Annotated in this window: 106 protein-coding genes, 1 tRNA gene and 1 other RNA gene (2 of these 108 only partly in view); 40 read left to right on the forward strand and 68 right to left on the reverse strand. The window is 35.5% G+C overall.

Translation table 11 applies throughout. The annotated features are described in order from the left end of the window. The 5 genes from FEDK69T_RS01970 to FEDK69T_RS01990 form a co-directional block, all read right to left on the reverse strand. Positions 1 to 923, reverse strand: partial view of a DcaP family trimeric outer membrane transporter gene (locus FEDK69T_RS01970; protein WP_035629843.1) — the 5' portion only. 268 nt of this gene lie to the left of the window's left edge; the window shows 923 of its 1,191 coding nt (coding positions 1-923); the start codon lies at positions 921 to 923; its stop codon lies off the left edge, out of view. A 222-nt stretch (positions 924 to 1,145) separates the two neighbouring features. Further along, positions 1,146 to 1,304, reverse strand: coding sequence for a hypothetical protein (locus tag FEDK69T_RS16070; protein WP_023572464.1), 159 nt, complete (start codon positions 1,302 to 1,304; stop codon positions 1,146 to 1,148). Between the two features lie 547 nt (positions 1,305 to 1,851). Next, a complete protein-coding gene (locus FEDK69T_RS01980; protein WP_023572467.1) occupies positions 1,852 to 2,469 on the reverse strand; it encodes an outer membrane beta-barrel protein in 618 nt (205 codons plus the stop codon). A 134-nt stretch (positions 2,470 to 2,603) separates the two neighbouring features. Continuing rightward, positions 2,604 to 3,905 (reverse strand): gliding motility protein GldB-related protein, encoded by a 1,302-nt coding sequence (locus FEDK69T_RS01985; RefSeq protein WP_051385050.1) that lies wholly within the window; start codon positions 3,903 to 3,905, stop codon positions 2,604 to 2,606. Positions 3,906 to 4,014: 109 nt separating this feature from the next. Continuing rightward, positions 4,015 to 5,223, reverse strand: coding sequence for a serine hydrolase domain-containing protein (locus FEDK69T_RS01990; protein ID WP_023572469.1), 1,209 nt, complete (start codon positions 5,221 to 5,223; stop codon positions 4,015 to 4,017). Between the two features lie 242 nt (positions 5,224 to 5,465). Here FEDK69T_RS01990 and FEDK69T_RS01995 point away from each other — a divergent pair, with 242 nt between their 5' ends. The 4 genes from FEDK69T_RS01995 to FEDK69T_RS02010 all read left to right on the forward strand — a co-directional run bounded on the left by FEDK69T_RS01995 (position 5,466) and on the right by FEDK69T_RS02010 (position 10,333). Beyond that, complete coding sequence (locus tag FEDK69T_RS01995) at positions 5,466 to 6,008, forward strand: helix-turn-helix domain-containing protein (protein WP_023572470.1); 543 nt, start codon at positions 5,466 to 5,468, stop codon at positions 6,006 to 6,008. 51 nt (positions 6,009 to 6,059) lie between these two features. Beyond that, complete coding sequence (locus FEDK69T_RS02000; protein ID WP_023572471.1) at positions 6,060 to 6,776, forward strand: DUF434 domain-containing protein; 717 nt, start codon at positions 6,060 to 6,062, stop codon at positions 6,774 to 6,776. A 224-nt stretch (positions 6,777 to 7,000) separates the two neighbouring features. Beyond that, a complete protein-coding gene (locus FEDK69T_RS02005) occupies positions 7,001 to 8,443 on the forward strand; it encodes a T9SS type A sorting domain-containing protein (protein WP_023572472.1) in 1,443 nt (480 codons plus the stop codon). Between the two features lie 471 nt (positions 8,444 to 8,914). Beyond that, positions 8,915 to 10,333, forward strand: a complete 1,419-nt coding sequence (locus tag FEDK69T_RS02010; RefSeq protein ID WP_023572473.1) for a T9SS type A sorting domain-containing protein — start codon at positions 8,915 to 8,917, stop codon at positions 10,331 to 10,333. Between the two features lie 41 nt (positions 10,334 to 10,374). Here the strand turns inward: FEDK69T_RS02010 and FEDK69T_RS02015 are convergent, their stop codons facing one another. From FEDK69T_RS02015 to FEDK69T_RS02060, 10 genes are all read right to left on the reverse strand, one after another. Then, positions 10,375 to 11,124, reverse strand: a complete 750-nt coding sequence (locus FEDK69T_RS02015) for a maleate cis-trans isomerase family protein (protein ID WP_023572474.1) — start codon at positions 11,122 to 11,124, stop codon at positions 10,375 to 10,377. 86 nt (positions 11,125 to 11,210) lie between these two features. Continuing rightward, positions 11,211 to 12,119, reverse strand: coding sequence for a fumarylacetoacetate hydrolase family protein (locus tag FEDK69T_RS02020; protein WP_023572475.1), 909 nt, complete (start codon positions 12,117 to 12,119; stop codon positions 11,211 to 11,213). A 70-nt stretch (positions 12,120 to 12,189) separates the two neighbouring features. Further along, the gene (locus FEDK69T_RS02025; RefSeq protein ID WP_023572476.1) at positions 12,190 to 13,299 is read right to left on the reverse strand and encodes a cupin domain-containing protein; all 1,110 of its coding nucleotides are present in this window, start codon (positions 13,297 to 13,299) and stop codon (positions 12,190 to 12,192) included. 63 nt (positions 13,300 to 13,362) lie between these two features. Next, the gene (locus FEDK69T_RS02030; RefSeq protein ID WP_023572477.1) at positions 13,363 to 14,343 is read right to left on the reverse strand and encodes a carbon-nitrogen hydrolase family protein; all 981 of its coding nucleotides are present in this window, start codon (positions 14,341 to 14,343) and stop codon (positions 13,363 to 13,365) included. Between the two features lie 20 nt (positions 14,344 to 14,363). Beyond that, a complete protein-coding gene (locus FEDK69T_RS15320; RefSeq protein ID WP_023572478.1) occupies positions 14,364 to 14,816 on the reverse strand; it encodes an acyl-CoA thioesterase in 453 nt (150 codons plus the stop codon). Positions 14,817 to 14,861: 45 nt separating this feature from the next. After that, positions 14,862 to 16,454 carry an AMP-binding protein gene (locus FEDK69T_RS02040; protein WP_023572479.1) on the reverse strand — a complete coding sequence of 531 codons (1,593 nt, stop codon included), beginning with the start codon at positions 16,452 to 16,454 and terminating at the stop codon, positions 14,862 to 14,864. A gap of 52 nt (positions 16,455 to 16,506) precedes the next feature. Next, positions 16,507 to 17,412, reverse strand: coding sequence for an alpha/beta fold hydrolase (locus tag FEDK69T_RS02045; protein ID WP_023572480.1), 906 nt, complete (start codon positions 17,410 to 17,412; stop codon positions 16,507 to 16,509). Continuing rightward, complete coding sequence (locus FEDK69T_RS02050) at positions 17,413 to 19,710, reverse strand: oxidoreductase (protein WP_023572481.1); 2,298 nt, start codon at positions 19,708 to 19,710, stop codon at positions 17,413 to 17,415. It lies immediately after the preceding gene. A gap of 82 nt (positions 19,711 to 19,792) precedes the next feature. Beyond that, positions 19,793 to 20,248, reverse strand: coding sequence for an SRPBCC domain-containing protein (locus FEDK69T_RS02055; RefSeq protein ID WP_023572482.1), 456 nt, complete (start codon positions 20,246 to 20,248; stop codon positions 19,793 to 19,795). Between the two features lie 4 nt (positions 20,249 to 20,252). After that, on the reverse strand, positions 20,253 to 20,858 hold the full coding sequence (locus tag FEDK69T_RS02060; protein WP_023572483.1) for a flavin reductase family protein: 606 nt from the start codon (positions 20,856 to 20,858) through the stop codon (positions 20,253 to 20,255). Between the two features lie 103 nt (positions 20,859 to 20,961). Here FEDK69T_RS02060 and FEDK69T_RS02065 point away from each other — a divergent pair, with 103 nt between their 5' ends. Genes FEDK69T_RS02065 through acs form a run of 3 tightly spaced genes read left to right on the forward strand, consistent with a single transcriptional unit; the run spans position 20,962 to position 24,607 of the window. Then, positions 20,962 to 22,455: an MFS transporter gene (locus FEDK69T_RS02065; protein WP_023572484.1), complete on the forward strand. Its 1,494-nt coding sequence runs from the start codon at positions 20,962 to 20,964 to the stop codon at positions 22,453 to 22,455. Positions 22,456 to 22,466: 11 nt separating this feature from the next. Beyond that, positions 22,467 to 22,694 (forward strand): DUF6814 family protein, encoded by a 228-nt coding sequence (locus tag FEDK69T_RS02070; RefSeq protein ID WP_035629916.1) that lies wholly within the window; start codon positions 22,467 to 22,469, stop codon positions 22,692 to 22,694. Between the two features lie 5 nt (positions 22,695 to 22,699). Beyond that, positions 22,700 to 24,607, forward strand: coding sequence for an acetate--CoA ligase (acs, locus tag FEDK69T_RS02075; RefSeq protein WP_023572485.1), 1,908 nt, complete (start codon positions 22,700 to 22,702; stop codon positions 24,605 to 24,607). 34 nt (positions 24,608 to 24,641) lie between these two features. On the opposite strand, the gene FEDK69T_RS02080 is transcribed toward acs, so the two are convergent. The 4 genes from FEDK69T_RS02080 to FEDK69T_RS02095 form a co-directional block, all read right to left on the reverse strand. Beyond that, the gene (locus FEDK69T_RS02080; protein WP_023572486.1) at positions 24,642 to 25,247 is read right to left on the reverse strand and encodes a 3'-5' exonuclease; all 606 of its coding nucleotides are present in this window, start codon (positions 25,245 to 25,247) and stop codon (positions 24,642 to 24,644) included. A 4-nt stretch (positions 25,248 to 25,251) separates the two neighbouring features. After that, complete coding sequence (locus FEDK69T_RS02085; protein ID WP_023572487.1) at positions 25,252 to 27,174, reverse strand: DUF294 nucleotidyltransferase-like domain-containing protein; 1,923 nt, start codon at positions 27,172 to 27,174, stop codon at positions 25,252 to 25,254. A gap of 130 nt (positions 27,175 to 27,304) precedes the next feature. Continuing rightward, the gene (locus tag FEDK69T_RS02090; protein ID WP_035629841.1) at positions 27,305 to 28,171 is read right to left on the reverse strand and encodes a DMT family transporter; all 867 of its coding nucleotides are present in this window, start codon (positions 28,169 to 28,171) and stop codon (positions 27,305 to 27,307) included. A gap of 273 nt (positions 28,172 to 28,444) precedes the next feature. Next, on the reverse strand, positions 28,445 to 28,870 hold the full coding sequence (locus FEDK69T_RS02095) for a hypothetical protein (protein ID WP_023572490.1): 426 nt from the start codon (positions 28,868 to 28,870) through the stop codon (positions 28,445 to 28,447). 648 nt (positions 28,871 to 29,518) lie between these two features. Between FEDK69T_RS02095 and FEDK69T_RS02100 the strand changes: the two genes are divergently transcribed. Further along, entirely contained in the window at positions 29,519 to 31,144 is a 1,626-nt protein-coding gene (locus FEDK69T_RS02100) for a T9SS type A sorting domain-containing protein (RefSeq protein WP_023572491.1), read from the forward strand. Positions 31,145 to 31,201: 57 nt separating this feature from the next. On the opposite strand, the gene FEDK69T_RS02105 is transcribed toward FEDK69T_RS02100, so the two are convergent. From FEDK69T_RS02105 to pelF, 5 genes are all read right to left on the reverse strand, one after another. Continuing rightward, entirely contained in the window at positions 31,202 to 35,071 is a 3,870-nt protein-coding gene (locus FEDK69T_RS02105) for a DUF2194 domain-containing protein (protein WP_081711686.1), read from the reverse strand. A 3-nt stretch (positions 35,072 to 35,074) separates the two neighbouring features. After that, the gene (locus FEDK69T_RS02110; RefSeq protein WP_131494735.1) at positions 35,075 to 36,889 is read right to left on the reverse strand and encodes a hypothetical protein; all 1,815 of its coding nucleotides are present in this window, start codon (positions 36,887 to 36,889) and stop codon (positions 35,075 to 35,077) included. Positions 36,890 to 37,051: 162 nt separating this feature from the next. After that, complete coding sequence (locus FEDK69T_RS02115; protein ID WP_035629838.1) at positions 37,052 to 37,861, reverse strand: endo alpha-1,4 polygalactosaminidase; 810 nt, start codon at positions 37,859 to 37,861, stop codon at positions 37,052 to 37,054. Continuing rightward, positions 37,848 to 39,464 carry a hypothetical protein gene (locus tag FEDK69T_RS02120; protein ID WP_023572495.1) on the reverse strand — a complete coding sequence of 539 codons (1,617 nt, stop codon included), beginning with the start codon at positions 39,462 to 39,464 and terminating at the stop codon, positions 37,848 to 37,850. Before FEDK69T_RS02120 ends, FEDK69T_RS02115 begins: the two co-directional genes overlap by 14 nt. Before the next feature lie 12 nt (positions 39,465 to 39,476). Beyond that, complete coding sequence (gene pelF / locus FEDK69T_RS02125; RefSeq protein ID WP_023572496.1) at positions 39,477 to 41,036, reverse strand: GT4 family glycosyltransferase PelF; 1,560 nt, start codon at positions 41,034 to 41,036, stop codon at positions 39,477 to 39,479. A gap of 373 nt (positions 41,037 to 41,409) precedes the next feature. Here pelF and FEDK69T_RS02130 point away from each other — a divergent pair, with 373 nt between their 5' ends. From FEDK69T_RS02130 to FEDK69T_RS02140, 3 genes are all read left to right on the forward strand, one after another. Further along, positions 41,410 to 41,778, forward strand: coding sequence for a hypothetical protein (locus tag FEDK69T_RS02130; RefSeq protein ID WP_035629913.1), 369 nt, complete (start codon positions 41,410 to 41,412; stop codon positions 41,776 to 41,778). 185 nt (positions 41,779 to 41,963) lie between these two features. Further along, positions 41,964 to 42,239, forward strand: a complete 276-nt coding sequence (locus tag FEDK69T_RS02135) for a DUF3817 domain-containing protein (RefSeq protein WP_023572498.1) — start codon at positions 41,964 to 41,966, stop codon at positions 42,237 to 42,239. A 9-nt stretch (positions 42,240 to 42,248) separates the two neighbouring features. Then, complete coding sequence (locus FEDK69T_RS02140; protein ID WP_023572499.1) at positions 42,249 to 43,487, forward strand: mechanosensitive ion channel family protein; 1,239 nt, start codon at positions 42,249 to 42,251, stop codon at positions 43,485 to 43,487. Between the two features lies 1 nt (position 43,488). On the opposite strand, the gene FEDK69T_RS02145 is transcribed toward FEDK69T_RS02140, so the two are convergent. After that, positions 43,489 to 43,857, reverse strand: coding sequence for an acyl-CoA thioesterase (locus tag FEDK69T_RS02145; RefSeq protein WP_035629837.1), 369 nt, complete (start codon positions 43,855 to 43,857; stop codon positions 43,489 to 43,491). Continuing rightward, entirely contained in the window at positions 43,854 to 44,270 is a 417-nt protein-coding gene (locus FEDK69T_RS02150; protein ID WP_023572501.1) for an NUDIX domain-containing protein, read from the reverse strand. The genes FEDK69T_RS02145 and FEDK69T_RS02150 overlap by 4 nt, the downstream gene beginning before the upstream one ends. A 97-nt stretch (positions 44,271 to 44,367) precedes the next feature. On the opposite strand from FEDK69T_RS02150, the gene FEDK69T_RS02155 reads away from it, so the two are divergent. Then, on the forward strand, positions 44,368 to 44,763 hold the full coding sequence (locus tag FEDK69T_RS02155; protein WP_023572502.1) for a hypothetical protein: 396 nt from the start codon (positions 44,368 to 44,370) through the stop codon (positions 44,761 to 44,763). Between the two features lie 79 nt (positions 44,764 to 44,842). On the opposite strand, the gene FEDK69T_RS02160 is transcribed toward FEDK69T_RS02155, so the two are convergent. The 13 genes from FEDK69T_RS02160 to FEDK69T_RS02225 form a co-directional block, all read right to left on the reverse strand. Next, complete coding sequence (locus tag FEDK69T_RS02160; protein WP_023572503.1) at positions 44,843 to 45,508, reverse strand: DUF2461 domain-containing protein; 666 nt, start codon at positions 45,506 to 45,508, stop codon at positions 44,843 to 44,845. A gap of 42 nt (positions 45,509 to 45,550) precedes the next feature. Further along, on the reverse strand, positions 45,551 to 46,150 hold the full coding sequence (gene hisIE / locus FEDK69T_RS02165) for a bifunctional phosphoribosyl-AMP cyclohydrolase/phosphoribosyl-ATP diphosphatase HisIE (protein WP_023572504.1): 600 nt from the start codon (positions 46,148 to 46,150) through the stop codon (positions 45,551 to 45,553). Positions 46,151 to 46,160: 10 nt separating this feature from the next. After that, a complete protein-coding gene (gene hisF, locus FEDK69T_RS02170) occupies positions 46,161 to 46,916 on the reverse strand; it encodes an imidazole glycerol phosphate synthase subunit HisF (protein WP_023572505.1) in 756 nt (251 codons plus the stop codon). A 2-nt stretch (positions 46,917 to 46,918) separates the two neighbouring features. Next, the gene (hisA, locus tag FEDK69T_RS02175; RefSeq protein ID WP_023572506.1) at positions 46,919 to 47,644 is read right to left on the reverse strand and encodes a 1-(5-phosphoribosyl)-5-[(5-phosphoribosylamino)methylideneamino]imidazole-4-carboxamide isomerase; all 726 of its coding nucleotides are present in this window, start codon (positions 47,642 to 47,644) and stop codon (positions 46,919 to 46,921) included. 7 nt (positions 47,645 to 47,651) lie between these two features. Further along, positions 47,652 to 48,245 carry an imidazole glycerol phosphate synthase subunit HisH gene (hisH, locus tag FEDK69T_RS02180; protein WP_035629836.1) on the reverse strand — a complete coding sequence of 198 codons (594 nt, stop codon included), beginning with the start codon at positions 48,243 to 48,245 and terminating at the stop codon, positions 47,652 to 47,654. Beyond that, on the reverse strand, positions 48,242 to 49,381 hold the full coding sequence (gene hisB / locus FEDK69T_RS02185) for a bifunctional histidinol-phosphatase/imidazoleglycerol-phosphate dehydratase HisB (RefSeq protein WP_035629835.1): 1,140 nt from the start codon (positions 49,379 to 49,381) through the stop codon (positions 48,242 to 48,244). Before hisB ends, hisH begins: the two co-directional genes overlap by 4 nt. Further along, the gene (gene hisC, locus FEDK69T_RS02190; protein WP_035629834.1) at positions 49,381 to 50,415 is read right to left on the reverse strand and encodes a histidinol-phosphate transaminase; all 1,035 of its coding nucleotides are present in this window, start codon (positions 50,413 to 50,415) and stop codon (positions 49,381 to 49,383) included. The genes hisB and hisC overlap by 1 nt, the downstream gene beginning before the upstream one ends. Next, positions 50,381 to 51,706, reverse strand: a complete 1,326-nt coding sequence (gene hisD / locus FEDK69T_RS02195; RefSeq protein WP_035629833.1) for a histidinol dehydrogenase — start codon at positions 51,704 to 51,706, stop codon at positions 50,381 to 50,383. Before hisD ends, hisC begins: the two co-directional genes overlap by 35 nt. Positions 51,707 to 51,750: 44 nt before the next feature. Then, positions 51,751 to 52,608, reverse strand: coding sequence for an ATP phosphoribosyltransferase (gene hisG, locus FEDK69T_RS02200; RefSeq protein WP_023572511.1), 858 nt, complete (start codon positions 52,606 to 52,608; stop codon positions 51,751 to 51,753). Positions 52,609 to 52,852: 244 nt separating this feature from the next. Further along, positions 52,853 to 53,356, reverse strand: a complete 504-nt coding sequence (locus FEDK69T_RS02205; protein ID WP_035629832.1) for a hypothetical protein — start codon at positions 53,354 to 53,356, stop codon at positions 52,853 to 52,855. Between the two features lie 179 nt (positions 53,357 to 53,535). Next, complete coding sequence (locus tag FEDK69T_RS02215) at positions 53,536 to 54,915, reverse strand: sensor histidine kinase (RefSeq protein ID WP_035629830.1); 1,380 nt, start codon at positions 54,913 to 54,915, stop codon at positions 53,536 to 53,538. A gap of 3 nt (positions 54,916 to 54,918) precedes the next feature. Beyond that, positions 54,919 to 55,803, reverse strand: coding sequence for a cation diffusion facilitator family transporter (locus FEDK69T_RS02220; RefSeq protein ID WP_023572514.1), 885 nt, complete (start codon positions 55,801 to 55,803; stop codon positions 54,919 to 54,921). Positions 55,804 to 55,805: 2 nt separating this feature from the next. After that, on the reverse strand, positions 55,806 to 56,471 hold the full coding sequence (locus FEDK69T_RS02225; RefSeq protein ID WP_023572515.1) for a response regulator transcription factor: 666 nt from the start codon (positions 56,469 to 56,471) through the stop codon (positions 55,806 to 55,808). A 144-nt stretch (positions 56,472 to 56,615) separates the two neighbouring features. Between FEDK69T_RS02225 and FEDK69T_RS02230 the strand changes: the two genes are divergently transcribed. Continuing rightward, positions 56,616 to 58,715 carry an LTA synthase family protein gene (locus FEDK69T_RS02230; protein ID WP_023572516.1) on the forward strand — a complete coding sequence of 700 codons (2,100 nt, stop codon included), beginning with the start codon at positions 56,616 to 56,618 and terminating at the stop codon, positions 58,713 to 58,715. A gap of 27 nt (positions 58,716 to 58,742) precedes the next feature. Here the strand turns inward: FEDK69T_RS02230 and FEDK69T_RS02235 are convergent, their stop codons facing one another. Together FEDK69T_RS02235 and fabG are read right to left on the reverse strand one after the other, a co-directional pair. After that, the gene (locus FEDK69T_RS02235; RefSeq protein ID WP_023572517.1) at positions 58,743 to 60,770 is read right to left on the reverse strand and encodes a hypothetical protein; all 2,028 of its coding nucleotides are present in this window, start codon (positions 60,768 to 60,770) and stop codon (positions 58,743 to 58,745) included. A gap of 68 nt (positions 60,771 to 60,838) precedes the next feature. Beyond that, positions 60,839 to 61,585, reverse strand: coding sequence for a 3-oxoacyl-[acyl-carrier-protein] reductase (gene fabG, locus FEDK69T_RS02240; protein WP_023572518.1), 747 nt, complete (start codon positions 61,583 to 61,585; stop codon positions 60,839 to 60,841). 593 nt (positions 61,586 to 62,178) lie between these two features. Between fabG and FEDK69T_RS02245 the strand changes: the two genes are divergently transcribed. The 4 genes from FEDK69T_RS02245 to FEDK69T_RS02260 are packed head-to-tail and all read left to right on the forward strand — an operon-like array spanning position 62,179 to position 64,675. Beyond that, the gene (locus tag FEDK69T_RS02245) at positions 62,179 to 62,559 is read left to right on the forward strand and encodes a DUF3823 domain-containing protein (protein ID WP_023572519.1); all 381 of its coding nucleotides are present in this window, start codon (positions 62,179 to 62,181) and stop codon (positions 62,557 to 62,559) included. 4 nt (positions 62,560 to 62,563) lie between these two features. Beyond that, complete coding sequence (locus FEDK69T_RS02250) at positions 62,564 to 63,316, forward strand: polyphosphate polymerase domain-containing protein (RefSeq protein WP_023572520.1); 753 nt, start codon at positions 62,564 to 62,566, stop codon at positions 63,314 to 63,316. Then, positions 63,313 to 63,963 carry a DUF4956 domain-containing protein gene (locus tag FEDK69T_RS02255; RefSeq protein ID WP_051385051.1) on the forward strand — a complete coding sequence of 217 codons (651 nt, stop codon included), beginning with the start codon at positions 63,313 to 63,315 and terminating at the stop codon, positions 63,961 to 63,963. The genes FEDK69T_RS02250 and FEDK69T_RS02255 overlap by 4 nt, the downstream gene beginning before the upstream one ends. Continuing rightward, positions 63,953 to 64,675, forward strand: a complete 723-nt coding sequence (locus FEDK69T_RS02260) for a DUF2490 domain-containing protein (RefSeq protein WP_023572523.1) — start codon at positions 63,953 to 63,955, stop codon at positions 64,673 to 64,675. The genes FEDK69T_RS02255 and FEDK69T_RS02260 overlap by 11 nt, the downstream gene beginning before the upstream one ends. A 42-nt stretch (positions 64,676 to 64,717) precedes the next feature. On the opposite strand, the gene FEDK69T_RS15325 is transcribed toward FEDK69T_RS02260, so the two are convergent. The 11 genes from FEDK69T_RS15325 to FEDK69T_RS02315 form a co-directional block, all read right to left on the reverse strand. After that, entirely contained in the window at positions 64,718 to 66,769 is a 2,052-nt protein-coding gene (locus tag FEDK69T_RS15325) for a T9SS type A sorting domain-containing protein (RefSeq protein WP_023572524.1), read from the reverse strand. A 237-nt stretch (positions 66,770 to 67,006) separates the two neighbouring features. Next, positions 67,007 to 67,888 carry a succinate--CoA ligase subunit alpha gene (gene sucD / locus FEDK69T_RS02270; RefSeq protein ID WP_035629829.1) on the reverse strand — a complete coding sequence of 294 codons (882 nt, stop codon included), beginning with the start codon at positions 67,886 to 67,888 and terminating at the stop codon, positions 67,007 to 67,009. Positions 67,889 to 67,992: 104 nt separating this feature from the next. Next, a complete protein-coding gene (locus FEDK69T_RS02275; RefSeq protein WP_035629827.1) occupies positions 67,993 to 68,355 on the reverse strand; it encodes a nuclear transport factor 2 family protein in 363 nt (120 codons plus the stop codon). Next, positions 68,345 to 69,286 carry a UDP-3-O-(3-hydroxymyristoyl)glucosamine N-acyltransferase gene (locus FEDK69T_RS02280; RefSeq protein WP_023572526.1) on the reverse strand — a complete coding sequence of 314 codons (942 nt, stop codon included), beginning with the start codon at positions 69,284 to 69,286 and terminating at the stop codon, positions 68,345 to 68,347. The genes FEDK69T_RS02275 and FEDK69T_RS02280 overlap by 11 nt, the downstream gene beginning before the upstream one ends. Positions 69,287 to 69,368: 82 nt before the next feature. Then, entirely contained in the window at positions 69,369 to 69,935 is a 567-nt protein-coding gene (gene efp / locus FEDK69T_RS02285; protein ID WP_023572527.1) for an elongation factor P, read from the reverse strand. A 29-nt stretch (positions 69,936 to 69,964) separates the two neighbouring features. Next, a complete protein-coding gene (gene lpxA / locus FEDK69T_RS02290; protein WP_023572528.1) occupies positions 69,965 to 70,750 on the reverse strand; it encodes an acyl-ACP--UDP-N-acetylglucosamine O-acyltransferase in 786 nt (261 codons plus the stop codon). Between the two features lie 10 nt (positions 70,751 to 70,760). Beyond that, positions 70,761 to 72,149 (reverse strand): bifunctional UDP-3-O-[3-hydroxymyristoyl] N-acetylglucosamine deacetylase/3-hydroxyacyl-ACP dehydratase, encoded by a 1,389-nt coding sequence (locus tag FEDK69T_RS02295; protein WP_023572529.1) that lies wholly within the window; start codon positions 72,147 to 72,149, stop codon positions 70,761 to 70,763. Positions 72,150 to 72,169: 20 nt separating this feature from the next. Beyond that, complete coding sequence (gene lpxD, locus FEDK69T_RS02300; RefSeq protein ID WP_023572530.1) at positions 72,170 to 73,189, reverse strand: UDP-3-O-(3-hydroxymyristoyl)glucosamine N-acyltransferase; 1,020 nt, start codon at positions 73,187 to 73,189, stop codon at positions 72,170 to 72,172. 117 nt (positions 73,190 to 73,306) lie between these two features. Further along, the gene (locus FEDK69T_RS02305) at positions 73,307 to 74,542 is read right to left on the reverse strand and encodes an HD domain-containing protein (protein WP_035629826.1); all 1,236 of its coding nucleotides are present in this window, start codon (positions 74,540 to 74,542) and stop codon (positions 73,307 to 73,309) included. Between the two features lie 135 nt (positions 74,543 to 74,677). Continuing rightward, on the reverse strand, positions 74,678 to 77,257 hold the full coding sequence (locus FEDK69T_RS02310) for a T9SS sorting signal type C domain-containing protein (protein WP_035629824.1): 2,580 nt from the start codon (positions 77,255 to 77,257) through the stop codon (positions 74,678 to 74,680). Between the two features lie 257 nt (positions 77,258 to 77,514). Further along, positions 77,515 to 79,563: a M13 family metallopeptidase gene (locus tag FEDK69T_RS02315; RefSeq protein WP_023572533.1), complete on the reverse strand. Its 2,049-nt coding sequence runs from the start codon at positions 79,561 to 79,563 to the stop codon at positions 77,515 to 77,517. A 230-nt stretch (positions 79,564 to 79,793) separates the two neighbouring features. On the opposite strand from FEDK69T_RS02315, the gene FEDK69T_RS02320 reads away from it, so the two are divergent. Then, positions 79,794 to 80,207 (forward strand): cupin domain-containing protein, encoded by a 414-nt coding sequence (locus FEDK69T_RS02320; protein WP_023572534.1) that lies wholly within the window; start codon positions 79,794 to 79,796, stop codon positions 80,205 to 80,207. An 80-nt stretch (positions 80,208 to 80,287) separates the two neighbouring features. Here the strand turns inward: FEDK69T_RS02320 and FEDK69T_RS02325 are convergent, their stop codons facing one another. Further along, positions 80,288 to 80,812, reverse strand: coding sequence for a GNAT family N-acetyltransferase (locus tag FEDK69T_RS02325; protein WP_023572535.1), 525 nt, complete (start codon positions 80,810 to 80,812; stop codon positions 80,288 to 80,290). A gap of 192 nt (positions 80,813 to 81,004) precedes the next feature. Between FEDK69T_RS02325 and porX the strand changes: the two genes are divergently transcribed. The 9 genes from porX (at position 81,005) to FEDK69T_RS02370 (ending at position 90,622) form a co-directional block, all read left to right on the forward strand. Continuing rightward, positions 81,005 to 82,558 carry a T9SS response regulator signal transducer PorX gene (gene porX, locus FEDK69T_RS02330; protein ID WP_023572536.1) on the forward strand — a complete coding sequence of 518 codons (1,554 nt, stop codon included), beginning with the start codon at positions 81,005 to 81,007 and terminating at the stop codon, positions 82,556 to 82,558. Positions 82,559 to 82,607: 49 nt separating this feature from the next. Continuing rightward, entirely contained in the window at positions 82,608 to 83,015 is a 408-nt protein-coding gene (tsaE, locus tag FEDK69T_RS02335; protein ID WP_023572537.1) for a tRNA (adenosine(37)-N6)-threonylcarbamoyltransferase complex ATPase subunit type 1 TsaE, read from the forward strand. A gap of 54 nt (positions 83,016 to 83,069) precedes the next feature. After that, a complete protein-coding gene (locus FEDK69T_RS02340; RefSeq protein WP_023572538.1) occupies positions 83,070 to 84,263 on the forward strand; it encodes an alanine dehydrogenase in 1,194 nt (397 codons plus the stop codon). A 47-nt stretch (positions 84,264 to 84,310) separates the two neighbouring features. Then, positions 84,311 to 84,685 carry a DUF4258 domain-containing protein gene (locus FEDK69T_RS02345; RefSeq protein ID WP_023572539.1) on the forward strand — a complete coding sequence of 125 codons (375 nt, stop codon included), beginning with the start codon at positions 84,311 to 84,313 and terminating at the stop codon, positions 84,683 to 84,685. Between the two features lie 82 nt (positions 84,686 to 84,767). Beyond that, positions 84,768 to 84,842: transfer RNA gene (locus tag FEDK69T_RS02350), tRNA-Val, on the forward strand. A 78-nt stretch (positions 84,843 to 84,920) separates the two neighbouring features. After that, entirely contained in the window at positions 84,921 to 85,187 is a 267-nt protein-coding gene (locus FEDK69T_RS02355) for a hypothetical protein (protein WP_023572540.1), read from the forward strand. Positions 85,188 to 85,492: 305 nt separating this feature from the next. After that, positions 85,493 to 87,037: a T9SS type A sorting domain-containing protein gene (locus FEDK69T_RS15330; RefSeq protein WP_023572542.1), complete on the forward strand. Its 1,545-nt coding sequence runs from the start codon at positions 85,493 to 85,495 to the stop codon at positions 87,035 to 87,037. Between the two features lie 267 nt (positions 87,038 to 87,304). Then, positions 87,305 to 88,834, forward strand: a complete 1,530-nt coding sequence (locus tag FEDK69T_RS02365; protein ID WP_023572543.1) for a T9SS type A sorting domain-containing protein — start codon at positions 87,305 to 87,307, stop codon at positions 88,832 to 88,834. A gap of 252 nt (positions 88,835 to 89,086) precedes the next feature. Beyond that, positions 89,087 to 90,622 (forward strand): T9SS type A sorting domain-containing protein, encoded by a 1,536-nt coding sequence (locus FEDK69T_RS02370; RefSeq protein WP_023572544.1) that lies wholly within the window; start codon positions 89,087 to 89,089, stop codon positions 90,620 to 90,622. Positions 90,623 to 90,731: 109 nt separating this feature from the next. Here the strand turns inward: FEDK69T_RS02370 and FEDK69T_RS02375 are convergent, their stop codons facing one another. Beyond that, positions 90,732 to 91,898 carry a proline dehydrogenase family protein gene (locus tag FEDK69T_RS02375; RefSeq protein WP_023572545.1) on the reverse strand — a complete coding sequence of 389 codons (1,167 nt, stop codon included), beginning with the start codon at positions 91,896 to 91,898 and terminating at the stop codon, positions 90,732 to 90,734. A 97-nt stretch (positions 91,899 to 91,995) separates the two neighbouring features. Between FEDK69T_RS02375 and aroB the strand changes: the two genes are divergently transcribed. The 4 genes from aroB (at position 91,996) to FEDK69T_RS02395 (ending at position 96,200) form a co-directional block, all read left to right on the forward strand. Beyond that, a complete protein-coding gene (gene aroB / locus FEDK69T_RS02380; protein ID WP_023572546.1) occupies positions 91,996 to 93,063 on the forward strand; it encodes a 3-dehydroquinate synthase in 1,068 nt (355 codons plus the stop codon). Positions 93,064 to 93,359: 296 nt separating this feature from the next. Next, a complete protein-coding gene (locus FEDK69T_RS02385; protein ID WP_023572547.1) occupies positions 93,360 to 94,763 on the forward strand; it encodes a type III PLP-dependent enzyme domain-containing protein in 1,404 nt (467 codons plus the stop codon). A gap of 19 nt (positions 94,764 to 94,782) precedes the next feature. Then, positions 94,783 to 95,757, forward strand: a complete 975-nt coding sequence (locus tag FEDK69T_RS02390; protein ID WP_023572548.1) for a deoxyhypusine synthase family protein — start codon at positions 94,783 to 94,785, stop codon at positions 95,755 to 95,757. A gap of 86 nt (positions 95,758 to 95,843) precedes the next feature. Beyond that, positions 95,844 to 96,200 carry a hypothetical protein gene (locus FEDK69T_RS02395; RefSeq protein WP_023572549.1) on the forward strand — a complete coding sequence of 119 codons (357 nt, stop codon included), beginning with the start codon at positions 95,844 to 95,846 and terminating at the stop codon, positions 96,198 to 96,200. A gap of 39 nt (positions 96,201 to 96,239) precedes the next feature. Here FEDK69T_RS02395 and FEDK69T_RS02400 read toward each other — a convergent pair whose 3' ends face one another. The 3 genes from FEDK69T_RS02400 to FEDK69T_RS02410 all read right to left on the reverse strand — a co-directional run bounded on the left by FEDK69T_RS02400 (position 96,240) and on the right by FEDK69T_RS02410 (position 98,561). Continuing rightward, complete coding sequence (locus FEDK69T_RS02400; RefSeq protein ID WP_023572550.1) at positions 96,240 to 96,767, reverse strand: DinB family protein; 528 nt, start codon at positions 96,765 to 96,767, stop codon at positions 96,240 to 96,242. Positions 96,768 to 96,846: 79 nt separating this feature from the next. Beyond that, a complete protein-coding gene (locus tag FEDK69T_RS02405) occupies positions 96,847 to 97,326 on the reverse strand; it encodes an Lrp/AsnC family transcriptional regulator (RefSeq protein WP_035629822.1) in 480 nt (159 codons plus the stop codon). An 80-nt stretch (positions 97,327 to 97,406) separates the two neighbouring features. Beyond that, complete coding sequence (locus FEDK69T_RS02410) at positions 97,407 to 98,561, reverse strand: M14 family metallopeptidase (protein ID WP_023572552.1); 1,155 nt, start codon at positions 98,559 to 98,561, stop codon at positions 97,407 to 97,409. A gap of 303 nt (positions 98,562 to 98,864) precedes the next feature. Between FEDK69T_RS02410 and FEDK69T_RS02415 the strand changes: the two genes are divergently transcribed. Further along, on the forward strand, positions 98,865 to 99,368 hold the full coding sequence (locus tag FEDK69T_RS02415; protein ID WP_023572553.1) for a helix-turn-helix domain-containing protein: 504 nt from the start codon (positions 98,865 to 98,867) through the stop codon (positions 99,366 to 99,368). Here the strand turns inward: FEDK69T_RS02415 and FEDK69T_RS02420 are convergent, their stop codons facing one another. Further along, complete coding sequence (locus FEDK69T_RS02420) at positions 99,369 to 99,926, reverse strand: 1-acyl-sn-glycerol-3-phosphate acyltransferase (RefSeq protein WP_023572554.1); 558 nt, start codon at positions 99,924 to 99,926, stop codon at positions 99,369 to 99,371. Between the two features lie 57 nt (positions 99,927 to 99,983). On the opposite strand from FEDK69T_RS02420, the gene FEDK69T_RS02425 reads away from it, so the two are divergent. Next, positions 99,984 to 100,646: a spermidine synthase gene (locus FEDK69T_RS02425; RefSeq protein WP_023572555.1), complete on the forward strand. Its 663-nt coding sequence runs from the start codon at positions 99,984 to 99,986 to the stop codon at positions 100,644 to 100,646. Between the two features lie 12 nt (positions 100,647 to 100,658). On the opposite strand, the gene kdsB is transcribed toward FEDK69T_RS02425, so the two are convergent. From kdsB to FEDK69T_RS02445, 4 genes are all read right to left on the reverse strand, one after another. Next, positions 100,659 to 101,384 (reverse strand): 3-deoxy-manno-octulosonate cytidylyltransferase, encoded by a 726-nt coding sequence (gene kdsB, locus FEDK69T_RS02430; RefSeq protein ID WP_023572556.1) that lies wholly within the window; start codon positions 101,382 to 101,384, stop codon positions 100,659 to 100,661. A 77-nt stretch (positions 101,385 to 101,461) separates the two neighbouring features. After that, complete coding sequence (locus FEDK69T_RS02435; RefSeq protein ID WP_023572557.1) at positions 101,462 to 102,175, reverse strand: DUF3307 domain-containing protein; 714 nt, start codon at positions 102,173 to 102,175, stop codon at positions 101,462 to 101,464. Next, positions 102,163 to 102,768 carry a SatD family protein gene (locus FEDK69T_RS02440; RefSeq protein ID WP_035629821.1) on the reverse strand — a complete coding sequence of 202 codons (606 nt, stop codon included), beginning with the start codon at positions 102,766 to 102,768 and terminating at the stop codon, positions 102,163 to 102,165. The genes FEDK69T_RS02435 and FEDK69T_RS02440 overlap by 13 nt, the downstream gene beginning before the upstream one ends. A gap of 204 nt (positions 102,769 to 102,972) precedes the next feature. After that, positions 102,973 to 104,394, reverse strand: coding sequence for an ATP-dependent DNA helicase (locus FEDK69T_RS02445; protein ID WP_023572559.1), 1,422 nt, complete (start codon positions 104,392 to 104,394; stop codon positions 102,973 to 102,975). Between the two features lie 247 nt (positions 104,395 to 104,641). On the opposite strand from FEDK69T_RS02445, the gene FEDK69T_RS02450 reads away from it, so the two are divergent. After that, positions 104,642 to 105,448 carry a DUF3822 family protein gene (locus FEDK69T_RS02450; protein ID WP_035629820.1) on the forward strand — a complete coding sequence of 269 codons (807 nt, stop codon included), beginning with the start codon at positions 104,642 to 104,644 and terminating at the stop codon, positions 105,446 to 105,448. Continuing rightward, positions 105,445 to 106,041 carry a 16S rRNA (guanine(966)-N(2))-methyltransferase RsmD gene (gene rsmD / locus FEDK69T_RS02455; protein ID WP_023572560.1) on the forward strand — a complete coding sequence of 199 codons (597 nt, stop codon included), beginning with the start codon at positions 105,445 to 105,447 and terminating at the stop codon, positions 106,039 to 106,041. Before FEDK69T_RS02450 ends, rsmD begins: the two co-directional genes overlap by 4 nt. 104 nt (positions 106,042 to 106,145) lie before the next feature. On the opposite strand, the gene rnpB is transcribed toward rsmD, so the two are convergent. Continuing rightward, an RNA gene (rnpB, locus tag FEDK69T_RS15335) (RNase P RNA component class A) lies at positions 106,146 to 106,488 on the reverse strand. Positions 106,489 to 106,618: 130 nt separating this feature from the next. Between rnpB and FEDK69T_RS02460 the strand changes: the two genes are divergently transcribed. The 4 genes from FEDK69T_RS02460 (at position 106,619) to FEDK69T_RS02475 (ending at position 109,239) form a co-directional block, all read left to right on the forward strand. After that, on the forward strand, positions 106,619 to 106,927 hold the full coding sequence (locus tag FEDK69T_RS02460) for a hypothetical protein (protein ID WP_023572561.1): 309 nt from the start codon (positions 106,619 to 106,621) through the stop codon (positions 106,925 to 106,927). Positions 106,928 to 107,039: 112 nt separating this feature from the next. Continuing rightward, positions 107,040 to 107,339, forward strand: coding sequence for a hypothetical protein (locus tag FEDK69T_RS02465; RefSeq protein ID WP_023572562.1), 300 nt, complete (start codon positions 107,040 to 107,042; stop codon positions 107,337 to 107,339). Positions 107,340 to 107,425: 86 nt separating this feature from the next. Beyond that, complete coding sequence (gene dnaX, locus FEDK69T_RS02470) at positions 107,426 to 108,511, forward strand: DNA polymerase III subunit gamma/tau (protein WP_023572563.1); 1,086 nt, start codon at positions 107,426 to 107,428, stop codon at positions 108,509 to 108,511. Positions 108,512 to 108,639: 128 nt separating this feature from the next. Continuing rightward, positions 108,640 to 109,239 (forward strand): hypothetical protein, encoded by a 600-nt coding sequence (locus FEDK69T_RS02475; protein ID WP_023572564.1) that lies wholly within the window; start codon positions 108,640 to 108,642, stop codon positions 109,237 to 109,239. 201 nt (positions 109,240 to 109,440) lie between these two features. On the opposite strand, the gene FEDK69T_RS02480 is transcribed toward FEDK69T_RS02475, so the two are convergent. From FEDK69T_RS02480 to FEDK69T_RS02500, 5 genes are all read right to left on the reverse strand, one after another. After that, complete coding sequence (locus tag FEDK69T_RS02480) at positions 109,441 to 110,211, reverse strand: hypothetical protein (protein WP_131494734.1); 771 nt, start codon at positions 110,209 to 110,211, stop codon at positions 109,441 to 109,443. Positions 110,212 to 110,287: 76 nt separating this feature from the next. After that, positions 110,288 to 110,836 carry an STM3941 family protein gene (locus FEDK69T_RS02485; RefSeq protein ID WP_131494733.1) on the reverse strand — a complete coding sequence of 183 codons (549 nt, stop codon included), beginning with the start codon at positions 110,834 to 110,836 and terminating at the stop codon, positions 110,288 to 110,290. 119 nt (positions 110,837 to 110,955) lie between these two features. Next, positions 110,956 to 111,846: a Ppx/GppA phosphatase family protein gene (locus tag FEDK69T_RS02490; RefSeq protein WP_023572567.1), complete on the reverse strand. Its 891-nt coding sequence runs from the start codon at positions 111,844 to 111,846 to the stop codon at positions 110,956 to 110,958. Between the two features lie 50 nt (positions 111,847 to 111,896). Continuing rightward, positions 111,897 to 114,011, reverse strand: a complete 2,115-nt coding sequence (gene ppk1 / locus FEDK69T_RS02495) for a polyphosphate kinase 1 (RefSeq protein WP_035629816.1) — start codon at positions 114,009 to 114,011, stop codon at positions 111,897 to 111,899. Then, positions 114,008 to 114,496: a SixA phosphatase family protein gene (locus tag FEDK69T_RS02500; RefSeq protein WP_023572569.1), complete on the reverse strand. Its 489-nt coding sequence runs from the start codon at positions 114,494 to 114,496 to the stop codon at positions 114,008 to 114,010. The genes ppk1 and FEDK69T_RS02500 overlap by 4 nt, the downstream gene beginning before the upstream one ends. Positions 114,497 to 114,942: 446 nt before the next feature. Here FEDK69T_RS02500 and FEDK69T_RS02505 point away from each other — a divergent pair, with 446 nt between their 5' ends. Further along, positions 114,943 to 115,343, forward strand: partial view of an HYR-like domain-containing protein gene (locus tag FEDK69T_RS02505; protein ID WP_162147234.1) — the 5' end (the start) only. It continues 4,162 nt past the right edge of the window; 401 of the gene's 4,563 nt are visible here — the first part of the coding sequence; it begins with the start codon at positions 114,943 to 114,945; its stop codon lies off the right edge, out of view.

The raw sequence follows: 115,343 nt of genomic DNA on the forward strand, positions 1-115,343 counted from the left end.
TAGGCTGTGTACCCAAAAAGCGGTAAGGCTACCCCTTTAACTGGAGCTTTTGGATTTCCGAAATCATTCTGGATACCGATATCGGTTGGGGCATCATTCATTAAATTCTGAATTCCTTTTCCTATTACCGTTTGTCCAATAAACACGTCTTTTTTACCTATTTTTAGATTGCTGCTCAGGTTAAAGCCCCATCCAAAAGCTTTGCCGCTATAATCAAATGGCTCTAGGCCTTCGTCTACCCATTCAATTTTACGTACAACCCCAGCTAATTCGGCATAACCCCAGTCGCGGGTAGCACGAAATTCAGCTGTCAGGTCAGGCATGTCAAATTTTGGCTTAACATCACTAAGGTCAATCCTGTTACGGTAGACGCCTTGGTCGGCACTTGCACCGGGACGCTCGAGCGCTATTGCCAGTCTGTTTTTGCCATTAAATGGGATATAACGTATTTGGACATTTTTACAAAGGGACATACCTGAAGGCCCCCAATATTCAATGGCATTCGGAAAACCGTCAAAATCGCAAAACAGACCCCAGTTATGGCCGAAGCCAAGTTTTCCTAATTCCACATAGGCATAAAGCATGTGAAATGTAGTTTGTCCCGCGTCGGCACCAACTCCAAACATGTCGAAGGAAAAACGTGTCGTTAACGGGCCGTAGCGGGTTGGTGTTAAGCTGCTAAATCCTAGCATGGATTGTCGTACGCCGAAAAAAACATTTCCATCCGTGCCATATTGATTTTTATAGGCCGGAAGCTGTGTTGGACGCAGCACATCAAAGTAGTCGGGATTGATTTGGTTAAAGTTGTAACCCGTGTCGGTCATTACCTGTCCTACAATAGTAATAACAGTTTCATTATCCTGCTGAGCTGCAAGGTTAAGTGAAATTAGGCTTATAGCCAATGTTAAGGAGAACTTTTTCATAAGCAAGAAGGCGAAGGCCACTGTATTTGATAGTCAAAGTCCGAATATTTATTCAATCTGTTGATTGTTATTGGAAAGTTGTGTTTTCCAATGACATGAATACATTAAAAAGGGGCCTCCGAAAGAAAAAACATGCTTACTTTCGTTCCTATAAAATTAAGAAAAATATTGATAAAATGTTGATTTTTATTTAATTACATTTTTTAATAGAATTGGACACAACTATTTTCTTTTTTTACTCGCTTTAGCAAGCGGATTAAAGTTTAAACAAAGCTGTAACCAATAGGCTAACTCTTTTGCACTTTTATGTCCGCTTTCAGTAACAAATATAAAACCGTCCATTGGTTTTCCAGTGAATTCCATTGGAATGACATTATCCATTTCGATTGGTTTTGCGTAAGCCTCTTCACCGATTCAGCAAAGCAAAAAATCTTCATTTGTTTTTTTATCGATATGAGTTCCGCAACACATTTTATCATCAACCATAAAGCACACGCCACTGAACATTTTCTTTTCGTAAAAGTCAACATTTTTTTGCTGAAAGAATTCCCGAATTCTTTGGGCAGTACTTTCGTTAAATGCCATAAATTTTGATTTAAAGAATGTTGAATTTGGTTACAGTTAACATAGTGGATGATAAAGCCACTTTTATATTTTCTTGTTCTTTGAATAATTGACGAATAGCCTAATCAAAAACATTAGGTTTGTTATAATTAAAAACCAAAACATCAAATATCTTTTTTGAAAAACTGATTCAGTAAACAAATCAGACATGGCTAAAATCATTAACGATATCCCTGTAAATGACAAAATAGCAAATAGGATTAACGCTTTTTTGCTTGGATTTTGAAATATATTTTTTTTCATATTCATAGTGTTTTATATTGAATGAAATAATTTGATGAGGCTATTTCGCAAAGAAGGCTTTTTAAAAGTCGACAGTAAAGAACAATCCTAAATTGGTTAGGCTTTTGGTTTTTTGTTTTCCGTTGACAACGGCATTGTTGTTTGATTCAATTTCAGCAAAATCCGATTGCCCTGAGAAGTTCATTCCAATGCCCCATTCTTTATTTAATTGGTATGAGAATCCCACGTTCATTTGACTTCCAAAATTCCAACTGTCAAAAACATCTTTTTCTGTACCATAAAGGAATTGGTATTCATCACTGGTTATTTTACTTGCATAAGGCCCTATGCTTAGAAACATTTTCATATGTTCAGCCATCGGAACAGAAAAGGTAGCTAAAAGAGGGAATTTAATCATGCCTCTTTCGTGATAAAAATTTCCATTTGAATTAAATCCATTCCCATTTAATACAGTATAATTGATGCCTGAAGCAATTCCGACAATTTTTGAAAACCTGTAATTAACTAATATTTCTCCAGTGTTGCTGTTTAAATTGTAGTTAGGTTCTGATTCATTCATGATTTTACCGTATCCGATTCCTCCAAATATGAGTAGGCCTACTTTTGATTTTTTCTCTTCTTGGGCTTGTAAAGTAGTGTTAAGCAGTAATAGAAGCGATAGGGCAAATAGTCTTTTCATTATGGTTTTGTTTATAATTGTTAGTGTCATAAAAATGCTTAATAAGTTAAGAATATTAGTACAAAAATATAATATTTGTTTTACTTGTCAAAATCTTCTTTTAGGTTTTAGGGTAGTTTGCAGCGTGGTGTTAACTATTTCGTTTTGAATTTTACCAGATATTCATTCTCCTTTAGTTTGTACCCATCAGCAGATTGAAATCCGCGATTGGTAATCACAAATTCGTATTCTTTGTTCGGTTTTAACTCGGCCTTCAGTACAAGGGTCTTTCCGTTGTCTTCAAGTCCTTTAACTCCTGTTAAAGGGAAATAATCTTTTCCTTTAGCTGAAAAATTAATGGAATAACTGTTAGGTTTCATTTCTTTTGAGAAGGTTATGCTTAACTCTTTTATATCGGTACTCACATCTGTTGCACCGTTTTTAAAAGGGCCTATTTTTACTATATGCGGACAATTTTTATCGTATTCCTTAATTAGTTTTTCCTTGTTTATTTTTTCAGGATAAAATTTAGATTGCATCAAAAACGCTTCAACGGCTTTATCATCATCGTAATTTAATTCGATAATGGTTTTGATTGCCTTTGCCTTATCTGTTGCCTGATTATAGTAAGCTTTGCAAATTTCATAACCGATATAATACCCTAAATCGGCACTTTCTCCTTTTTGGCTGCCATTGTATAACCAGTTGGTAAAATTATCGGTAAACATTTCCTTTTTAAACAAGCTCTTAACCGACTCGGCATTGTTTCTTCCATAAGTAAGATATTGTGTGCTTAAGGGTTGTTCCATGACCAGTTCTGTTATGAAATCGCAGGAGCCTTCTCTTATGCTCTGACTCAAGACTTGATTTTTTTCACCTCTTTGTTGTGTATGGATGTATTCGTGAATGTTTAAAGTGACAATGTGGTCCATGGATTGTTTCTGGAACACATTTTTTAACCAGTCATTTTTAAACTCTGAAACATCGGTTTTTGAATCACCTGTTGCAATTTCACTCCCAATTAAAACGGCATTGTCCTTTACTGTTCCTCCAGTGTTTACTCCGCCTATCGCAAAGTAGATTTCGGCATCTTTCAGTTCCGGATAAATTTGTTTCAGCCGTTCAATAGCTTGTTCAAATTGAGGAAGTTTATTTTTTACTTCCAGAGTATTGTGACGTACTGAATTCCAGAATTTCGGGAGTTTTTCTATTAAATCAACCCAAAGGGTATCGTTATACTCTCGGACTTCCATAAAGGCTTTTAAACCTTTGGTCCCTTTTGATATATACAAAGCATTAATTAGCTGGATTTTTTGGGAATAGTTTTTAGCTGTTTTAATGCTGTCATAAGCAATCCAAAAATTATCAATGTCTGAAGTAAAGATTACTTTTTTCTCCTGAGAAATTGCTTTTGCACCGAAAAGTGCGATAAGAATAAGCATTATGATTCTGTTCATGGTTATAGAAGAATTAATTCTTGCTAAATAAAAAATGTAAAATACATACAGATAATTAGTTGTAATCTTCAAATGTAATAAAATACATCTGTTTTTTCAATGCTTAACGTTATCGGCTTGTTACTTTTTCTTTTTTTAAATCGGATGCATATTTGTAGAGCCCGTCATAAATTTCGAAGAAAATACCCTCTTCCTTTTCACTGAAAGATGTATTGAAAAAAAGCAGTATACCAATTTCTTTATTAGTATCGGAAAGCATAAAAGTTCTTACCCCTGGATCGGAACCGTTATGGCCAATTCGTGTAGCGCCCATCTTTGTAGCCCAAAAAATCCCTGAATTTAGTTTGTCTAATTTTACATTTTCAGGCTTGTTTGATTCATTGAATTGGAACCGGAGCATTTCATCAATTGTTTTCTTTTTTAAAATACTCGTATTACCATATTTTCCATCATTCAATAAGCAGATAAAAAACTTAGACAAATCATTTACAGAAGTACGAATGCCTCCATCGGGATACGTTGTTTGTTCATATAGTTGGATTGGTTCAATGACATCACCGTGCTTTTTGTAAAGTTTAGCGTGTTTATTGATATTGATTTCGCTTAAAGACCAACCGGTATCAACCATATTCAGAGGTTTGAAAATATGTTTTTTTGCGTATTCGTTTAGTTTTTTCCCAGTTCTCAGTTCAACAATGTAACCGGCCAAACCGGCGCCAATATTGGAGTAATCACGATAAGTTCCGGGTTTTGATTTTAAAAAATTGTTTTTTGAATAATATTTACCTTCCGGAGTAAAATAGTTTTTTAAAAATTCTCCTAAGGGTTCTGGTTTATTTCCGCCATGAAAGTAAGTGCTATCCGTATAAAAAGGGTAGCGGTCAGCCAATCCGGAGGTGTGTGTTGCCAGTTGTCTTAATGTAATTTTTTCATTTGGAAAATTAGGGTTAACCACTCTGAATGGCAAATAGTTATTAATGTCTTCATCAAGTGAAAGCTTACCGTCTTCAACAGCTTTCATAATGCATGCTCCGGTAAAAGTCTTGCTAATAGAAGCAATATTCATGATGGTCGAGGGAGTAAACGGGATTTTATTTTCCCTGTCGGCATAGCCGTATCCTTTTTCCCAAACTAAGTTTTTATCGATGATTATAGCGGCACCTATTCCCACAATACCGGTTTCAGCAATTTTCTTTTCCAAAAAACTATCAATGGAAGCTTTGATGTCTTTTGCAGAATTGGTTTGGCTCTGACCTGAAATATTTTGACATAAAAAGTGGATTACCAAAGAAAGGGTAATTGCAAATTTTGATTTCATCTTCGTTTTGAGATTGATTTTTTGATTGATTTACGTAAATCTGTTTTTGAGTTATTTATAACAAATGTAATAAAATACATCTAAAAAATAACAAATCGCAAATAGTCTTGTGATTGAAAGTATTTATTCTTGAAAAGAATCACTAAATTGTGATCAAATAAAAATCTAATAAAATATAATCACATTTTAGTGGTTAAATAAAATATAAATACAAAATAATCACAATATCAAATCATATAACTATGGTTAAATCAAAAAACCTAAGAGAGGCATTGGGATTAACTCAGGAAGAAACTGCCATGTTGTTAAGGGTTGCCAAAAGCCATTTGGCTATGTTTGAAATTGGGCAGCGCGATTTGCCTTCCAAAGCAATGCAGAAACTGGCAACCATGCATAATTATCTGCAAAACAAGGAGCAGGAAAAGGTGCTGCATATAGACAAGGAATATGAAAACGCTAAAATTGTCCAACTGTTGGAAGTAGAACTCGTCAAAAATAAATATAAACAGGCATTGATTGAGCGAGAACTATCGCGTTTGCAATCAAATCACCAAAAAAGTCTTTCAACTTTACAGCTTGTTGAGTATTTTGAAACTCAGCTTGAGGAAAGTGAAAAACCCGGAAAAGAGTTTATCAACATGATACGTACTAAAGCTTTGAGAGGAATGGAAAAAAACGGGCTTTCTGTACAGAAAAAATTGGAGCTTAAATTAAATGCGCTTCAAAAGTATCAGAAGGAACTGGAAAAGGAGTTAAAGCAATATAAATTAAGTATAAATGATTGATGCATCCGATGATTGATGCATCGGAATTATAAATAAAATTCATTTGAGTTTATGGGAAAGCAATCCAATAGGGGGAAAGAAGCAAAAGACGATGTATTGTTTGGAAGTCAGGCGCGACTGATTTTTAAAGAAGCTTTATGGGATTTACATTATCTGCTCTCCAGAAATTATTCCGAAAAGAATGCCTTGCAGACAGTTGGAACACGGTACAAATTGACCCAAAGACAGATTCGGGCGATTCAAAGCATGGCTGCATCGGAGGAGCAGTTGACTGTTGTGAAAAGTAAGGCAGTCAGTATTGAAAATTTGAAAGGGAAAGATTTAGTATTGGATGGGTTCAATGTACTTATTTTACTGGAAAGTTTGTTTTCCAACGCGTATTTGTTCAAGGGGTTGGATGGTTGCTATCGTGATTTGTCAAGTGTACACGGAACTTATAAAAAGGTTAGTCAGACTTCTCAAGCTTTGGATTGTGTTGCCGGGTTTTATAAAAAGCACGAAATCGGAAATATTATATGGATATTTGATAAGCCAGTGTCAAACAGTGGAAGGATAAAAAAAATGATTGAGGAATTAGCGGTCAAAGAAAATCTAAATTGGTGTGTTATTTTGGAGAACAATGCGGATCAGTCCATCATCGACCTACAGAAAATCACAGTTTCATCAGACGCTTTTATCATCAGAAATTGTTCCCAGTGGTTTAATTTCATTGGCCATTTGATTGAAGATGAAAAAATTCCAGCCACAGTTTTTGAAGTTGATTTTTAAAGATAAATAATGGCTAGTAAAAATTAGGATGATATTACTTTATTCTATTGAATGTCTTTCAACACATATTTGCGATTTTATTTTTAATTCATTGCGTAATTAATTGATTATTAGTTAATTAACTAGTTAAAAGTGTTGATTTTCTCGATAAAAAGGCAGATTAAATCGTATCTTTACATACCTCAAATTTTTCCTGATTGTTTAATTCTTAAAAGATTAACGTTATGAGAAAAATTATTTTTTTTATCAGTTTTCTTGCCTCATTAATTGGTTTTGCTCAGGACGGTTCTTTGGATATGAGTTTTAATTTTCCGGGGACAATTAGTCCGGAAACGATTCTTAAAGTACAGCCAGACGGTAAAATATTGTTAGTGGAAAGATTCATCGGTAGAGATGGTTTGATTGAATCCACTAGAATAAGTCGTTTAAATTCAGATGGATCTTATGATATGACTTTTGCTATGGGAATTGGAATAACTATTTTACCAGAGGTTACCACTTTTGCAATGCAATCAGACGGTAAGATTTTAATCGCAGGTAAAGGGATCTTTTTTAAAATAGGCGACACTACGAAAGATAATATTGACAGTTTTCAAAATTTAACTCGTCTAAACCAAGATGGTACTCTCGATGAAAGTTTTGCAAAAGTTGATCTTACCGGCATCGAAACCATAGCAGTTTTGCCTGACGACAAAATCCTGATCGGTGGAAATTTCACTAAAGGTGTTGCAAGGTTGTATTCCAATGGATTCTTAGATCCGTTTTTTAATTCACCTATTAATGTTAAGACGAGAGATGAATCGGTATCAAATATTGCTATAATTTCACCAGATAATAGAATTTTGGTAACTGGTAATGTTTTTGTTAATGGAATTGAAAGAAGGGTATTTTATTTAAACTCAGATGGTAAATTAGACACTACTTTTAATGAACCTCTAAATATTGATTGGGGTGACGAAAATTCAGCGAGACCACAATTTTTTGCCCATGAAAAAAACGATAATGTTTTGATTGGAGGAACATTTAGAGTTTTCTCAGAATCGAATGAAACCACCGGATATAATTTCATTAGATTATCGCCAGATGGAAATCTAGTGACTTTGTTTCACCCTGTACCTTATACAAACGAATGTGTTTTGGGTATTTTTCCGGCTGCCTTACAGGATGATGGGAAAATAATAATGACCGGTAATGAATGTATAGATTACTATGGAACCGAATTTCACGGAATTTCACGGTTAAACAACGATGGTTCGAATGATGATATTTTCAATTCAGGAAATGGTACAAATGGGCCAATATCTAATGTTGCCATTCAGCCTGATGGAAAAATAATAATCGTCGGTTATTTTAACGAATTCGATGGAGTCGCAGTTCCAAACATTATCCGTCTTACTACCGAAAGACTCTCAGCTAGTGAATTTGACAGTTTAGGTTTAAGTATTTACCCGAATCCGGTCGCGGATTTTCTGTATCTCCAATATCCCGAAGGTATGAGTGATGTAGATATAGATGAACTTGAAATTTATGATGTAACGATGAAAAAAATCGATTTCGACGGACTAAATAATGACGTAATCGATGTTAGCGATTTTTCAGCTGGAGTTTATGTGATTAAAATAAAAACAGATTATTCCGTCTATACATCTAAGTTTGTAAAACATTAAAAAATAAAAAATGAGTTTCAATTGAAACTCATTTTTTATTGTAACGTATAATGCTTAATTATTTTTTAACATTATTTATCGGTTTCAATCATGGATCAAAATTATATCTGTCATGCCGGCGAATCGGGATTCAGAGTAGGTTATGAGTATTCAGTTCCTTTTGTTGGCATGACATAAAATAATGAGATTTAATCGACTAATATTTTCCGCTTAATAATTCTCCTCCAATAGCAGATTTCGCTTCAATACCTAATTTCTTCATGATTCAGTAAATTAATAACCAACGGTTTAGGATACTTTATAACCTTATGTTTTGAGTAGAAAAGATAATTGTTGTTTAGTTGTAAATGTTTGATTATAATGACATTGAAAAAGTGACTTCCTTGATTAGATGTAGGAGAAAAAGGTTTTGGGAAGTAACTTTATGTGCCTCAAATTTTTCCTGATTGTTTAATTTTAAAGATTAGCATTATGAGAAAAATTATTTTTTTAATCAGTTTTCTAGCCTCAATAATTGGCTTAGCTCAAGATGGGAGTTTGGATACGAGTTTTAAAGTTCAGGGAAGTATCAGTCCTGACGCAATTATAAAACTTCAATCTGATGGAAAGATCATAGTTGTGGAAAGATTTTATAATGGCGGAGATTTTGTCGAGGCTTCCAAAATAAGTCGATTAAATTCAAATGGTTCTGTTGATATGAGCTTTGCTACCGGTACAGGTATAAATCTTATTGGAGAGGTAAGGGCAGTAGTTATTCAATCTAATGGTAGGATTCTAATTGGTGGACGTTTTCGTAGAAATGCAGAGGAAACAAGTAATATTTATCTGGCCGGAATAAGTTCAAATGGTTCCTTAGATTTTATTCCTTTCGCTCCAGGTATAGATTTTGTTGAGTCTATTGCAGTTCAGCCTGATGGTAAAATTCTTGTCGGTGGATATTTTCCAAAATGGATTGCACGAATTAATCCACTTGGAGGATTAGATCCTTCCTTTAATTCTTCTCTTGATGATAACCTGGACTATGGTACGTCAATTTCAAACATTGTTTTAAGGCCTGATAATAAAATTTTAGCGATTGGTTATGTAACTATAGAGGGAGGACATGAGAGAAGGATTTTTAGTTTAAATTCAAATGGGGAATTGAATAACGATTTTCAAGAGCCTTCAAATATCGATTGGACATACGGAGATTTATGGAGACCTAAATTTTTGGCACTCGAAAAAAACGGTAATATTTTAATTGCATGGCCTTTCAGGGTTCTTTCAAATTCAGGTGATGAAATAGGATATAATTTTGTGCGATTGGATTCGAACGGAAATGTGATTACCGTGTTTCAACCTCTATCAGATGGTGCTTTATGTCTTCCTCATCCAGTCGGTTTACAGGAAGATGGTAAAATAATTATGGCTGGATCTACTTGTACCTATTATAACGGTTATAATTTTCGCGGAATTGCAAGGCTTAATATTGATGGGTCAATTGATGAAACATTTGATCCAAGAAGAGGGTTAAATGGTCATGTGGAGTGTGTTGCGATTCAACCCGATGGTAAAATATTAATTAGTGGGTATTTCACGGTATATAATGAGGTTCCGGTGAACCATATTATACGCCTTAACTCCACACGTCTTTCAAATTCCGAATTTAACAGTACAGCGATGAGGGTTTATCCGAATCCGGTTGCTGATAACCTGCATATACAACTTTCAGATAATTTGAACGGTGCTGATATAAGCGAACTTGAAATCTATGATATTACCATGAAAAAAATTGATTTCAATATGCCAAGTAAAGATGTGATCGATGTGAGCGATTTTTCAAGTGGGGTGTATCTGCTTAAAGTCAAAACCGATGATTCTATTTTCACATCTAGGTTTGTAAAAAATTAAAAACAAAAAAAAAGAGTTTCAATCGAAACTCTTTTTTTGTATTAATATTTTCCGCTTAACAATTCTCCTCCTATAGGGGCTTTAGCTTCAATACCCAATTTCTTCATCATTTCATATGTGGTACAAACCGCAGCAGAAATTACCGGAATTCCCACTTCTTTCTGAATTTGGTCTATTGCTTCCAAAGATGGCATCTGTACACAAGCGGATGCTACCAAAACATCAACTCCAGTTAAATCCAATCGTTTGTAGATTTCCAATAAATTCAATGGATTCTGAGCAGCCACTTCCAAATTATCAGGGATTTCCAATGCAATCGAATCAACTACTTCAAAACCTTGGTGCTCGATATAATCCACAACCAAGTCGGTAAGCGGACGCATGTATGGAGTAATAACAGATACCTTTTTCGCACCTAATACTTTCAATCCGTTTATCAATGCACCGGCACTGGTTACGATTGGAGTAGGGAAGTCGTTGGCGATGGTTTCCTGGTGTAAGTTTACTTCAGAAACACAGTGATAACCACGTCCCATGCTCATAATAGCCACCAAACATGCATAACCCATTACGTCTACATGCGCATCGGATAACTCCTGAGCACATTTTAAACTCATGGCATCCATTGCTTCCAATTCTTCTTTGGTTACTTTTTTCATTCTCATTCTACTTGAATGGAAAGTAAAACGCTCCGGTAAAATGGTCTCACGGGAACGGAAAATGGCAGGGATTTCGGTTTCCATCGTTACATTTGACGACGGTACAATTTGTCCTATTCTAAACTTTTTCATTTCTTATTTTTTTGAACCAGGGTAAAAAGCAATTCTAAAAAAGCTTTTTAAAATTGCTCTTTGTTCTTTACTCTATTATCTGATAATTATATTTCTTTAATCGTATTTACAATTGTTCCGATGCCTTCCACAGTAGCTTCCACCACGTCGCCGTTCCACATCCATTCCTGAGGATTTCTTCCTGCACCAACACCGGCTGGAGTTCCCGTAGCAATGATGTCACCTGGTTCTAAAGTGAAAACAGTACTTAAGTCATTAATTAAATCGTTGATGTTGAATAACATGAATTTTGTATTGGAATTTTGTTTTTCAACTCCGTTTAGTTTTAACGATAAATTCAGGTTGTGCGGATCTTGGATTTCGTCTTTAGTTACCAAAACCGGTCCCATCGGAGCGAAAGTATCCTGACCTTTGGAAACGATCCACTGTCCAGAACGGCGGCAATCTCTCGCAGAAATATCGTTAATCACGGTATAACCAAAAACATAATCCATAGCATTTTCTTTCGGAACATATTTTCCTTCTTTCCCGATAACTACTGCTAATTCAACTTCCCAGTCTAATTGTTGGGTTAGTCTTGGATTGTGTAAAATCTCCGTATTGGTAGCCGTAACCGTTGTTGGTGGTTTGGAGAAAATTACGGGTTGTTGTGGCAATTCGTTTGAAGTATCCAAAGTACGTGCACTTTCCGCTACGTGTTCTGTATAATTCAATCCGATTCCAATGATGTTTTTTCTCGGTTTTTCGATAGGCGCCAAAATCGTTACGTCATGCATTGGGAAAGAAATCATTTCAAAATCAATTTCTCTTGTATTTCCAATCATTTCATTGATTTCCGCAATAACTTCAAATCCCATGTCAATTAAGTCCAACATGTCGTCAGGAAGCGGGAAGTTATGAATTCCTCCAAAATCTTCCATATCCACCACGCGGTTATTGTGTATAAAACCTAATCTTGATTCAGACTCTTTTGTTTTGTATGTAAGTAGTTTCATTTTCTTTTAAGTTTCTGAGTAACTGAGTTACAAAGTTTTAATCTATTATCTATGTTCTATTTTCTTTCTTCTAAATTAATTCCTGGTGCCCATTGTTTTCGGTATATTCTCTGTCCTGATACAATCCCAATGATTCAATCACCGGTAAATCATTGAATGAGAATAAACAAGCATCATCCGTTTCTGATAAATTCACGTGTTCGTGCCAAGCCCATGACGGTACACAGAAAATATCTCTTTCTTTCCAGTCAAAACGCTTACCGTTAATGATGGTGTAACCGTGGCCTTTCGCACATTGGTATACGAACGAACCCGTATGTTTGTGAGCTTTTCCTTTAAAACCAGCCGGTAATAACTGCATCGATGCTCCCATGGTCTGCATTACATGTCCACCCGTTAATGGGTTGGAATACTGCATGATAATCCCGTCAAAAGGAGAGCCTTCATTTACTTTGGCAACTTCCAATAAAGCCGGATACACGTTTTTCCATGAATATTTGAATAATGGCGAATAGGCTTTGTTCCATTCTTTATCAGCAGGAATCAATCCTGTTCCGCCATAGGTCATCGGAGAGTGGTTGATAGGCGAGACCAAAGGTTGTTTTCCGTCAAAAACCGCATAATCATTAGCTTCCAGCGCATTTACCAACGGAATGTCCAAACCGTCCTGCCAAATGCATGTTTCCCCGTCTGCTTCTACACCGTGCTCATGCCAGGTCGAATTTGGCGTAATCACGAAATCGTTGACTTCCAGCATGATTTTATTACCATCCACTACAGTATAGCCTTTACTTCCTTCCATGATAAAACGTAGGGCAGAGGCTTTGTGACGGTGTGCCGATGTGCTTTCGCCCGGACGTGTAACCTGAATTCCTGTATACAACCATCCCACGGCAGCACTCACGTCTTTGCGTTTGTCGTTTACCAAATAAACCACACGACGGCCTGCCTGTTCCGGTGTAACCAATTCGGATGATTTTAAAACCAGTGAACGCAAATCTTCATATTTCCAAAGCATAGGAACAGAAGAGGAACGGGGTTCCCAAGGTTCTATATCATTGGCAACAGTCCATAGTGCTCCGGCACCAAGGTCTTCCAATTCTTTATAATAAGCTATTAGTTCCGGAGAGTCCTGAACTCGTGCACGGCCTATTACGTCATCTGAAAATTTATCTTCCATATTTTTTTTACTTTTTGAAGCGAATGGCTTGGGCATTTTTGCTGTCCATCCCTTCTGTACACTTTATCTTTTGTAAAATTCCTCCTGATCGTCAATAAAAGTAATCTTTCTCGTCGGTGATACATTCACACGTAAATCGAAAATGTCAAATCGGTTGTAATGTCCAAGAATATCGTGCATTTGCTTTGGTTGAATACATTTTGCCAAATCAATTTCAGCATAAGCGATTCCTTCCTCGTCAATTAACGGCTCTCCAATAACTGCTCCGTTCGGGCCCACAAATCCTGAGAAAGCTGAGTTTTTGCGTGTCAGCAATTCATCCACATTCGGAACATCATCACGCAATGCATCCATGATTTCCTGAGAAATCGTAGAACACGAAACAATGGTGAATAATTTTCCTTCGAAAGAATGTGCAGCTGCACGGATCTTAATTGCTTCAGCCATATTGTAGTCTGGTGGCGCAACCGGTAAGGAAATGTAATTCGCTATGTGAATCAATTCGCCTTGCGATAAAAGCGTAAAACGTGCTAACGTATTGGTGTTCTCACCACACGCCAACGTTCCGATCGGACCAATTTCAGTGTCATAAACTTTCAAAGATGAACCGTCTCCCGATGTCCAGGTTAGTTTCTCAGCCCATGTTGGAACTAACTTTCGGTGTCTTCCGATAAGCTTTCCGTTGTTGTCGATGATTAAGTTGGTGTTGTAAATCTCACCAAAACTTTTACCTCGCTCGTTAATCCCGATTACAATATGGATGTTATTGTCTTTAGCGGCCTGATATAATGGCTGCATGGCATCATCTTCAACAGCAACCGAATTTTTATATAATTCTTCATACCATTTGCTGCCCTGAACCGGAGTCATAATCCAGTTCCAGTATGGATAACCGGCAATGAATACTTCGGGAAATGCTATTAACTGCGCTCCGTTGCTGCTTGCTTCTTTAATGAAAGAAATCGCTTTTTCGACTGTTTTTTCTACATTTAGAAAAACGGGCGACGTCTGAACGGTTGCGGCTTTGAATTTTGAAAAATCCATTCTCAATTATGAGTTATAAGTTATAAATTATGAGTTTTAAACTGTTCTAAATCAATTACGAATTTAGATATTTTTTGCTTCATTTCTTCAGAGAAAGTCTCAGCAGAAATAGTATGGCGGTCTTCTGCGATTTTTACGTTAACTAAAGTCACTTCGCCTTCCAGACAGGTTTTTCCGTTTTCATCTTCAAATTTAAAACCGCATAGGAGGGAAGAATCCCCCATTCTTTTAACCCATAGTTTTTTGGTCAAAGTTTCGCCTAAACGGGCAGCTTTTTTGAACTGTACTTTTAAATCGACGGTCGGAATGCCGTTTGTCTCGTGCATTTTGGAAAATGGTCGGTCCAGTTCTTCTTCAAACCAGTCTTCCACGATGCCGTTAAGCATTTCCAGAAATCTTGGATAGAATACAATTCCCGCATAATCGATATGCTGGAAGCGGACTTTTTCTTGTTTTATAAAAGGTTGATTCATGATTTATATTTGAACAACTGTGTCACAAAAGTGATGAATTGTAATTTATGATTTTAGTTTAAAACGTTGTATTTTACCGGTTTCTGTTTTAGGCAATACATCCAGGAAGTTAATCACTCTTGGATATTTGTATGGAGCAGCTACTTCCTTGAACCACTGCTGAATATCTTTAGCCAATTGATCTGTTGCTTTATCTTTTTCCTTAAGAACGATATTGGCGCAAACCAACATTCCGCGCTCTTCATCAGGCAAACCGACAACGGCACATTCAAGAATTTCTTCGTGTGTCAAAAGTACGCTTTCCACCTCAATAGCAGCAATGTTATAACCGGAAGAAATAATCATGTCATCTCCTCGTGCTACAAACCAGAAATAGCCGTTTTCGTCCTCACGAAAAATATCACCGGTAATATTCCAGCCATTTTCAACATAGTCACGTTGTTTTTCTTCACGATTCAGGTATTTGCAGCCTGTAATGCCGCGAACAGCTAAGCGACCAGGTTCGTTTTTAGGAAGTTCGTTTCCTTTTAAATCAACGATTTTTGCTTCATATCCGCTTACCGGAATTCCTGTTGCTCCGGGCACCATGTTTTCTTCGTTGGAAGAAATGAAAATATGCAGCATTTCAGTGGCACCGATGCCGTCAATGATTTTTAGTCCGGTTTCATGGTACCAGTCTTCCCACACTTTTAAGGGCAATGTTTCTCCCGCCGATACACACTTACGAAGGCTGGAGATATCATAATCGTTAACTTTTGTAGTGATTACGCGCCAAGCTGTCGGAGCAGTAAAGCAGATGGAAACTTTGTGTTTCTGTATAGCTTCTAAAAGCAAATCCGGAGTTGGCTTTTCGATTAAGAACGTTGAAGCACCGTAATACATTGGGAACAGCACTAATCCTCCTAAACCGAAGGTAAATCCTAATGGAGGACTTCCCGTAAAAACATCATCCTTATTCGGTTGAAGGGAAAAGGCCGGGAATGCTTCGCAGATATTCAAAATGTCTTTATGATAATGCGCAGTCATTTTAGGTAAACCGGTTGTCCCTGAAGTAAAACCGATCAGCGCAATACTGTCTGATTTCGAGTGGTAATTATCGAAAGTTTTTGGTTTGCCCTGCATAAGGGTTTCCAAATCAGAATTGTTGTAATAGCTTACTTTTTTTATGAAAGGAGACTTAACCAATTGCATTTCTTCTGCCAGTGAACTGTCACAAAAAGCATGTGAGATTTCAGCGCAATCAATAATTGTCGTTAATTCTTTAGAACGCAATAAAGGCATTGTTGCCACAACGATCCCACCAGCTTTAAGGATGGCAAACCAGCAGGCTACCATCATAGGGTTGTTGGCAGAACGGATCAGAACACGGTTTCCGGATTTTAAACCTAAATCTTCAACTAAAACATGTGCAATCTGATTTGCTTTTTCAAATAGGTCGTTGTATGTCCATTTTTCTTCAAAAGTCTGGATACAAACAGCGTCTCCATTACCATTCTTAATATGGGAATCCAATAAACGGTCAACGCAGTTTAGCATTTCCGGATGTTGGAATTGGGGTAAATCTAAAAAATTATATTCCGGTTGTAGATCCGGAGTTGGTAAGCTTTCGTGAGCGAAATTGTCTTCGTAATGCTTCATTTTTATTTATCGTACTGAAACTTAGTAGTTAATCTATTTAGTTGTGTTGGTTTTAATTTTTTAAAAACTGTTTTAAGGCATTAAAGTAGGCTTCTTTGGAATCTAACCACCCATAATGGCCGCAATTTGGCAAAGTGACCAATTTTGAATTAGGAAACGATGCTGCTATTTCCTTAGCGGTATCAATGCTGATAATGTCATTTTCTCCCTGAAGTATCAAAACCGGATTTTGAAAATTTTTGAATTTTCCAGAACAATCGAAATTGTTGTTAATCAGACTTTGAAAAACAATATTGTTGACATCAAAATTCACCTGAATAAGTCTTTCGGAAATTATAGCGGAATTCTTTTTATTATAAACATAAGCATTGGCTAAATATTTTGCTCTCAGTTTTTTGGTTTCCAACGAATTATCGCCTTTATCCATTTTGTTTTGATAGTAATCTACACTGTCTTTTTGGGTTTTCGTCAAATTGGCATTGATGCGGTCCTGAGCATATCTTGTAAAATTCATATTTATTCCGCCTGATGAAGAAAAAATCAATTTATCAATATTATGTGGATGCTTAGTCGCATAATAGGCTGCTAACATGCCTCCGAATGAATGTCCTAAAATTGTCCATTTCTCTATTTTGAGATGTTTTCTCAGGTTTTCCATATCGTCAGCCATTAAATCCATGGAAATCGTTTCGTTGTCTATTTTATCAACAGTCGATTTTCCTGTGCCTCTCTGATCGTAAATTATGGTTTGGAAACCAATTTTTGAAATTTCATCGGCAACATATCCAAAACCTTCGCAATTCATGCCTGGTCCGCCATTGATGATTAAAATAGGTTTTCCTGATCCAAAAGTCTTGTAATGTAACTTTGAATATCCGCTGGTAATAACATTCTCGCTTTTCTGAGAGAAAACAGAAAAATGAATTAAAAAAAGAAATATGTAAAATATCTTTTTCATTTAGTTTTTCTTGTGACTTTCAGGTTTTAATGCTTTTTTCATGCCTTCGGCTGTTTTTCGTTCCGAAGCTTTTAAAGGGTACAAGTGTGAAGTACCTGCCATATATTGTTTTGGGATGTCAGTCGGTTGGAAATTTTCATAGGCCTGAACGTTTCTTACGAAAAAAGGATCCAGTAGTAAAGGTCGGCCTAAAGAAACTAAATCAGCTCTACCGTTTAATATAATTGTATTAATTTGGTCGATATCCTGAATATAGCCTGCGGTCATCGTTGGGACGTGAGCGCTGTTTCGAACCATATCGGAGAAAGGCGTCTGCCACATTCTGCCTGTTTGCGGTTGTTGTTCGGCTACTGTATTTCCTGTGGAAACACTGATGATATCCGCTCCGGCATTTTTGAATGCTTCGGCAATTGTGATGACATCTTCTTCTGAAATTCCGTTCTCTACCCAATCCGTAGCAGAAATTCTCACCGACATCGGTTTATCTTGTGAAAACACGTTTCTCATTTCGGTGAAAACACGAATAGGGAACTTCAATCTGTTTTCGATAGTACCACCAAACTCATCAGTTCGAAGGTTTGTTAACGGAGAAAGGAATGAAGCTAACAAGAATCCGTGATGTGCTTGTAATTCAATTATATCAAATCCGGCCTCATCAGCATTTTTAGTTGCCTGAACAAATTGAGAAACAATATTGTCCATGTCTGCTAAAGTCATTTCTCTCGGAGTGGCCATTCCTTCTTTGAATGGAATTGGTGATGCTGAAAGTAATTCCCATTGCGGGTCTAAAGGTTTTCCGCCTTCCCAAGGTTTTGTCATTGCACCTTTTCTTCCGGAATGTCCTAACTGAATACCGATTTTTGTTAGTGTGTTTTTGTGAATAAAATCAGTTATCCTTTTCCAGTTAACCACTTGTTCTTTAGTGTAAATGCCGGTGCATCCTAAAGTAATTCTTCCGGTTTCTGAAACTGCTGTTTTTTCAGTGAAAATCAATCCAAGTCCGCCCAATGCACGTGTGGTGTAGTGTGAAAAATGCCAGTCGTTAACCAAGCCGTTTTCGGCAGAATACTGTCCCATTGGCGACATTACGATTCTGTTTTGCAACGTCATTTTACGGAGTGTAAAAGGAGTAAAGGCAGCAGGAGTCTTTTTATTTTCGGTTTTGTTGATTGTATTAAATTCGTTTAAAACCTTTTCAGTAAAAGAAGCGTCACGCAGCTGAAGGTTTTCATAAGTCACTTTTTTAGCGCGAGTCATTACACCAAAAGCAAACTGATAAAAAGGGTGCTGCATGTGTCTGTCCATATGTTCAAACCAATCCAACGAAACTTTTGCAGCGTATTGAATCATCTCAACACGGTTTCTTCTTGCTTTTTCATAATAGGAAAAGGCAGTCTGAATATCATTTGGATTTGTAACAACCGCGTCGGAAAGAGCAATAGCACATTCCATAGCCAGTTTTGTTCCTGAACCGATAGAGTAGTGGGCTGTAGCTTTAGAATCTCCCAGTAAAACTATATTGTTATGGTGCCATTTTTCGTTGGTTACATGCGGGAATTGGCGCCAATGTGATTTATTTGTAATTAGTGGGTGTCCATCAAGTTCTTCTTTGAATAACTCGGTCAGTTTTGCAACTGTATCGGCTTCATTTTCCACTTCAAACCCTGCTTTTTTCCATGTTTCATCAGAACATTCGAAAATCCACGTACTCATTCCTGTCTCATATTGGTAGGTGTGTGCCGCGATTGTTCCGTAAGGAGTCGTTCTGAAGAAGTAGGTAAATGCGTCTAACGGTTTTGTAGAACCCAGCCAAACGAAACGGTTTTTCTGTAATTCTACCTTAGTTCCGAATTCGTCTGCATATTGAGTACGGATAGCACTACCGATTCCGTCGGCTGCCAAAATTATGTCGCTGTCTTTGAATTGTGAAAGATCATCTATATTTTGTTCGAAGTGAAGATTTACACCTTCTTCAAGACAACGTTGCTGTAATAATTGAAGCAATGTCTTGCGGGAACAACCGCAAAATCCGTTTCCTGAAGCGTTAACGGTTTCTCCGTTTCTTGCTACTATAATGTCATCCCAATAAGCAAATTTACTTCGGATTAATTCATAAGATTTTGTATCACGTGTTAAAAATTCACCTAAAGTTTCATCGGAAAAAACAACTCCGAAACCAAAACTATCATCGGCTTTATTACGCTCGTAAACATTAATTTCGCAATGAGGCATTGCTTTTTTTGTAAGGATAGAAAAGTAAAGTCCGCCAGGACCACCACCTATAACTGTTATTTTCATATTTTAATTTAACGTGGCAAGATGATCAGACCACGGTTTATTTATTATGTATTCTTTAAAATGAATGGTGTAAATATCAAATTTATTTTTTCATGAAATCGAATGCTCCTTTTCTCAGATTGATTCCGTATTCCAGATAAGCTTTTAAACAAGCCAGGAAATTTGACCAGCCAAATGAATTTCCGGATAACCATTGCAGGCCGGTTTCATCATTGTTCATGCTTTTTTCAGAAATGGAAACCAATGTTGTGTTGTTCTCCCTTTCAGTTAAAGTCATTTCGACTAATAATTCGGCTCCGCTGCTTTCCCAGTAGTATGAAACGTACTTGTCTTTTTCAACTTTACCGACACGAACCGGGCATTCGAAATCAAACTCGGGAAATTTCCAGATCAGTTTTTTGCCTTCTTCCATCATTCCGGTACTTTCGGAGATGAAATAATTAGTCATTTTTTCGGGATTTACGATGGCTTCAAAAACCTCATTAACCGGTTTTCCGATTTGCATGGCAACGTTGATTTCTAATTTTTCTGGTGTCATCAGCTTATGTTCTTTTGATTGAAAAAATCTCTCCTAATTTACTATAATTAGAACCTGCCAAACGTGCGACAGGCTTATAAGTTTCCATGTTGATTTTGAAATCGTCCAATAAAACACTTTCATCTATGTGAAACATTACAACACGTCCTACAATTATTGTGGCGCCACCATGTCTGTTATCCTCTAAAGTGTAATGATGAACCAATTCACATTCCATGTTTATCGGACTTTCTTTTACTCTTGGTGCTTTTACTTTTAGCGATGGAGCAGGAGTAAGACCAGCCAGTTCAAATTCGTTAACATGTGACTCTACCGACTGTGAAGTGATATTCATCTGCTCCACGATTTCTTCCACAACCATATTTACTACAAACTGTTTTGTAGCCAAAATATTATTCAAAGTATCTTTGTTGGAATTGTTGGGACGGACCGTTGAAAATATCACATGTGGCGGATCTTCGCCTACAGCGTTGAAGAAGGAAAACGGGGCTAAATTCAAAATACCGTCTTCACTAATGCTTGAAATCCAACCTATTGGCCTCGGAATCACAGCTCCGGTCAATAACTTATAGGTGGCCTTCTGGTCAATTATTTCAGGGTCAAAGTGCATTTTGTGATGTTTGTACAAATAAAATAAATTATTTGTAATTACAATGCATTGGCTTTGATTAAATAATTAAAGAAATTTTGTATTTTAGTTACAAATCTTACGTATGGTAAAGACAGATACTAAAGGAATTTGGAAGGTTATTTCGGCTTCATCGATGGGCACATTGATCGAATGGTATGATTTTTACATTTTCGGAAGTCTGGCTGTTGTTATCTCAACGAAATTTTTCCCTTCAGGTAATCCCACAGCGGCTTTTTTGTCGACGTTGGCCACATTTGCCGCAGGTTTTGTCGTGAGGCCTTTCGGAGCTTTGTTTTTTGGCCGGCTTGGAGATTTGATTGGCCGGAAATATACTTTCATGGCAACCCTCTTGCTTATGGGTGGCGCTACATTTTTAATTGGCTGTATTCCCAGTTATGAAACGATTGGTTTTGTCGCACCGTTGTTGGTACTTGTTCTAAGACTTTTACAGGGTTTGGCACTTGGGGGAGAGTATGGAGGCGCTGCAACTTATGTGGCTGAGCATGCTCCGGAACATCAGAGAGGATATTGGACTTCATGGATTCAAACCACCGCCACTGCCGGTCTTTTTGTTTCCCTTATGGTAATTCTCATAACTCGTTCCCTGCTCTCAGAAGAAGCTTTTGATACTTGGGGATGGCGCGTTCCTTTCTGGATTTCTATCATAATGGTTTATGTTTCTTATCTCATTCGAAAGAGAATGAGTGAATCACCTGAATTTGCAAAGGCAAAAGCAGATGGAAAAACGAGTAAAAATCCGTTAAAGGAAAGTTTCGGACACAAATACAATCTAAAATTTGTGCTTTTGGCACTGTTTGGTGCAACAATGGGACAAGGAGTTGTTTGGTATACCGGACAATTTTACGCCATGAGTTTTATGAAAACGGTCATGAATTTAGAGACTTCTCAAGTTGATACATTACTCGGTATTGCTTTGGTTATGGGAACACCTTTCTTTGTTTTCTTCGGATGGCTGAGTGATAAAATAGGAAGGAAAAAAATCATGATAGCCGGAATGTTTTTGGCGGTGTTGCTGTATCGTCCGATATACAAAACGATGTATGAAACTGCTGATGTAAGCAGTAAAACTGTTGCAAAAACAGAAAGTTCCGCAGATTTAGACAGAGAAAAGAATATTTCAACTGCTACTTTTCATTACAGTTTCACCGACGGTTCTAAAGCGACAAAAATAATTTCAACAGATTTAAATAAAATGCCCTTTGCTCCCGAAACTAAATCAACCATAATTACGCTTTCTCCAAATGATAAATGGCTTTTGGTTTTTCTGGTTTGGGTACAGGTTCTTTTTGTAACTATGGTTTATGGTCCGATTGCTGCTTTCTTAGTGGAATTGTTTCCTACTAGAATCCGCTATACGTCGATGTCATTGCCATACCATGTTGGTAACGGGATTTTTGGAGGATTACTGCCTGCGATTTCGACTTATCTGGTAACAAATGCGAAAGAAAACGGGGATCCTGAATTTTATCTTGAAGGATTGTGGTATCCTATTATAGTGGCTTCTTTAAGTATGGTAATCGGAATGATTTACTTGGATCACAAAAAAAGGAATTAATGCACGAAAACATGAATTTTATAAAACGTTTACTAGGTTTGATCTGCATATTACTGTCAGTAGCAGCGGCTTATTTCTGTATAATGCATTTCGGATTGCCTAAATTTAATTCGGGCAAGCAGGATGATTTGGTTTTCGGGATAATAATTTTATTTATATTAACACCTTTAATAGTTTCAGGTTTGGCAATTTTCGGTTACTTTGCATTAAACGGTGAATACGACAAAAACAAAATGTAATTTTTATGAGCTACTACAAGATAAACAACCTTGAGCAATACTTTAAGCATTATAATAAATCCATTCGCGAGCCTCGTAAATTTTGGGGTAAAATAGCCGAAGAAAACTTTGTATGGTATCAGGCGTGGGACAAAGTGGTGGATTTCAATATGGGAGAAGCCGATGTAAAATGGTTCGTTAACGCTAAAGTAAATATTACCAAAAATTGTATAGATAGACACTTGGCCAAACGAGGTGAAAAAACAGCCATTATTTTCGAGCCGAATGATCCTAACGAGGAAACGCTTCATATTTCCTATAATGATTTGTATAGCCGTGTTGCAAAGATGGCCAATGTTCTTCGCGAGCAGGGAATTAAAAAAGGGGACAGGGTTTGTATTTATTTGCCGATGATACCAGAATTAGCGGTCGCTATATTAGCCTGTGCCCGAATCGGAGCAATTCATTCTGTGATTTTTGCCGGATTTTCTGCTTCTGCAGTAACTTCCAGAATTAATGATTGCGAATGTAAAATGGTAATCACCTCCGATGGTGGTTTCCGTGGAAACAAAACCGTTGATTTAAAAGGAATTATTGATGAAGCATTGGAGAAATGTCCAACGGTGGAAAAAGTACTGGTCGTGAAAAGAACTCATACCGCCGTAAGTATGAAAGAGGGGAGGGATTATTGGTTACAGCCTCTTTTGTATGATGCTATTCCGAATAATGTTGCTGAAATAATGGATGCCGAAGACCCGCTGTTTATCCTTTATACATCCGGTTCTACCGGAAAACCGAAAGGAATGTTGCACACCACCGCAGGCTATATGGTACAGACAGCTTATACTTTTAAGAATATATTCAATCATGAAGATAATGATGTTTTTTGGTGTACAGCAGATATCGGTTGGATTACCGGACATTCTTATATTTTATATGGTCCGTTACTGAACGGAGCTACCACGGTCTTATTTGAAGGCATCCCGTCATATCCTGATTTTGGACGTTTTTGGGAAGTGATTGATAAACATCAGGTTACGCAATTTTATACTGCTCCAACAGCAATTCGTTCTTTGGCAAAAGAAAGTGATGAATGGGTTGACAAATACGATTTGACTTCGTTAAAAGTAATTGGTTCAGTGGGAGAACCTATTAACGAAGAAGCATGGCACTGGTATAATGATCATGTCGGAAAGAAAAAATGCCCGATTGTGGATACCTGGTGGCAAACCGAAACCGGAAGTATCATGATTTCGCCGGTTCCGTTTGTAACACCAACAAAACCAACATATGCCACTTTACCGTTACCGGGAATCCAGCCGGTTTTAATGGATGAATTACGCAATGAAATTGAAGGAAATCAGGTAGTGGGGAGTTTGTGCATCAAATTTCCATGGCCGTCTATGGCAAGAACTATTTGGGGAGACCATCAGCGCTATAAGGACACGTATTTCTCAGCTTTTCCTGGGAAATATTTTACTGGAGACGGCGCGCTTCGTGATGAAGTAGGTTATTACAGAATAACGGGAAGGGTAGATGATGTCGTAATTGTTTCCGGACATAATTTAGGAACTGCTCCAATTGAAGATGCCATCAATGAGCATCCGGCGGTAGCAGAGTCTGCGATAGTTGGTTTCCCTCACGATATTAAAGGAAACGCACTTTACGGATTTATCATACTGAAAGAAATAGGAGAATATCGTGACCGCGATAATTTAACGAAAGAAATAAATGAGCACGTTTCAAGCCACATCGGACCAATAGCGAAACTGGATAAGATTCAGTTTGTAAGTGGTTTGCCAAAAACCCGTTCAGGAAAAATAATGAGACGAATTTTGCGCAAGATTGCCGAAGGTGATTTTAGTAATTTTGGAGATACATCAACATTGCTGAATCCTGAAATTGTAGATGAAATTAAAGATAACAAAATTTAAAACGATAAAAGCCCTGAAATTCAGGGCTTTTTTATTACTTCATTTTCAATTTCTTTTTAAGTTTTAAAAACAGAAGCGCTGTTATATAAGCATCGTTTGAAGCAGTGTGACGATGACTTTTTCTGATTTTAAACAAATCGCATAATTCTTCTAATGTATGATGCTCGTCTTCTGGAAGATTTTTGAAACGCTGGTACATTACGTTGATATCCAGTATGTTGTTTTTTATTTTTCCGAGATTCATTCGCTTTAACGCCTGATTAATCATCTCAATATCCAAATTTGTACTATGGCCTACAAGTGTTGCGTTTTTAATGTGTCCTAAGAATTGGATCATCGCTTCAGTTTCGGAAACTGCTTCATTCGAATGCGACTTAAAGAGTTTTTCTACGGCTTCATTTTGGCGTTTATCATTTTTATTTTCGATAAAAATCTCAAAGAAGTCGTTTATTTCTATCTGATCATTTGTAATTCCGATACAGCCGATAGATAAAATAGTGTCCTTTTTCCAGTCCAGACCCGTTCGTTCACAATCGAAAATAACATAACGTGTTGGAGTATTGGTAATTTCTTTTTCGAAATTATCCAAATACACTTTCCAAAATGTTGGATCTCCTTTGCCTTTTAACCAATCCAGCATAGTTTTATGTAAAATAAGTTAATTGAAAACGGTTTTTAATTAAATCCTGAATATCGTTGATAGGCTGAAAACAGTTTTTTAGTTTTACTTTGTCAACTTTGGTCAGTTCTTCTATGTTAAGATAACTTCCGTTGGAATCCGTTTTTAGTCCGTCTTCCGTTCTGAACCAGTGCAATATATGAAAAGCTTCGGCACATTCAAGATACAAATCGGCATTTTGAGGTTCTAAATCGGCTAACTTTTTAAAACGCTGATATGTATTGGTGATTCCTTTAATGCCTTTACTGATAGCTAGAACGCGGGCAGCATCTACTAAAGGAGTGATTGCTCTGTTCTTAATATCAAAAGTATCTTTATGCTCTTCGTCCTGTTCAACCAAAAATTGACGGAAAAATCCAAGCGGAGCAGGCTTTTTGATTGCATCAGTAGCTAGAAATGCATAAAACAACTGATTGTTTGCTGCTTTGGAAAAAATATCCTCCGTTAATGCTTTTTCTAAAAATGGATCGCCATAGATAAAGCTATAATCAAAGAAAATAGAACTTCTGTGAATCCCTTTTTCACCTGGAGTATTTATCCAGGTGTTATATTGTTTTATCCAGTCTGTCAATGATTTACACCACAATTCATTATTGGCATTCAGACCTTGTTCGCTTTTTTCGTAACCTATTTTTTCGAATGTTTCCAAAACACGTTCTGCCAATCTCAGAAAGTATTTTTTTACCTGATCGTATTGTTCGGCAGGGACATCTTCAAAAATCAATGAATTATTTACATCAGTTAATAAAAGCTGCTCTTTTCTTCCCTGACTGCCTAGGTTAAACCATGCAAAACGAACAGGAGGAGGGGTGCCCTCTTTTTCAATAGCCAGGGTAATGGCTCTTTTGGTTATCGCGATGGTAATCTCGGATGCCACATTGGTGATATGAGAAATTGGGATGTTCCTGTCAATTGAGTTCTGGATAAGGTCGGTTAGCTTATCGCGTACAATCTTTAGGTCTTTGGATCGTTCAGCGCGTTTTATCTGTTTTAAAAGAACTCCCGGATTGTTTGCCTGAGCAGCAACAACATGATGTTCGGAAATAATCCCTGAAATTGTACTTTTTTCAGTTCCGTCGCGGGTAACACACAAATAGGGAACATTATGTTTAAGCATCATCATTTGAGCTTCGGCAATAGAAATATCTTCAGGAACAGTTACAACTGGTACCGTCATTATTTTATCCACGGTCACATTAATCGGAAATAGACCTGTTGCTATTTTTGAACTTAAATCGTTATCGGTTACAATTCCGATGGGCATTTGGTTTTCCTGGATAATCACGCTTCCAATTTGTCTGCTTGCCATAGTTTGGGCAACATGTTTTACTATATCATTAGGACTGGCAGTAATTGGTTTCTTAGTATACTTAATAGGCTGAAAATATTGAATATCTGTGGCAGTTTGCTCGTTAAAAATAACATTTTCAGAAATCAATTTTCCTCTATGATCTTTATCATACGGATTTCGGGTGTTGGATGCAAAACTCTCCAAAAGAAAGCTTAATACGCTGCTGTTTCCAGTTACATAAGGTTTGAAAACTTCAATAGGAATTGCATAAATGATAGAGTCCTCCCTTGATTTTGCTGTCATCAAGTAATTGTTTTTAGCGAAAAAAGGACGTAATCCTAATATGTCGCCTTCATCACATTTGTCAATCAGGGTTTCTTCAGCATCAGAGATTACAGAAAGGCCAATTGCTCCGGAAGCTACTACATAAAAGGAGTCGTGCGTTGGATCCCCGATTTTAAACAAAATCTGATTTTTTTCCAGATACAGCACTTTTACCTGTTCGGAAATTGCTACAAGTTCATGATACGTCAGGCTTGTAAACGGCGGATAATGTTTTAAAAAGTCGGCAATTCGTTCTGCAATTGGGTTTCTCATATCAAATTATAATATTTAATGACTCATTTCTAACTAAATAACATGTAAGAAATTGGCCATAGTATAATGGATAATAATTCTCTAAATATACTAAAAAATAGTAGACTTCAAAAGGAGGGAAAGTTAAACTTTAATAAGCATATAATTGTGAAATCGTTATTATGATAACAGCCATCACTGCACAAGCGATTCCTAAGTAATTTATCCGAGTGATTTTTTCGTTAAAGACGGTGACACCGATTAAAGTTCCGATACTGATTACTCCAAAATTCATTGCTGCGAAAACAGTTGAAGGGTTGTTTGCCAGTGCTTTATGTGCTTTCAAATAAAAAAGGATATTCCCGAAATTAAAAATTCCTAATACAATCCCGAATAAAAAACTCTGCCAGGTTAAATTTCGTTTATTGAAGATCAGATAATAAAGCGTTATTAAAGAGGCAATGCAAAATGCTCCGCAAAAGATGATAAATAAAGACGTGGTAAACGGGATTTCACTGTAAAGTGCTATTTGCTTGAAAAGGACATCAATTATTCCGAAACCGAATAAAACAAACAACGGATAAATCCAGCTGTTATTTTCGTTTGTTGATTCAGATTTACGGTTTAGCGTTAAAAATATTGCCATAAAACCGATTGTAAGTCCGAAAAATTTAAATAAGCTGATATTTTCGCCAAAAATGAAATACGATGCCAATATTGGAATAAATAATGACAAACGCTGAGCGATCTCAGTTTTTACAATTCCGATATTTTTGACGGATTCGGCCAAAAAAAGAAATATTACCGGCAGTAATATGGATAAAGGAAAATAAAATTTCCATGGCACCGAATTATTCAAAATTTTGAAGTCAGGAGAAAATGTCAGATAGCAAAGAGATAATGCTGCTAAATAATTCCAGTTAATACTTTGTTGAATATTGATTTCGTAACGTCTGGCTATTTTCAGGAGTATAGCAACAGAAATACTGCAACAAACACTTAAGAGTATGTATAACATATGATGGGGGAAGTTGTTATAAGGGCAAAGTTAGAAAGATTTGATAATTGCACATATATATAGATTGTATAATTTTCTATTTTACATAATGTATATTATAGTTCAAATGTAAAACGTCCTAATTTTCAAAAACAAAATTTTTCAATATTATAGCTTTTTCCCTGTCTGTCAATAATAAGTATTCCAATGCGTACCTTTTTTCTTTATCAAATATGTATTTTTTTAAATCCAATTAGGAATTAGTAAATATGCTTAAAAATAAAAAATCCCGGCTTATTGCGGGATCTTATATGTTTCTTCATAAACTTTTTTTGAACCATCGTAATAAACTAAGGTTTTATTTTCTTTACTTATAATTTTATCAGTTCTAATAAAATGATTTGCAAAAACCTCAATAACTGCATCTAAAGACAAAGCATTTCCAATTGAATATGACAAATAAAATTTCCCCTCCTTAAATGTAAAACTGTAATAAGTATATTCATCATTACTTTGAGCAGGCAAAAATTCCGCGTATCCTTGCTTAGTTTTTTCATCCACTAATTCCTTTACCTTATACGATTTTTGAATATCAGGATAAAACTTACGCATGTTTTCCAGTGACTCAAACAACTTAATGTTAATATCTACAGCTTTACCATCTTGCGAAAATGATAACAGCGGGAACAACAAAACGCATAATAAAGTAATTTTTTTCATAATTTCTATTTGGTTTAATATCTAAAAATAAGAATTTGAAAAATGATTAAAAAAAATTATTCCCAATAGGCCATTAATTTCACAATAAAAAAAAAGATGTAAATAATCACTATTTATAATATTATCACGACGCTCATTTGTTTGCCGAACTTAGTTAAATATAATCCCAATAATCGAATCCGCCCTAGATTCCGATTTAATATTTCCTTTTGCCTCTGGTAGTAATAAATATTTATATATGAATACAGACATGTAACTAATTGTAGTTCAAATGGTTGATATTAAAAAAAGCAGAGAAAATTGGTCAAAAAAACATGCATTTCATCGATGAAAAAAATCACTTTATCGATATTTGACAAAATTAAGTTCTAATCTTGCTATTATTCCTACTTAAATAATTGTAAATTAATTAGTTGTGATTTTTTTTAAAAAATTAAAATTACTATTTCTAAGTCTTTTCTTATAGTAAAATTCCAATTCTATGGAGTTAATCTTACTAATAAAGTTAAATTATGCATTTTGGCGATAAAAAGTGCATTTTAACGATAAAATAATTTTTTTATTCGAAAGCTAACTGATAGATTTGCAACGAGTTACAATTTAAATGTCACTCAGAAGTAATTAACAAAACAACTAAAAGAAAGATTTATGAAGAAGACAATTTTAACCTTGACTTTACTTTTATCAGTTTTAAGTTTTGCCCAAACTACAACTAACGTAACCTACACAGGATCATCTGAAAACTTCGCTAATCCTGAGCGTGGTTTTTATCACCACACAGGAACTCACTCTACAGGTTATTCCAGTTTAAGTCAGTCTACATTGACAAACTACAGAAATAACGAAAAGATTACCCTGATTCTTAGACTATTCTATTTGGAGAATTTCAGAAACGGTCCTATCTCACAGGATTATCTGACTAAGATGCAGGCAGATTTTAATGCCATCAGAAATGCAGGTATGAAAGCTATCGTACGTTTTGCTTATTCAGATGACGAAGCACCAGGACAAAGAGATGCTTCTAAAGCGCAGATATTAGCTCATATCGAACAGGTTAAACCTATTTTACAGAATAACGCCGATGTTATAGCTGTTATGCAGGCCGGATTTATCGGGTCTTGGGGAGAATGGTACTACACCGATCATTTCGGGATGTCGCCTACTTCTACTGATTATGCTAACAGAAAAGAGGTTGTTGACGCTATCTTAAACGCATTGCCATCTTCAAGAATGGTACAGATCAGAACCCCTAAATTGAAACAAAAGACATATTTAACCACTGCAGCATTGACGCAAAACCAGGCTTTTAACGGTTCGACTCTTTCCAGAATAGGACACCACAATGACTGTTTCTTATCAAGCTCTACGGATTACGGAACATATAGCAATACATCTACTGAATATCCTTATTTGGAGCAAGAAACTAAATTTACAGCTATGGGTGGAGAAACTTGTTCGGTGAACTTGCCTCGTTCAGGTTGTGGTACAGGTATGCAGGAAATGCAGAAATTCCACTGGTCATATTTGAATACAGATTATAATCAATCAGTAATTAGTGGTTTTTCATCTGAAGGATGTTTACCTGAAATTAAAAATAAATTGGGATACCGTTTTGAATTGGTTAATGGTGCTTTCCCTCAGGCAGCGAATGTTGGTGGATCTATGGTTGTGAATTTCAAAGTTAAAAACTCAGGTTTCGCAACACCATACAACCAAAGAACAGCGTATATCGTTTTCAAAAATACAGTGACTGGTGATGTTTTCACAAAAGCGTTGGCTACAGATCCAAGATTATGGACAAGTCAGGCAGAAACAACTATTAATGAAACAATTACATTGCCTACAAACATTGTTCAAGGTACTTATAAATTGTACTTACATATGCCAGATGCAGCATCGGGATTAAGTTCTCGTCCAGAATACGCAATCAGAATGGCAAATGCTAATACATGGGAAGCATCTACAGGATATAACAATCTTAATGCTACCGTGAATGTTGGAACAACACTTGGATCTGGCGATACAACTACAACAGTTAACGCAACAGTTTACCCAATTCCTGCAAACAACGAAATATTTGTTGAATTGGAAAGTGTAGATCAGTATGCAATTGGGATGTACAATTCATTAGGACAAAAAGTAAATGTAAACACTACAGTGGCAGCAAATAAATTAACTGTTGATACTGAAAGTTTGAGCGATGGTGTATACTACATCAAAATTTCAAATAATAGTCAAAAAAATGATACCAGACGTGTGGTAGTAAAACACTAAACCTTTCATATTTTTTTATTAGTTGATTGAGAAATGGGGATTGTTGAAAAACGGTCCCTATTTTTTTTGCTTTTGTTTCAAATTGTACTTCACACCCAACTGCAATGCATTTGAATAAAATTTATCCTGAAGATAAAATTCAAATATTGCTGAAATCACTGTATAATCAAAAATCTGATAGTTGAGATTACCAATAAAACGAGTGAATTCATCGGCATAATCATCATAAAACCAACCTCCTTCTACCTTCATGTTAAAGTCGTTATCCGAATTTCCGATGGAATAGCCCAGTCCCCCACCAATAAAAAAACGTTCATCTATCATCCAATACGGATAACCAGTAGATAGCGGAATAGTTGATTCTCCTAAAGAAGCCTGTGTTCTCGTAGATTCCACAAAAGGCTGGAATCTGTGTTTTTTTTGCATCCAACGGTCAAAGATTACTTTTCCGGTTATACTTCCTTCATAAGATTCATCGACATAAAAATCTTCATTAAGTTTTTCGCTTTTAGTGTAGTAATTACCTTCAAGCGATAAACTCGTATTGAAATATTTGAAAAAGCGATAATCCTGGTAAAGATTCAACTGAAAACGGTAAATACTTTTACTGTATGATGGTCCATTTTCAGCTGGCGCTATATTGAGTTCGGCCGAAGAATAGCTATTGTTTTTTGAATAATTGGCACCGGCACCAAACTGAAAAAAAGATTTTTCAAGTAGGCTGTATTCATAGCGGATATTTGACCAGTACTGCAGTTTTTCAAAGGCCTTAGGATTATTAAACTGATATTGAAAACCGAATACATCATGCGTTTTATTATCATCGTAATCAGGAACTTCATATTCAACCCGGTACATTGAACTGTAGGTAAATCCAAAGCCATGCAAATTCTTCTTTTTATCATGAACGTTATAGGATAACACATTTTCAAATGCAGAAAGTTTATCCTTATTCGTTTGCATTTCGGTATCATAATTAATGAAATTCCCGTATTCCCTGCGATTTGTTTTAATCACATTTTGGAGTACATCTTTATAAAATAACCTCTGATAGTTTTCCACCAGATAATTTTGAAGTTCGTTTTCTTCGTAAACCACATCGGTGTTCAGCATTTTTTGAATGGTTTCTTTATCTAGGGATTCCTCCGGAAGCTCGCTTGCCAAAATCCAGGATTCTTTGAATTTTCCCATATCGTGATAAGCAATGCTCATTTGAGCCTTAACTCTGTAGTCATCGGGGTTTTTAGCGATATAGGCGTTATATTCGTTGATTAATTTTTGATAATCTTTCAATTCAATCAGCCACTGCATTTTACTGTAAAAATCGATTTCAGTACTGAATGCCGACCAATCATATGCTTTTTGAAAATCATTGTTGTCGCCATAAATCCAACTTATGACTGTTGCCAAATCTTTATATTCTTCAGAGGGCTTTAATTTGTCAAGTTCCGGAATAGCATTTTCCGGTTCATAATTTACCAGATAATCTATATACTTCAAATAGTTATCTCGAGAAGGATCTGCTTTTTGTAAGTAAAGTAGTGCCATCTTTATTTTTTCCTGATTTTCCGGAGAATTAAAATAGGTAATATAGTTGTTCAGCAATTCTACATCATTTGGGGTCACCTTCATTTGGGCACTCATCCATTTTTCCTGAATAACATCATTAGGATAATATACCAGTTTGCTTAATTCCTGGGAATACAAGATGTTTTCAGGCAACGGATATTTAATGCAATGCTCATCAAGCATAGCCCACACCTCCTCGGCCCTTTCGTCCCATGAAAGGTATTCGGTATATTGGTTCCAGACTTTCGGGTCGATTTTTGGCTCGGTAATCATTCTTTGTCGCAAAGCTTCGATTTCCAGAGCTAATTTTTCATCAGAATCATCAACCCAAAGAGCTTCTTTTGCCAGTCTTGCTACTTCTTCATTGAATTTTTTGTATTCGTTTCTAACATTAGCAGCCACTAAATCAAGATTACTCGATTGTAGATCTGCTCTGAAATCAGGGAGCGTTATTCTTGATTTATTGGTTCGCACCGAATACAAATATCCGTCCAGATAAGCTACTTTTTTGAAATTGGCACCTTGTCTTTTCAGTTGTTCTTCAATTCTTGACACTTTATCCATAGCGCTATAAACAAACCAATCCTGTTCTGAAAATTCAGATTCTTCAGGTTTCATTTTTTCAACAGTATACATTCCGTGAACGGATTTGTGATTAAAATAGGAAGCTCTCCAATCATTTGTCATTAAGCCACTTTCACGAGCATCGAGATAGCGGATATTTGGAAAATCGGTTCGTATTGTTTGTAACAGTTTGTCAAATTCAGGATACATTGCCCTGTCGCTATTTGGGGTTTTGTACCAGCCTAAACCATCATAATTTCGTAAGTCATATTGCCCATGACTTATTTTGGTTGCCGGAATCTGGTAAATATCGTCAGGATGTAGAAAATGTGTCCAAATTCCGGTGTACATATATAAGGAGTACATCGTAAATTTTAGATCAGGATCTACATAAAATCCGCTTGAAATCCTTGGCAAATCAAAAAGTTCTGGTTCATATGGATCGAAATCAAATTCTCTATCCCCTCCATCTTTTTTATGTCCGACAAAAAGGCTACACATGAATGTTAAAGAAGGCATCCCCTTTTTTAGTTGTTTCAGTCCTACCCTATCTATATAATTTGAAGGAGGTACATATGTTACAGGTAAAGGTCCGAAATCATTCACCTCCCATTTCTTTTCGGCAGCCTTTAAGGAAGTTGCCATGAAATCCGGGTTTTTCCAGTCCGACACAAGTAAGGAAACGTGATTATATCCGTGAAAAGCCAATTCATGACCGTGTTTGGCGACATCATTTACCAGCCAGGTACTTAAACCTGTTTCTTTTCCGTCAATTTTAATTTTTTTTGAGTCCCACTCCCTGAATAAAAATGGAGGTTTGATATTTACATTGTAATCAAATGTGGTCATGGCGGCATACTTAATATCGTGTTTTTTAGCCAATTTTCTTAAATCTGGCCACCAGACATTATGTACATAATCCGTTATGGTCAGGTCCATTTCTGATTTAACCGGTTCCTCTTTGATATCATACAATGGAGAAGGAAAATCATCTAAAAAGATAACCCCTGTATTAATTATCGGATATGGAACCCCTTCCAATCCTCTCAGAATTCCGGATACCAACATACCACGGTCTTCCTTAATAAAGAAATAGGTTGAATTATAGTAAATTACTTTTCCTTTACCGATGCTGTTTTCAGTGATTAAAGGGTATTTTTCATCACTGAGGGCCGTAGCGTCGATTTTTATCTTATCGGAAAAAACTATTTTTTTTAATCCGAAATGTTTCACATTTTTTAAATAGCTATGGTCTTTAAAACCTGGAAAAATATTCGTTTTAAATAAAAAGCCCGATGCCTCCGCGTCCGTCATATAGTCATTTTCCGGTTTCATTCCAACCAGAAAAGAAAAGCGTTTGTCTTCACTTCCGAAAGGCATAAACAATGTTCCTCCCCTGGCAACAAAATCCATAAGCACATCAATGCTTTTATTGTTCAGTTTTTTTGTGTCGAGAACGCTTAAAACCCTAACACTGCTTTCTATTTTATGATCTTTGTTCCATTCTTCAAGAGTGACACTTCGAAACGGAATTTTCATGTAATCACAAACCTTCCTCATATTTCTGTTTAGCGACAAACTTTCAACCTCTCCTTTATCAGTAATGCACTGCACTAATGGAGGAAGGTTTAAAGGCATGCCTGAATATCTTCGCAGCGTCAATTCCCCATTCCTTTTGTTAGCATCAAGTCCGGTTAACTCCTCAATTTGTGCGCAACCGGCAGCAATTACTATTAAGAGCAATGCAAAAAAGACACGACATCTCAGCGATATATTTAGTTTGTCACACTTCATAATCTAGAAAATTAAATCATCCGTTTTACTCTCGCCGGGATCATTCTCTATTTCAAAAATTTTGATCAGGTTACTTTCGTAAAACACTGAAACTTTTCGACCCCTTTTTTTGAGTTTTTCCAGTTTTGACAATAGCAGAGGTGTGATTTCACAGTTAACGATAATACGGTTTGTTTTATCATCACCTTTTTTATAGACGAAAACAAGAACACTTTTCGGTAGTACATACTCTGGATTTTTTTGAAGAAATTTTTTGTTTTTTTTATTTTTAAAATAGACGGAATCCCTCTTCAGGTAATTTTTGGTAAAGTCGGTATAATGAATAAAAAAATGTTTATTAATTCCTATTGATTGGGTAGTATAATCATTTACAACCGCATAAGAATACGGATAAAAACTTGATGTGATTTTTTCATACACATTGATAATATCCCTGGGTATGTCATCAGTTTTACGCAGTTTTTTATATTCTTTAGTCTGATAATGCACAGCAGAATATAGTACGCCCCCAATTATCAACAAGGCAAAAACCGGTTTAATAACTTCAATCTTAGTATAGATGAAGTAAGAGAACCTGATAATTAAAGCTATTGCGATCCCAAATAAAATAGGTATAAACACTCCTAAGGACAATTTTACCAAGTCGGTATCAATCCAACTGCTATCGATTTCAGAAAGTGCTACCAAAAAATTAAAATAAACCAAAAAACACATTGCAGCGTTCCATTTTTCATTTTTTAAAAAAATCAAAAGCAGACAGCATATCATACAGAAATAGCTTAAATACTCATAGTAAACCATCAATTTTTCATAGGAAACAATCAGATGTGAAAAATAAGTATAAGCACCAACAGACATTAAGCTGGAATGTACAAATAGAATAAAATCGTCTCCAAAATGATAACAGGCCGTACCGTATATTATAAAAAGTACCATCAGTGAAATGAGGTAAGCCCCAATAGCTATCAGGTTTGTAACCTTATGTTTGATAGAAGAAGTTAATATCCCGATAATCAAAAACGGAAACACCAGGACCACCAAAGTAAAAATATCGATTAAACCAATTGCCGTAAAAGCCAGGATATAATTGATGAAACAATTGACATTATTACTGTGCATAATTCCCGGTTTAAGGTAAATAACCATCGCCGGAAGTGCAAAACTTATAGCCAAAAACAAGGCTTGGTGCTGTAATATATATGTAATGTTTAGTGGCATGATGGTATAGCTCACACTGTAACAAAGTGCCACAATCATCGGAGCAATTATTTTGGAATAGGTTATTTTATTAATCACCCAAAACAGAAGGACACTGATTAATACAGCCTCTAAAATCCCCATTGACTGCAGCGCAACTTCCGAACTGACACTTGTGAATTTTCCGTAAAAATTAATCATGGCAAGCTCGCCGAAGTTCTGAATACCGTTGGTGAACCATCGTTGAGAATCGAAATCGATAACGCTTTCCAGATCGGAAATCCATGAACCTGATAAGGAAAACATGTCAAACTGATAAAAGATATACCTGCTGTAAAAAGCGACTATCCCAATAGTTGATAGCAAAAAAAGATACCAAAGCCTGTTTTTGCGTTCTTGCGGGTCAGAGCGTGTTAAAACAAAGAAACCAATCGGTTTTTTAAGCTCGATATTCTCAATGAGCTCGAAAATATTTCGTTTTATTTTTTGCGAAATGATGTTGACGGATTGAGGAATTTGTCTGATCCCAAAATAATCCACATAAATTACTGCCAGCAATAAGAGTATTACATTCAGAAGATTATATATCCCGAGCTGCACCAATACAAAAACAAGTAACATGATAAGGCTCCCGTATTTAAACCATTGCTTTGCTATAAAGTCAAAATAATTCACAGATTTGCCATACGATATAAATTTCCTGTTTAAATAAAACAGAAATAATATCATAAAACAAAGTCTTGCAAAACCTGCAATTATGGCACTTGGAATAATCATAGCCGTTTAGTTAGTAAAATTTGGAACTCCTTGAAGATCGATGGTACCGATAAAATATAAAAAGTTAGTTTTTAAAATCCGTTTTTGTATATCGTTATATAGTGATTGTGTGTCTGCATACTCCACCAGAATTATGGGGATTCTGTATTTTTTTCGTATTAAGTTCAGTTTTTTGATATACTCTTCATATTCATTTTTTTCTCTAAGTTTATAGTTGTTGTCGGCAAACGTATAGTTGCTCGCAACTGATTCCACAACTATGCCATTCACAAAATTATGAGTGTCCTCCAAGAGCTCAATTCCCGCGTTTTGAAGAATAAAATGCTGTGGATACTTTCTTTTTAGATTTCCGATGAAAGCCACAATTTCTGCTTTTTGATCTTTTTGAGGGCCGAATGTTGTAAAATTGTCGATGTTGTCCAGAAACAAACCGTCGTAACCTTCTGATAGCATTCGGTCTATCTCGGAAAAAAGAACCTGAGAAGTTGAATCGGATTTTAAATCCAAATAATAACTGTCCCAATTTTCGTTTTTTCCTAAAGTGATGTCTTTTAGTTTGTTAAAATGTTTTGATTGGCTGTTTACTTCACCTAAACTAATGTATGCTAAAACTTTCCCGTTTAGGCTTTTTACTTTTTTAATGTCTGATGCATTGAAATTTTTCGATTCGAGAATCACATATTCGTAACCTTTAATTTCAGTCGGATTAAATTTCCCGTAGCAAAAAAAAACATTGGGTTTCTGATCTGTATATGACCAAACCTTAAATCCTAACAATGAAGGAAGTAAACAGAAGAATAATTTAATATGCTGCATAATAGTAATAATCTAAATTTTTAAAAAACTCAACATTAGCTTTTAATGTTAGGAGCATGAAAACCAAGGAACCCAGAAAAAGTCCGATAACACTATATTCATATGAAATAAATCTGCTCGCAATAAAGCCTGTAACAGCATTGACAATGCATGCAACAACGATGGCTCTTAATGGTTTTATGGGTTGACCCAAAGTAAACAGGTGAAGCGTATTAAGCATTGCCCAAGCAAGAAAAAAATAGCTGATTCCACCAATTATAGCTACCCTGAAACTCACTTCTGCAAAAACTTCATTAAACTGTGCCTGGTAACCCCAGGATGACGTTATTATGAAATAAATCAGTGTTGAAATTACCGCTCCGGAAATGCAAAGGATACCAATATGCTGCCAATACATTTTGTAGAGTCCGCCGTTGTATTTTTCAGCAAAACTGTAAGACGTATTTTTTTGGCCGATATCGATAAATTTTGAAAATGCTGCCAAGCTATATTCCGATACTCCGGAAAGAAGCAAAAAGAACAAAATAGCTACATCCATTCCCAGTTCATATTTCTTTTCAAAATAAATCATGTACGGAACAGTACCGCTGACATCGGCAGACCAAGCTAGAATCCGATCTATGAAAATGAATATGTAGATGAGTAATCCATAAAAAAAATAGTGATAATTTTGGTAGAGCATAACAGGTTTTTTTAATTCCATGTTAGAGTCTACCTGGCGTTTGTCGATTTTATTTTTAAAAAAATAATACAAATAAACCCGCGCCGAAATCACAGCTATCGAAATTCCAATCCAGTGTGAGGCATAAATAGAAATGGTTGTATACTGTTTCAGGATAACAGCAATTATTGTAGCTAAAAATATCGCAAAAGAAACTATCCAACGCTGTTTTATGGTGTGCAAAGGAGCGATTATCAAAAGAAGCATTCCTACCAAAAAGGCATACATAAACAAAACAAAAAGCAACTTAGCCGGATAAACATGAAAAATGAAATTAATGCAGAAAATAAAAAGCATGAACATGGCGATTGATTTGGCTCCTAATAAGACCAAAAAATCTATCGTTTTACGGGTCATGGTATAATCTTCGTAATTCCAGTAAAATGAGGCCTGTCTCCCAATTACCTGCACAAAACCACCGGTTGAAATCAGTCCTACAATAACGCCCATTACTACTGCTGTAGACTGCATATGATTAAAACCAACGTAGGTCCACAATGAATATCCGAAAAAAATGATAGCTATGATCTGGATGAAAACAGGCAATAAATGCAGGATTCCCAAAGGATAATATTTGCCAAAAATTTTCACCTTTATCATCATGTAATCTGAAACCTGAAATGTTTTGGTTTCCTCACTTTTTTCGAGCTCTTTTTCTTTTTTGTTTTTTAAGGCTATATAATCGGGAGCAGTCACCAACTGATTGAAAACCAAATCTGCCAAAGCGCGTATGGAAACCAAGCCAAAATCATTCATAGTGTCTTTGTCCCTGATTCCCAATGACTCAATTGTGGCAGCAACCACGCGATTGCTAACGGGTTTGCCAATCTTGTCCTTGATGGCATTTTTTAGGTTTTCTATATTTTTAAGATGATTGTTCATTGTACATACTTTTTATGAAGCCTCCATAGTCTTGTTCTGTGCCAACTGAATATAAATCGATTGATTTTCAGTTTGATTTTCAGATTTTTGAGATGAATTCTTCATGATTTTATCATAGGCTTCTTCATATTCTTTGATAAATTTCCCGATAGTGAAATTCTCGGTCACTTTTTGGCGTGCATTTATCCCCATCTGTTTTCGTAATTCGTCATTTTGCAGAAGTTTGATAACACAATTCCCTATTTCTTCATAGTCTTTGGGTTTACAAATAAATCCGCAGTTTTCATCCAAAGCTTCCGTCACACCACCTACATCGGTCGCCACCACCGGAATTCCGCAACTCATGGATTCCAAAACGGTATACGGGAATCCTTCAGAAATTGAAGTAAGGATTGAAATGTCACCTTCACAGAAAAGTTGGTGCGGTTTACTGTGATAACCGGCCAGTTTAAAATTGTCCTGTAATTTCAATTCCTTAATAAGATCTTCGCACTCTTTCGTATATTCCGGAACAGCGTTATTATCTCCATAAACCAAATACTGTACATTTGGAATTTGTTGTTTGACGACGTGGCAGGATTTTATCATTGTAATGATGTCTTTCAAGTCGAAAATACGCGCTGCCGCCACCACCGTCGGAATGCCTTTCAATGCCTCGGGTTTGGGAGCAGGAACAAAAAGATTGTGATCTATTCCATTGTATATCACATCGATAATATCCGGATTAGCGCCATATAATTTTTCCCATATAATGTTGAATTTATTAACGGAAAGTATCATATCAGCCTTATAGTAAACCAACTCAGTAATGCTTTCTGAAAATTTGACAAGCATTTTTTTGAGGAAATACGAATACTCAGATGAATTGATGGCTAATAATCTTTCACGGATGAATACGCCGTGTTCTGTAGCAATCATGGGGGTATTGTATCTGTATTTCAATACCAAAGCAGGAATTACCGGAAAACCGGAAATGGTCAAATGGGAAATGTCAACTTTAGGAACATCAATGGAAAGCGGAATCAGGAATCGGTAAATCCAACGCATTCCAAAAGTCAAGTCATTTAATGAGGCTTCTTCTTTGGTGTTTTGGCTCAATTCGATTACCAAATCGCAAAAGCATCTCCATACGGCCATACTCTGCATGGTTTTTTTATAATCATGCAACTGGAAAAACTGCCACATTTTAAAGATAATATCGTCAAAATCTTCAGCTTTTCGGGTATCAGAATAAATATTGGTAATCATTCTCCTGAAAATGGGAATGAATTCTTCTTTGACTATTTTTTCGTTCAGATCCTCTTTTTCATCAACAATCGTATAAAAATGTTTTCCGTAGTTGATCATTTCCTGTGGCTCCAGTGGTGCCCACAAAGGAACCTGAACAATTTGTTTCACATTGTCGCTTAAAACGTAACGCGGACTGCTTTCATATTGTGCATTAATAGAATATAAAATGAAATTGGCGTTTTTGATTTCATTACAGAGCATGTGCGACCATGTGGAAACGCCGCCTCCATTATAAGGATAAGTTCCTTCAAGAATCAAAAGGACATCGTACTTATTATTCATCTCAAAAACAATTTGTTTTTATCAGAGGTAAAAAAAAATACCACTTCAAAAAAAATGAGTTAGTAAATCTTCAGGGATGTTTTTGAAATAAAGTACAGCTTGTGGTTAACTGCCATTAAACGAGTTAATGCATTGAATAACACAAATTTAGATTAAAATTACATCTTGCCTTAGGTATGCAGTGTTAAATCAGTTAAATAAAAAAAAATACCGATGAAATGCAGCTGCAGTTCAATAATGGGCGCAATGTTTAGTCAGTTTACTTGGGATGAAAGATTGTGAAAAATAAATGCGTGTTTTTTATTTTAAAAAAGAGAATAAAGTTTATTTTTGCAGTCCAATTTTCAAGTTCTTAACTAATCAACAAAATACCGTGGAAAATCCAACTGCACAAAAATTAATCAATAAAATCCAACTAGATTTATTCAAGAATGGATTTAATGCTGAAATATTAATCACAGATTTAAAAAAATTAAGAGAATATGCTCTTGAAGAACAAAATCCTGTGTTAGTTAAAGCTATTCGTTTAACCTATGAGCATATTGAAAACAATAATGGTTTTTTCATTGCCATTCCGGATGACGAACCTATTGAAGGATTTGATGGTACTTCGACCAATGTAACTGAGGAAACGACAAATATCGAGAGTTTAGAATATTTGATCTCTCTTTTCTCTGATTTAAAGAACAAAAACAACATAGCTGACTTAAGAGAATACAACAAATCTTTTATGGCGTATTAATTTTAAAGAACTATCTTTTTTACAATATAAGAACTACGCATTAAGCGTAGTTTTTTTATAAGTTTTAGTTAAAAATGGAATTTTTCTTTAATTTCCGCGTTACATTTGATGTGTTTTATGACAAAAACTCAAAGTTTAGACATAGGTATATGTTCTAAATGTTTAATTTTCAAACTTTTATTTATATGACACGTATTTTTAAAATTGTTGCTTTGCTGGAAGGACTTTCTCTTTTAGTATTATTCAGTAATATGATTTTCCTGAAACCGACAAATTTTGATTTGTATAAAACCCTGCTCTTCCCTATCGGAATGACACACGGATTGTTATTCGTAGGTTATATTGTCTTAGCGACAATGTTTAAAATGGAAGACAACTGGACGTGGAAGAAATATTTCCAGGTTTGCGTAGCGTCAGTAATTCCGTTCGGAACTTTTTACGTTGAGAAAAAAATACTGTAATTTTAAAGCATGAAAATCTTTAATTGGGCACATAAACTTCTAAAATCCTGGGATTTTAGCGATACGATTGCTGACTATATCAACCTGGCCGTTAATATTGTGGTCCTTATTGTTGTTGCTTATATTATAGATTATATTTTTAAAAAGATTTTGATTATTCTGATGGCTATCGTGGCCGAAAGAACAAAATCAACTTTTGATGATTTTTTAGTTGCCAACAAGACAGCCAAATATGTTGCGCACCTTTTTACGCTTTCGTTCGTTTATAAAACCGTTCCCATTATTCTGAAAGAATTTGTATACTGGGAAGGCTTTTTCACGAAAGGGGTTAAATTTTACATCATTATATTGTCGCTTTGGATCATCCGAAGTATTTTTCATTCCCTGAAAGATTACTTAAAAGATAAGCCGAAGTATAAAGATAAGCCTATTGACAGTTACATTCAAGTTGTAATGATTTGCTTGTGGGTGTATGGAATTACATACTTTATTTTAACGCTACTTAACATAGAATTTATAAAGCTTTTAACTGGATTAGGAGCTGTTTCTGCATTAATTATCTTGATGTTCCGGGATACGATTCTCGGATTTATTGCCAGTATACAGGTTACGGTGAACGATATGGTCCGTATCGGGGATTGGATTACCATGGAAAAATATGGTGCTGATGGGGATGTAATCGAAATTAATTTGGTCACGGTGAAGGTGCAGAACTTTGATAATACCATTACCACAATTCCAACCTATTTTCTTATCTCCGACTCGTTTAAGAACTGGCGCGGTATGCTTGATTCGGACGGGCGTCGTTTAAAACGCTCGATTCTTTTGAAATCTAGTAGTATCCGCTTTTTAAATGAAGAAGAAATTGAAAACTTAAAGAAAATTCAATTGATTTCATCATATTTGAACGAGCGTCAAATGGATATCGATACATTCAATAAAAGTAAATATATTGACAAGTCGGTCTTGATAAACGGTCGCAACCTAACCAATTTTGGTGTTTTCCGTAAATATATCGATTTGTATATTGCCAACCATCCGGGAATCAACAAGGATATGTTGTTTATGTGCCGACAATTGCAGCCGACGCAAAACGGTATGCCTCTGGAGATTTATGCTTTCGTAAGAGATAAAAGCCTGGTGGAATACGAAGCTATAATGGCCGACATATTCGACCATATTTTAGCTTCTGTACGTTATTTTGAAATGGAAATCAACGAAACCGGCGCTATTAAAATAGAATACTAACCTATTCTTCTACACTTGTTTTTCCGTGATTGGCAGGTTGTCCGAAACTGTCCAGATTTACCATCGTAATCGCATCTACAGTAATGATTACAGCTTTGGTCATGACGTTTCTAACTTCACAACGCATCGTTAAAGATGTTTTTCCAAATTTTACAATGTCTAAGCCGATTTCAATGATATCCCCTTGACGGGCGGAACTTGTAAAATTGATTTCCGACATGAATTTGGTAACAATGCGGTTGTTTTTTAAGATCATGATGGAATATAACGCAGCTTCGTCGTCAATCCAGGACAATAATTTTCCTCCAAATAGGGTTCCGTTTGCATTTAAATCTTCCGGTCTGACCCATTTTCTGGTTTGGTAATTCATAATTCAAATTTTTGTAAGGTCAAAGTTACAATATCTAAATGATCAAATGCCAACTCTGGTAATTTTTTTATTGAAAACCATGCTACTTCTTTAGCGTCATCAGCGGCCTTGGCAACGGTTTCCGAAGAAACGGTTCCAAAATAAGCTACGGAAATCATATGGCCTCTCGGATCGCGAAATGGTTTTCCAAAAGCGCCTATCTGTTCTAAATCAGAAACTTTAATTTGAGTTTCTTCTTCCAATTCCCTGATAGCAGCTGCTTTCAGATCTTCATTTTCATCGACAAATCCACCCGGTAAAGCCCAATGGTCTTTATAAGGTTCATTTTTTCGTTTGATCAGAAGCAATTCGTAATCTTCATTTTTTCGAAGGATAACCGCATCAACGGTGACAAATATTTTAGAAGTATACATAGTTCAAAGTTTTCAACACGAAACTACTAATAACTTTTTAAATCATGGCATATATCGAAATTTCATTCTTCGTAACTTTAAATAAAGTATAAAAACCATGGAAAATCGCGACACTTTTCTTCTTGATTTGAGAGGTGAACCTCTTGGAACGATTTCGGCTCAGTCAACTTCTGAAGAAGTTTTTCAGAACAGGACTTTACGACCTATACTGGTTATACAGAACGAACTTTTTATCGAAGTATTTCTGAATTATGTTGTAAAACAAAAAAACGTATTCTTTTCATTATCACCGGAGAAAAAGATGATGTACATTGAAAATGTGATTCAGCGTGACATCAAATTCAGGAATTCGCTCAAAGGGATTGTCATTGGACTTTTTACTGTTGAGGAATATAAAGAGTACATTAAAAATTCCTCAAATATCAATAAACGAATGATGAACATGCTGATTGAACGACTGAAAAACCAAGTAATGATTTTAATTGAAGAGTAAATTTAACCCTTATTACACCAATACCACAAACGAAAAAAGCTATCTTGATTGATAGCTTTTTTTTATGGATTTTAGTTTTTTAGTAAAGACTTTCTCCATTCAGATTGGTACCAAGCACCTCGCTCATATAATCAAAAAATGGGCGCATAGCCTGGAAAGTGTCTAATACTTCCTGTTTGAAATTAGGAGATAAAACCTCTTTATCAGAAAACGGTCGGGTAACCAGGTATTGCTTTTTTCTGATTAAATCAATCGCCGGATGCGTTTTATCGAAGCCTTTTGGAGCCGTTTTTAATTCATCCCCTTTCAATGCTCCGAAATACTTTTTAAAAGTACTGTCGGCCGTGATTGAGCGGATTTCTTCATCGTCCATTTCAAATTCTTTGCGGATGCGGAGTAAATCTTCAGGATTCGGATCCCAGAAGCCTCCACCCACAAAACTTTCTCCGGGTTGGATATGCAGATAATAGCCGCCTCGCAGCATTGGTTTGGTACGTGAAAAATGAACGCTGAAATGATGTTTATACGGAGCCTTATCTTTGGAGAATCTTACATCTCGGTAAATTCTGAAAATCTGAACTTGATCAATACTGTCTTGTTTTCCTAATAGTCCAGCAATTTCATTGAAAAACAACTTTGCTTTGTTATTATGTTTTTCGAATCGCTTTTTATTATCAGTAAACCACTCTCTGTTGTTGTTGAGCTTTAGTTCGGAGAGAAAATCCAGTTCGGCTTTTGTAATCATTTTTTTATTTTAAAAATACGTCATTTAAAACTAACAGAAAAATTATTTTTCTCTCGATTGCAGTACTTTTACCACATCGTTCAACTGAAAACCTTTTGCCTGCAATAAAATCAGATAGTGAAATAACAAATCAGCGCTTTCGTTTAAGAATAAATCATCGTTCGAATCTTTCGATTCAATAACAACTTCAACAGCTTCTTCACCGACTTTTTGCGCAATTTTGTTTATCCCTTTTTCGAATAAGGAAGCCACATAACTTTTTTCAGATTCAGCTTTTTCTTTACGGTCTTTTATTGTTTTTTCTAATTTTGATAAAAAACCAAATTCCTGATTGTTAGTTTCTTGCCAGCACGTATCTAAACCAGTATGACAAGTAGGTCCGACGGGTTTTACTTTAACCAAAAGCGCGTCGTTATCGCAATCTTCCGTAACAGAAATTAACTCTAAAAAGTTACGACTCTCCTCGCCTTTTGTCCATAACCGGTTCTTCGTCCTGCTGAAAAATGTTACTTTGCGGGTTACTAAAGTTGTATCTAATGCTTCCTGATTCATGTAGCCCAGCATTAATACATTTTTAGTTTCATTATCCTGAACAATGGCTGGAACTAATCCGTTTGCATTTTTATTGAAATCTATTTTCATTGTGTTTATTCTAAATTCTGACATCTATATTTTTGTCTTTCAAAAACCTTTTCAATTCCGGAATACCGATTTCCTGAAAGTGAAAAACACTGGCTGCTAAGGCAGCATCCGCTTTTCCATCGGTAAATACATCGGTAAAATGATTCATTGTTCCAGCTCCTCCTGAAGCAATTATCGGAATGTTTACAATCTGGGATAGTTTTGTCAGCGCTTCATTGGCAAAGCCGTTTTTGGTTCCGTCATTATCCATGGAAGTAAACAAAATTTCTCCGGCTCCTCGCTGTTCCACTTCTTTAGCCCAGTTAAATAAATCAAGTTCTGTGGCAACTTTCCCGCCCACCAAATGAACCAACCAACGGTTATCGATTTTTTTTGCATCAATCGCAACAACGACACACTGACTTCCGAATTTACCGGCCAATTCATTAATCAAATCCGGATTTTTTACTGCCGCAGAATTTATGGAAACCTTATCCGCTCCGTTTTTCAATAAGGCAGCTACATCATCAACAGATGAAATGCCACCTCCAACAGTAAAAGGAATATTGGTTGAAGCAGCTACTTTCCTAACCAAATCGATTAATGTGGCCCGGCGTTCCTCGGTAGCTGATATATCCAGAAAAACTAATTCATCAGCACCAGTTTCGGCATATTTTTTAGCCAATTCCACCGGATCTCCGGCATCTTTTAAATCAACAAAATTCACGCCTTTTACCGTTCTTCCATTTTTGATATCCAAACAGGGAATTATTCTTTTCGTAAGCATTTTTAGTAATTTAAAATGTAATTTTCCAGTTGTTTCAGTTTGATTCGCCCTTCATAAATCGCTTTTCCAATGATGGTTCCTTCACAACCAATATCGGCTAATCGGGGTAATTCATCAAAAGTTGAAATACCTCCGGAAGCAATCAGTTTTATCCCATTCGTCTGCTCTAAAATCTTCTGGTACAAACCGAAGGATGGTCCTTGCAACATTCCGTCTTTGGTGATATCGGTGCAAATAACATACTTAATTCCTTGTTGCTGATAGTTTTGAATAAATGGCATTAGATCCTCGTCAGATTCTTCCAGCCAGCCTGAAATGGCTATTTTTTCCTTATTGGTATCGGCACCCAAAATAATTTTCTCAACTCCGTATTTTTCAATCCAATTTTTGAAAATTACGGGTTGTTTTACGGCAATGCTTCCTCCAGTAATTTGATTTGCACCCGATTCAAAAGCAATTTTCAAATCCTCATCTGATTTTATTCCACCGCCAAAATCTATTTTCAAACCTGTTTTTAATGCAATCTGCTCCAACACTTTATAATTGACAATCCTACTCGATTTGGCACCATCCAAATCAACCAGGTGTAAATACCTTATTCCGTGTGCTTCAAACGATTTTGCTACTTCAAGTGGATTTTCGTTATAGATTTTTTTAGTATCATAATCACCTTTTGAAAGGCGGACGCATTTTCCGTCGATAATGTCAATAGCCGGTATAATTCTCATGTTTAATTCAAGATTTAGAGTTAAGAAGCAGGAAGTTTTTTAAAATCTGCTCCCCTGCTGCTCCGCTTTTTTCAGGGTGAAACTGAACACCATAGAAATTGTCTTTCTGTAAGGCAGTGGCATATTCGCTTTCGTAATCCGTCGTTGCAATGGCATTTTTACACTTCGGAGCATAAAAACTGTGCACCAAATACATGAACTCATTTTCTTTTATCCCTTCAAATAAAGCCGACTGCAAATCATAAATGGTATTCCATCCCATTTGGGGTACTTTTACCGAATTTGAAAACCGTATAACATCAACATCAAAAATTCCGAGTCCTTTAGTATTGCCTTCTTGTGAGCTGTTACACATTAACTGCATACCCAAACAGATGCCTAAAACAGGTTGTTTTAAGGTTGGGATCAAAATATCTAATCCACAGTCTTTTAATTTTTTCATTGCCGAACTTGCCTCTCCCACACCGGGAAAAATTACTTTATCTGCTGATTTCATTTCGTTCCAATCGTTGGTAAGGCTTCCCTGAAAGCCTATCCGTTCAAGAGCAAACAGAACACTTTGCACGTTTCCGGCACCATAATCGATGATGGCTATTTTCATAGTGTTCCTTTTGTTGATGGTAAAATCATTTTTTCGACGTCTCTTTTCACAGCTGCTTTTATGGCTTTGGCAAATGCTTTAAAAATAGCTTCGATTTTATGGTGTTCATTGGTTCCTTCTGCTTTGATATTCAGATTGGCTTTTGCTCCGTCTGTGAACGATTTGAAGAAGTGAAAGAACATTTCCGTTGGCATTTGTCCAATCTTTTCGCGTTTAAAATCGGCCTGCCAAACCAACCAGTTTCTTCCTCCGAAATCAATACCTACTTGGGCCAGGCAATCGTCCATCGGCAAATAAAAACCATAACGTTCGATGCCTAATTTATCTCCAAGTGCTTTTGCAAACACTTCACCCAATACGATGGCTGTATCCTCAATAGTATGGTGTTCGTCTATTATCAGATCACCATTTACTTCAATATCCATATCGATTTGACCGTGACGCGCAATTTGATCTAACATATGGTCGAAAAAAGGCAATCCAGTGTTTATGTTGCTTTTTCCGGTTCCGTCCAAATTTATCGTAATCGATATGTCTGTTTCATTGGTTTTTCTGGTGACAGTTGCCGAACGTTCTTTTAATTTCAGGAGCTCATAAATCGTTTTCCATGAAGTAGTTGTTAAAGCAATAACCGAAGCCAATTCTTCAGTGGAAGATTCGATTTCATTTCCGCCCAAATTTTCCTCATTTTTAATAAAAATTGCTTTGGATCCGAGGTTTTTAGCCAATTCGACATCTGTAATCCTGTCGCCGATAACAAACGATTTTTCTAAATCATATTCGGGATTATCCAGATATTTCGTCAGCATTCCTGTTTTTGGTTTTCTGGTCGGTAAATTATCTTTCGGAAAACTTCGGTCAATGAATATTTCATCAAAAATAACACCTTCATTTTCAAAAGATTTTAAAATGAAATCCTGTACGGGCCAAAAACTTTCTTCAGGATAACTTTCAGTTCCCAGCCCGTCCTGATTTGTCACCATAACGATTTCAAAATCCAGTTCCTTGGCTATTTTTGAAAGATATTGAAATACTTCAGGATAAAATTCAAGCTTAGACAAACTGTCAATCTGATAATCATTTGGTTCCAAAACTATCGTTCCGTCTCTGTCTATAAATAAAACTTTTTTGGCCATTACAATGTTTTTAACGTGTTGATGAGTTGTTGGTTCTCTTCAGCTGTGCCCACCGAAATACGCAGGCAATTTTCACAAAGAGGCTGACTGCTTCGGTTACGGATTACAATTCCTTTTTCGAGTAACTGACTGTATCTTTTTTCGGCATCGTCGACTTTAATCAAAATAAAATTAGCATCCGAAGGATAGACTTTTTGAATGAAATTTACTTCAAGTAATTGTTTAAGTAATATTCTCTTTTCTCCTTTTATTAAAAATAATTCTAATTCTAAATTATCTATTTCTCTAATCTTTTTCAATGCTTTTTCCTGAGACAAACTGTTCAGATTGTACGGAGGTTTTATTTTGTTCAAAACCGATGTTATTTCTGCAGAAGCATATAAAATTCCCATGCGTATTCCGGCCAAACCATAAGCTTTGGAAAGCGTTTGTGTGATGATTAAATTCGGATAATTGTTCAAATCGGTCAACCAACTTTCTTTTTCGGAAAAATCGATATACGCTTCATCCAAAACCACTAAACCATTGAAATTCTTTAATAAAGTTACGACACTTTCATCGGAAAAGGAATTCCCGGTTGGGTTGTTTGGAGAACACAGAAAAATCATTTTTGTATTCGCGTCTACACTTTCTAAAATGAGATCGATTTGAGGCTGAAATTCGGTCGATAAAAGCACTTCCCGATTTCCCACCGCATTTAAGTCTGCCAAAACACCATACATTCCGTAAGTCGGCGGAAGCGTAATTACATTATCACGATTCGGTTCGCAAAAAGCACGGAATAACAGATCCAATACTTCATCACTTCCATTTCCTAAGACAATCTGATTTGAATTGATCTTTTTTTGCTTAGCCAAAATCGCCTTAACTGACCGTTGTTGCGGATCGGGATAACGATTTACTCCATTTTCAAACGGATTTTCGTTAGCATCCAGAAAAATCATTTGCTGCTTGAAATCCTTAAATTCATCCCTTGCCGAAGAATAAGGTTTCATTGCCTTAATATTGCTTCGTACTAATTTCTCTAATTCCATTTTTATTTTTCTTTAAGTTGTTAAGACGAAGCGTTACTGCATTTTTGTGTGCCTGTAAACCTTCAGCTTCTGCCATGACTTCTATTGTTTTTCCTATATTTTGAATTCCTTTTTCTGTAATCTTTTGAAACGTCATCGATTTTAAGAAACTATCCAGATTTACTCCGCTGTAGTTTTTTGCATAACTGTTTGTAGGCAGTGTATGATTTGTTCCAGACGCATAATCACCGGCACTTTCAGGAGTATAATTACCGACGAACACTGAGCCGGCATTTTCAATTCCATCAATATAAAATTGCTCATTTTCGGCTGCTATAATAAAATGTTCCGGAGCATATTGATTAATGAAATCTAACGCCAGTTCATCACTATTCAGATAAATTAACTTTGAATTTTGGATAGCTTTTGCTGCTATTTCCTTTCTAGGAAGCTGTTCCAGTTGTTTTTCGACTTCTTTGGCAACTTCAGCAATCAATTTTACTGAAGTTGAAACCAATACAACTTGGCTATCGGTTCCGTGTTCCGCCTGACTTAACAAATCGGACGCTACGAATTGGGCATTGGCTGTGTCATCGGCAACCACTAACAACTCTGAAGGGCCCGCAGGCATATCGATAGCCACACCGAATTTTGTTGCCACTTGCTTTGCCACCGTTACAAATTGATTTCCCGGACCAAAGATTTTATAAACTTTCGGGATTGATTTTGTACCAAATGTCATTCCGCCAATGGCTTGTATCCCTCCAACCTTTCTAATTTGAGTAATTCCGCATAAAAAAGCTGCAAACAAAATGGCCGGATTGATTTTTCCGTTTTTATCAGGAGGCGTGCAAAGAACAATTTCTTTACATCCCGCAATTTTTGCTGGTACCGCAAGCATTAATACCGTCGAAAACAGAGGTGCCGAACCTCCAGGAATATAGAGTCCGATTTTTTGAATCGGTCTTTTTTCCTGCCAGCACAAAACGCCTTCCATTGTCTCAATTTCAACTTTTCCATTTTTTTGAGCTCTGTGAAAAGCTTCGATATTTGACTTTGCAGTTTGTATAGCTGTTTTTAAATCTTGTGGGACTTTTGCAATGGCTTCCAGAATTTCAGTCTCAGAAACTTTTAATTCATTAATTGAAATTCCGTCAAAAAAAGAAGTGTATTTGATTATTGCGGCATCTCCTTTTTGCCTTACCTCTTTAAAAATTTTCATTACGGTATCTTCTATAGATACAAAACTTTGAGTCGGTCTTTGTGAAATCGTAGTCCATTCGGACGCGTCAGGATTTATTATTTTATTCATTTTTTTCTATTATCTTATTTCTTTTATCTTTTATTTACTTTCTTTTAAAGCACCACTTTTTCTATTGGACAAACCAGAATCCCTTCGGCTCCAGCCTCTTTCAGTTGATCGATTACCTCCCAAAACTGTTCTTCATTGATGACAGAATGCAAGCTGCTCCACCCTTTTTCAGCTAAAGGCAATACCGTTGCGCTTTTTAAAACTGGCAGTATTGAACTGATCAAATCAATCTTTTCATTGGGAACATTCATTAGGATGTATTTTGATTTTCGGGATTTTAAAACCGATTGAATTCTAAAAAGGAATTTGTCCAAAATCAATTTTTTTTCAGGTGGTAGTCTAGGTGAAACAGCGATTACAGCTTCACTTTTAAGAATAACCGCCACTTCTTTTAGATTGTTTTTGAAAAGAGTACTCCCGGTAGAAACAATGTCAACAATAGCATCCGACAGTCCGATATTAGGAGCAATTTCAACTGAACCCGATATTTCGTGTAATTCTACCGCTATGTTTTTGGAATTGAAGTAATTTAAAACCGTGTTGGGATAAGAAGTCGCAATGCGCAAACCATCCAAATCGGAAATTTCATTGAATTCGAATGATTCCGGAACCGCAACGGATACGCGGCATTTTGAAAAACCAAGTCGTTCTGCTATTTCAATATCAGCGCCTTTTTCCACCAGTAAATTATCTCCTACGATAGCGATATCCGCCACACCATCCATCAGATATTGTGGAATATCCGAATTGCGAAGGAATAAAATTTCAAGAGGAAAGTTTGATGCGGCTGCTTTGAGCTGATCGTTACCGTTTTCGACGGATATGCCGCAGTCTTTAAGAATTTTTAGGCTGTCTTCATTAAGACGCCCCGATTTTTGAATTGCAATTTTTAATGTACTCATTGTTTTTCGGTTGGAAATTATGTTTGAGTACAGCAAAAGAGTTACAATAAAAAAAACCCGTTTGATATACTCAAACGGGTTTTAAAAAATATATGATTTATACACATACCATTATCACTTCGCTTGAGCGGAGAAATAATGATGATGATGTAGTTGGTTTAAAAACATTTTCTTTTGTTTTGATGCTGCAAATTTAAAGACATTATTTTTAGAAAAACAAATAAATTTAAAAAAAATGTGCTTTTTAGTGATTTTCTTCGTGGTGTTCTTCGCCAATTTCCTGAGCCGAATCAACATTTCCGGTAGCATTTTCACGAATCTCGGTGTGACGGATTTCACCACCTGTAGTACCGGTTTTTTGAGCTAAATAGATTACACTAAAACCAAAGCCGATGGCTATATATGTCACAAAATTGGCTTTAGCATGTTTTTTAATGTTCAGGTATAAGCCGATTAATGAAATGGTTCCTAAAACATATAGAAATAAAGCTAATTTTTCGGCTATTTCCTCATGTTCATGAATTATCTTGTGGGATACTGATGGAAGTTTTTCTGCTATTTCCTCTGCTCCTTCTCCTGTACTCATACTTGCAAAACCAAAAAAAGAAGTGATAACAAATAAAATGTAAGCGGTGTTTTTAACAGAATTATTTTTAAAAATAGCTCCGGCGATTAAAATCCCTACCCCGAAAATTGTCCCGATTATTGGGAAATGGTTTACTAACATGTGTAAATGAGCGTCGTTCATATTTTTTTTGATTTTAATAGGTTACTTAATATTTTAAAGGAAAATCTTATTTTAACACGTTGGTTTTCCAGGATATTATCTCCTTTTCCAAATAAAGTCACAACAGAAACTTATGCTAAAAATCGTATGACCGGATTTGGAAAGCCCAAATATATGGCATTTTTTGATTCGGAAACTTCTTATTCAAATATTAAAAGTACTTCAGTGCCTTCATTTATTTTACTTTTGATTTCGATTTGAATATTTAACAGAAGACATAATTTTTTTACAATTGACAAACCAAGGCCTGTTCCTTTAGTTTTGTGGTAAGCAGACGCATCAGAGCGATAAAATTGCTCAAAAATTTTAGGAAGGTCATCTTCTTTTATCCCTATGCCGTTGTCTGTTATTATACAAAGGGTTTTATCATTGTTTTTCGATATGCTTATGGCTATATTCCCGTTTTCATGGGTGTATTTTAAGGCATTAGAAATTAAATTACTTATTACGATAGATAACAAATAACTATCCGTTTTGACATAGTATTCCTGTGAAAAATCTGTAGTAACTGAAATGTTTTTGCTTTGGGATTCCGGTGAAAATCGTGTAATTACATCAAGGAAAACGGAATTTAACAGAACATCTTCATTTCTGGCAAGTTGTTTTTGATTTTCGAAACGGGCCAGTAAAAGAAGCTCATCAACTAAATTGTTCAATCGGTTAACTTCAGAAATGCAATATTGGATTTTGGTTTCGTATTCTTCTTTTGCCCTTGGTTTGCGAATAAGAACTTCTAAAGTTCCTTTGATTACTGCCAAAGGAGTTCTTAATTCATGAGAAGCATCAGAAGTAAACTGTTTTTCACGTGCTACAGAATTTTCAATCCGGTCTAAAAGATTATTGATATTATTTGAAAGTGTGTACAATTCATCTTTATTTGAAGGTAATTCAATACGATGCGATAAATTGTCTTTTGTAATCCTCTCTGTTGTTTCAATAATTGTACTAACAGGTTTTATGCTTTTTCCCGCAATAATTCTGGCCATAATAAAAAGGATGATCATAATTAACGGATAAAGAATGAATAAGGTTTCTTTCAGATTATTAAGTACCATTGTACTGTCTTCCAAAGACATCCCGATTAATAAAAACCCCTTTTTTACATTATTATAAATTATCGGAGTTTGTGAAAGTCTGATATTCTGATCTTTTAATTTGGTGTCATAAAAGTGTTTTTTCTCCAGATTCGAAATAAAAAGCAGATTTTCCTGTTTAAGATTTGGCGATTTTTCGATTGTTTTGCCTTTGACATCTGTTATTTCTACAAAAATTGGATTAACCGCTATGGTTTTATGCTCTCTTTCTTTCCATTCCGTTTTATCAATCCACTCTGCTTTTTGAGATGAAAACGTCATTTCTTCCAGATGCAATTTAATCTCTTCTTCTATTTCGCTGTTAATATGACTGTAAATACTTAATTTAACTATTGAAAAAATAACAAAAAAAACCATAAAGACCAACAATGCTGTCGATAAGATATAATTAAACGCAATCCTGTTTTTAAAAGAAAAATTCAGCATAATCTAGCGGTGTATCGATTCGAAATCTGGTTCCACATGAATTAATACATGACCCAATTCGGATAATTCGGCGCGAAGTGTATCTTTAAGGACATGGGCGATATCGTGGCCTTCTTTTACAGTTTTGTTTCCGTCGACCATGAGATGTAGATCGACATGGTATTTCATCCCTGCTTTTCGGATAAAACATTTTTCAATTACGATAACATTGGGAACAGTAGCAGCGATTCTTTTAATTTCTGCTTCCAATTCATGATACACATGTTCGTCCATGATTTCACCAAGAGCCGGTCGGAAAATCTTATAGCAATTGTAAAAAATAAAACCGGACGCCAATAACGCTGCCCAATCATCAGCCTCTTCATACCCTTTTCCGAAATAAAGCGCTATCGAAATTCCAATAAATGCAGCAACGGAAGTAATCGCATCGCTTCTGTGGTGCCAAGCATCAGCTTTTAAAGCACTGCTGTTGGTTTCCTTACTTTTTTTCATCACCGTTTGGAATGAGTATTCTTTCCATAAAATAATGGCTCCCAAAATAAAAAGTGTAAAGGGTTTGGGTAAATTATGAGGTGTGTTGATGTTATGAATGCTTTCATAGGCGATAATGGTAGCCGATGTAATCAAAAAACCAACGACGAGGAAGGTGATTAACGGTTCGGCCCTGCCATGTCCGTACGGATGGTTCTCATCGGCAGGTTTATTGGAATATTTGATTCCGAAAAGCACCAAAAAGGAAGCAAAAATATCGGCAGTAGATTCAATGGCATCGGCTATCATGGCATAAGAATTACCAAAATAGCCGGCAATTCCTTTAATTAATGCCAACAGTGTATTGCTGATGATACTGAAATAGGTTGCTTTAATTGCTGTTTCGGTTTTTGACATACTTAATTCTCATTAGCGATATAACCAACACCCCTGATTGTTTTAATCAATTCGACATCCTTGTACAAATTGAGCTTTTTTCGGATGGCATTTATGAATACATCGATTACACCAGTGTCATATTCAAAATGAATGTTCCAGACATCTTCAATTATGTTATTGCGGGTGCAGACAGTTCCTTTACGCTCAATCAGGTATTTCAGCAATTCATACTCTCTTTGTGTAAATATAACTTCCTGATCATCAACAAAAACCTGATGGCTCAATGTTTTAATGCTTATTTTGCCCAAATTTAAAACATTTTGCCTGTCTTTATCCCGAAAGTGTATTTTAATTCGTTCAAGTAATTCATCAAAACTGAAAGGTTTCTTTATGTAGTCGTTCGCTCCCGAGCGCAAGCCTTCAATGGTTTCATGAACAGTATCTTTTGCAGTGAGGAATAGAATGGGCGTTTTTTCGTCTTTCTTTCGAATTGTTTTACAAACTTCCAATCCGGATAATTTAGGAAGCATCCAATCCAAAAGTATTAAATCAGGTGATTCATTTTTGGCTATTTCTAATGCTTTTAACCCATCTGTCGCAATAAGGACAGTGTGATCCTCTTCTTCCAAACCTTGTTTTAAAAAGTTGGAGATGCCTTCCTCGTCTTCTACAATTAAAATCTTCATAATAAAGCTTGTAAATATTTGAAACGAAATTAACTATTTATGAAAACATCCGGACTGCCGTAAAACTATCTTAAGCGAACCTTAAGCCAGTCTTAAGCAATTAAAAATGAAGACTTTATAAGTTTGCATTGTAAATTATCTATAATGAAATCCGCAAAAAACATTGCCCCATCTCTAAAATTAGGCATTTTTTATTTAACTGTAAATCTGATCTTAAGAATAATTCTAATTTTTCATCCGATTACACAATCAACTTTCGAATTTGGATCAATCATAAAAATGTTTTTTTTAGGTATAGTGTCCGACTTTTTCGTATTCACGATCGCAAGTATATTTTTATGGCTATACCTGTTATTCATTTCCGATTCAAAATACAATAAACCTTGGGGATATGTTATTTTCGGACTATTATCGGGTTTATTACTTTATATTTCCTTTTTCAATACCATTTTAAATGAATACGGAGGTGTGGTACCTACTATTGTTATGGCTTTATTAGGACTGAAAACAGTTTTGTTTGGTTTACTTCTTTTTCTACCCAAATATCGTAAAAACATACGATTGGCACTTTATTGCATTACGATTTTCATTTTTGTTTTGATCATTATTCAAAATGCGGTGAGTGAATTCTTTTTCTGGAATGAATTTGGCGTAAAATACAACTTCATTGCAGTTGATTATCTGGTATATACTAATACTGTTATAGGTAATATCATGGAATCTTATCCGGTAGTTCCTTTGTTTATCGGAATTGGAATTGTTGCGTTGGCTTCAACCTATATTATTGTAAAAAAGACAAGGATGTTTTTAGACAACCTTCCATCATTTAAAGAAAAAATTCAGTTATCTGGTGCTTATATTTTCCTCTTTGTCGTTTCGCTGTTTGCAGTTCCATTCATGACGAAATTTGAGAATTCACAAAATGTTTTTGTAAACGAGCTTCAGGCCAATGGCGTTTATAAATTCTATCTGGCTTTTATGAACAGTGAATTGGATTATGAGAAGTTCTATAAAACCATGCCGGAAAAAGAAGCCTATTCCATTTTAAAACAAAATATTCCTTCATTAACGACGACAACAACTTTAAGAACTATTCAGGACAGCGGTAAAGAAATTCATAAAAATGTTATGCTGATTACAGTGGAAAGTCTTAGTGCCGATTTCATGAAAGCCTATGGTAATGAACAAAGCATTACTCCTTTCCTGGATTCATTGGCGAATGAAAGTTTGCTCTTCACAAACCTTTATGCGACAGGAAACAGAACCGTGCGCGGATTGGAAGCTGTAACATTGTGCATCCCTCCCACTGCTGGGGAAAGTGTGGTAAAACGTGAAGACAACAAGAATAAATTTTCTACTGGAAGCGTTTTTAAACAAAAAGGATATGATGTAAAATATCTTTACGGAGGCGATGCTTATTTTGACAATATGGCAAGTTTCTTCGGAGGCAACGGTTATGAAATCGTAGATAAAAAAGCGCTTCACCCTAATGAGATTTCCTTTGAAAACATTTGGGGTGTTTGTGATGAAGACATGGCTAAAAAAGCAATTAAGGTCATGAATGAAGAGATTAAAAAAGGCAAACCCTTTTTTAATCATTGGATGACGGTAAGTAATCACAGACCATTTACGTATCCTGAAAACAAAATTGATATTCCTGCCAATTCCAAATCACGTGAAGGTGGCGTAAAATATACCGATTATGCGTTACAACAGTTTTTTAAAATGGCCGAAAAGCAAGCTTGGTTTAAAAATACGGTGTTTGTAATTGTTGCCGATCATTGTGCTTCCAGTTCCGGAAAAACGGAATTACCGATGGAAAAGTATCGAATTCCGGCAATGATTTATGCACCTGGTTTCATCAAGCCTGAAAGAAATCATACTTTAATGTCGCAAATCGATTTAATGCCAACGCTTTTCGGATTGCTTCATTTTGATTATCAAAGCAAGTTTTACGGTGAAGATATTATGAAAGCAAGCTATGAACCTCGGGCCTTTATTGCAACCTATCAGGATTTAGGATTAATTAAAAATGATAAGCTGACAATCATTTCGCCTGTAAAAAAAGTAAAACAATTTGATTTGATCTGTAAACCGGAGAAAAAATTATCGGGAGAATTTCAAATTCATTTTGAAGAAAAACCTAAAAAAGTAATCGATACAGAATTGGTCAATGAAGCTGTTTCCTATTATAAAACCGCATCAGACATGCTTAAGAATAGAAAATATCAGAAAGTATCATAAAAAAAGCAGATTCATAGAATCTGCTTTTTATAGTAATCCGTTGTATTTACGGATAAACCATTCTGCCGAAAGGCTTAACGCTAACATAACCAAACACCAAATCCAATCAATAAGAGGTGTTTTTTTAATGATCGCTTTTTCGGTTGGAATGTAGTTTTCGTTATCGAGTAGGTTTTTAATTAAGTCGTTAACCTGATTTGGATAATATACTTTTCCATTGGTATTGTTAGCCAATTGTTTCAAACGATTTACATCGGGATTTACAAATTGTTTTTCGATTTCAAAATCAAGTACTTCAAAACTTCCTGAATATTTGTTTTTCGATCTGTTTTCAGAAACTGTAAAACTATAATTTCCGTGTTCTAAACCGTCTAAGTTAACTTTATACTCGGCATTTCCTTTAAGAAAATCGTATTTTTTAGTTTTACCTGTCTGTTTGTTTTGCAGAGAGATGGTCAGATTGGCATTGTCGTCAAATTCGTAATTCTTATTAAAAAACTGAGCAGCTATTTCAATGGTTTCTCCAGAATTATAAAAACTCTCGTGTGTTACCACAAGTGATTTCTTAGCTGCATTAGAGGCCAAATACTGAATTATTTTATCTGTAAGAATATCAAATTGCTCGAATGACTTCGTTTTTACATGATTCTCCATACGCCATTTCCAGATATTTTCTCCAAAAAGGAAAGCATTTCGTTTTAATCCGTTTTCTGAAAATGTAAGTAGCGGACTTTCAGTGCCGATGTTTCGGATTCGTGATTTTAAAAGCGTATTTGCGTTTTCCTTAACCGTAATGGTTCCGAACGGATGCTGTAACGGCGGGAATTGTTCAAATCCGATATTTTCGGTTGAGAAAGCAGTAAATTGTGGATTATAGTCTGCCGAATAGTCTTCGATTTGACTTGAAGCCTTAAACTGAACCTGATCCTGATATTGGTTTAAAAGAGTGAAATCGGTATTGGTTCCGGTAATTACCCAAGTATTCAGTTGCAGTTTTTTATTCTGCTCCAAAATCGATTTGAATTCGAAATTAGGCTGATACAAAATCAAAACATTATAATCTTGTAATGATTTGATTTCACTAGGTTTTACTATTGTTACCTTACGTTGTTGATTAGATTCGATGGCACGTTTCAAAGCACCCAGATCAGGATGGTTTGTTGCTGAAACCAGTGCAATTTCCGAACGTTGGTCAATTACTTCTACAGCGAAATTCTTCGTATTGTTATAATTGTTTTTTTCTTGTAATGGTGATGAAATTACGGCTTTATAGGTCTGTACACCCACTCTATCAGCATTCAATAAAACTGATACGACCTGTGCTTTTTTAGATGGGGAAAAACTAATGTTTTGCTTATGAACAGTTGATTTTCCCTGTTGGATACTGAATGTTGCGTTAACCGGTTTTGTTCCGTTGTATTGCAGAAAAACTTCGGCAGGGAATTTATTTTTCAGAAACGCATACTTGTTAACGTTCAGCTGATTGATTTTTAAATCGAAAAAAGTCGTAGTGTCGCCCAAAACCAAAGGATAAACAGTGGTATTTTGCTGAAAACTGTAAACATAATCATTTCCAATCGTCTGATTTCCGTCAGTTAACAAAACCATCGGGTAATTCTGGCTTCGGTAAAACTGTTTCAAATTTTGGGCAGCCATATCAATATGGGTTTGCTTCCCTTTGAAATCAATAGCTGTGTTACTGTAAAAATCGTCATCAAAACTAAATAACTGAACATCATATTTAGCTTTAATCATTTTGTTTTGTGTCAATGACTGAATCAGTTGCGGAACATCGACATCTTTATTTAATAATGCAATCGATTGCGAATTATCAACAACGATTGGCAGAGGTGTTTTGGTGGTTTCAAACGTTTTTCTGGAAATAATCGGATTGATGAGCAACACAAAAATCAGAAACAACGAGAAAAAACGTAAAAAAGCCAAAAACAGATATAGTTTTGATCTGTAATTGGCTTTGTATAGGTATTGATAAAACGACAATCCGGCAGCAATCAGTACTGATAATAATAAAAGTAAAATTGTGCTTGTTGTCATAATTGTAAGTGTTCAGTTAAAGGTGTTCAGTATTCAGTTACTGCTAACTGACCACTGTATACTGTTTGTTAGGTTAACATTCCCCCATCAACATTAAGAACCTGTCCGGTAACATAAGCACTCATATCGCATGATAGGAACACACACACATTAGCAACATCTTCCGGAGAACCTCCGCGTTTCAAAGGAATGCTTTCTCTCCATCCTTTAACCACGTCCTCATTTAATTTTGCAGTCATTTCTGTTTCGATGAAACCTGGAGCGATTACATTACAACGGATATTACGGGAACCTAATTCCAATGCCACAGATTTTGAAAAACCGATAACTCCTGCTTTAGAAGCCGCATAGTTTGTCTGTCCGGCATTTCCTTTCACTCCAACAACAGAACTCATATTGATGATAGAACCGGCTCTGTTTTTCAGCATGATTTTTTGAACTGCTTTAGTCATATTGAAAACCGATTTTAAGTTTACATCTATAACGGTATCAAAATCTTCTTCAGTGATTCTCATTAAAAGGTTATCCTTTGTAATTCCTGCATTATTGATTAAAATATCAACGTTTCCAAATTCAGCAATAACATCATCAACTAATTTTTGAGCTTCATTAAAATCGGCAGCATTTGACTGGTATCCTTTAGCCTTAACTCCCAAAGCAGCTAATTCGTTTTCTAATTCCTGTGCAGCAGCTGCAGACGAACTGTATGTGAAAGCTACATTAGCTCCGTTTTTAGCAAAAACTTCGGCAATTCCTCTTCCGATTCCTCTACTAGCGCCCGTAATGATAGCGGTTTTTCCTTCCAGTAATTTCATAATATAAGATTAGTTTGTTTTTAAATTACAGTCTCCAAAGATATTCTATTTTGAATTAAAAAAAAATCATTGCACTTTTAAACTATTAACAAGTATTTTAATCGTAAATTTAGAATTCAAATCTGTGTAGTAAATCCTTCATATTGAGAATAATTACTTTGAAAAATTATGAAGAAAAATCTATTAGAGGCCAATCAGTTTAAATTGAAGTTTATTCAAAATTCACATTTAGGGTGCATTAATTTAATACTGAAACAAGACTGCAAACATAATTTTTCTTACACAAAATACTTTTGAATTATAAACCGCTATCAGTCATTTGATTAAAATCCTTGTTATACTCAGGTTTTAAAAATTGAAAGCGAAATCTGTTGCCTCTTTTTTTTGATAAAATGTCATTTAACGTTTTTTTTATCAATTTGAAAGGTTAAATTGATAAATATCAATGTTATAGCTAACTTTACTATGAGAAAAATTGTAAGATTTACTCCTTCTTTTTTCTTATGAAAATTTCATCAATTATACTTCTTTAAAATAATCAAAATACGTTTCATTTTTCTTAAAAAATGTACACGATAAATAAGTAAAAAATCATGAAAAAATATCTATTTCTATTACTAGCGGTTGTATTTATCGCTTGTTCCAAAGATGAAGGCTATGGTGGACTTGCGTCTATATCAGGTAAAGTATTTGCCATAAATTATAATCAGGACCAACAAGTTTTAAGTGAAGATTATATTGGAGATGTCAGAGTATATATCAGTTCGCGTGGCAGCACCGATTTTTACGATGATGTAAGAACTTCTCATGACGGCTCGTTCAAATTCGACTTTTTACAGGAAGGCAGTTATGATGTTTGGGTTTATGGAGATTGTGATTATTGCCCTTGGGATCAACAAGTTGAAAAAAAAGAAGTTGAAGTAACCTCAAAAAAAGCTAATGTTGTTCTTGACGATTTTGTAATTAAAATCTAAAGTCATGTTTAAAAAATTTACAAATCAGCTTTCCTTGCTTAATCCGGTTTCCCTTGCGGAACTGGAAGCTGTTTCATTGTTAAACAGAACGGACAGTAAGTATACGCTGAGAAGTGAAGATTTGCTGAAAATAGTACCCTGTCTGGTCGAACATTATAATGTTTTGGAAATTAACGGAACTAGGATTTTTTCATATGAAAATAATTATTTTGATACACCGGATTTGCAGTTTTTCAAGGATCATCACAATGGATATGTCAACAGAATCAAAGTGAGAAGCAGAAGGTATGTAGAATCGGACATGTGTTTTTTTGAAATTAAAAAGAAAGAAAAAGTCGATCGCACTAACAAACACAGAGAGCCTATACCTTATATGATTTCTGATATTGACGAAATAAGAAAGAATCTCATACAGGAGTATTCCCGTAAAGCAATTGAAGAAGTGACTCTTATCTTAAAAAATAATTTTAACCGCATCACATTGGTCAACAATCAGTTTACGGAAAGGGTTACGATAGATATGAACCTTCATTTTATTGATGATGAACATGATATCAAATTTAAAAAAATTGCAATCATTGAAATCAAGCAATCAAAAAGTACACATTCATCTCCGTTAACCACTTTCCTGAAATACAATAACATTCGGGAGCAAAGCATCAGCAAATATATCTATGGTGTAATTACATTAATTCCCTCAGTGAAAAAAAACAATTTCATGCCGATACTAAAAAAAATAAATAAACTTCAGCGATGATGGAAACAATTGAAACAGACGATAATTTAATAGGTATTTTAAGCCTGAATGATTTTATTATTCGTTCAATCATAGATTTTGTTGCTGTGGTTGTACTCGTTGCTCTTATATACTATCCTAAACATAAAAACAAAGACTTCATTTTCACATTCATTTTGTTTAATGTCGTAAATTTTATGATATGTTGTTTGCTTGGTGCAGCAAAAATTAAAATAGGATTCGCATTTGGGCTTTTTGCCATGTTTTCCATTATCCGATACCGAACTATCGCGATTTCAATAAAGGACATGGGGTATTTCTTCGTATGTGTGGCGTTGGGAATGTTAAATTCGCTTGCAACCATTAATGATGGTTTCGTATTGTTAATCATTTGCAACGGCATAGTTCTGTTCCTCACATTCATAATGGAACGTCTTGATTTTCTTAAAAACGAAAATGCGAAAGAAATCGTTTATGACAAAGTTGAGTTCATTAAACCGGAATACAAAGAACAGTTGCTTGCAGATTTAAATAACCGTACCGGATTAAATATTCATAGAGTAGAAATTGTCTCGATTGATTATTTAAAAGATACAGCATTATTGAAAGCCTATTATTTTGCAAAAGAAAGCGAATTTGTATTACCAAAATCCGACAATGATGATTAAAAAAAAGAACCTGCTTTTATTCTTCTTGCTGCTGATCACTATGGATGGTTTTTGTCAGAACTATACTGACTGGCAATACCGATTGATTCCTGGAGTAAGTTACAGATTTAATGATCATTGGAAAGTTTCCGGAGAATATCGCTATACTGCTCAAAAAGATTTTCAGGAATTCAGATCAAGCGGAGCAGAATTTACCGTGCAATATAATTTCAATAAAGAATTCAGTATTGAAACAGGATATCGATTTACAAGTTCATATACCGCTGACTCTCATCGTTTGTTTGGTGCTTTAAAATACGATAAAGAACTAGGTGATTTTACCTTGTTTGGAGCAATGAAATACCAATTTTCAACAGGAAGTTTTAACGAGCGTTATATGAATGATTTTAAAGAGCCTGTACAGATGGTTCGTGAAAAAATCGGCGTCGACTATAATGTTCCCAAATCAAAATTATCTTTCAATACTTCTGTTGAGATATTTTTAAAGTTAGCTGATGATGATCCGATTAAATACAACAGAACCCGTTATACTATCGGAAGCGCTTACAAATTCAAATACGGAAACAAATTAGGAATATCCGTTTTTTATGATGATAAATACAATCCTAAAAAAACAGACCGTTTTGTACTTGAAACCAAATACACATTAATAATTGACGATATGATCAAAAAGATCAAGAAAAACAAAGAGAAAAAAGCAACACAGGGTTAATTAAAATAACCACATCCGATAACATACAGTCTTTGTTTACTTCTAATCCTTTATAAATTTAGCATTTAAAGAGCCCTTATCCGTGTCTATTTTGATAAGGTAACTACCGGAAGGTAAATCGGAAACGTTAATAGTCTTCATCGATTTGCGAGCTGGAACAACTTGTTTCAATTGTCCTAAGATGTTATAAACACTCATTGATTCGATTTCCACATTATTCCCAGATTCTATATTCAACATATCTTTTACAGGATTTGGATACAATATCAAGTTGTTTGAAAGCGTGAAATCGTTGGCGCTTAACGAACATGAGGAATCTACAGTACAATTATACCCTAACGAATTAACCTCATTTTGAATAGCACTTACCTGACTTTCATTGGCACACACATAATGCAAATTTGGAAGCCCATTAAAAGACCCTATAAATCGTATGAAATTACCTGTCTTCATATAAATAGTCGCCAGCGGAGTATTATCTGAAAAATAAAAGAATTGAAGATTGCTCAAATTGTTTACATTCAATGCGCTAAGTTGATTACCAATACATCCTAAACCTATCAAATTGCTTAAATTACTAACATTTAATGAAGTAATTTTATTGTTGGAACACCCTAATTGCTGAAGGTTAAGCAATCCGTTAACATTCAAGCTTGCGATAAAATTATTATTACAGATTAACTCTGTAAGATTTGACAAACTACTAACATCCAGTGCCGCTAACAGGTTGTCAGAGCAGTATAAACTTCTAAGATTGGTTAATCCGTTAACATTAAGAGAAGTGATTTTGTTTCCCGTACATCCTAATGTCGACATACTCGTAAATCCACTCACATTTAAAGAAGATAATTGATTGTTTTCACATCCTAAAGTTAACAAATTGGGTAAAGTTCCCATATTTAATGAAGTGAGTCTGTTGTTATCACAATATAAATAATTTAAATTCGGAGAACTGCTCACTTCTAAAGTCGTGAGAAGATTATTGGAACAGCTTAAAGCACTAAGTTTGGACAAACCATTTAAATTTAATGATGTCAACTTATTGTTTTGACAGGTTAACTGGTCCATATTGGATAAGCCATTTAAATTTAGTGCAGCCAACTGATTGTTTTCGCAAAATAGATTGGATAGGTTTTGACAAGTCCCGATATTCAAAGAAGTCAATAGATTGTCTTTACAATCCAATTGAATAAGGCTTGTAGTACCATTTACATTTAAGGAAGTCAGTTTACTATTTCGACAATCTAAAACTTCAAGATGTGATAAGCCGCTTAGATTTAAAGACGTAAAGTTATTATCATTACAGAATATTGAGACTAAATTTGGCAGATTGCCAACATTTAAGGTGTTAAGCGGAATATTGGAACATCTCAAATGCATTAGATTAGGTAAATTGCTAAGATTTAATGAAGTAATCTTCGAATTACTAAAATCAAGATAGTTAAGGTTTGTTAACCCGTTAATATTTAAAGAAGTTAGCAGACTGGAATTACAAGACAAATAATTTAAATTTATTAAAGGGGAAACATTTAGAGAAGTATACTTATTACCATCACAAGATAACTGGTTAAGATTTGTCAGTCCGGTTAGATTTAATGATGTTAGTTGATTTCCACCACAATATAACTCATAAAGGTTATGGGAAGGACTTAAATCGAGTGAAGTTAACAAGTTGCTACTACAATGTAAATGCCTTAAATTAGGCAGATTGAGAATATTCAGATTCGTAAGTTGATTTCCTGTACAGTATAGTGAATTTAAATTTGTTAATCCGCCAATATTCAACTCGGCAATAGAATTATACTCACAGAATAAACTTGTAAGATTTGTGAATTTTTCAATTCCGGTTAAATTTTGAATTTCGGAAAAGCTTAGATATAATTTCGAAACCGCTAAGGCTTCACTTACTTCTATTTTACCGTCTCCATCAACATCTATTTTGATGTTATTATTCATTGCATCCTGAGCAATAAAAGTTGTACTGCTGGCAGCTAATAGTTTTGCTCTGAAATTTACATCAGGAATGTTGATAATTTGTGCTTTGAGAATAATAGAAAAACCCAAAGCAAATACTAAAGCGTAAATCTTCTTCATGACTTTGACTTTTTGGTTTAATAAACAAAGTTACAAATAATTAAAATGTTGATTTTCAATGCATTATTATTTGTTTCTTAAAGTTAATCCTTCTTAGTTTAATATGGATGTGGAAAAAAAGGACCTAAACTATCCCTAAACTCAGCATTAGATTTAATATTCATGCATTTTGTTCAAATAGAAAAATAAAAAAGCCCTGCAAATTGCAGGGCTTTCATATAGTAAGCTTTTTATGTCTTATTTCAATACAGCTAAAACTTCAGCAACTTTTTTACCGATTTCAGCAGGAGAGTCAACAACGTGGATTCCGTTTTCTCTCATGATGCGTTTTTTAGCTTCTGCTGTATCATCAGCGCCACCAACGATAGCACCTGCGTGACCCATTGTACGTCCTTTTGGAGCAGTTTCTCCAGCGATGAAACCTACAACTGGTTTTCTGTTTCCATCAGCTTTAATCCAACGAGCAGCATCAGCCTCTAACTGACCACCAATTTCACCGATCATGATGATGATTTCAGTTTCAGGATCATTCATTAATAATTCAACAGCTTCTCTTGTAGTAGTTCCAATGATTGGATCTCCACCGATACCGATAGCTGTAGTAACTCCTAATCCTTGTTTTGCAACCTGATCAGCAGCTTCATACGTTAAAGTTCCAGATTTAGAAACGATACCTACTGAACCTTGTTTGAAAACGAAACCTGGCATGATACCAACTTTAGCTTCACCCGGCGTGATTACACCCGGACAGTTAGGACCTACTAAACGACAGTTTTTACCTTTAATATAATCATAAGCTTTAATCATATCAGCAACTGGAATACCTTCTGTGATACAAATAATTACTTTGATACCTGCGTCTGCAGCTTCCATAATCGCATCAGCAGCGAAAGCAGGCGGAACGAAAATGATTGAAGTATCAGCACCAGCTTGAACTACTGCATCTTTTACTGTATTAAAAACCGGACGGTCTAAGTGTTGAGAACCACCTTTTCCAGGAGTTACACCACCTACAACGTTTGTTCCGTATTCAATCATTTGAGAAGCGTGGAAAGTACCTTCACTTCCTGTGAATCCCTGAACAATTATTTTAGAATTTTTATTTACTAAAACACTCATGATATATTTTTTTATGTTGTTTTTAAAAATGTATTGCAAAAATAGACTTTTGAAAGAAATATATAAAGAATTTTGCTATAAACTTTCAAAGATTTTATCCTGATTTAACCTAGCTGGCTCATTTGGTAACCACGGAATAGCTTATCCTCTTTAACTTCCCAAATAGTAACAAAATGTGCCAAAATTGTTTCTTCCGAAGGCGTTTCAATGGGTGTTACATAATAAGTGAATCGGACAGTAACCATATTGTCATCCTGCAAAACATGACTTATGTCTATACGTGATGAAGTATATGAACGTTCCATTTCACAAGATAATTCAATCAAATCACTTTTATTTAATTGCAGAAATCCTTTGGAACTGTGCCAATGAAACTGCAATTCATCATGAAGAAATCGTTGAAGAATTTCTTTGCTTCTTAGCGATCCGGAATGATAGAATTCTGTAACTATTGCTTTAGCCGTCATTTTTGTTCAACTTATTAAGTATTTCCGGAATCTTTTTAACGTTAGCCAATTGCTTCAGTTTCTCACGAGACTCCTCTATTGGGGTTCCAAAATATGTTTTTCCGCCTTCTACCGATTTAGTAACGCCGGTCTGACCTAAAACAACCGCTTTTTCACCGATTGTAATTCCGCTGGTGGTACCTACCTGCCCCCAAAGGGTTACTTCGTCTTCTATAACCACACATCCGGCAATTCCGGTTTGCGAGGCAATCAGACATTTTTTACCGATAACTGTATCGTGGCCAACATGCACCTGATTATCAATCTTAGTCCCTTCGCCAATTGTAGTGTCTCCGGTAACTCCTCTATCAATGGTACACAATGCCCCTATTCCAACATTATCTTCAATAACTACACGCCCACCCGATAATAATTGATCAAAACCTTCCGGACGCTTTTTATAATAGAATGCATCCGCCCCTAAAATACTTCCGGCATGAATGATAACATTATCACCTATCACCGTGTTATCGTAAATGGAAACATTAGAATGAATAAGACAGTTTTTACCGATAATTACATTGTTTCCAATAAAACAATTGGGCTGAATTACAGTATCTTCACCAATTACGGCAGTTCCTGAAATTGCTGAATTAGAAGACAGGAATGGTCGAAAATGTCGTGTTAGTTTATTGAAATCACGAAACGGATCGTCAGAAATCAGCAAAGCTTTGCCATCAGGACAATCTACCTTTTTGTTTATTAAAACAATAGTAGCAGCCGATTGCAGCGCTTTATCGTAATATTTAGGATGATCAACAAAAACAATATCACCTCGTGTTACGACGTGAATTTCATTCATTCCGTGAACCGGAAAACGATCATCACCCACATACTCGCATTGAATAATGTCGGCTATCTCTTTCAGAGTATGTGTCTTTGGAAATTTCATAATAATAATTAGTATCAGTAAAAGTTGTTGGCAATCAGTATCTGTTTTTCATGAACAAGCACTGATTGCCGGAAACTTCAAATTATTCTTTTACGCGCTCCATGTAAGAACCTGAAGCAGTATCGATTTTGATTTTATCACCTTCATTGATAAATAAAGGCACGTTGATTGTAGCGCCAGTTTCAACAGTTGCAGGTTTTGTAGCATTGGTAGCAGTATTTCCTTTTACTCCCGGCTCTGCATAAGTTACCTCAAGAATTACTGAAGCAGGCATATCAACAGAAAGCGGTGCGTCTGTTTCAGTATTGATCTGAACCATTACGTTAGTCCCTTCTTTTAATAAATCCGGAGCATCAAGAATATCTCTGTTCAAAGAAATCTGTTCGAAAGTTTCATTGTTCATGAAATGAAACTCTTGTCCTTCAGCATATAAGAATTGAAAAGTATGTGTTTCTACACGAACAACTTCAATTTTATGACCTGCAGAAAATGTATTATCCAATACCTTACCATTTGTTAAACTTTTAAGTTTGGTTCTTACGAAAGCAGGACCTTTACCCGGTTTAACGTGAAGGAATTCAATAATTTTGTAAATATCATTGTTGTATTTGATACATAATCCGTTTCTGATATCAGCTGTACTTGCCATTTTGATTTATTTAGTTGTTTTATTTTTTATTAAACGCTTCCTGTATAACCTTTCATAACTCCGCGAGGTGAATTTCGGACAAAAAGGATAATTTCGTCGCGTTCCGGAGTTGCTTCCATTTCTGCTTCAATGATACCTAATGCCTGAGTGGTATTGTAGGTTTTTTGGAACAGAATTCTGTAAATATCCTGAATTTCGCGTATTTTTTCAGTTGAAAAGCCCCTTCTTCTAAGTCCAACGGAATTAATTCCAACGTATGATAACGGTTCCTTGGCAGCTTTTGTGTAGGGAGGAACATCTTTACGAACCAATGAACCACCGGAAATCATAGCATGATCCCCAATGGAAACAAATTGATGTATCGCAGCCAATCCTCCAATAACCGCATAATCACCAACAGTAACGTGTCCGGCCAAGGCCACTCCGTTTACAATGATGGCATTATCACCGATATGACAATCGTGAGCAATGTGTGCGGTTGCCATAACCAAGCAGTTTTTCCCAATCTTAGTCTGTCCTGAAGCGATTGTACCTCTGTTGACCGTAACACACTCTCTAATAGTAGTGTTATCGCCTATTATTGCAAGTGAATCTTCACCTCCAAATTTTAAATCCTGGGGCACTGCAGCAATTACAGCACCGGGAAAAATATTGCAATTCTTACCAATACGTGCGCCTTCCATTATGGTTACATTTGAACCAATCCAGGTTCCTTCACCAATTTCAACATTATTGTGAATGGTTGTGAAGGGCTCAATTACCACATTTTTGGCAATTTTTGCTCCAGGATGAACATAGGCTAAAGGTTGATTCATATTTTCTTTTTTAGTTCTTTTTTACAATTTGCGCCATTAATTCGGCTTCTGTAACTAATTTACCATTTGCATAAGCGCTGGCTTGCATATGACAGATTCCGCGACGGATTGGCGATAATAACGTTAATTTAAAGATTAAAGTATCCCCAGGTAAAACCTTGTGTTTGAATTTCACATTGTCAATTTTCATGAAATAAGTCAGGTAATTTTCAGGATCAGGAACTGTACTTAAAATTAAGATACCTCCTGTTTGCGCCATAGCTTCGATAATTAAAACCCCTGGCATAACTGGCGCTCCCGGAAAATGTCCAATAAAGAATTCTTCATTCATTGTAACATTTTTCAATCCGACCACATGACTGTCAGACATCTCTAAAATTTTGTCAACCAACAAGAACGGATTTCTGTGTGGCAACATCGACATGATTTTAGTTACGTCCATCAAAGGCTCTTTGTTTAAATCGAAAACAGGAACCTGATTTTTCTGTTCGTTTTTAATAATCTTAGACATTTTTTTTGCAAACATGGTGTTTACATAATGTCCGGGTTTATTAGCAATTACTTTTCCTTTGATTTTTGTTCCGATCAAAGCCAAATCCCCTACTACATCAAGTAATTTATGACGTGCAGCTTCGTTTGGATAATGTAATGTAAGGTTATCTAAAACCCCGTTTGGTTTAACTGAAATAGTGTCTTTTCCGAAAGCCACTTTCAAACGTTCCATTGTTTCGTCGGATATCTCCTTATCCACATAAACGATAGCGTTATTTAAGTCACCGCCTTTGATCAATCCATTTTGAAGCAAACCTTCTAATTCATGAAGAAAACTGAAAGTACGGCAATCGGCAATTTCTGATTTGAATTCGCCAATGGATTTCATATTGGCATTTTGAGTACCTAAAACTTTCGTGCCAAAATCAACCATAGCAGTTACGCAATACTCATCAGAAGGAATTACTGTAATTTCACTTCCGGTAGCTTCGTCTGTGTATGAAATAACTTCTTTAACCACATAAACATTTCGCTCAGCATCCTGCTCTACTACACCTGCCTTTTCAATAGCTTCTACGAAATATTTTGATGAACCGTCCATAATTGGAGGCTCAGAAGCATTTAACTCAATGATAACGTTATCAACATCACATCCGACAAAAGCAGCCAATACGTGCTCTGAAGTCTGGATTTTAACGCCTAATTTTTCAAGATTTGTACCTCTTTGAGTATTTACAACATAATTTGCATCGGCTTCGATAATTGGCTCGCCTTCCAAATCAACACGAACAAATGTGAATCCGTTGTTAACTGGTGCCGGTTTAAATGTCATTGTTACTTCCTGACCGGTGTGTAACCCTACTCCTTTTAATGAAACTTCGTTTTTGATGGTTGTTTGCTTAACCATGGTTTATTTGTTTAGTTTAGTTAGTTTTTCTGTTTTTTTAGTTTATGCAGATCGTCCACGATTTTCGGCAGGTTTTTAAAATGAACGTATGATTTGCTGAAATCAGCATAATTGAAAGACGGGCTTCCTTGGATCGCTTCGCCATCCTTGATGTTTCTTCCAACTCCGGATTGCGCCTGAATTCTTACGCCGTTTCCGATGGTTAAATGACCTGCAATACCGACCTGTCCGCCAATCATACAGTTTTTGCCAATTTTGGTTGAACCTGCCACTCCTGTTTGAGAAGCAATAACTGTATTCTCTCCTATTTCAACATTATGCGCGATTTGAATCTGGTTGTCAAGTTTTACGCCTTTTCGGATAATTGTTGAACCCAGAGTGGCTCTGTCAATAGTTGTACAAGAACCTATATCAACATTATCTTCGATGATTACATTCCCTATTTGCGGTACTTTTGAATAGGTGCCGTCTTCCTGAGGAGCAAACCCAAATCCGTCCGACCCAATAATAGAACCGGAATGTATAGTACAATTCATGCCTACCTCTGTTTCTGAATAAATGCGAACACCTGCAAACAAAACTGTATTGTCCCCAATAACAACGTTATCCCCCACAAAACTGTTTGGGTAAATTTTTACGTTATTACCGATCTTTACATTTTTCCCAACGTAACAGAAACTCCCCAAATAGAGGTTTTCGCCATATTCAACATTTTCGGAAATAACGGAAGGCTGTTCTATACCTGATTTCATCAGTTTTACCTGATTGTAGTATTCCAGAAGTTTTGAAAACGATTTATAAGCATCTTCCACTTTGATTAAAGTGGTTGTGATCGGCTGATCTGGTTCAAAAGTCGAATTTACTATGGTAATAGTCGCTTTTGTAGTATATATGTAGTTTAGGTATTTCGGATTAGCCAAAAAAGTAAGGGAACCTTCTGTTCCTTCTTCAATTTTAGATAATTTGTAGACTTCTGCTGATGGGTTCCCAACAACTTCGCCTTCTAAAATACCAGCTATTTGTTCTGCAGTAAATTTCATCTTATATCATTTTTATTTACCTTAGGTATAAGATAAAACTCGCGTTTTTGTTTGTTGCATGTCTGTTTTCAGCATAGCTCGTTTTATCTGTGCAAAAATATAAAATTTAATCGAATCTTAACTTCCCAACAATACTTTTGGGAAACAGATAAAATATTTTGTCACCGGTTTGGATAAAGCTTTTAAATTCAGCTGGTCAGAAGCTTCAACCACATCTTCAATTGTTTTATCTTTCTTGTAAATGTGGATTGGTTCACCGGTTTTGTTATAGGCCTGATTCTTGATTTTACCCTTGAAAATAAAATAATCCACTTCCTTTTCGGATAAGTTGTGAAGGTTCATCATTTTCGATTTTAAATCGGTCATATGCTCTTTGCTTACTTTCTCCGTAACCATTTTGATTTTAAGCAAATCCCTATTGATAATCATTTTGCTTAAAGAAGAAAGCACAAAATCATCATGAAACTGCCATGATTTTATGGCGCTGACTATATCAAAATCATCCAATAATGCGAACTTTTTCAGATTAGGGTTGTCGAAACCGCTGGAGTCAATTTTATTCTGCATAAAAAACTGTAATGGTTCGCTGCAAGGAAGCATCGTTCCCATTTGAGTGAGTTCTTTAGCGCGTTTCAGAATTTTTGTCAGCGTTAATTCAGCCACAAGACTGGTTTTATGCAGGTAGGCCTGCCAATACATCAATCGTCTTGCTACTAAAAACTGCTCTACCGAATAAATCCCTTTTTCTTCAATAACCAAAACGTCATCCACAACGTGCATCATCTGAATCAATCGCTCCGAATTGATATTTCCTTCGGCTACACCTGTGTAAAAACTATCACGCTTAAGGTAATCCATTCGATCCATATCCAACTGACTGGAAATTAGTTGCAGCATGAATCTTCTGTGGTATTCACCTTTGAAAATCTGAATAGCCAATGACAGCTTTCCATCAAATTCACGATTGAGTTCATTCATAAAAAACAATGAAATCTCTTCATGGTGAACTGATTCCACAATACTATGTTCCATGGCGTGTGAAAAAGGTCCGTGTCCGATATCATGCAACAATATTGCTATATAGAGCGCATTTTCCTCATCCTCCGAAATTTCAACCTCTTTAAAGCGTAACGTCTGAACCGCTTTCTGCATAATGTGCATACAACCTAAAGCGTGGTGAAAACGCGTATGATGCGCACCGGGATAGACAAGATAGGACATTCCCATTTGAGAAATACGTCGTAACCGCTGAAAATAAGGATGTTGAATTAAGTCGTAAATTAAGGTATTCGGAATGGTTATAAAACCATATATGGGGTCGTTTAGGATTTTGAGCTTGTTAATCTGATTCACGCAAGTATAATATTTAAACAAATATAGTGAAATTAGATTTGATGTTAAATAAGAGAAAAATAATGCAACATCTTTAATAAAAAAGAGGCTGCCCTAAAATGACAGCCTCTTTCGTAAAAATTATTTCGCTAAATATTAAAATATTATTTTTTTATTTGCTTCTGAGTTATCCTCATCAGTAATTTTAATGATAACAATCTGTTTTCTAACAGTTAAGTTATTTATAGTTGTTTCTGAAGCGTTAACATTTTTATTTTCAAAAATAAGCTTTCCGGTTATGTCAAATAACTTAACAGAACGCATTATTTTACCCTCACTTTTAATATGCAAAACAGAATTCTTTTCATAAATAATTATGTTTTCGTTATTAAAGGCATTTTCATCTAATGATAATGTAGTCGCATTAATTCTTGCAATACGGTTTCTACCAGTATTATTATAATTTGTAAAAGCTCCTGCGATTACCAGTTTTCCATCTGTTTGAAGTGCACAGGAATACACAGTACTATTTGAAGCTGTGTTACCAGAATTGAAACTTGTATCGAGTGTCCCAATAGCATTAAAACGTGTTAAATGTAAATTTACTGTTTCGAATCCAAAATGTCCACCTGCGATTATTTTTCCGTCAGGCTGAATTGCAATTGTTAAAATTGATGGATTAGCAAACCCCGTGTTCATAGTCGTTTCAAGAGTACCATTTGCATTTAAACGAACAATACCGTCTGCCTCGATAACATTATTTAAGTCTCTGAAACTTCCACCAATAACAATTTTCCCATTAGATTGAACTTTTATGACTTCAATAGAGAAAAAAGATTGATAAGTTAATGAACTAAAGGAAGTATCTAAAGTACCATTAGTATTTAAACGCACAAGACCTTTTCTTGAAGAACCATTATAACTATCAAATCTTCCTCCGATTACTATTTTCCCATCGGATTGTAATGCCAAAGCTTTAACTTCATTATCTGCACCCGAACCTGGAGTAAATGTGGTGTCTAAAGTTCCATTTGAGTTCAATCTGGCAATTCTATTAATAGAGCTCCCGTTATAGGTAGTGAACGAACCTCCGATTACTATTTTCCCATCAGGCTGAACCAAAATAGACATAACTGTAAAATTTGGTCCAACTCCGGTAACAAAGCTAGTATCTAATGAGCCATCAGAATTTAAACGTACTAGATTATTAATTAATGTACCGTTATATTTTCCAAAATACCCTCCTAAAAGTATTTTACCGTCTGTTTGAATTGCAGATGCGAATACATCCGCTTTTAAATTTGCAGATGTTGTCTGAATACCGCTTCCACCAGCATTAAAATTAGTATCTAATGTGCCGTCAGTATTAATTCGGGCAACTCTATTGGCCACTACTCCATTATAAAGTCCGAATCCACCTCCAATTATGACCTTTTTATCAGGTTGGATCAATGTAGTACGAATAGAAAAATTTGAGCCACTTCCAGTATTAAAAGTCATATCTATACTTCGATTAGAATTAATTCTGGCAATATCATTTCTTTCCGTTTCGTTAACGCTTTCAAACTCACCACCTAGAATAATCTGACCATTTGGTTGCATAGCCATTGCATATACGTCGGTATCTGCATCGGTATCGAAATCAATCTTTTTATCTACACCAGTTCCAGATGAAAAACTTGTATCAATTGTACCGTTGCTATTCAAACGCGTAATTCGGTTAACAATAGTTCCACCATAAGTTTGAAAATTTCCACCTATAAGTATTTTTCCATCAGCTTGTATTAAAGAAGTATTAACAACCATTGTATTTGTTACAGCAATTGGGTAAGTAGTGAAAGTAGTATCAACAGATCCCGAGCTGTTTAAACGAATAAGAACATTTCTGAATCCTTCATATAGTACACTATTACCCCCAATAATTATTTTACCATCACTTTGTAAAGAAACTGTTCTAATTTTACAATACACTTCTAATGAAGGGTTAAATGCCAAATCTAAAGTACCATTAGCATTCAGACGGCAAATCCCATAAGCATTTTCTCCGTCGTAAGTAGTAAAATCACCTCCCAAAATTATTTTTCCATCTGGTTGGATTACAACTTTGTATACAGTATTGTGTCCATTTCCAGTTCCTGTAATGGCAAAACCAGAATCCAGACTTCCGTTTGTATTTAAACGTAAAACCCCTCTTTTGCTTTCTCCGTTGAAATGAGTAAAACTTCCGCCTACTACAATTTTTCCATCATTTTGAATAACTATAGATCTTACTGAAGCTAGCGAACTCGATCCGTTGTAAGCGTCTGTTAAACCAGTTCCAATATTAAAACTTGTATCTAATGTTCCATTCGAATTTAAACGGGCAATTCCATTAAATGAAGTTCCGTTAATTTGTGTAAACATACCTCCAATTATGATCTTACCATCGGGTTGAATTGCACTCGCTTGAATTACAGGTCCGACATATTCAGTTCCGTTGACAATAAGTTTGATAATTGTGGATGAACCAAATGAAGTGTCTAACGTACCATCTGCATTTATACGTGCAAGACCTTTTTTTGAAGTTCCATTGTATTTAAGAAAACCTCCGCCTATAATTATTTTACCATCAGGTTGTAATGTAGTTGACACAACACCATCTTTAGCAGACGAAGATGTACCACCATCACCATTACCAAAACCTAAATCTGAAGGATTAAAGGAGCTATCGATGGCTCCATCCTGGGCGGAAACCATGAAGCAAAGATGCATTGCAAAAAATAAAAATAATTTTTTTCTCATTTGTAATAAATTCTAGTTTTTTTATTGATTAATTTTTTTTAGTTAAATTTCTATTGATATAACATGCGAAATTTCGTAAAAATATTTTTATAAACAAGTTTTTTATTACAAAATAAATATTCTGAGTTTTACTGCATAATGGTTTTGTGGCAAATGTGTCAGAAATAAAAAAAGCCATCCGAAAGGATGGCTTAATGTAAATTATCTGTAACTTACCAAATAAATACCCTGGCGCTTTCCGGACGATGCATTTTATCACCTTCCTTAATCTTAAATGTCGCATAGAATTCAGGCATATTGCTTAACGGACCGTTAATTCTGAATTGTGCTGGTGCGTGAACATCCGTCATAATTTGCTGCGCTAAGGCTTCATTTTTAACGTTCACCATCCACGCATAAGCATAAGATAAAAAGAAGCGCTCATTCGGATTTAAACCTGCAATTTTGTGATTGTTTTGGAACTGCTTTGTCTTCTTAAATGCCTCATATCCCATAACAACACCACCTAAATCGGCAATGTTTTCCCCTTGTGTAGCATCTCCATTTACGAATTTACCCTTCAATGCCTCGTATTTACTAAACTGATCAACTATAAGTTTGGTTTTGGCTTTGAATTTTTTCAGGTCTTCTGCCGTCCACCAATTGTTTAAGTTACCTTTTTCATCATATTGACTTCCCTGGTCGTCGAAACCATGAGTGATTTCATGCCCGAATGTCGATCCGCCTATGATTCCGTATAAAACAGCATCATCAGGCATTCTTCCTTCAAATCCAGGAACGATGATATTACAGCCTGGAACGCAAATTTCATTATTGCTCGGGTTGTAGTAGGCGTTGTAAGTTTGCGGATACATGCCCCACTCTGTTCTGTCTACCGTTTTCCCATATTTAGCAATCATATAATCGTATTCCCATTTATTGGTATTCATTACGTTTGCGCAATATGATTTCCTGTCGATGGAAACACTGCCCATGTCTTTCCATTTATCAGGATATCCGACTTTCATGACAATTTTGCTCAGTTTTACCAATGCTTTTTGCTTAGTGGCAGGACTCATCCAATCTAATTTTTTGATGCGCTCAGCATAAACGTCCCTAATGTTGTTCCCTATTTCCAGAAGTTTTTCTTTTGTTCCTTTTGGTAAATATTCATCAACATACACCTGACCAATCAATTCTCCAAGGGAAGCATCTGTAGTACTCACTACCCTTTTCCATCTCGGTTTTTGTTTGCTTACCCCATTCATTACTGTAGAATAGAATTTGAAATTCTGTACTTCGATAGCATTATTTAAATAAGATGCATAACTGTCTACCAAATTCCATTTTAAATACACTTTCCAGTCTTCAATGGCATACGTTTTAGTTAATTCATTCAATCCTTTGTAAAATTCAGGTTGACCTACAATAACAGAATCGGCTTTAGCCACTTTTAAGTTTGCCAGCATTTTATCAACACTTAAATTAGGAGCCAATGATTTAAATTGGGCAACAGACATTTTATTGTAATTCTTTATCGGATCTCGGAGAGCTTCTAATTTACGTGAAACTTTAGCTAAATCGGTTTCCATTTTCATGATTGTAGCCGCATTTTTGGAGGCCGATGTTTTGTCCTGACCAATGAGCTGCATCATAGACTGAAGGTGTTTTACATATTCTTTTCTAATGGTTACAGTTTCCTCATCGGTATTGAAATAATAATCACGATCTCCTAACCCTAATCCTCCCTGAGAGAAAAACAAAGCATATTTCGTGCTGTTTTTATCGTCCTGCCCCAGATAAAAATTAAATGCCGGACCAGTTCCGATGGTATGCATATAGGCGATAGTTTCTGATAAAGAGTTAACATCTTTAATGGCGTCAATTCTAGCCATCTCTACTTTAAGCGGATTGATTCCTGCTTTTTCGATGGCTAAAGTATCCATTCCTGAAGCATAAAAATCCCCTATTTTCTGTTTGTTGCTCCCTTTGGCTGCCTCTTTATCTTCAGAAGATTTAATACAAATTGCCTTTATTTGAGCATTGATGGTATCTCCGATGGTTCTGAAAATTCCGTTACTGCTTTCCGTTTCAGGAATAGGATTTTTTTTGAACCAGCCTCCGTTAGCATAATGGAAAAAGTTTTCTCCAGGATTTAAAGTAGTATCCCTGTTTATTGCCAAGGGATCAGGTTGGATTAACTCGGAGGTTTCCTTGTTTTTACAACTTGTTAATGCTAAGGATGTTCCTGCAGCAAGAAGTGCAAAATGTTTAAATTTCATAATAGTTTAAAATTTAGTGGATTAGATTAGTTTTTTCAAAGGTATATTTTTCTTACATCCTTTACAAATCTACTTAAAACAGTTCAAATTTAAACTATTTCAACAAAATCATAATCCATTGCAAACCAGCTATTTAAATTAACTTTTGATTGTATAATCGTGTTAAAATCTGTAATTTTATTGTTCATTTTACAATTGTTTTTACAGTATAATTCTTAAAAAAAATCCTTATGAAAAACTTTGAAAAAACTTTAGTCAAAGGAATGTTTGTTCTTTTGCTATTTACAATGAGCGTCATGGCTCAGGACAAAAAAATGGAAACCAATACTATAGGATCCAATAAGATGGTAAATAATTTGGTAGACAACAAAATGGTTCTTGCGGCGGAAGTAACTCTTGAACCGGGGCAGAAGACTGACATGCATACCCATCCGGCACATTTCTATTATGCACTATCTGATGGAAAGCTCATGGTTCATTATAAAGACGGAAAAGAGGAAACGATGGAGTTAAAAGCTGGTGCTTCCGGTTTTGGAGATCCCGAGCGCCCTCATTATGCTGAAAATGTTGGAACTACAACCATTAAATTTTTAATTGTGGAATTAAAAGAGCATCCTTATAAAGAGGCTAAACCAAAAAAATGACGAAAGAAATACATATTGCGAAATAAAAAAGATGAACATTTCTGATGTTCATCTTTTTTGTACACTGTGATTTTATTTTGCTAAAGTTTCAGCCTAAAGCCGAAAACAGGCAAATCTCCCTGCATAAAATCCAAATCTTCGGATCTTTTAAAGCCAATGTTTTCATACATTTTCCAGGCAATGTCCATGGACTTGGTCGAATGAATGATTATTTGATTTAGTTTTTTATTCTTGGCTTTTTCAATGCATTCGACTGTCAGTAATTTTCCAACACCATTTCCGCGTGCTTTTGGACTTACAGCTAATAATCTGAAACCGGCAGAATTTACCTCTTTGGTCGCAGTCCCTCCAGAACCATAGTATTTCATCTCACTGAAAAAAACAACACCGCCTGTAATTTCATTATCCGAAGAAACAGCTACTAAAAGTTCCGTTCCGGGATTATTGGTCAAATCACCAATGTTGGCAAGCATTTTATAATAGTTTGGTTGTTCGGATTCTTTCGGAAAACCCTCAAGCTGCGAATACACCTGTACCATCATATTCCCGATTTCTGCAAATTCTTCTGGTTTGGCATTTCTTATTGTATATTTCTGATTGGTCATTATGCTAAAGTTTATTTCTGCATTCTAAATATATTACGATTTACTATAATACAAAATACTATTTTTTCTAAACAATCAGTTATAAATTTACAGAAAAATATCATAAAATAACACGTTTATTTTTACAATAATTTTAACCTGATTCCGTTGTTAAATCTATATATTGCAGTATAAATTATATAACGAAACATCATGAGCGATATAAAAATACTTTGGGTTGACGATGAAATTGATTTGTTGAAACCCCATATTTTGTTTCTTGAAAAGAAAGGATACAACGTAACCACCTGTAATAACGGACAAGATGCCATTGATATTTTCGATGATCAAAATTTTGATATCGTCTTTTTGGATGAAAACATGCCCGGTTTAAGCGGCTTGGAAACCCTTGCTGAAATCAAAGAAAAAAAATCGGCTACACCGGTAATTATGATTACCAAAAGTGAAGAAGAATACATCATGGAGGAAGCTATCGGTTCTAAAATAGCTGATTATCTTATTAAACCTGTAAATCCGAATCAGATTTTGCTGAGCCTGAAAAAGAACCTGGATCATTCTCGCCTGGTTTCTGAGAAAACGACTTTGGATTATCAAAAAGAGTTCAGAAAGATTGCAATGGATATGGCAATGGTCAACTCTTATGAAGATTGGGTAGAATTATATAAAAAGTTATTGTTCTGGGAGATTGAACTGGAAAATATTGAAGACCAAAGTATGGTCGAAATATTAGAAAGCCAGAAAGTGGAAGCTAATTCTCAATTCGGGAAATTCATTGAGAAAAACTATGAAAAATGGTTTGCCGCCGAAGAAGGCCGTCCGTACCTATCCCATGAAATTTTCAGAAAACTCGTGGTTCCTGAAATACGTAAAAAAGACAAACCAATATTATTTGTTGTGATTGACAACCTGCGCTATGACCAGTGGAAAGCTTTTGAAAGCGTGGTTAACAATCATTATAAACTGGAAAAAGAAACCAGTTATTTTGCCATTCTTCCTACGGCTACCCAATATGCGCGTAATGCTATTTTCTCGGGTTTGACACCTTTGGAAATGGAGAAAAACTTTCCACAATACTGGAAAAATGATGTCGATGAAGGCGGAAAAAACCTATATGAAGCAGAATTTTTAACCGAACAGTTAAAACGTCTTCGCATTGATATTAAACAGGAATACTATAAAATAACCAATTTTAAAGACGGAAAAAAACTGGTTGACAACTTTAAAGCATTAAAAAGCAATGATTTAACTACTGTTGTTTATAACTTCGTGGATATGCTTTCGCACGCAAAAACAGAAATGGAAGTTGTAAAAGAATTAGCTTCCAATGATAAAGCATATCGTTCGTTAACATTGAGCTGGTTTAAGAATTCACCGCTTCTGGAAATTATTCAGCAAGCACAGCAATTAGGATTCAAACTGATTCTAACAACAGATCACGGAACCATCAACTGTAAGAACCCTTCTAAAGTAATCGGCGACAAACAAACAAGTTTAAATTTACGCTATAAAACCGGACGAAGCCTTACCTATGAAGATAAAGACGTGTATGCTGTAAAAGACCCAAAAAAAATAGGCTTACCGGCAATAAACATGAGTAGTTCCTTCATATTTGCAAAGAACGATTTATTCCTCGCTTATGTTAATAATTTCAATCATTATGTAAGTTATTACCGAAATACCTATCAGCATGGCGGAATTTCTTTAGAAGAAATGATTGTTCCTTTCTTGGTTTTCAATCCAAAATAGGTATATTTGATTTGTAAATTTCTTACAGTCAAATAAAGTCGTAACATTTATGGAAATCACGTTCACTCTTGAAGAAATTCAGGACGTTGTAAAACAGATTTTTGCCAACAGTATAAAAAAAGTGGTTACTTTCCACGCCGATATGGGCGTGGGAAAAACCACATTAATAAAAGAGCTGGTAAGTTATCTTGGAGTCAAGCATATGGCCTCCAGCCCGACATTTTCGTTAGTAAATGAATACAAAGCCGCAAATGGCGACATTATTTATCATTTTGATCTGTATCGGTTAAATTCTGAAGAAGAAGCATACGATATGGGCCTTGATGAATATTTTTATTCCGGGAACTGGTGTTTTATAGAATGGCCTGAAAAAACGCCAAATTTGATTCCACTTGATCATTCCGCAATCCACATAAAACTTTTACCTAACGGAAAACGACATTTGACCGTTAAATGATTATGGTATTTTGCTAAAATTTCGTAATTTGTGAACCATTCATACAGTTAAAGCATGTCAATAACACCTTTTTCCAAACAACAACTGCTTCCCCAGGAAGAGAAGTTAGAAATAGAAAAGCACAAAAGTGCCCTTTTTATAGGAATACCTAAAGAAACATCGTATCAGGAAAGACGTATCTGCCTTACTCCTGATGCTGTAAATTCTTTAACCTCACACGGGCACAGGGTGTTGATTGAATCTGGTGCCGGAGCAAATTCAAGTTTTTCCGATAAAGAATATAGTGATGCCGGTGCGAAAATCACAAGTGATACCAAAAAGGTTTTCAGCTGCCCGATGATTCTTAAGGTAGAACCACCTACACTTGATGAAATCGAGCTGATGAATCCGCAAACCTTTCTTATTTCGGCAATTCAGTTAAAAACACAAAAGAAAGCTTATTTTGAAGCCCTGGCCGCTAAAAGGATAACTGCACTGGCTTTTGAATTCATCAAAGATGAAGACGGCTCCTACCCTGCTGTAAAATCTCTCAGCGAAATTGCTGGTACAGCCTCTGTGCTTATAGCTGCTGAGTTGATGATTAATCAATCGGTCGGAAAAGGATTGCTGATGGGAAACATCACAGGAATTCGCCCAACAGAAGTTGTCATTCTAGGTGCAGGAACTGTTGCTGAATACGCCGCGAGAACCGCAATTGGATTGGGAGCTACCGTAAAAATATTTGACAATTCCATTACAAAATTACGTCGATTGCAAAATATGCTAAACCAACGTGTCTTTACTTCCACTATTCAGGAAAAATCGTTGTTAAAAGCCTTGCGCCGTTGTGATGTAGCCATCGGAGCCATGCGCGGAAAAAACCGGACACCGGTCGTAGTAACAGAAACTATGGTAGAACACATGAAAAAAGGAGCCGTGATTGTGGACGTAAGTATAGATACCGGAGGCTGCTTTGAAACTTCGGAAATCACAACACACGAAAAACCTACTTTTATCAAGAACAATGTAATTCATTATTGCGTTCCTAATATCCCGTCACGTTATTCCAAAACGGCCTCTATGACGATAAGCAATATAATAACACCCTCTTTGTTGAAAATTGCCGATGATGGCGGACTTGAAAGCGCTATCCGTTGTGATAGAGGATTAAAAAACGGAGTTTATTTTTACCACGGCATTTTAACCAATAAATCTATTGCCGATTGGTTTAATATTTCTTATCGCGATATAAACCTGATCGTATTTTAGTTGGTGATAGCCGATTGTTTGCTTACTTTTGCCGCAAATTAATTACCATGAAATTTGTTCACCGTTTAGCGTATTATCTTTTTGGACTGCTTTTGGGCGGAATGTTTTTAGTATTCTTCTTTCAACAGAAGAAAACAGAATTTTGCTACATGCCAAATTGCCGTGTTTTAAAAGATTTGAGAAGCAAACCTATTTCCTACTCCAAAGAAGCACAAGCAAAATTCAATGAAAAATGGGTTACTGTGGAGGATATCAAAAATTGCATGCAGTATGGCGATGTTGATTTTGACAATAGCAACAAACCTTACGAAAACGGGAAGCTATATATAATTGAAGGGAAAAACACTAAAAATGAGCCAATTACTGTAGAAATGATCAATTACACTGAAAGAGTTGTATTGAAAGACATAAAAAAACAGTAAAAAATCCGTCAAAAGTCTTGCATAATCAAAATCCTGCTGTATATTTGCACAGCAATCAGGGAATACTTGAAAGCAATAAATGGGGCGATTAGCTCAGCTGGTTCAGAGCACCTCGTTTACACCGAGGGGGTCGGGGGTTCGAACCCCTCATCGCCCACAAAGAACTCCTCAATCATTTTGAGGAGTTTTTTTTATACTATACCTTCAAAAATTTCGTTATTACTAAAAAAGCATTATGAAACTTAACCTGCCACTTTTTTCGGCTTTAAATAGTTTTATAGTAGCTCAGTTTCTTTTCTTCATAGATGAAGGCTACTACAATTTCCGATGGATGAAGGACATTGGGAACTGGATGGTATTTGTAGTCTATTTTTTTGTTCTGTTCGGGATGCTTTTACTACTAAATTCATTGCTTGAAAAAATCAAAGTCAGCCGTCTGTATCAAACAATAATAAATCTGATTGTTTTTCCGGGTTTTCTGATTTTTATGCGCTGCATATGAAATAAAACCCAAATTAATGGGGTTTCATTTTTCTTATAACTTTCTTCTTTCCTTTTCCGTTTTCAACAACATTACCCTCCCTATTTTTCTAACCGGCCAAGGAAGTGTTTTTCCTGAGTTCGGCCATTCAGATATGCGTAACCGGAAACCCCTACTTCCATAAATATGGCATCAGTGACAATTCGAGTAATCACAAAAATCTCTCTATATGAAAGAAAAACGCAATGCGCTCAAAATCAGCATGTTGATTGTTTTTTTAGCAAAAAATCGTAACTTTATTGCGCTTAACGTAAATTATAAATATCATGAAAAAAAATATACTTTTCTTTATAGTTTACCTATTGTTTACTTCTAGTTATTCACAGAATTTTGAGAAATTTTTAGGTGGTTCAGGTCCTGATTCGATGACTTCTATTGAACAGACTAGTGATGGTGGTTATATATGTGCCGGACAATCAGCTTCCAAAAATGGCGACCTTAGCGGTACTGAATGCAATGCTGATGAAAATGGAAAAACTTGGATAGTTAAACTGAGCCAGGCAGGGAACATCCAGTGGCAGAAATGTTTAGAAACAATTAGTACAGTTTATTCAATCAAACAAACTAGCGATGGCGGCTATGTTGTTGGAGGTACAGCGGCAGATATGACAGGAAATCATGGTGGTAGCGATTTTTACATCGCTAAACTGGATAACATCGGAAATATTCAATGGCAGAAATCATTAGGTGGTTCGGGCGAGGAATGGGCCTTTTCTATACAACAGACTAGTTACGGGGGATACATAATGGCAGGAATATCTGACTCTAATGACGGTGATGTTACAGGAAATCACGGAGGTGGTGATTATTGGATAGTTAAACTCTCCGATACAGGAAATATCCAATGGCAGAAATCTTTGGGTGGGACGGGTTATGAAATAGCACGTTCAATCATACAAACTAAAGATGGCGGCTATATAGTCGCAGGGGGTAGTAATTCTAATGATGGTGACGTTATCGGGAATCACGGCGGCGGCGGAGATTATTGGATAGTTAAGTTGAATAAGCGAGGAAAAATCCAATGGAAGAAATCATTGGGAGGTTCTGGTAGCGACTACGCATTTTCAATCCAACAAACCACTCGCGGAGGATATATCATAACCGGAGTATCTGGTTCTAATGATGGCGATGTTAACGGAAATAATGGAGGTAATGATATGTGGATTGTTAAAATAACCAATTCAGGAAATATACAATGGGAGAAATGTTTAGGCAGCTCTAATCATGAAACTGGACTTGTAATTCGACAAACTGCCGATGACGACTATTTAGTCGCCGGCTATACTGTGCCCAGATTGAATGATGAAGGTGATCCTCTTTTTGATTTATTGATGGTAAAACTATCTAAATCCGGAATTGTACAGCAAGAGCAAACATATGGTACCCCAGATGGTTCTGATTATCCATTTTCTATGGAAGTTACTGCAGATGGAGGTTATATTATTGCTGGGTTCTCTAATTCGTCTTATGAAAACGGAAACGGAACTCACGGACACGTCGATGGTTGGATACTTAAATTAGGCGCAATAGAAGGCAGATTAAGCACAACGAAATTATTTTCTAAAAAATCCATCTCGGATAATTCGATCATTATTTATCCCAATCCCTCAAGCAACGAAATACAAGTAAATACAATAGAAAAGATACGGGATCTTCCCTACACGGTCTATGACCAATCTGGCAAAGCGGTATTGAAGGGTAAACTCAATGAAAATCAAACAACCATTACTATCGGCAGTCTTTCTAAAGGGATTTATATATTGAGTATAGGGGATAATAATGAAATCAACAGAAAGATCATTAAGGATTAGGATTATTTTACAAATAAGGCGGATACCTCAAAATAGTTGCCAGTTTTAATAATTATGAGTTAGTTTTAAGGATCGCACAATACAGGAAATGAATGTTATGACAAGACATGCCTACCTCTAGCCTTTCTTATACAAACCAGCCAACTCAATGCTAATTAGTCAACTGAAAACAAACATCTGATAAATTGGTTTGGATACTGTCATTTTAATACAAAGCTAATTGAACATTAGTGATTTGCAAGGCTCAATTCTAAAACTAAAAAAATCATGAAACAATTTATTTTTTTCTTTACAGTTTGCCTACTGTTTGCTTCTGTTTACTCACAGCCCTCAATTAGTTGGCAGAAATCTTTAGGAGGCACTGGGATTGATATAATGAATTCAATACAACAAACTTCCGATGGAGGTTATATAATTGCAGGATACTCTAATTCAAATAATGGTGACGTTGCCGGAAATCACGGCGGTACAGATTATTGGGTAGTTAAATTGACAAATACAGGAAACATCGATTGGAAGAAATCTTTTGGAGGCACTGGTGAAGAAATAGCGGATTCAATAGTGCAAACCAATGATGGAGGCTATATAATTGCTGGAACCTCTTTTTCAAATAATGGTGATGTTTCCGGTAACCACGGTGGTTCTGATTGTTGGATAGTGAAATTAACCAATATCGGAACTATCCAATGGCAGAAATCTTTTGGTGGTACACTAAGAGACGAAGCAAGCTCAATAGTGCAAACTGCAGACGGGGGATATATATTTGTTGGTCAGTCTAATTCAAATAATGGTAATGTTACTGTAAATAAAGGTGGTTTTGATTATTGGGTAGTTAAACTAAACAGTATAGGAGTTATCGAATGGCAAAAATCTTTTGGGGGAACTCTTAATGACTATGCATGCTCAATACAACAAACAACAGATGGAGGATATATAATTGCAGGCGATTCTAATTCAAATAATCTCGACGTTACCGGACATCACGGTCATTATGATATATGGGCAGTTAAACTGACCAGTACAGGAACTATTGCATGGCAACGATCTTTAGGGGGATCCAATTCAGATGTGACATATTCAATTCTGCAAACAACAGATGGAGGATATATAATTGCAGGATACTCTAATTCAAATGATGGAGACATTACCGGAAGTCTTGGTGATTTTGATTATTGGATAGTTAAACTGACCAATACAGGAAGCATCGATTGGAAGAAATCTTTAGGAGGAACTCATGTTGATCATGCATATTCTATTCAGCAAACTTCCGATGGAGGATATATAGTTGGAGGATTCTCCAATTCAAATGATTTTGACGTTACCGGAAATCACGGAAATTTTGATTATTGGGTAGTTAAACTGACCAATACCGGAATTATCCAATGGCAGAAATCCTTAGGAGGCAGTGGTATTGATAAAATAACATTAATTAAACAAACCACAGATGGAGGATATGCAATTGCAGGATACTCTAATTCAAATAATAATGATGTTTCCGGAAATCACGGTGACTATGATTATTGGATAGTTAAACTAAGCAGTACCTTAAGCACTGACGAATCGACCTTTGAAAATTTGTTTAGTGTTTATCCAAACCCTATGAATAATGAACTGCATGTAAATATCAATGGAAATACTCTCGATTTGCCATACATCATCTATGATCAATCAGGAAGATCCATTATAACAGGAAAACTAAGTGATTACAAAAACGTTATAAAAACCGGAAATCTGTCAAAAGGGGTTTATATTTTGAGTATTGGAAACAAAACAAACATAAAGATTATAAAGGAGTAGCATACTTTAAAAAACAGGAAAGGCGAACCTCAATGGAGTGCCTTTTTTTTATTTCATAAGTGCTTATCCTGGGAATTGTAAAAGGTTGAAAAAGATTGTTTTGCTCACACATACTAGACTCCTCTACCTCCATCAAGCCAACAAAACAATAATGAATATTCACAAATACAATTAATTAACAATCAGTATTTTAAGTTAATTTTATTCAAAAAAATAGTAACTTTATATTGCTTAACGTAAAGTTTTAAAGTCATGAGAAAATCTTTACTCTTAGTAGTAATATTCTTAAAGGTTATTTATTGCTATTCACAGCCGTCAATTAGCTGGCAGAAATCTTTAGGTGGTAGCAGTGCTGATGAAATGTATTCAATTCAACAAACAACCGATGGAGGCTATATAATTGCAGGCAGAACTGCTTCAAATAATGGTGATGTAACCGGAAATGATGGTTATGATGATATATGGATAGTTAAATTGGCCAATGCAGGAAGTATCCAATGGCAGAAGTCTTTAGGCGGTACGGATTATGATCATCCAACTTCAATACAGCAAACTACCGATGGGGGCTATATAATTGCAGCAACTTCTAATTCAAATGATGGGGATGTTACCGGAAATCATGGTAAACGCGATTATTGGATAGTTAAACTGACCAATACAGGAAGTATCGAATGGCAGAAATCTTTAGGCGGTACAGAATTTGAGCTTGCGTGTTCAATACAACAAACTACCGATGGGGGTTACATTGTTGCAGGATACTCTAATTCAAATAATGGTGATGTTACCGGAAATCATGGCGGTTCTGATTGTTGGATAGTAAAACTGACCAATACGGGAAGTATCCAATGGCAGAAATCTTTAGGTGGCAGTAATGATGACATAGCAAATTCAATAAAGCAAACTACCGATGGAGGATATATTTGTGCAGGATTCACTGGTTCAATTGACGGTGATGTTACCGGAAATCATGGTAATTTTGATTATTGGATAGTGAAACTCTCCAATACAGGAAGTATCCAATGGCAGAAATCTTTAGGGGGTACCGATAGTGAGGGAGCAAATTCAATAGTACAAACTGCCGATGGAGGCTATATAATTGCAGGATCCTCTGGCTCAAATAATGGAGATGTCACCGGAAATCATGGTGGTTCTGATTGTTGGATAGTTAAACTGACGAATACGGGAAGTATCCAATGGAAGAGATCTTTAGGTGGTTCCGAGGCGGATGGGGCCTCTTCAATACAACAAACTACTGATGGAGGCTATATAATTGCGGGGTACTCTGATTCCCATGATGGAGATGTTACCGGATATCTTACTGATTATAATTATTGGATAGTTAAACTGACCAGTACTGGAAGTATGCAATGGCAGAAATCTTTAGGTGGCTCAGAGCAGGACGAGGCGATGTCAGCACAGCAAACTACCGATGGAGGCTATATAATTGCAGGCAGAACGGCTTCAAATGATTTTGATGTAACCGGAAATCATGGTGATTATGATGGTTGGATAGTTAAACTAAGCAATGCATTAAGTACGGACGAACAAACAATAGGAAATTTGTTTAGCGTTTATCCAAACCCTACAGACAATGAGCTGCACGTAAATATCAAAGGAAATACCCTTGATTTGCCGTACATTATTTATGATCAATCAGGAAGGTCTGTTATTAAAGGAAAACTGAATGAAGTAAATTCAGTTATAAAAACCGGAAATCTGTCAAAAGGGGTTTATATTTTGAGCATAGGCAATAAAACCAAAACAAGCATGAAGTTCATTAAGGAATAATGTTTTAAAAATGATTGTATTCGCTTACTGTTTGTATGACCTAAAAACACTATCCAAAAAATGGATAAGTATAAAAAAAGGGTTGTCATTTTTGAGACAACCCTTTTTTTTATAACTTTCTTCTTTTCTTTTCCGATTCCAAAAGCATTAATTCCCTTCCCGTCTGTCCTGCCACAGAAGTATTCTCCTGAGCTCGGCGGATCAAATACGGCATAACGTCGCGAACCGGCCCGAACGGAAGGTATTTAGCAACATTATAACCGTTTTCTGCAAGGTTATAACTAATATTATCGCTCATACCATACAATTGACCGAACCAAATTCGGTTGTCGTTTTTAGTAATTCCTTTCTTCTCCATCAAATCCATCAACTTATACGAGCTTAATTCGTTATGGGTTCCTGCAAAAATGGCCATTTTATCAATGTTTTCCATCATATAATCAATACAGGCATCGTAATTATCATCCGTAGCCTGTTTTGATGGGCAGATAGGATTTTCATATCCATTTTCTTTAGCCTTGTCTGCTTCTTTTTCCATATAAGCCCCGCGCACCACTTTCATTCCGATATGAAAGCCTTCTGCCTTCGCTATTTCGTGAAGTTTTTTCAGATAATCCAAACGGTCCCAGCGATACATTTGCAGGGTATTGAAAATCAACGCTTTTTCTTTATTGTACTTGCGCATCATATCCGTAACCAAATCATCGGCAGCATCCTGCATCCAGCTTTCTTCAGCATCAATCAACAACATCACATTTTTATCAAAAGCTGTTTTACAAATGGTTTCAAAACGCGCAACCACTTTATTCCATTCTGCTTTTTCTGCCTCTGTCAGTGCTTTCTTCTCCCCTATTTTTTCATACAAATCAATGCGTCCAACTCCAGTTGGTTTAAACACTGCAAAAGGAATTGCTTCTTTGGCTTTAGCGAACTCAATTGTTTTTAAAGTCATCTGCAAAGCAGCATCAAATTGTGCTTCTTCTTCTTTCCCTTCCACAGAATAATCTAAAACTGAAGAAACCTTTTTAGTGTACATTTTATCGACAACCTTAAGACAGTCGTTTTCACTAATCCCCCCGCAAAAATGGTCAAAAACAGTCGTGCGGATCAATCCTTCTACAGGAAGATGAAAATTTAAAGCAAAATTTGTAAGCGACGTTCCAATTTTTACCAATGAAGGATTTCCAATTAATTTAAAAAGAAAATGTGCTCTGGTTAATTCGTTGTTGCTTTTTAAAGCAAAGGCAACCTCTGTATTGTTGAATATTTTTTCCATTGTAATTTTATTAATAGGCATACAAATATACGCATGGTTTGAAAATAATTGATAAAAAATACCTTATTTTGCTCAACTATTATCAATACTTAAAAAAATGCAGACAATAAAAGCCAACGGATATTCGGTTTATTTTAATGATTCAATTTACACCTATTTAAGTTCGGCACTTCAACCTGACGTTTATTCAAAAGCATTTATAGTTGTTGACAGTAAAACCAGCGAATATTGTCTGCCTGGTTTCGTTGCCAATCTGGCTACTGAAGTTCCGCTGGAAATCATCGAATTTGAGTCCGGCGAACAATTTAAAAACATAGAAACCTGTTTTGAAATCTGGTCTGCCTTAACCGAACTTGGCGCAGACCGTAAAAGCATCGTAATCAATCTTGGCGGCGGTGTTGTTACCGATTTAGGAGGTTTTGTCGCTTCCACATTTAAAAGAGGAATCGAATATATCAATGTGCCAACTACTCTTTTAGCAATGGTTGATGCTTCAATTGGCGGCAAAAACGGTGTTGATTTAGGAAACCTGAAAAACCAAATCGGAACCATAACCACTCCAAAAGCCGTGTTGATCGACACAAATTTCCTGTCAACTTTGCCACAAAATGAAATGCGCTCAGGCCTTGCAGAAATGTTGAAACATGGTTTGATTCAGAATAAATCGTATTGGGATAAATTTAAAAACTTAAACAGTTTAAGTACAGATGATTTAGATGTTTTAATTCATGAATCTGTTGAAATAAAAAACAATGTGGTTACGCAGGATCCGACAGAAAACGGCATCCGAAAAGCGTTAAATTTTGGTCATACTTTAGGCCATGCAATTGAGAGTTATTTTCTGGAAAACGAAGAAAAAACAGCCCTTCTTCATGGAGAAGCCATCGCTGTAGGTATGATTCTGGAAGGCTATATTTCGATGGAAAAATCTTTAATTTCAAAAGCAGAATACAACGAAATCAAATTTGTTATCCGTGATATTTTCGGACTTGTCGAATTTACACAAAACGACATAGAACAAATCATTTCCCTTCTCATTCACGATAAAAAAAATGAGTTCGGAAAAATACAATTTGCGCTGTTAAAGGGAATCGGAGATATAAAAATCAATCAATTTGCAGCAAACGACCTGATTTATAAAGCTTTTGAAGATTACAAAAACTAACATTTTTTCACAAAATTCTTCTTTTATACACTTTAATATTTTTTTAGATTTGTGCCAATGAAAAAAACGCAGAATACTACATTTCGTTCCGAAAGGAATAACAGACAAAACAGACTACTGTTGCGATTGCAACGAATAGTGTTTTCTGTGAAGAGTATTCAGAATTTTGACGTTTTTGAGTTCACCAACCCACTACATGATGAACTTCAGATAGTATATGAAAATATTAGAGTTTGAAAAGCAAGTTGTTTTAAATAAAAAATAGTAATTTTATAATCTAACAACTTATTATTCAAATGAATACTAAATACTTTGACTTAATCAACCAAACATTTTACTTCCCTCAGGAGGAATTCACTTTAAATAAAGACAATCTTCAGTTTCATGGCATTGACCTTATGAAATTGGTAGAACAATACGGTACGCCCTTAAAATTTACTTATTTACCTAAGATTTCCCAAAACATCAACAAAGCCAAAATGTGGTTTAGAAATGCGATGGAGAAACACCATTATGAGGCAAAATATTTTTACTGTTACTGTACCAAAAGTTCTCATTTTGAATTTATTTTAAATGAAGCTTTAAAAAATAACATACACATTGAAACTTCTTCTGCATTTGATATCGATATCGTAGAACGATTGATGGCAGAAGGAAAAATAAACAAGAATACATATGTTGTTTGTAACGGATTTAAACGCGATCAATATGTTACCAATATTGCCCGTTTAATCAACAACGGACACAGAAATACAATTCCTGTAATCGATAATTTTGAAGAATTGGATTTGTTACAGGAACAAATTGAAGGCAAATTCAAAATCGGTATTCGTATTGCTGCTGAAGAAGAGCCTAAATTCGAATTCTATACTTCGCGTTTAGGAATCGGATATAAAGATATTGTTCCGTTTTACCGTAAGCAAATCCAGGACAATAAAAAAGTTGAATTGAAAATGCTTCACTTTTTTATCAACGCAGGTATTCGCGACACTGCCTACTATTGGAATGAGCTTTTAAAATGTATGAAAGTTTACATTGCCCTGAAAAAAGAATGCCCTAGCCTTGACAGTTTGAATATCGGTGGTGGATTCCCTATCAAAAGTTCATTAGCATTTGAATATGACTACCAATATATGGTAGATGAGATTTTGAATCAGATTAAAATTGCCTGTGATGAAGCCGAAGTTCCGGTTCCGCACATTTTTACTGAATTCGGATCATTTACCGTTGGTGAATCAGGAGGAGCATTATACCAGGTTTTATATCAGAAAAAACAAAATGACCGTGAAAATTGGAACATGATTGATTCTTCTTTTATTACTACATTACCTGATACTTGGGCAATCAACAAACGATTTGTAATGTTGGCCGTTAACCGTTGGAACGATACTTACGAACGAGTTCTTTTAGGCGGTTTAACCTGTGATGGTGATGATTATTACAACTCCGAACAACACATGAACGCCGTTTATCTTCCTAAATACAATAAAGAAAAACCATTATATATCGGTTTCTTTAATACTGGAGCTTATCAGGAAACTATTGGTGGATTTGGAGGTTTAAGCCATTGCATTTTACCACAACCAAAACACATCCTTATTGATAAGGATAAAAACGGAATTTTTGCTACAGAAGTTTTTTCAGAGCAGCAAAAAGTAGAAGAAGTTTTAGAGATTTTAGGATACAACAAGAAAAAATAATTTCATAATAGAAACGAAAATGAGCAAAGGACCTATTAGTCAGTTTATTGAAAAACATTACCTTCATTTTAATGCTGCTGCTCTTGTAGATGCTGCAAAAGGATATGAAGAGCACTTATTAGACAACGGAAAAATGATGATTACACTTGCAGGTGCGATGAGTACTGCAGAACTTGGAAAATCGTTAGCCGAAATGATTCGTCAGGATAAAGTACACATTATTTCATGTACCGGTGCAAATCTTGAAGAAGACATTATGAACCTTGTTGCTCATAATTCATACAAAAGAGTTCCAAACTACCGTGACTTGAGTCCGCAGGAAGAATGGGATTTATTGGAGAACCATTACAATCGTGTAACTGATACTTGTATTCCTGAAGAAGAGGCTTTCCGTCGTTTACAATCGCATTTATTTAATATCTGGAATAATGCCGATTCTAAAGGAGAACGTTATTTCCCACATGAATTCATGTACCAAATGATCAATTCAGGTGTATTGGAACAATATTATGAAATCGATCCGAAAGATTCATGGATGGTGGCTGCTGCTGAGAAAAATTTACCAATCGTAGTTCCTGGATGGGAAGACAGTACAATGGGTAACATTTTCGCATCATACTGCATCAAAGGTGAATTTAAAGCTACAACTATGAAAAGTGGTGTGGAATACATGATGTGGTTAGCAGATTGGTACACTAAAAACTGTGAAGGAAAAGGAATTGGTTTCTTCCAGATCGGTGGAGGTATTGCCGGTGACTTCCCTATTTGTGTGGTTCCGATGTTGTATCAGGATATGGAAATGCACGATGTTCCGTTCTGGAGTTATTTCTGTCAGATTTCCGATTCTACAACAAGTTACGGTTCTTATTCAGGAGCAGTTCCAAATGAGAAAATTACTTGGGGTAAATTAGACATAACTACGCCTAAATTCATTGTGGAATCAGACGCTACCATCGTAGCACCACTGATGTTTGCTTACGTTTTGGGATGGTAATTTTTTGAAAAAAAAGGAATTTTTTATTTGAAAAATAGAATTTAGGTTATTACATTTGAGCAGATACAAAGATTAAAACGCAACGAATGAAAAGAGTAATTGTAGATTACGCTAAGCTAACGAATGAGATCTTAACCCTTTTGGTTGAGAAGTTTCCTGACGGATATGATGATTCTGATATTGTCCGTTTCAAAAACGCTAAAAATGAGACTATTGAAGCAGTAGAAGTACGTACAGAAGATACTATCTACTTAGTAAAAGTAAGTATGAAATTAGCGGATAGAATCGAAAACTTTGATGATGAAGATGATGATATTGACACTGGAGAAGATTCATTAGACGCATTGAAAGAATTAGACATCGAAGATAATGCCGATGACGATGAAGAAGAGGAACAAAAAGATGAACCTTCTGATGAAGACGAAGACAACGATGAAGACTAAATAAAAAAAAGGAACTCAATTTTGAGTTCCTTTTTTTTATTATAACAAATATCTTTCTTTAAAAACGTTCATGTGATGATTTTGATGACCAATAATGACAAACCCTAAAGCCCGGACAGACATCGGATTATTTGAAGCTACACCCTTCTTTACTAAATCTTCTTCCGTAAAACTTTTAAAAAGTGTAATTGTAGCATGACGCACAGCTGTAAGCTCAGTCAGTAAATCTTTTAAATGACGTTTGTTTGCTACCGGATTTACCACGTCAGCATACTTATTTTCATCAAAACTGGATAAAGGAGTTTCATCACTTCTGGAAAAACGTAACGCACGATAAGCAAACACACGTTCTGCATCGATTATATGCTGAAGAATCTCCTTAATTGTCCATTTTCCTTCTGCATAGCGATAATCAAATTTATCCATCGGAATATCCTGAACAAACTTAATGGTTTTGTACAGACTAATTTCCAATTCATCCAATAAATTCACATTATCTTCCATCGCATCAATGTACGTTTTGTAATAAGGTGCAAATTCATCTGGGGTAAGTTGTTTCGGGCTCATAAAATACAAATTAGGTTGAATGGTAAATTTAAAATAAAAAACCCGAAGCGTTAACTTCGGGTTTTCATTTTTTTAATGTTTACAAATCTTTAAAGATTGTATGCATTAAGCGTTTCTTGTCATTAATGCTTTCTTCAAGAGAAATCATTGTTTCTGTTCTGTAAACACCATCAATATCATCGATCATGTAAATTACCTCTTTAGCATGTTTAGTATCTCTGGCTCTGATTTTACAGAAAATATTAAATTTACCTGTAGTAACGTGAGCTACAGTAACAAACGGAATTTCATTAATTCTTTCTAATACAAATTTAGTTTGCGATGTATTATGAAGAAAAACACCAACGTAAGCAATAAAGGAATAGCCTAGTTTTTCGTAGTCTAATGTCAATGAAGATCCCTGAATAATTCCTGCGTCCTCCATTTTTTTAACACGTACGTGCACTGTACCTGCAGAAATCAACAATTTTTTTGCGATATCTGTAAAAGGCACTCTCGTGTTATCAATCAACATATCTAATATCTGATGATCTACTTCATCTAAACGAAACTTGCTCATAATAAGATTTATCTATTTGTTTTAAAAAGTCAAAATTAAGAATAAAAAATTAATTTTTTATCAATAAAACTTTTAATTTTTTATTTTTTTAGCAATCCATTAACAATTTCACCATGATTTCCAACTGTAAAATTTGCTTCAGAATCAATTTCCGGTGAAACATTTTCCTGATTTTCAAATAATTGATTTTGAAAATCGTAAGTGTAATGTCCGAAATTATCTTCTAATCCCCCTATTTGTCGGATTGTCGCTTTAAAAACAATCGTTTTATCTAAAAGGATTTCGTTGTAATGGGCTGCAAAAGTAATGCTTTTTTCAAAATTATCAAGTACTACTTTGACATTTTTATAAATAAAGTCATAAAAAATAGATTTATTTTGAGGAATTTTAAAATATTCTATTGTTTTGTTATCAAGAATTCGATTTTCAGAAATAGCCCGCAAAGCAGATAAATAGGAAATAAAAATCATTTTTCGAGTCGTCTCGCGTTGGTAATCATCTTGGAAATGGCCTGCTTCAAATAGAATTGTAGGCACCCCAAGCGACTGGAACATATCCCCTATACAATTAATATTAAAAGAATCATCGAAACGCCCCACCTGATTAGGGATATACTTTTGCAATTCCGCGTCCATTTCCGCAATGATGTTTATTGCTTTCTGTCTTACCTCATTAACTTCCCGCTGCTCATTGTATGATGGAGATAAAAAAGAAACCGTTGCCGGATTATTAGAGTTTCCTGCTGCAAATATTGTGCGTTGATCATGAAGATTAAAGCAAAAATCCGGTTGAAAATCCTCAAAAAGTTGTCTCAGCAATTGACTTTCTGGTTGCGATAAGTCTTTAGAATCGCGATTTAAATCCACTTCATTAGCATTTACTCGGGTATAAGCTTCTGCTCCGTCTGGGTTTAATATCGGAATACATAAAAAGGTAAATGTTTTTTTCAAATCTGCAGCTAAATCTGAATCAGAATTAAGCACATTAAAGAAATCAAACAGCGCCTTTGTTGTAGTCGATTCATTTCCGTGCATTTGCGACCACATGTAAACTTTTATTTTTCCGGTTCCGGCTTTAACAGTGTAAATCGATTTTTCCTTTACAGATTTACCTGCAACAGAAACGTCGAAATCGGCTTTTAAGTTTTGTAATAAAGGTTCAATATGTTCATTGGTAACATATCTGCCGAAGAGTCTCTCCTCTTTATATTTGTCGAATAAAATAGTAAAATCCATGGTTTATTTTTCTATTTACAAAAGTAAACATCTTATTTTTTACATCTGTAAACAAAAGAAAATTGATTTAAATTTACATTTATAAACATGAATTATAACTAAATCACACCTAAGTGTTTCATAAAGGTTATTAAGCAATATAATTGTTAATTGTTTTGCGTTAATATTTATTAATCAATTAGTTAGATATATTTAAATAAAGTTTTAAATTAATCTATTTTCACTCTTTACAATTGTAATATTGATAGATTAAACTAAATTGTTTACATTTGTAATTATTTAATTAACTAAACATAATTTACAATGGTAAACATTGATGATTTTGTAAAAAGACTAGAAACCATACTGGATTATTACGGATTATCTGCTTCAGGATTTGCGGATAAAATTGGAGTTCAGCGTTCCAGTTTGTCTCACCTACTCTCCGGCAGAAACAAACCCAGTTTGGATTTTATCATGAAAATAATTCAGGAATTTCCTGAAGTGGATTTGTATTGGATTTTAAACGGAAAAGGAAATTTTCCTAAAAGTGATTTTTCTGAGGAAAGTGTTTTGATAGAAAAACCAGCCGCTCCCGCTTCCCTATTTTCTGATATCGGCACAGAAAAAAAATCAGAGACAAAAAATGAGATACAACCCGACTTATTTTCGACTGAACCGAGTGTCGAAAAAAATCGCATATTTGAAAATCAAAAAGATTTTTTTTCAAATACGCGAAATTTTGAAGAGGTGCAAAACAACCAGGAAATTGATCGAATTGTAGTTTTTTATAAAAATGGTACTTTCAAGAGTTACTCACCTGAATAATTAAACTTCAGGATCAAAACTATTTTCAGGAACTTTACCCAATACTCCTTTGTAATTATGCTGCAGAATTTTGAAATCTGCTTCTTTATCCCCTGTAGGTTGGAATGGTTCTAAAATCCGAACTTCTTTTTTACCCCAGTCAAAGGCAACTGGCAAGATCGGCACATTGGCTTTTAAGGCTATATAATAAAAACCGGTTTTCCATTCGGTAACTTTCTTTCTTGTGCCTTCCGGAGCAATTGCTAATCTGAAAATTTCATTATTCTGAAACACTTTAGCAATGGCATCAACTTTATTCTCATTTTTCTGTCTGTCTAAAGGCTCACCGCCCATCCATCTGAAATAAGCGCCAAACGGAAATCGAAACAATTCTTTTTTAGCCACAAAGTTAATATCCATCTGCAAAATCCCTCTTGTGAAAAGTCCTATGTAGAAGTCATGCCAGCTTGTATGCGGAACAACTATCAGTACACATTTTTTTACTTCAGGAGGAATGGTGCCAATAATTTTCCATCCCATAAGCCTTAAGAATATAAACTTGTAAAGAATTTGCTTCATCGTAAATAATTTGGTTCAAAAATAACATTATATTTACGAATAGAAATGCGAAGCAAGATGATTAAAAAAATTCTGAGTTATTTTTTACCTATAAATATATACCAAAAAAAATCCGAAATCAATAAAAGGCTTGAAGTAACCTGGACAAACGGCCAATTAGTACTCGATTCTGAAAACACTAATTATTCTTATGGCAGTCTGCAGCGCATTCTCAGAAAAGGGTTGCATTATATAGGTTTTGAGCGCGTACGTAAATTCGAAAACATCCTCGTTCTTGGCGTTGCCGGAGGAAGTGTGATTAAAACTTTGGTTGATGAAATCAAATTTAAAGGAAACATTACCGGTGTGGAACTTGATCCAAACGTACTTGAAATTGCTAACACTTATTTTGGGCTGAACCAGATTCCTAACCTCAAAATCGTAAATGAAGACGCATTTGAATTTGTATTAAAAGCCAAAGAAAAATACGATTTGATCATCATTGATATTTTTCAAGACACCAAAATGCCTAACTTTTTATTTGAAAGTTTCTTTATAGATAGAATCAATTTACTGCTGAAAGTAAATGGTTTTATCTTATTCAATACGATGACATTAAACAAAAAGGATAAGGAACGAAATGTGGCTTACCGCTCAAGATTCAACGATGATTATTCAATCAGGATGTATCCTAAAGTTGAGGATCACAACGAATTGTTTACTATTAAAAGACTGAAGTAACCGTTTTAACAACTAAACTAGTTTTCTCGCTTTTTCCAAATCTTCAAGCGTATCAATACCGATACTTCCGTGGTCCGTTTCTACCATTCGGATTCGTTTTCCATACTCTAAATAACGAAGTTGCTCCAATTTTTCAGAAGCTTCCAAAGCCAACATCGGCAATCGGTAAAAATCCATCAGTGCTTCTTTTCGGAAAGCATAAATCCCGATGTGTTTCATATAGCGAACACCTACATTCTCTTCTCTAGGATACGGAATTACAGAACGTGAAAAATATAACGCAAACCCTTGTTGATCAACGATTACCTTTACATTGTTTGGATTTTCAATTTCGGATTTGTTTTTGATTTCGAACATCAGCGAAGCTAAATCGACTTTCTTCTCAGTATCTTTTCTGAAGATTTCAATAACCTGTTCCAAAGGTTTTTTATTGATGAAAGGCTCATCCCCTTGAACATTGATTACCACATCAACATCCATGTTTTCAACTGCTTCCGCAATTCGGTCGCTACCACTTTCATGTTCTTTGATACTCATGATTGCTTTTCCGCCGTTGCTCACAATTTCATTGTAAATCAAATCGGAATCGGTTACCACAAATACGTCGTCAAATAGTTTGGTTTCCACCGCCGCTTCATAGGTTCTTAAAATTACGGTTTTACCTCCAAGGTCCTGCATAAGTTTTGCAGGAAAACGTGTGGAAGCATATCGGGCTGGGATTACGGCTATTATTTTCATATTTTTTAGTAGCTGAGTTCTAAAGTGGCTAAGTTACTGAGTTTTTTTGAAAAAGTGGATTAGGATTAAAACCTCTTTTATATGACATTTTTCAATATTAAATACAGTTTTCCTATAAATATGGCTATACCAAAACTCAGCAAAGTTCCAATCAATATATATTCTGTTAATTTAATTTCTTTATTTTCTTTTAAGTCTCCGAATCTGAAAATTGATTTGGCAGCCAATAAAAACCCTATTCCTTCCCAAAAATTCGTGATTACAAAAATAAAAATAAACAAACGCTCTAACATTCCTATGTATTTTCCAGCATCTTTTATTCCCGAATTTGGCAAAGGATAGTTGAATAACTCCATTATTTTTTTCATTAAAATTGCCGAAACATAGGTAATGCAAACTAATGCAATGAGGAATAAATAATTTTGAGAAGTGAACAGTAAATTAAAATCTATTTTATAATTATAGAAATGTTTAATAAATAGTGCTATAGTTATTGAATGTAATGTTTGATCAAGCAGTAAATTACCAATAGTACTGATTTTATTTTTGATTAGTATTTTTGTTATTACATCTATTGCTAAATGTGAAATAGATAATATAATGACAGGGAGTATATACTGTTTTTCAAACTGTATAACAGTTATGAGTAGCAGTAAATGAATGAACCCATGCAGGTATAAATATTTTGATTTGAATTTTTTATTTTCAATGTCATTAACCATACTACTGGTTTGAAATACAAAATCGCCTAGTAAATGGGCTAAAGTAATTTTCAATATTAGTTCAAACATTGCTGTATTTTTTTAGAATATAGATTTATAATTTCTATTATTTCGTCGTAACCGCCTCTTTTTAATGCTTTATTTATAGTAGTCTTATCTTTTGATAATTGTTCAGCCATCTCTTTCTGCATCATTTCCCTGTGTGTTAAAGCATAAAATATGGTTTCTGAAGTTACCGGCTTCCAGTTACTACTGATGAAACTTAATAATTTTAATATAGGATTGAAATAATCGTCAAATTCATTGAACGTGCTTCTTAAGATTAATGTATTGTTTTTCATCTTTTCAAAACTTTCTCCTGAATTTATAAAAGCAGTTCCATAGGATTCAGTAATTTTTTTTCCTTTAAAATCGACCTCTCCAATACCTATTCCCATTCTTACATCGATTTTATTGTTAGACTTTATTAATGCTTTTATACATAATACGACTTCTAAAGCTATTTCCGGCTCAACTTCTATCTGGAAACTATCTCCTCTGTATATTTCCCATTTATCAGAATCTGATGTGATTTTTGAAAAATATTCTTTAAGTTTTGGGAGCCAAATTTCAGAGTTTACTTTTCTTGAATCTACTATATCACCTGTAATTACTGCTATCATTATTTTTCGCTGTTTCTACAAATATAAATAAAATTGGTCAAAAAAAGCCACTTTGTAATAATTGCCTTTTTTTGACCAATTTTGTATTTTACCGTTATTAAAAATAAAGTAATATGAAAGTGATAATTGGTCTTTTTGAACCAATTTTTAATTATTGCTTTAAAAAAGCCAATTAGGTTGAAATGTCAGAAAAACTGGCACATCCTAATCCTCAAAACAATCATCCTTAAACCCAATCAGATACAACTTGTCTTTCGCACGGGTAACCGCAGTATACAACCAACGAATATAATCCCTATCTATACCTTCCGGCAAGTAAGGTTGCTCAATAAATACGGTGTTCCACTGCCCTCCCTGCGATTTGTGGCAGGTTATCGCATAAGAAAACTTCACCTGAAGCGCATTGAAATACTCGTTGTTTTTTATTTTTTGCAACATTCTGTATTTACTGGTCTCGTCTTCATAATCCATCGCCACTTCCTGATACAGCCTGTTGGATTCTTCATAAGTCAGAGACGGAGATTCGCTGGTCAAAGTGTCCAAAATCAAAACCGTTTCGAGCGGAATCTGGTCCGGGTAATCAACCATTCTGATTTTTACCTTGGCAAATCTAAATCCGTATAATTCTACAAACCTGAAGATTTCCAATACTTCAATGATATCACCATTGGCAATAAAATCTACTGTTTCATTGTCTTTCAGCCAGAAGTAATTGTTTTTTACCACCATTAGGAAGTCACCAGCCGAAAGCTCGCTTTCCTTATCAAGAATTTTAAGTCGTATTTGCTGATTGTACTGATTTGCACGTTTATTCGAACGCACAATAAAACAAGTGTCTTCTATACTGTAATTCGAATAAGCACTGTGAATAGCATCCTGAATATCGTAACCGTCTTCCAATCGGATAATATCTTTAAATCCACGTAACTGAAACTGAAACGTATCTATAAAATGGGATTTCAGTACTTCTCGTAATTCAGTGGCATTGTGCAGGATTCCCGATTTTTCAGCCTGACGCATAACTTCATCCAGCTCAATATGAGGTACTTCCATATTGTAATTTATGGCCAGTTTATTTATGTCCAAAGCCGGACTCACATCCATCCCCACCGGAGGCAACTGAGCCGTATCCCCAACCAAAATCATCTTACAATTGTGGCCCGAATAAATATACATTATCAAATCGTCCAATAACGAACCGTTCTCATACATACTTGATTCTGTGGGAGAATCCGAAATCATCGAGGCTTCATCGACAATGAAAATGGTATTCTTAAATTTATTGGGCTGCATGGTAAAGGTCACTCCGCCTCCACTCTTTTTTGGGAAATAAATGCGCTTGTGAATCGTATGTGCCGGTTTATCGGAATAATTGGCTATCACTTTTGCTGCACGACCGGTCGGCGCCAGCAAAACATACTTTTTATTTATTTCTTTCAGCTGGTTTACAATCGTGGAAATCACTGTCGTTTTTCCCGTACCGGCATATCCTCTCAAAACAAAAATCTCGTCCTGATTTTCATTGGTAGCGAAATCGGCAATCTGCTGAAAAAAAATATCCTGCTTAGCCGTTGCCTGAAAAGGGAAATTTTGTTTTAGTAGGGAATAAAACTTAGCTGAACTCATTAATTTTTTGATTTTTTGGAGCACAACTTCAGGTATAAATTAAACCTTTTTAGCTTCGCTGAATCTTCGATTTCCTGCTTTCTGTCGCTTCTGATATCTATCAGGACAGGGCTAAGGAAAAAATATCGGCTCCTTTTAAATTTTCACACCTATATAATGTGATGAGCCAAAGATAACAATGAATTTAAACACAATCTTAGTTTCCGCATGAAAAAAAATGTAAATTTGCCATAATCGGATTAAACGTATGAGTACAGCTACAATCGCTTCAAAAAATTATAAAAAACTATCGCTTCAGGTTGCCTTAAACGGGCTTTCCTTTTGTGTTTTCGATACTTTGAACGGAAATGTACTGGACATTCAGGAAGTGAAATTCAATTACACGCAATCGTTGGAAGATCAGCTTTGGCGCACCTTTGTTGATTTTTCCTGGCTAACTAAATTTTATGATGAAGTTGTGGTTTTACATGATAACAACTTCAGTACGTTTGTGCCGAAACCACTTTTCGACGAACATTATCTTGGCAGCTACCTGCAATACAATACCAAGGTTTTTGAATCCGATTTCTTTGCTTACGACGAAATGAGCACTTACGACATGAATAATGTCCATGTTCCGTTTGTCAATGTAAACAACTTTCTAATCGATCAGTTTGGTACTTTCGACTACAAAAATGTAAATACGGTTTTGGTTTCGAGATTATTAGAATTATCCAAAAACAAAGAAGAAAAACAAGTTTACATACATTTGCAGGAAACCCATTTTGAAATTGTTATCGCGCATAACCTAAAGTTATTATTATATAATTCTTTCGAATACAAAACCCCGGAAGATTTCGTGTACTACCTGCTTTTTACTTTAGAACAGCTACAACTGAATCCAGAAACCGTTTCGGTATTTATGCTGGGTAAAATTTCGGAAAATGATCCTTGTTTTGAAATCGCTTACCGCTACATCCGCAATATTTCATTATTGGATGTTTCAGCTTTAGCAACTAATTATTCGCTTTCGCAAGCAGAAGCATTACAATATTATATCTTACTTAATTCATGAGAATAATTTCCGGAAAATATAAAGGAAGACGTATCAGTCCGCCAAAAAACCTGCCTGTTCGTCCTACTACGGATATGTCAAAAGAAGCCTTGTTTAACATCTTAGGCAATAACTTCAATTTCAGTGAATTAAAAGTATTGGATTTGTTTGCCGGTACCGGAAACATCAGTTATGAATTTGCTTCCCGCGGCTGCGAACCCATCACAAGTGTTGATGGCGATATGGGCTGTGTGAACTTCATAAAAAAAACCACGAAGGAATTTGATTTCGACATAACTCCTATAAAAAGTGACGTTTTCAAATTTCTGGAAAAATGCAAAGCGAGTTACGACATAATTTTTGCTGATCCGCCTTATGGATTAGAACAAAAAGAGTTTGAAAAAATCATCTTGTTGATTTTCGATAACGAACTTTTGGAAGAAGACGGCATGATGGTGATCGAACATTCAAAACACACCAAACTCGAACACATGGAAAACTTCTCTTTTAGCCGAAACTATGGCGGTTCCGTGTTTTCTTTCTTTGAATTGGAACAAAACGTAGATGAAGAAGAAATAGATGAAGATGGCGATGATGACGAGTTTGATACTTAGTAGTTAGCCAAATTTAATTTTTTTGAGTTTTATAACTATAACTAAATTAATCTTTCAAACTAAAAAATCTAAAGATCCAATAATCTAATATTCTAAAGATCTAAAAAAAAAGCAGACCTGTAAGCCGGATTCTGTATCAACCGAAGTTGACCCTTATCATTTATCTAGTCTAGTTGTTGCCAACAAGATCAATCTGCCTACCCTTCAGCATCGGACGAGCCGCCCTTATTCCGGCGAACCGGAAGCTGCTGATATACTTGGCATTTCACCGCATAGAGTTTACCTGGTTTCACTACAGCATTACCTGTACATACTTTCTGTTGCACTTGTCCTCATCTCGTCCCAAAAGACGAAACGGACGGGCGTTACCCGCTATGCTGCTCTATGGTGTCCGGACTTTCCTCCCTCCCGATTATTCATCGGAACGACGATAAGGCGGTCTGCGGTGCAAACTTACGACAAATAATTGGCTGATGTCAAGTTTTAAAAAAACACTTTAACATTAGTTTCTGAAAAAATTGCTCATAAAAATCGTATATTTAATTTTCTTAAATTAACGCTAATTATTACAATTATCATGGCACATACTTATAATTATGCCAGCGCTTCACAAGCCTTGCGGGAACTTAAAGAGTTAGGTTTTGTCATTGATTACAATATTAACGACAGCGAATTCATAAAAAACCCGCATGATTTTGAAATTGTGCACATATACAGGTACGAAGGTGATTCTAATCCTGATGACGAAGCAACGGTGTATGGTATAAGATCGAAATCCGAAGCAAATAAAAAAGGGGTTTTTGTATCAGGTTTTGCAGCCAATTCCGAATCGGATTCCGCCCGTTATTTAATTGGGCTTTCAATCAAATCACGGAAAGGACTGTGAGTTAGAAAAGTAAGCAGAGGTAAATTTCAAGTCCACAATTTACATTAATCAAAGAATATTATTTAGTGTAACTATTTTTATACTGACGTATAACCAAAAAAAACTCTTAATTATGGCTCACCAATATCAATACGCGACCGTTTCCGAAGCTTTAGACGAATTACATGAAAATGGCTTCACTTATGATTTTAACATCCATGGAGATGATATTGTTGAACATCCTGAAAATTTTCAGATTGTTTATGTATATCGTTATGAAGGCGATTCCGATCCCGATGACGAAGCAACTGTTTATGGAATTAAATCTTTGAAAAACGGTAAAAAAGGTGTTTTTGTGGCTGGTTTTTCTGCTAATTCAGATAACGATGCAGCCAGAGTCCTCTTAGATTTGGTCATAAAAGGGCGACACTGAATTTGTGAATAACTTTTCTCCAAATAATCGAATTGTCGGATACAAAAAGCAACAAAACTTCTATATTTGTGTCCGATTAAAATTCTATGGAACAATTCATTGTATCAGCCCGTAAATACAGACCCCAAACGTTTAAGGACGTAGTTGGGCAACAGGCAATTACGAATACTTTGCTTAATGCCATAGAAAACAATCACCTGGCTCAGGCACTGCTTTTTACAGGGCCCCGCGGAGTTGGAAAAACGACTTGTGCACGTATCCTCGCCCGAAAAATAAACCAGGAGGGCTATGACGATCCGTATGAAGATTTTGCTTTCAACGTATTTGAATTGGATGCCGCTTCGAACAACTCGGTTGATGATATCCGAAATCTGATTGATCAGGTTCGTATCCCGCCGCAAACCGGAAAATACAAAGTATATATCATTGACGAGGTGCATATGTTGTCTCAGGCTGCTTTCAATGCGTTTCTTAAAACCTTGGAAGAACCGCCGCGTCACGCCATATTTATTTTGGCTACAACCGAAAAACACAAAATCATTCCTACGATTTTGTCCCGTTGTCAGATATTTGATTTCAAACGAATTACCGTTAAAGACGCTAAAGAACATTTGGCAGAAGTAGCGGCAAGTCAGAGTATTACTTTTGAAGACGATGCTTTACACATTATTGCACAAAAAGCTGATGGAGCAATGCGTGATGCCTTGTCTATATTTGACCGTGTGGTTTCTTTCTGCGGAAGCAATCTTACCCGTCAGGCAGTAACCGAAAATCTAAACGTACTTGATTTCGAATACTATATAAGAGTAACCGATTTAATTTTAGAGAATAAAATCCCGGAATTACTATTGGCTTACAACGACATCTTGGCTAAAGGTTTTGACGGACATCATTTCGTAGCCGGTTTAGCTTCTCACTTCAGGGATTTATGGGTTTGTAAAAATCCTGCAACTCTGATTTTATTGGAAGCTGGTGAACATGCTCAGAATTTATACCGCGAACAGTCGCAAAAAACATCACAGGAATTTCTTTTGCAGGGAATTGAATTAGCAAATGATTGTGATTTAAAATACAAAGCATCGCAAAACCAACGTCTTTTGGTTGAACTTTGCCTTATGCAGCTTGCCTCTATCACATTTGATGGAGAAAAAAAAAAGCTAAGTCCTTTATAATCCCTCCTACTTATTACCGAAATTCCGCTTACTCAATTACCGAGGTTAAACCTAAGTCGGAAACAATCACTGTTGCTGCTATTCAGACTGAAACTATCGCAACTGCAGAGACAACTTCAGCGGTCGCAATGAACGGTAACAGCAATAATAATGTTGAAACAGCACACGGAGTTCAAGTTGAAAATAGAATTGAAACCACAAGCAGCACTCAAATAGCAAAGCCGGTTGAAAAGAGCGAGATGATCTCACCAGCTTCAATGAATGCCCAGCCTAAAGTTTCTGCTTTTTCATTAGCGAGTATTAAGGCAAAACGAGAGATGGAAGCTTCTCAGAAAGCCAATGTAAAACATTTTGATGAACTTCCTAAAGAGCCTTTTACAGTAACAGAAATGCTCTTGCAATGGAACAATTTTGCACAAAAACTTAGTGACAAAGGTCAAAAGATCATGGCGACTTACATGCTCATCAACGATCCTACTTTAGATGGTTTTACAATAAAACTTGAATTGCCTAACGAGGGTTCGAAAGTAGATTTTGATGCTAATAAAAATGAATTATTGGGTTACTTACGCGGTAAACTTCACAACCATGATATTGTTATTGATGTTCATGTAAACGAAGTTACTGAAACCAAATACGCCTTCACGCCACTTGAAAAATATGAAAAATTGAAAAGCATCAATCCGGCAATGGAGTTGTTGCGTAAAACTTTCGATTTGGATATTTAGAGAAAAAGTTACTGTGCTACTTTGAAACGAAGATTCTGTGCTTTTTAACTTTGCTAATTAATTATAACGTCCCGCCGGCTTTGGGGAGTTGGGGATTTTTGCTCCCAAACCATTCCATTAGGAATGAAGTCAAATATATAAAATTACCTTTAAATTTTGCCTAAAACCCCATTTTCACAAAACCGCTTTTAGCGGTGGTTTTTAGTGTACAAAGCTAACCCCGAAAATTAAAGCTCTTACAATAAGAAATGAAAATAGAACTAAAATAATATCAACATAATTGAGAGTTGGCGATATATACTCAAGAGTTTTAACTTTTCTCCTATTGAGAACAGCAGAAACTATTGGTATGATCCAGAAAATAGAACTCGAAATCATTCCTGTAATAAGGAAGCTTGGGAGCGGTAAAAAGGAAAGGACTAAAAGCAGCGTTCCTAAAATCCAGGGAATAACCAAAAAACTTAAAATCACTACCTTAAAAGTGGTTGCATTAATGAAAGAAAGAAATAAAACCTCTTTTCCTATTCTATACATGAATACTGACAGAAAAATCAATCCTGTTAAAGTAGCAAATAGCTGAAGCCAGTAAGGGAATTGCAATAATGTAGCTGCTGTATGAAAGTCTCCTCCAAATACAGTTGAAAAGACATTGCCAGAAAAAATACTGATTCCTGTAATGGCAGCATAAAACATGAACAATTTATAGCTTGAATTTTTGCTCTTTTTGTATGCCACCCAAAATACAAGACCAAAAGCTAAGCTTAGAACAGGTCCTGCAGCAGCAATTAGTATTTTGTCATAAACCGACGTATTAGTATGGTCAATATTCACATAGAAATGGTAAAGAGTAGAATTTACATTGAGAAAATAAGCCATTAGTGCATGAAACATTTCGTGCAAAGGATATGACAAGGCGTTTGCCGAAAAAAAGAGGAGTGTTGGTTTAAAAGAAATCTTATTTGCTTGTAACATCGAAGTTGTTTTAAAATCACCGCTAACATATGTTTTTCTACAAAAAACCACTGAAGAACTTTTTGTTGCAATTCAATTAATAAAGCATTTTGTTCAAAATCTTATTCCATCCGGTCAAATTTCTGAATATATCTTCATTAACGAAATCAACATTTTTCGAATTCAGATAGCTGATTAACAAATCACTATCAAATTTTAACTGATCCAGATTAAGCATCACTGTTTTTGGATTTTGATTTAGTTTGATCGCAGCTGTTTTTACATACAACCATTTAAAATTGTCATTACTGAATTTATCCGATACATTTAGTTTTAAAACTTTCTGATTATTCTGCATCGTCAGTTCAATTTTCTCTAGCTGATTCCAGGGAATTATCTTTTTTAAAATCCTTTTGTCCATGATTCCGTTTTCATTCATTACAATCTGCGGATTTTTATCCATAAAACTTTTTAATCCGACAAACAAAATCACCATACCTAAAATAAGTTCTAATACTCCAATCATCCTAACAGCCTGGATATCCGCTTTAAAACAATAATGTCCAATCAACAATATCCCGATAGACATTATTGACATCTTCACCATTTTTGGCTTTGAAAAATAGAATTTTAGGTTAGTTGTCATGCATTAAATTTTTCTTTTTTATTGCATCATTTTGTTACTCAAAACTTATGGCCTCGTAATTCAACATTATTTGCCTATTTCCTCATTTCAGTTCTTGGAACTTTATCACTCAGGGAAATCTAAATCTTTCCGTTGTACATCGCTTTCACAACACCATCGGAAAGTCCGATCTTAGGCACGTAGATATTTCTTGAACCACTCCACTTCATAGCTTTCAAATAAATGCGAAGTGCATGAATGATAACGTCGGCACGGTCAGTATTCAATCCTAATTCAGCAATGCGTTCTTCGTAGCTTAAAGCATTCAGTTTTTGGTATTCGGCATTCAGATAAATATAGGAAAGCGGTTTCTCCTGTGCTTTACCGGATAATTTAAAAATCTTGTTGATGTTACCGCCGGAACCGATAAGTGTGATATCTTCGTAAGCTTCCGTTTTGGATTTAATCCATTTCTCAATCTCCTGCCAAACTACATCGTTTACCATATTGTTCAACAAACGCACCGTTCCGTTTTTAAAGGATTTTGAAGCAACCATTTTTCCTTCTGAGAATAATGAAAACTCGGTACTGCCACCACCAACATCTACATATAAATAGGTTTGGTCAGTTTTTATAAAGTGATGTAAATCGGAAGAAGCAATGATAGCCGCTTCTTTTTTACCATCGATGATTTCAATTTTAATATCGGCTTTTTTCTTTACGATTTCAGTAACTTCTTTTCCGTTATATGCTTCACGCATAGCAGAAGTAGCGCACGCCATATAACGTTCTACTTTATATACCTTCATCAGTAATTTAAACGCTTTCATGGCATCAATCATTCGGTCGATATTCTCTTCCGAAATTTCTCCGACCGTAAAAGCATCCTGACCTAAACGGATTGGTACACGGATTAGAGCACTTTTATTAAACTGCGTTTCTTTTCCGGCTTGTTCAACAATATTCATTATCAGCAATCGCATGGCATTGGAACCAATATCAATAGCTGCATATTTTTTAATTGAAATCATCTTTGTCGATCGGTTATTCGTTAATCAGAAATTAAAAGTTGGTAAAGCAATTATATGTTTTCAGTTACAACTTCTATCTTATCACAATAATACTTATACATTTCCTCTTGGGCACGGAACATTTTCTGATTCGGCTGTTTTCTGTATTTATTATCTAATTTTTCAGAATGCAAACGGGCTTTAACATTAGCTCTCCATCCTATTTCGAAAGTATCCAACAATTCCTGTTTAACATCTTCGTCGTAAATCGGACAGGTAACTTCAACCCTGGCATCGAGATTTCGGGTCATAAAATCGGCGGAAGAAATATATATAAGCGGGTTGCCGTCATTTCCGAAAATATACAATCGGGAATGTTCCAGATAATTATCTACAATACTGATAGCTTCAATATTCTCGCTCATGCCCGGAATACCCGGAATCAGTGAACAGATTCCTCTTATGATTAGTTGTATTTTTACACCGGCCCTGCTAGCTTCATACAATTTATCGATCATTTTTAGATCAGATAAACTGTTCATTTTCAATTTGATGTAAGCTTCCCTTCCGGCCAATGCATTTAAAATTTCCAGATCGATTAGTTTATAGAACTTGGAACGGGTATAATGCGGAGAAACCAATAAGTGTTTGTAACGATATACACGATAGTTCACATCGAAGAATTCGAAAATTTTTGAAATATCGCGCATTATCTGCACATGACTTGTGAATATGGTAACATCGGTATAAACTTTGGCAGTACTTTCATTGAAATTCCCTGTAGATATTAATCCGTAGCGCTTGATTTTGCCTTCTTCCATACGTTCGATGACACAAATCTTGCTATGAACTTTCAGGCCTTTCACTCCAAAGATCAATTCAATTCCTTCCGTTTGCATCATCTCGGCATAGGAAATATTGCTTGCTTCATCAAAACGGGCCTGTAATTCAATCTGAACAACCACTTTTTTCCCGTTTTTGGCTGCATTGATAAGCGAACTCACGATTTGCGAATTTTTGGCCAAACGATAAAGCGTTATCTTGATTGAAACCACTTTCGGGTCTAAAGCCGCTTCACGAAGGAACTTAATCACATAAGAAAATGATTGATAAGGTGCATTTACCAGATAGTCTTTATGTTTGATTTTTTCAAGGATACTCCCTTCAAGATTCAGCCCGACCACTGGCAACGGAGGATTCTGCTTTTTCAGTAAATCATATCGGCCCAGATTTGGGAAATCCATATAATCACGACGATTGTGGTAACGCCCGCCGGGAATTAAACTGTCGGTTGCATCGATTCCCATACGTGTAAGGAAAAAAGCCAGTGTATCTTTTTCAATGGACTGATCATAAACAAATCGTACCGGCTCTCCTATTCGTCGGTCTTTCACACTCGACGAAATTTTTTCCATGAAACTTTTATTTAAATCGGCATCAATATCCAATTCGGCATCACGGGTAATTTTGATCATGTGAGCCGAAATACTTTCGTAATCGAAAATATTGAAAATGTTGTGCAGATTATATCGGATAACATCATCAAGGAGAATGATGTACTGCTTGTCGGTACTTGACGGAAGTACAACAAAACGATTGATGGTTTTCGGGATTTCAATAACTGCATAACGCGTTTCTTTCTTTTGAACTATTTTGGAAAGAATCGTGTTTTGTGATTTTGGCTTCATTACTAGTTTAACTGCCAAATATCCGGAAGTATCTTTCAGCAAAGGAAATTCGTCCAAATCATTGAGGATAATAGTAATCAGCTCAGGACTCACCTTTTGAATAAAAAAGTCCTTAATAAAGTTTTGCTGTTCTTTATTGATTTCGTTTTCGTTGATGATGAAGATGTTCTCTTTCTCCAGCATTTTTTCTATAACGCTCAGAATACGTAAGCTTTCTGATTGCTGTTCGATAACGATTTCGGTAATTTCTTTAAGCAATTGTTCAGCAGAAATTCCCCCCAGGATTTTTTCCCCGGAAATACCTTCTGAGTTTAATCTTCGGATTGCAGCATAACGGACACGGAAAAATTCATCTAAATTATTAGAAAAGATACCCAAAAAACGCAATCTGTCCAATAATGGAACCGTTTCGTCTGCAGCTTCCTGAAGTACTCTTGCGTTAAAGGCTAACCAACTTTTTTCTCTGTCTATATATCTGTTTTCCTGCGTAATGCTCATGATTTTAACTGACTCGGAAAAACTGTCTTGACTATTTTTCCTCTTTGTATATTTTTCCAATCTTCTTCTTCAAACTTTAAGGAGACAAATCCCGATGTTGGGACATTGTCTATATAGTGATCCCCAAATTTATTAACAAAATTCGTGATTGCCTCATTATGTCCGAAAAGAATTAAGTTGTCATATTTATTTTCGCAATTTTTTATGGTGTTTTCCAAGCTGCTTTCGTCAAATGTATATAAATCCTCTTTATACATTATAGTCTCCAACGGAATGGCAAGATTTTGCGCATAAATCATGGCGGTTTCTTTTGCTCTTCTTGCCGGACTGCTCCAAACTATGAATGTTTTTGGCAGAAATCGATCTACTGCATGAGAAGTTAAATGTGCATCACCAATACCTCTTTTAGACAAAGGTCTGTCCAAATCTTTCAAAGGAGCTTTCCAACTGGATTTTGCATGACGAATAAGAATTAAGTTTTTCATAACTAGATATTTATAGTATTATAAAGTAAGTCAAAAAAAACCAAAAAAGCCAGAGAAGAATTGTCAAATTAATGTTAATTCACGGATAAAAATCCTACTTTCATCGAAAATGCAATCGATTGTTATTGAACCAAGATTTTTATTAAATAATTTAGTCTCAGCAAGTTATCGAATTACATTATGTTTCAAATCATCAGGTCGTTGTAAATCTTTATACCACATCAAGATTTAAAATAACCCTTCACGCATCTTGTATGCGATTCTTATTACACAATAGGAACGTACTTGTGTCTTCACTTTTCCAACAAATTTTTATTGTCGTGTAAATTTTGGTGCAGAATTCTGTTTGCATACTTTTTTGTAATGCAAATAAAATCTCTGCCTCTAAAATTAGTATGTTTTTTATGTTAACGATTTATTGGATTTTAATCTATAAAGTAATGTCCATGAAACCAAAAATTACCTTATTAGTGTTATTCTTCCTGATGGGAATTAATAACGTTTTCTCACAGTTTACGCCTCAAAAACCAGACTTACGTTTATGTGGCTCTGCTCCCAATTACTATGAAGATTACTTTAATTGTACTTCTAATAATTATACGTTGGATCAAGTTTTTGTGAGTCTTACCAATCTTAATGGAGTTCCATTATCGAACACAACCTGTACACCGGGGACCAGCCAGCAGATGTATGTTATGTTGAATTACACCTCTAACTCAAGCAGTAACATTTCGCAAACCAGAATTTTTGCTGACTTATCTATAGATGGAACTGTGATTCCTATTAACGCCTATCTTGGAACAGTGACACCTGGTTCAGGACAACGTCAAATTTACGGCCCCTTCAC

This window comes from Flavobacterium enshiense DK69, from assembly GCF_000498495.1.
Lineage (GTDB): Bacteria > Bacteroidota > Bacteroidia > Flavobacteriales > Flavobacteriaceae > Flavobacterium > Flavobacterium enshiense.

Excerpts from the sequence above, each read along its gene's own strand:
- FEDK69T_RS02450 (WP_035629820.1), top strand. The coding sequence starts at position 104,642 with ATGAGTACAGCTACAATCGCTTCAAAAAATTATAAAAAACTATCGCTT.
- FEDK69T_RS02400 (WP_023572550.1), bottom strand. The coding sequence starts at position 96,767 with ATGAGCCCGAAACAACTTACCCCAGATGAATTTGCACCTTATTACAAA.
- hisG (WP_023572511.1), bottom strand. The coding sequence starts at position 52,608 with ATGAGTACATTAAAAATTGCAATTCAAAAATCGGGGCGTCTTAATGAA.
- lpxA (WP_023572528.1), bottom strand. The coding sequence starts at position 70,750 with ATGAATCAACCTTTAGCCTATGTTCATCCTGGAGCAAAAATTGCCAAA.
- FEDK69T_RS02005 (WP_023572472.1), top strand. The coding sequence starts at position 7,001 with ATGAGAAAAATTATTTTTTTTATCAGTTTTCTTGCCTCATTAATTGGT.
- FEDK69T_RS02255 (WP_051385051.1), top strand. The coding sequence starts at position 63,313 with ATGATGGAAACAATTGAAACAGACGATAATTTAATAGGTATTTTAAGC.
- hisA (WP_023572506.1), bottom strand. The coding sequence starts at position 47,644 with ATGAGAATTATACCGGCTATTGACATTATCGACGGAAAATGCGTCCGC.
- FEDK69T_RS02250 (WP_023572520.1), top strand. The coding sequence starts at position 62,564 with ATGTTTAAAAAATTTACAAATCAGCTTTCCTTGCTTAATCCGGTTTCC.
- FEDK69T_RS02275 (WP_035629827.1), bottom strand. The coding sequence starts at position 68,355 with ATGACGGCTAAAGCAATAGTTACAGAATTCTATCATTCCGGATCGCTA.
- acs (WP_023572485.1), top strand. The coding sequence starts at position 22,700 with ATGAGCTACTACAAGATAAACAACCTTGAGCAATACTTTAAGCATTAT.
- FEDK69T_RS02485 (WP_131494733.1), bottom strand. The coding sequence starts at position 110,836 with ATGACAACTAACCTAAAATTCTATTTTTCAAAGCCAAAAATGGTGAAG.
- hisF (WP_023572505.1), bottom strand. The coding sequence starts at position 46,916 with ATGCTTACGAAAAGAATAATTCCCTGTTTGGATATCAAAAATGGAAGA.
- FEDK69T_RS02060 (WP_023572483.1), bottom strand. The coding sequence starts at position 20,858 with ATGCACTTTGACCCTGAAATAATTGACCAGAAGGCCACCTATAAGTTA.
- tsaE (WP_023572537.1), top strand. The coding sequence starts at position 82,608 with ATGGAAATCACGTTCACTCTTGAAGAAATTCAGGACGTTGTAAAACAG.
- FEDK69T_RS02295 (WP_023572529.1), bottom strand. The coding sequence starts at position 72,149 with ATGGTTAAGCAAACAACCATCAAAAACGAAGTTTCATTAAAAGGAGTA.
- FEDK69T_RS02365 (WP_023572543.1), top strand. The coding sequence starts at position 87,305 with ATGAAACAATTTATTTTTTTCTTTACAGTTTGCCTACTGTTTGCTTCT.
- FEDK69T_RS02445 (WP_023572559.1), bottom strand. The coding sequence starts at position 104,394 with ATGAGTTCAGCTAAGTTTTATTCCCTACTAAAACAAAATTTCCCTTTT.
- FEDK69T_RS02230 (WP_023572516.1), top strand. The coding sequence starts at position 56,616 with ATGAAATCCGCAAAAAACATTGCCCCATCTCTAAAATTAGGCATTTTT.
- hisB (WP_035629835.1), bottom strand. The coding sequence starts at position 49,381 with ATGGCCAAAAAAGTTTTATTTATAGACAGAGACGGAACGATAGTTTTG.
- FEDK69T_RS02345 (WP_023572539.1), top strand. The coding sequence starts at position 84,311 with ATGAAATTTGTTCACCGTTTAGCGTATTATCTTTTTGGACTGCTTTTG.
- FEDK69T_RS02205 (WP_035629832.1), bottom strand. The coding sequence starts at position 53,356 with ATGAACGACGCTCATTTACACATGTTAGTAAACCATTTCCCAATAATC.
- FEDK69T_RS02040 (WP_023572479.1), bottom strand. The coding sequence starts at position 16,454 with ATGAAGCATTACGAAGACAATTTCGCTCACGAAAGCTTACCAACTCCG.
- FEDK69T_RS02115 (WP_035629838.1), bottom strand. The coding sequence starts at position 37,861 with ATGCAGCATATTAAATTATTCTTCTGTTTACTTCCTTCATTGTTAGGA.
- FEDK69T_RS02150 (WP_023572501.1), bottom strand. The coding sequence starts at position 44,270 with ATGTATACTTCTAAAATATTTGTCACCGTTGATGCGGTTATCCTTCGA.
- hisIE (WP_023572504.1), bottom strand. The coding sequence starts at position 46,150 with ATGAAAATAGATTTCAATAAAAATGCAAACGGATTAGTTCCAGCCATT.
- FEDK69T_RS02420 (WP_023572554.1), bottom strand. The coding sequence starts at position 99,926 with ATGAAGCAAATTCTTTACAAGTTTATATTCTTAAGGCTTATGGGATGG.
- FEDK69T_RS02085 (WP_023572487.1), bottom strand. The coding sequence starts at position 27,174 with ATGAGAAACCCAATTGCAGAACGAATTGCCGACTTTTTAAAACATTAT.
- FEDK69T_RS02475 (WP_023572564.1), top strand. The coding sequence starts at position 108,640 with ATGAACGGTAACAGCAATAATAATGTTGAAACAGCACACGGAGTTCAA.
- FEDK69T_RS02145 (WP_035629837.1), bottom strand. The coding sequence starts at position 43,857 with ATGAATTACCAAACCAGAAAATGGGTCAGACCGGAAGATTTAAATGCA.
- FEDK69T_RS02080 (WP_023572486.1), bottom strand. The coding sequence starts at position 25,247 with ATGCTGGATTGGTTAAAAGGCAAAGGAGATCCAACATTTTGGAAAGTG.
- FEDK69T_RS02120 (WP_023572495.1), bottom strand. The coding sequence starts at position 39,464 with ATGAACAATCATCTTAAAAATATAGAAAACCTAAAAAATGCCATCAAG.
- FEDK69T_RS02435 (WP_023572557.1), bottom strand. The coding sequence starts at position 102,175 with ATGTTTGAACTAATATTGAAAATTACTTTAGCCCATTTACTAGGCGAT.
- FEDK69T_RS02045 (WP_023572480.1), bottom strand. The coding sequence starts at position 17,412 with ATGAAAAAGATATTTTACATATTTCTTTTTTTAATTCATTTTTCTGTT.
- sucD (WP_035629829.1), bottom strand. The coding sequence starts at position 67,888 with ATGAGTGTTTTAGTAAATAAAAATTCTAAAATAATTGTTCAGGGATTC.
- FEDK69T_RS02160 (WP_023572503.1), bottom strand. The coding sequence starts at position 45,508 with ATGATTACAAAAGCCGAACTGGATTTTCTCTCCGAACTAAAGCTCAAC.
- FEDK69T_RS02260 (WP_023572523.1), top strand. The coding sequence starts at position 63,953 with ATGATGATTAAAAAAAAGAACCTGCTTTTATTCTTCTTGCTGCTGATC.
- rsmD (WP_023572560.1), top strand. The coding sequence starts at position 105,445 with ATGAGAATAATTTCCGGAAAATATAAAGGAAGACGTATCAGTCCGCCA.
- FEDK69T_RS02340 (WP_023572538.1), top strand. The coding sequence starts at position 83,070 with ATGTCAATAACACCTTTTTCCAAACAACAACTGCTTCCCCAGGAAGAG.
- FEDK69T_RS02385 (WP_023572547.1), top strand. The coding sequence starts at position 93,360 with ATGAATACTAAATACTTTGACTTAATCAACCAAACATTTTACTTCCCT.
- FEDK69T_RS02235 (WP_023572517.1), bottom strand. The coding sequence starts at position 60,770 with ATGACAACAAGCACAATTTTACTTTTATTATTATCAGTACTGATTGCT.
- FEDK69T_RS02500 (WP_023572569.1), bottom strand. The coding sequence starts at position 114,496 with ATGAAAAACTTAATTCTTATTCGTCATGCAAAATCCAGTTGGAAAGCT.
- FEDK69T_RS02065 (WP_023572484.1), top strand. The coding sequence starts at position 20,962 with ATGGTAAAGACAGATACTAAAGGAATTTGGAAGGTTATTTCGGCTTCA.
- FEDK69T_RS02480 (WP_131494734.1), bottom strand. The coding sequence starts at position 110,211 with ATGTTACAAGCAAATAAGATTTCTTTTAAACCAACACTCCTCTTTTTT.
- FEDK69T_RS02010 (WP_023572473.1), top strand. The coding sequence starts at position 8,915 with ATGAGAAAAATTATTTTTTTAATCAGTTTTCTAGCCTCAATAATTGGC.
- FEDK69T_RS15330 (WP_023572542.1), top strand. The coding sequence starts at position 85,493 with ATGAAAAAAAATATACTTTTCTTTATAGTTTACCTATTGTTTACTTCT.
- FEDK69T_RS02020 (WP_023572475.1), bottom strand. The coding sequence starts at position 12,119 with ATGAAACTACTTACATACAAAACAAAAGAGTCTGAATCAAGATTAGGT.
- FEDK69T_RS02465 (WP_023572562.1), top strand. The coding sequence starts at position 107,040 with ATGGCTCACCAATATCAATACGCGACCGTTTCCGAAGCTTTAGACGAA.
- ppk1 (WP_035629816.1), bottom strand. The coding sequence starts at position 114,011 with ATGAGCATTACGCAGGAAAACAGATATATAGACAGAGAAAAAAGTTGG.
- FEDK69T_RS02110 (WP_131494735.1), bottom strand. The coding sequence starts at position 36,889 with ATGTTACTTGTTTTTGTATTGGTGCAGCTCGGGATATATAATCTTCTG.
- FEDK69T_RS02325 (WP_023572535.1), bottom strand. The coding sequence starts at position 80,812 with ATGACCAATCAGAAATATACAATAAGAAATGCCAAACCAGAAGAATTT.
- aroB (WP_023572546.1), top strand. The coding sequence starts at position 91,996 with ATGCAGACAATAAAAGCCAACGGATATTCGGTTTATTTTAATGATTCA.
- FEDK69T_RS02280 (WP_023572526.1), bottom strand. The coding sequence starts at position 69,286 with ATGAAATTTCCAAAGACACATACTCTGAAAGAGATAGCCGACATTATT.
- FEDK69T_RS02100 (WP_023572491.1), top strand. The coding sequence starts at position 29,519 with ATGAAGAAGACAATTTTAACCTTGACTTTACTTTTATCAGTTTTAAGT.
- FEDK69T_RS02440 (WP_035629821.1), bottom strand. The coding sequence starts at position 102,768 with ATGATAGCAGTAATTACAGGTGATATAGTAGATTCAAGAAAAGTAAAC.
- FEDK69T_RS02070 (WP_035629916.1), top strand. The coding sequence starts at position 22,467 with ATGAATTTTATAAAACGTTTACTAGGTTTGATCTGCATATTACTGTCA.
- FEDK69T_RS02155 (WP_023572502.1), top strand. The coding sequence starts at position 44,368 with ATGGAAAATCGCGACACTTTTCTTCTTGATTTGAGAGGTGAACCTCTT.
- FEDK69T_RS02405 (WP_035629822.1), bottom strand. The coding sequence starts at position 97,326 with ATGAGCAAGTTTCGTTTAGATGAAGTAGATCATCAGATATTAGATATG.
- FEDK69T_RS02000 (WP_023572471.1), top strand. The coding sequence starts at position 6,060 with ATGGGAAAGCAATCCAATAGGGGGAAAGAAGCAAAAGACGATGTATTG.
- FEDK69T_RS01995 (WP_023572470.1), top strand. The coding sequence starts at position 5,466 with ATGGTTAAATCAAAAAACCTAAGAGAGGCATTGGGATTAACTCAGGAA.
- FEDK69T_RS02425 (WP_023572555.1), top strand. The coding sequence starts at position 99,984 with ATGATTAAAAAAATTCTGAGTTATTTTTTACCTATAAATATATACCAA.
- FEDK69T_RS15325 (WP_023572524.1), bottom strand. The coding sequence starts at position 66,769 with ATGAAGAAGATTTACGCTTTAGTATTTGCTTTGGGTTTTTCTATTATT.
- FEDK69T_RS02015 (WP_023572474.1), bottom strand. The coding sequence starts at position 11,124 with ATGAAAAAGTTTAGAATAGGACAAATTGTACCGTCGTCAAATGTAACG.
- FEDK69T_RS02225 (WP_023572515.1), bottom strand. The coding sequence starts at position 56,471 with ATGAAGATTTTAATTGTAGAAGACGAGGAAGGCATCTCCAACTTTTTA.
- FEDK69T_RS02215 (WP_035629830.1), bottom strand. The coding sequence starts at position 54,915 with ATGCTGAATTTTTCTTTTAAAAACAGGATTGCGTTTAATTATATCTTA.
- FEDK69T_RS02140 (WP_023572499.1), top strand. The coding sequence starts at position 42,249 with ATGAAAATCTTTAATTGGGCACATAAACTTCTAAAATCCTGGGATTTT.
- FEDK69T_RS02135 (WP_023572498.1), top strand. The coding sequence starts at position 41,964 with ATGACACGTATTTTTAAAATTGTTGCTTTGCTGGAAGGACTTTCTCTT.
- FEDK69T_RS15320 (WP_023572478.1), bottom strand. The coding sequence starts at position 14,816 with ATGAATCAACCTTTTATAAAACAAGAAAAAGTCCGCTTCCAGCATATC.
- FEDK69T_RS02245 (WP_023572519.1), top strand. The coding sequence starts at position 62,179 with ATGAAAAAATATCTATTTCTATTACTAGCGGTTGTATTTATCGCTTGT.
- FEDK69T_RS02460 (WP_023572561.1), top strand. The coding sequence starts at position 106,619 with ATGGCACATACTTATAATTATGCCAGCGCTTCACAAGCCTTGCGGGAA.
- FEDK69T_RS02055 (WP_023572482.1), bottom strand. The coding sequence starts at position 20,248 with ATGACACCAGAAAAATTAGAAATCAACGTTGCCATGCAAATCGGAAAA.
- FEDK69T_RS02220 (WP_023572514.1), bottom strand. The coding sequence starts at position 55,803 with ATGTCAAAAACCGAAACAGCAATTAAAGCAACCTATTTCAGTATCATC.
- FEDK69T_RS02315 (WP_023572533.1), bottom strand. The coding sequence starts at position 79,563 with ATGAAATTTAAACATTTTGCACTTCTTGCTGCAGGAACATCCTTAGCA.
- FEDK69T_RS02415 (WP_023572553.1), top strand. The coding sequence starts at position 98,865 with ATGGTAAACATTGATGATTTTGTAAAAAGACTAGAAACCATACTGGAT.
- FEDK69T_RS02310 (WP_035629824.1), bottom strand. The coding sequence starts at position 77,257 with ATGGTTTCCGCCCAGGATGGAGCCATCGATAGCTCCTTTAATCCTTCA.
- FEDK69T_RS02090 (WP_035629841.1), bottom strand. The coding sequence starts at position 28,171 with ATGTTATACATACTCTTAAGTGTTTGTTGCAGTATTTCTGTTGCTATA.
- FEDK69T_RS02030 (WP_023572477.1), bottom strand. The coding sequence starts at position 14,343 with ATGGATTTTTCAAAATTCAAAGCCGCAACCGTTCAGACGTCGCCCGTT.
- lpxD (WP_023572530.1), bottom strand. The coding sequence starts at position 73,189 with ATGAAATTTACTGCAGAACAAATAGCTGGTATTTTAGAAGGCGAAGTT.
- efp (WP_023572527.1), bottom strand. The coding sequence starts at position 69,935 with ATGGCAAGTACAGCTGATATCAGAAACGGATTATGTATCAAATACAAC.
- kdsB (WP_023572556.1), bottom strand. The coding sequence starts at position 101,384 with ATGAAAATAATAGCCGTAATCCCAGCCCGATATGCTTCCACACGTTTT.
- porX (WP_023572536.1), top strand. The coding sequence starts at position 81,005 with ATGAGCGATATAAAAATACTTTGGGTTGACGATGAAATTGATTTGTTG.
- FEDK69T_RS01990 (WP_023572469.1), bottom strand. The coding sequence starts at position 5,223 with ATGAAATCAAAATTTGCAATTACCCTTTCTTTGGTAATCCACTTTTTA.
- pelF (WP_023572496.1), bottom strand. The coding sequence starts at position 41,036 with ATGAATAATAAGTACGATGTCCTTTTGATTCTTGAAGGAACTTATCCT.
- FEDK69T_RS01980 (WP_023572467.1), bottom strand. The coding sequence starts at position 2,469 with ATGAAAAGACTATTTGCCCTATCGCTTCTATTACTGCTTAACACTACT.
- FEDK69T_RS01985 (WP_051385050.1), bottom strand. The coding sequence starts at position 3,905 with ATGAACAGAATCATAATGCTTATTCTTATCGCACTTTTCGGTGCAAAA.
- hisC (WP_035629834.1), bottom strand. The coding sequence starts at position 50,415 with ATGGAATTAGAGAAATTAGTACGAAGCAATATTAAGGCAATGAAACCT.
- fabG (WP_023572518.1), bottom strand. The coding sequence starts at position 61,585 with ATGAAATTACTGGAAGGAAAAACCGCTATCATTACGGGCGCTAGTAGA.
- FEDK69T_RS16070 (WP_023572464.1), bottom strand. The coding sequence starts at position 1,304 with ATGGATAATGTCATTCCAATGGAATTCACTGGAAAACCAATGGACGGT.
- FEDK69T_RS02370 (WP_023572544.1), top strand. The coding sequence starts at position 89,087 with ATGAGAAAATCTTTACTCTTAGTAGTAATATTCTTAAAGGTTATTTAT.
- FEDK69T_RS02375 (WP_023572545.1), bottom strand. The coding sequence starts at position 91,898 with ATGGAAAAAATATTCAACAATACAGAGGTTGCCTTTGCTTTAAAAAGC.
- FEDK69T_RS02395 (WP_023572549.1), top strand. The coding sequence starts at position 95,844 with ATGAAAAGAGTAATTGTAGATTACGCTAAGCTAACGAATGAGATCTTA.
- FEDK69T_RS02050 (WP_023572481.1), bottom strand. The coding sequence starts at position 19,710 with ATGAAAATAACAGTTATAGGTGGTGGTCCTGGCGGACTTTACTTTTCT.
- FEDK69T_RS02320 (WP_023572534.1), top strand. The coding sequence starts at position 79,794 with ATGAAAAACTTTGAAAAAACTTTAGTCAAAGGAATGTTTGTTCTTTTG.
- FEDK69T_RS02025 (WP_023572476.1), bottom strand. The coding sequence starts at position 13,299 with ATGGAAGATAAATTTTCAGATGACGTAATAGGCCGTGCACGAGTTCAG.
- FEDK69T_RS02095 (WP_023572490.1), bottom strand. The coding sequence starts at position 28,870 with ATGAAAAAAATTACTTTATTATGCGTTTTGTTGTTCCCGCTGTTATCA.
- FEDK69T_RS02355 (WP_023572540.1), top strand. The coding sequence starts at position 84,921 with ATGAAACTTAACCTGCCACTTTTTTCGGCTTTAAATAGTTTTATAGTA.
- FEDK69T_RS02490 (WP_023572567.1), bottom strand. The coding sequence starts at position 111,846 with ATGATTTCAATTAAAAAATATGCAGCTATTGATATTGGTTCCAATGCC.
- hisD (WP_035629833.1), bottom strand. The coding sequence starts at position 51,706 with ATGAATAAAATAATAAATCCTGACGCGTCCGAATGGACTACGATTTCA.
- FEDK69T_RS02410 (WP_023572552.1), bottom strand. The coding sequence starts at position 98,561 with ATGGATTTTACTATTTTATTCGACAAATATAAAGAGGAGAGACTCTTC.
- FEDK69T_RS02390 (WP_023572548.1), top strand. The coding sequence starts at position 94,783 with ATGAGCAAAGGACCTATTAGTCAGTTTATTGAAAAACATTACCTTCAT.
- FEDK69T_RS02105 (WP_081711686.1), bottom strand. The coding sequence starts at position 35,071 with ATGAAGTGTGACAAACTAAATATATCGCTGAGATGTCGTGTCTTTTTT.
- hisH (WP_035629836.1), bottom strand. The coding sequence starts at position 48,245 with ATGAAAATAGCCATCATCGATTATGGTGCCGGAAACGTGCAAAGTGTT.
- dnaX (WP_023572563.1), top strand. The coding sequence starts at position 107,426 with ATGGAACAATTCATTGTATCAGCCCGTAAATACAGACCCCAAACGTTT.